We start from the raw sequence: 115,343 nt of genomic DNA on the forward strand, positions 1-115,343 counted from the left end.
GGACCTGGACGACGTCCCCGACCGGCAGGTCCTCGAACCTGAGGCTCAGCGAGCCCGTGAACCGGGCCGGACCCTCCACGAACACCTCGCTGTTGGGGGCGTGGTCGCCGGTCTCGTCGGTCCACTCCTGCGTGAACTGGACGTCGTGCCAAGCGCCGGGGGCCAGCGTGTACGGGTGGACCAGGCCGAGGTTCGCGTACTGCGGCATGTCGGTGTCGTCTTCCTGTGCACTCGGGCTCCAGCTCGCCGGATGCGCCAGGCGGTCGGCGACATCGGCGCGGAACTGCGCCATGGTGAACGAGAACGGGCCGCGACTGCCGTAGCCCTCGACGCGGCCCCGGGGGTCGACCTTGCCCTCGACGGACGTCTCCAGGTGGCCGGCGCAACAGCCCGCGCCCCCACTGGTGGTGGCGGCAGATCGCAGCGTTGAACCGGACCCACATTTCGTACTGGGCACGCGTGTAGACGTCGACACCGTCGCCGAGGTTCTCGACCTCGAGCCCGTAGAGGACGTCGTTCCCGTCGACCGTGCCCGAGTTCGCATCGGGCTTGGGAATCGGCTTCTCGGCAACGATCGCGTCGAAGGAGTTCTTCGCGGCAAGACCAGCATGGTTGCGCGGCCATCGGCAACGAGGGCCAGGACGCCGGACTTCGGCAAGTAGGCGTGCGCCAACGGCGGCGGCAGTCCGGGGCGGCCGTTGACGGCAATCGTGGCCAGGCTGTTCGTACCGGCGGTGTGGTGGTTGAGCACCCCGTTCACGGGACCGAAGACTTTCCCCGTCGCGGCGTCGCGCCCGCGTTCGGTCCAGCCGAGGTACTCGGTGAACGGCACACCCTCAGGGGTGAGGGCGGCCCGCCACTGGGCGGGCGTCATGGGAGGGGACAAGGCGATCACTCCCGAAAGTGAGGGGTCTCGCCCGGCCCAGAACCAGCGGCTTCGACGGAGTCTAGCTTTCCGGCACGTCGGGAGCCGGTGGCGGCGTGTAGCCGGACAGCCGGCTCGCCAGCGCGCCGGGGATGCCGAGGGCAAGCAGGTCCTCGTAGTCCTGCCGCTGCTGCTGGTCTTCGGCGGCCAGCAACTCGGCCACCCGCTTGTCGTGAGCGGCCGTCATCTGGGAGCGCAGCTCGTCGTACTCAGCTTCCGTGATCAGCCGTCCCGGCCGAGGCAGGACCGGCTCTTCGTCGCCGATCACGCTGAGTTGCCCGAGCGTCCCGTCTTCGTAGACCACCCAGTGCGTGCGCGGCTCGGGTACGGCTTCGAAGCCCGGCAGAGGGATGGGCAGTTCCAGCATCGTGTTTTCCTCACAGGCTGATGATCACGGCCCGGATGGCGACTTCAATCCGGTAGTAGCAGGCGCCGCCGCTGCCACGGCCCACCGTCACCTGGAACCCGACAGGCGTGCTCGCACCCGGCGCGAGCAGTCCCGCGTTGGCCAGCACCTTGGTGGCTGCGTGTGCGCGCCGACGATGCTGGATGTGCCGCTGTTGCGGAGGTAGTACATCTCGTCGCCCGCGTAGCCGGCCCCGGCACCAGCCCCCGCAGGCAGGACGAAGTACACGTCGGCTTCCCGCTCGACCAGCACGAAGGCGTCCCGGCACGGGTCCGTGTTGGTGACCGGCATCGAGAAGGTGTCGGCAACCGTGTTCTGCGCGGCGGGGACCGTGATGTCCGGGTAATCCCGCGAGTCGAAGAACTGCTGGTAAGTGATCTTCCCTCGCGGCTCGGACCGGAGCCGGCCGTTGCTGTCGCAGACGACGACCCCGCCGTTGGTGTCCGCGCTGCACGCGTACGGCCAGCTGCCTGTCGACACCTTCACCGCGTTGGCCCCGGAACCGTTGCCAGTGAGGCCACGGCCCACGCTCACCGTCGCCGAGCCCGTCGGCACGAACAGTCCGCCGTCCGAGCCGAGGGTCCGGTTGTTCCCAGCCTGCCCGGACAGGTCAGCGCTGATGACGCCGGGGGCCGGGTTGTAGTCCACGCCGCTCGTGCCGGACAGGCACGGCCGTACGTCCTCGCAACCGAGTGTGGCGGAGACGACGTAGGGATTGGCGACGCTGCCGGAACCGCTGAGGGTCACGTTCTCGCCGGCGGCGATCGCACAGTTGCACTGCCCACCACCGCATCCACATCTGGCCAAGCTGCCCACCATCCTCGGGGGTTGTCTTGGCCCGGTCCACAACCAGCGGCACGCCATCGAGTCTAACTGATCGTTTCAGAATGCCATCCTGCGGAGATGCAGGCGGCCTCATGGAACAATCCCATCAGCCACGGGCTCAGGGGGGATGACGCCGTATGGAGCGTGTTGGGGCTGCACGGGACCTTGTGCTCGGCTACGTCCACGATCTAAACGCGATCAACGAGGCCATGAGGGTGGCGATTCCCTCGCTGGAGCGACTGGCAGATTTCCTCGGCCTGGCCCGTTCGCGCCGGATCAGCCGGAGTGGCCACGTCGGCACCTACTCCTACTCGGTTCATGGGGCAGGGTGCCGCTTCGAGTGCGACAACGGCGCTGAAGTCGATGTGGACTTCGCAGCCGACGGGAGCGAAGTCTTCGACCTTTGGCGGCTGCGCTGGTACGGGCAGAGCCTGCCGGAGCCTCTTGACGTCACGGATCAGGACCTGCAGGCCGCAGTGCGGTCCCTACAACCGCTTCTGACCGAGGTGCAGCCCGGGTGGTTCAGCGTGGCCAACTGATCGCTTCAGGATGAGGTTCGCAAGCGGCGCAGGCATATGAGGCTGCAGGCCAGTTCGAGCAGGCCCTGATGGAGATCGGCCCGTCGCTCGTAGCGGGTGCGGAGCCGTTTGAACTGGTGCAGCCAGGCGAAGGCTCGCTCGACGACCCAGCGCACCTTGCCCAGCCCGGAACCGTGGCCGACGCCGCGTCGCGCGATCAACGGCTTGATGCCCCGCTTCCACAGCAGGCGGCGGTACTTGTCAAAGTCGTAGCCCCGGTCCGCATACAGGCGCCGGGGCTTGCGGCGGGGACGTCCCCGGAGACCCCGGATCGACGGAACGGCGTCCAGTAGCGGCAGGAGCTGGGTGACGTCGTGCCGATTGCCGCCGGTGAGCGTGACGGCGAGCGGGGTTCCGTGACGGTCGACAATCAGGTGGTGCTTGGATCCGGGGCGGGCACGGTCGACGGGCGAAGGGCCGACATGATCCCCCCTTTGAGAGCCCGGACGTGCGACCCGTCCACGGCGCAGTCGTCCAGGTTCAGCAGACCGGCGCGGCGCAGCTCGGTCAGCAAGGCAGCATGCAGGCGCGGCCACACGCCGGCCTCGGTCCAATCCCGCAGCCGCCGCCAGGCCGTCACACCGGAACAGCCCACCGTCTCCGCGGGAACATCACGCCACGCGATACCCGTTCGCAGCACGAACAGGACTCCGGCGAGGGCCACTCGGTCAGGAACACGCAACCGCCCGGGATAGCGACGGCGCCGCTCAGGAGCGGACGGCAGCAGCGGGGCCACCCGCTCCCACAGGTCGTCCGGAACAAGATCAGCACGCACCCCAGACACCCTGCCGACCAAGATCCTCGAGCACAAGACCCGCAGCTCAACTCATTCTGAAACGATCAGTAAGCAGGTTGCCCGAAGTCACATGCTGATCCCAGGGTCTGCCAAGGGCCAATGGGTCGGATCAGCTGCGCTGCCGGACCCGTGAACTGCATGGACGGCGGCGAGCAGGCTGTCATATCGTCCTGTCCGGCCCGCCGTTCGGCCGCCGTTTTCTTGCCCATGGGGGGCTTGCTCAGCTATGTCCGACACTTCGCAGAACTCGTTCGGTCCGCCTCCTGCGGCCACCGCATACCTTCCGCCGTACGTCCCGCCGTTCCGGCCACCGGCGGACCTCGCGACGGCGCTCACCGTACTCTTCAGCCTCACTATCGGGGTGGACCTGCTCCTCACCGCCGCCTTCGTCTATGTGCGGCAACTGTTGGGCAGTGGGTCCGTCGCCTACGACGACCTGACACGAGCCGACGGCTTCCAGACGTTGAGCAGCGCACTGCAAACGCTGCTCCTGGTACCGACGGCTGTGCTCTTCATCATCTGGTTCTACCGGGTACGCAAGAACGCTGACTTCTTCGCGCCCGACGCCTGCGAGATGAAAAGCGGCTGGGCCATCGGCGCCTGGTTCATTCCGATCGGCAACCTATGGCTGCCACGCAAGATCGCGGGCCAAGTCTGGAACGCCAGCACCGACTGGGAATCCGAGCCGCGCGGCACGTCCCAGACCTCGATGAACGTCTGGTGGGTGCTGTTCGTGGCGTCCTCGTTGATCGACCGGTTCTCAATCACGGAATACTCAGACGGTGCCGGCGCGACGGAGTTGAAGTCCGCCGCGGGAATGATGATCTTTTTCTGCGTCCTCGACGCGATGGCAGCAGTCTTCGCGATCCTCTTCGTACGGAAACTGACCCGCATGCAACTCGACAAGGCGACCGCACGCTGGAAGCAAATCCTGCCGCAGCCCCAACCGTAGTCCCCTGCAAGGACACTGTCCGGACTATCCGTACAGCTCGATGATGACGATGCCTCCGCTGCCCGCGGTGCCGCTGACGCTGTCTCCGGCCCGCGCCAGCGCTCCGGCGGCACCGGCCCCGTACCCGCGGGGCGCTCCGCCCGAGTTGGACGACGACCTTTGCTGGCCTCCGTGCCCGAGCTGGCTGTTGCCGCCCTCGCCGGACTGGCCTTGGAAACCGGAGAGGCGGAGCGAGCCGCCGCCCGGGCCGCCGATGGCGAGTTGGCCGGTCCCAGGCGGGGCCCCGGCGATGCCCGAGAATGCGCCCACGTCCGAGCCGGACTCCGCCGCGTCCGGCTGGACCCCCAGCACCGTCCGCCTCCTCCTCGGCACACCCGACGCCAACCACGACGGCATCCCCGCCATGTGGGCCGTCATGAACGACGGCTCCGTACGGATGTACACGGGAGGCGCTACGGCCGTCGGCTCCTACACCACCGTCGTCAGCAACGGCTGGGAAGGCAAACTCACCGTCGGCTAAACAGAACACACCGTACGGCGCGGGCCCCGACGGATTCTCCGTCGGGGCCCGCGCCGTCAGACGTAAAGCAGTGGATTGGAGATGTCCACAACTGACCTCCGAGCCAGCGCCGCCCGGGACTCCGGTAGCTTCTCGGCCGCACTCGCCCGAGGAAGTGCGGGGAGAAACGAGCTGGCCGCGACCATCAATCGAGGCATTTAGAACGCCGCCGCCAGCACCGCAGCGATCAAAAGGTACGTGATCACCGCGCCGAGGATGACGCCCACCATGGAGAGGGCCTTCCAAACGGGGGACAAAGCGAGGCGCGCAATCTTGAGGTTGATGATCGTACCGAGCGCGCCAACCAGACCGCCAATCAATCCACCAACAATAATCAGACACAAGGGAAGAGCCACGGGAATGCCCTGCCAAGCAGGAAGCTTACGAATCTGAGTAAACCAGTCATCTTTCTGAACATCTAGACGCACTTCGGGCATCTTGGTCATGTTGACTCCCTTGGCAGTTCAGCTATAGAGAGCGTGAAGATTTCATGATCGTCGTACAGTAACGGAAACGGGCTGTGAACAGTCGAGAGGGTTCAAGCGTCTTCGCTAGCGAAGACATCTGACGCCCGTCCCGCATGAGAGCCGTTCGCTCAGCTTGGCGAGACGCCGGTAGCGGGTCCACGACACGGGGAAGTCCGACATCAGGTAGGCGGTGTTCTCGTCGAACTTCGGCGGCAGATACGCGAACGCGCCGATGACCTTGCCCTCGACGGCGACCGCGCACGCGATGAGCGGGCTGCCGGGCTTGATGCTCTTGCTCATGAACTGAGAGCGGATCGCGGCGAACTGGCCGCCGGTGAGGACGTGGATCGTCATGCGATCCCCCAGGTCCTCGCCGGGGCTGATCTTCGGCATACGGATCGTTTCGATGACCACGGGGCCGTCCGGTAGGGACTTCGGTGTCCAGGTAGTCGCGGACGTCGCCAGCGAAGAACGAGCCAAGGCGGGGTTCCAGGTTCCACAGTTTCGTCGCGGTCTTCTCGTGCATGCGCGGCCACTGCTCTCGGGTGGCGTCCAGCATGCGCCGGCAGTAGGCGCCGTCCTTGCCGACATACTGCAGGAATCGGGTGCCCAGCATGAGGGTGGCGAGAAGGTCGGTGCGGTCCTCCAGGTACGGGTGGAGCCAGCCGAGGGAGGCCTCGTACTCGTCGCGCAGGGTGTAGTGGAGGTCCTGCCCGGCGAGGTACCAGCCGAGGGCGCAGCTGTAGGCCTGGATGTCGTTGCCGTGGACGCGGCGGGTGTCGCCGAACCGGGCGTGCAGCACCCGTTCGATGGTGAAGTTCCCGGAGCAGCCGACGTAGATGTCCTCGCCGGGCCAGGTCCCGGCGTGCTCGTAGATGATCGAGCGGAGCGGGGATCGATCCGTGGAACATGGGCCGCTCCTGCGAGGTCCTGGAGACAAAGGGCGGCAAAGATAGCTGACCTGGGGCAATCAAGGACCAGGTCAGTGTGGACATGCCGAAGGTCCCCCACGAGGTGGTGAGGACCTGTCACGCGTGGAGCACCGGGCACGACTTCCCGGACAGCACCTACGACAGGCAAAGCAGGCGCCCCGGCTCCGGTAATCTGTGCCGCTCCACGGCCATTAGGGGGATGGTGCGAACGAAAACAAGCGCGGCTGCGCTATGTCTGATCCTGGGCGCCGCGATATCCGGATGTTCGGTCACCGATGACGGCGCTGACACACGCTCCGCCGACGACACGCGGACTGCCGACCAACTACTCGGTGACGCCACCCGCACTATGAGGGCGCTCACGTCGCTGACTATCGATATGCAAGTCGGCTCCGAGGGCAAAACACTGTATTCAAGTCGCTTCACGACGGATCTCAAACGGCGATGCACACTCAAGGCGACTTGGTCGCGGCGCGGTGCCGCGCTCGAGCAGATCCGCATCGGCGAGACGGACTACATCCGTCCTGGTGGCACATACCTTGAGATGTGGGGGCGGAAGACGGTCCCCGCGATGAGGCAAAAGCCCTGGTTGAAGAGTCCTGTAAGTGCGGCATTGGGAGCGGACAATCTTGTCGACTGCGCCTGGCAATTCCCTTCCTACAAGGGGGCAACGAAGGGCGATCAGACCGAACTCGACGGAAAGCCTGCCATTCCCGTGAAGGTGAAGGACGACGAAATCTCCGGCGGCATGTACACCTTCTACGTGGCCACAGAGGGCAAACCGTACATACTGAGGATCGATCACCAAGAACCTCCCTACCTGCGCATCACGAAGTTCAGCGGCTTCAACAACCGTTTCGCCATCCAGCCCTACAGCAGTTGATGTTCTGGACCTGAGCAAACTGCCATCGGACGCGCCCTGAGGCGTCATGTGATTCGCGATCACAGCGAAGGCCCCCGCCCTGGGATGGCGGGGGCCTGTCGTGGAGCGCCGGCCGCGACTTGAACGTGGTCCTGCCCCCTGGAACGGGAGCCGTGCGTCGGTTACACCTCCGGCGCATTGCCGGTCGCGCCGCTGCTCAGGACGACCGGACAGCGAGTGATGCTATATGACCCTAGCGTGACGACGAGGGAGGGCTCGACCTGCGATGACCTCGTTGTGGAGTTTTGGATGGCGCGCGGTGGATGCCGAACCACCCCCCTGCACCCCTGCCGACCATCCGCTAGGTTCTTCAGGGCGCATACGAGGGGGCTAGGATGCAGGTCGTTCGAAGTGTCGACTACAAATTGCAACTCGTTGGCGGGGCTTTCGGTGGGCGCGTGATCGTGATTTCTGCGATCAATGCGCCGCTTAAGCTCAGCACCGCTCGGGAAATCCTCCGTCCACAGCAGCGCATGTTGAGCGATCTGCTTTGGGACGGGCAACTCCCCGACAGGCCACGGGAAAACCTTCCGGTGTTTGGAATTGCCCGCAACATGGCCATGAAGTTCCTTGAGTCAGATCCCAACCTGTACCGGGAAGTGGAAGTTCAGTGGCTTTCCGGATTCCTGCAGGGGCCTGAAGCCGTTGTTCCTGTCTTTGGTTCACCTCCCAGCGGATGGATACCACTCAGGGACGTGATGGCTCATGCAGCCGGGGTTTTTGCGGCCTGGGGGAACAGCGGAGGCATCCCAACTGCCCTACTTTCGTACGTTGGTATCATCGTTCTCGTCCGCTTTGTCGACCCGCTCGCACAGTCGGCAGGTTCTGCTTTGGCAGACGGGGTCGGTGCCGCAATCCGTAAGGCATTCGGCCTGAGCGAGACACCCCAGCTTGGTCAAGGCAATTCACCCGAGGACGATTCAGGCGAGGGAATCTAGGCTGAGACGCGCGTGAGGCCGGGGAACGTTGCCTGCTCCCCGGCCTCACCTGTTGTGACTTCTACTTCGCTTCGAGGTGCTGCAGGAGGGTCATCGCGAGGTGCAGGTTCTCGACGCCGTGGATCCCGATCCTTGCGACGTCGACGTTGCTGAGGTCGTCGTCTGAGACGACCGCGGTGATTTAACCACTGGCGTAGGCGGTACGGAGGGCTTCGTTGACGTCGCGGACGGGCAGTACTCCGAGGCTCTCGTAGATCCGCTGGTGCATCACCCCGAACCACGCCTCCTTGCGGTCCTCGAAGAACGGGGCGTCGTACCAAGCGACGCCGAGGATCACAGTGCCGCCGCCGTTGGGGTTCCGCACCGATCCCGCCCCAGCCACCCAGCTCTTGCGTGCCCTGCTCGTTTTGTCGAACTTCGAAGTCAGTCGGTGAGCTTGCGGCTTACCTCGCCAGGCAGTGTGTGGTCAGGTGGTGGGCTCCTTCACATCGTGCCGTACCCATACGTTGGGCTCGACATAGACGGCTTGGTCACCTGCGGTGTCACAGTGCACCGGAACGAGGGCGCCTGGCCGTCGATGTCACCGTCGCTGTTGAAGGGCAGGCCGGTCCACTGGCGTCACTGGGCCAGCGAGCCGCTGACTGTCATCGATGCCGAGGCGATCCTTTGGATGCTGCCGCCGACCTTGACGTGTACTCGGAGCCAGGGGCCGGTCGCAAATCCGTCGTCGCCCTGCCGGCTGACGTAGTCGGTCATGGTGACGCGCTGTTCGAGGTGCTTGGCAGTGGGGCGGACCGGTGCCAACAGCACGTTGTGGCCCTGCCGGCTGGCGGCGTCCCGCAGCGCGGCCAACATCCTGTAGGACAGGCCACGACCGAGGTATTCGGTGTCCACTGTGATCTCCAGTGCGCTGACGGTTGTCGGTGCATGCCCATGGCGCTGGTCGCGGAACGCCCAGACGAGTACCTGGTCCCAGCCTTTGTCCGGCATCTCCTCACGGCCGTCGAGGTCGGCGTTGAACGGCACGCTCAGCCCACGGGCAACGACGCGGTCACCGTCCGTTGCCACCACGCACTAGTGGGGGAAGTCCTCGGCCACCCGGCTCAGCAAGGCTTCCCCAACCGGATCGTGCGGTATGAAGGCGGGCCATGTTTCAGCGATCTCGTAGATACGGGAAAGCAACCACGGACGGTCGGCAAGAGGAGTGATCACGATGCTGTCTATCTCTGTCACGGCGGGGACCCTGCCATGGAACGTCCCTTCTGGCCAGAAGTTTTACCCAGGGCACCCGTAGCCGCCCGCCAAGGCTGAAAACAGCGACTGCCTGACGATCTACTCCTCAAACAGTCGCCTACGATCAGCGCGAGCGCCCCGAGAGCCGGTCACACCAGCCCTTTGAGCTGCGACTTCAAGTTGGCGGAGGCTCACTGTTCACTGGCGGATGAGGTCTGCGGCGCGTTCGGCGATGCCATAGACGGAGGCGACGGTGTTGGCGGAAACGAGGGACGGCATGACAGAGGCGTCAGCCACACGTAGTCCTTCGACACCGCGGACGCGCAGGTCGGCATCGACAACAGCCATGTCGTCAGCGCCGATCCGGCAGGTGCCCACCTGGTGGGAGTACGTACGAAGACTCTTGTAGAGGTAGTCGCGGATGCTGCGGGGATCGTCCTCGTGTACCGCAGGCCCGGGCAGAACCTCGGCACCGCGCCACGGCGCCAGCGGGGCGGAGCGGCCTAGCTCCCGGGCCCAACGGAGCGCCGCCGCCATGACTTCAACATCATGCGGGTCGCCGTAGTAGTTCGGGTCCAGGCGCGGAGGCGAGCCGGGATTCGCCCCGGTCAGGCGGACGGTGCCGCGGCTGCGCGGTGTTGCGGCGCAGAAGGTGACGCTGAACGCCTGGCCCGGGGTGCTCAGCCGAGGTGGCAACGCCGGCGCGTAGTACGGGATCTCCATGACCTGCAGTTGGATGTCGGGTGCCGTGAGGGCCGGATCACTGCGGACCAGGCCGATGGTCTCCGCATGGCTGTTCACGCCCGGAGGGATAGGGCGGGCAGCGTCGTACACCACGGTGGAGCGCGGGTGGTCCTGCAGATTCGCCCCGACGCCCGGCAGGTCGACCAGGACGGGAACGCCCACGTCCCGCAGATGCTCCTCGGGCCCTACGCCAGAGAGCATGAGCAACTGCGGCGTGCCGACCGTGCCCGCCGCGAGCACGACCTCGCCCTCGCACGCGGCCGTGTGCCGCTGTCCGCCGGCGCTGTACACCACACCCGTGGCACGCGCGCCGTCCATCACGAGACGCTCCGCCACGACTCCGGTGACCACGGTGAGATTGGGCCGGTCGAGCCCCGGCCTGAGGTAGGCGTCGGCGGCGCTCTGGCGCCTGCCGTCCACGATGTTCTGATCGACCCACCCGTATCCCTCCTCCAGCCCGCTGGAGATGTCGGACGCGTGAGAAAGGCCGATCTCCGTGGCCGCGGCGACCGCCGCCTCCGACACGGGATGGCGGGAGACGGCCGGCCCCACTCGCAAGGGGCCGCCGACGCCCCGGACGGCCGGATCCCGACCCCGGGTGTCCTCGCTGCGCTTCAGAAAAGGAAGGAGCTCGTCGAAGTTCCAGCCCTTCGCGCCGTGCGCTTCCCAGGCGTCATAGCTTGAACGGTGACCGCGGACGAAGACGAGACCGTTGATGGCGGACGAGCCGCCGAGCCCGCGTCCCCGCGGCCAGGGAACGACCCCACCGGTGGAAGCCTGCGGCACCGAGGTGCCGCCCCAGTCCGCGGACGTCCCCTGGAGCGCCGGCCACACGCGCGGGTCCCCCACCGCCTCTGGCATCTCCCCCTCTCCTGCCTCCAGCAGCAGGACCATGGAGGCCGTGTCCTCCGACAGGCGGCTGGCCAGCACACAGCCGGCAGTGCCTGCCCCGACCACGATGAAATCAAAAGTCTTCATTACACACACCTCAATTCCATGGAATACACGCAGGACCGACCAGGCAACTCCGGCAGGTCGCGTTCGTGCCGCTCGACGACCTGCCGGACCTCGGGTTCAGCCAGAAGTTCGCAAAGCTCTGCCGGGAGGGATTTCCCGGGGCCGGCTCCTACATGGGGCCAAAGTCCGCGATCGGCCTCTGATCCGTTCAGACCGAACAGAGCTGTGCTTTCGGGCATGGTCGACAGGAACGGCGTTGACCTGTCGAAGCGGGGCCCGCGGTGCAGGACCTTCACGTCGGCGATCCGCTCCCCGCCAGACCTGAGCGAGGATCCCGTGGGCAGTGCGCTTGTGGAGCACGTCCAGGCGGCCGGTCTCCAGGGCGTGGAGCATGCCCGCCTTGTCGACGAGGAGCGGTACGTGGAGTTCGTAGGACAGCGGGTCCTCGTGTCCGTACTGGACGAGGAGTTCGCGGGTCTCCCCCATGCCCCGCGGGTACGACCCGGAGGCCCGGGCCGCGTAGTACTCCTCCACCTCACGGACCGGCCCCCCGGTGCAGGACACTACTGCGATGGTTACATCCCGACCATCTGGTGATCTCGACAAGTCAGTGCCGGCCGGCGGCATCCGGCCGTCGCACGCAGCCCGGATCAGGAGCGGAAGCACCGCGTATACTGACTTCGGCGTCGTAGGGTCTGGGTCTTCGTCGGGCCTGGTGACGGCGTCCGCTTTGCCTGGTACCCCGGAGGTATGCGGTACGCAGATGGGGGCGGGCTGACCGCCGAGCAGCGCAAGCGCCGCGAAGAGATAAGGATGCAGGCCGTCGACCTCTTCGAGGAGCGTGTGAAAGTCCCGCGCATCGCCCGGGAGTTACGGGTGAGCGAGAAGTCCGTCTACCAATGGCGCCGTGCCTGGAAGGCAGGCGGGCGGGAAGCCCTGCGGTCCAAGGGGGCCCCGGGCTACGACTGTCGGCTCGGCCCCCACCTTCAGGCCAGACTCGCCGCCTGGCTGGACGAAGGACCGGCCGCACACGGCTGGACGGACGACCAGGTGTGGACCGCCGCCCGGGTACGCACACTGATCGGGCGGAAGTTCCACATCTCCTACAGCGTCTCCGGGGTGACCCGGCTGCTGCACCGGATGGGCTACAGCGTGCAGATGCCTGCCCGGCCCGCCGCCGAGCGCGACGAGGACGCGATCACCGCATGGCGGGAGGCGACCTGGCAGGAGGTAAAACCTTCCGGGCGGCGACCGGCGCGTTCATCTGCTTCGAGGACGAAGCAGGCGTGACCGGCCGGCCGCCCAAGGGCCGCACCTGGGGCCGACGCGGGATCACCCCGACGGTGCGCGTTGCCGGGCGCAGCCGTGGCCGCCTGTCGGTGGCCGGGCTGCTGTGCTTCAAGCCGGGCCTTCCCGCCCGCCTGTGCTACCGGCTACGCCGGCACACCGGCCGCAAGGACGAGCGCCGCTCGCTGGGCGAGAGCGACTACATCCACCTACTCGACGGCGCCCACCACCTGCTCAAAGCCCCGCTGATCGTGGTGTGGGACCGGCTGAACACTCACATCTCCAAGGCGATGCAGGCGCTCGTGGCGCAGCGCGAGTGGCTGACGGTGGTGCTGCTGCCCGGATACGCGCCCGAGCTCAATCCGGTCGAGGGCATCTGGGCACACATCAAACGGAGCCTGGCCAACCTGGCCGCCCGCCCCCTCACCAACCTCGAGACCCTGCTCCGCAGACGGCTCAAGGCACTGCAGTACCGGCACGCCATCCTTGACGGATTCCTCGCCGGAACGGGCCTCACTCTCGACAGACCGGACTGACCCTACGACGCCGAAGTCAGTAACCGCCGCATACCCGCCGCCCGCCCTGTGCGAAGCACGCCCTGAGCTCGGTGAGATCGCTGCTGCCGAGCCTGGGTGTCACGCCTGAGCCCTGGCTGATCGCTCACGTTGAAGCAAGGCGGCCCGTAGGCGAGTGGAGCCGCCCGCCCCATGTCCCACGTGGCGGGCGGCTCGTGCCGTAGGTGTGCAGAGATCAGGATCGGCGGCGGCACCGTAGGCGTCCTGGGCCGCTGGACGACACCGGCCGGGGCCGGTGGCGGGATTCGAACCCGCGTCACCCGCTTGAGAGGCGAAGTAGCCGCAGCCTGCGCACCTGCACGTGAAGGACGGTAGCGCGCTCGGTGGCGGCGTCGGTACCGAGTTTTGCCGCTCGGTCACGGCCCAGCTCACCGGAATGCCGCGGGCACTTGTTGGTCCACCCACGCACCTCAGCCTCGCGCGCGGCCTTTCGTTCACGTCGCTTCGCGCGGGTGCCGTTGCCGGACGCTTGCTCCGCTTCCCGGTCGGGCTCCGGGCCGGGATCCTTCGCGGACACCTTCGTCACCTTCAGAGGCGGCGGCACGACCGCGGGTGTGCTGCCCGGTATCACAGGTCAACTGCCGTACCTCGCGGGCGGCGAGAGCCTCAATCGCTACCGCATGGTCGATGATCTCGTCATCGGTGATGGGGAGGCGCACATGGCCGGGCTGTCCAAGACGACCTCGACGTTCATCTCGACGCGCCACACGGCCGGCTCGCCTCCCCTGTCCGCCTCACGCAGGACGCCGAACGTCCCTCCCGACAGAGTTGCCGTCCAAGACGCCCAGGGTGTGCGCAGTCCGAATCCGCTGAATCCGGCCGGCCGTCGACGTCAACCCCGACGGGGCGGCTACGACGACCACGGTCGTCTGCCCACCAGGTGAGAAGGCCATCAGCGGCGGCCACGAACTCGGGAACCGCGCACTCAACGTGTATGCGGAGAGCCGAACCAGCGCCGGCTCCGACATCAGGAATGCGTGGTTCATCAGCGTCGCCAACCCCACCCCCACTGTCCAAACCGCGAGTGCAGTGGTCCACTGCTCGCCGAACGCCGCAGACGACGTGCCGTAGCTCGGGAGACGTGCGCGTACTTTGATCGGCACTTGGTTGGCTGTCACCGGTGAGTGTCGTGGACATCCTCACGCGCGGGCACGTACGGGTCACTGCTTGCGCCGAGCTGCGCACTTGAGTCGAGGTGGGCGAGCTCGGAGCAGTCGCGTGCTGAGTCGTCCGCTTCGGGGCCGGTACCTGGTGCCAGGAGCGGCTCTTTCGGGAAAAGGCGTCCGGTCCTGCGGGCCCACCGGCCGGCGCGGATCTGCTCCGCTGGAACAACGGAGTGCATGAGATCCGCCCGGCCATGGCCGGCATCCGCTTCTCGCCGGCGGACAGTCCGCGCTCGCGCTCACGACCCCACACGGCCCCGATCAGGACCGTCCGGGGCCATACGCACCGGTGAGGGCCTCGCGGCATGCGCACGGCTCGTCGAGAAATCTGTGTAACACGCAGCCGTTCTTGGGCGTCCAGCTACTCGCATGTCGGATTCCGGACGCCCTACCGCAAGATCGCGCCACCAGTGTCTCGATTGTCACCGGACCTGGAGGAATCGAGAATGTCCGCACTGTCCCGTAGAAAATTCCTGGGCACCGCCGCCACCGTCACCGGTGCGGCCGCCATGGGTGCCGCGATGCCCGGCGTCGCGGCCGCGAGCTCCGAGCACGGCCACGAGCACAGTCCTCACGGCCACAAGCACGGTGACCTCCGCGACATCAAGCACATCGTCGTGATCATGCAGGAGAACCGCAGCTTCGACCACTACTTCGGCGCGCTCAAGGGTGTGCGCGGCTTCGGCGACCACGCGACGATCCAGCTGCCGGGCGGCAAGTCCGTCTGGGAGCAGCCGAAGACCTTGACCGAGGGTTCAGAGACGCAGTACCCGTGGCGACTGAGCGGCGCGAAGTCCTGGAACGGCGCCACACCGCCGAGCCCTGAGATGGGTGCGGCCAACTACGGTGGCACCAGCCACGGTTGGACCGACCAGCACGGCGCCTGGTACGGCGGCCTGATGAACGGCTGGTACTACGCCAAGGGCGGCCCGACCACCCTCGGTTACCTGGACCGCAAGGACCTTCCGTTCCACTACGCCCTCGCCGACGCCTACACGGTCGGTGACGCGTACCACTGCTCGGTGCTCAGTGCGACCGGTCCGAACCGCACCTACCTGTGGAGCGGCACGATCAACGCCGCCAAGAAGCACGGCACCTTCACGGCCAATGACGGCGGTGACGAGCTCGGCAAGTTCCTGCCCTGGGAGTCCTACGCCGAGACGCTCCAGCAGGCGGGCGTCAGCTGGCGGGTCTACCAGTGCGCCGACGACTACGGCGACAACGGCCTGGAGTACTTCAACACCTTCGCCAAGCTCGATCCGAGCCAGGGTGGTACGGCCGCTCCGGGCAACGTCTACTACGACAACGGTGTCAAGAACGTCCCCGAGCCGGCCACCGGCCTCGCGGGCAACGCCGACAACATCAACGCCGCGATCCGCGAGGACGTGGTGAACGGCACGCTGCCGCAGGTCAGCTGGGTCGTCAACAACCAGTTCTTCTCGGAGCACCCCGTCACCTCCCCGAGCAACGGCGCGTACTTCCTCCGCGGTGTTCTCGAGGCGCTGAACGCGGACCCGGAGGTCTTCAACTCGACCCTGGTGGTCATCAACTACGACGAGAACGACGGCCAGTTCGACCACGTCCCGCCGCCGCTGCCGGCGCCGGGCGAGGAGGACGAGTTCGTCGCCGGCACCATGAGCCAGTACGGAGTGACGGAGCCGCTGCCGGTCGGTCTCGGCTTCCGGGTGCCGCTGGTGCTCATATCGCCCTGGACCCGCGGCGGTTGGGTCACCTCCGAGGTCTCCGACCACACCTCGGTGATCCAGTTCATGGAGAAGTGGACCACCGCGATCGGCAAGCCGGCCGTCAGCCCCAACATCAGCAAGTGGCGCCGCAAGGTCTGCGGTGACCTCACCGGCGCCTTCGACTTCACCTCACCCGTCTACGGGCTGCCCCACCTGCCCGACACCGGTGATCTGATCCCCGAGACCCGCTACACCCCGCTGCCGGGTGACAACACGATGCCCACGCAGGAGAAGGGCACCAAGCCGGCCCGCCCGCTGCCGTACCAGCCGAACGCCAACCTGACCGGGTTCGCCAACGGCACGGCGAAGCTGGAGTTCTCCAACGAGGCCCGGTTCGTCACCAGGGCGAGCCACTTCGCCGTCTACAACAACCTGGGCGGCCTTCCGACGCTGGCCGAGTACCCGGCCAAGTTCCCGGGCCAGTACACCGTCGAGGCCCAGGGCACGGTCAACGGCGTCGGCCCGGTGGGCTCCTCCGAGAGCGACACCGCGTACGACCTCACCATCACGGGCCCGAACCGGTTCCTGCGCCGTTTCATCGGTGACGTGGGCACCGCCGGCAAGGACCTCGTCGTCGAGGCGGGCTACTACGAGGGCCGGTCGACCGCGCACCCGAAGCTGAAGCTGTCGCTGCGGAACAACGGCCACAAGCCGGTGACGTTCACCATCACGCACAACCACTACATCTCCGGCGCACCGAAGAAGGTGCGGGTGGCCTCCCGCAGCAGCGAGGCGTGGACCGTCGATGCGCTGGAGATCAGCAACGGCTGGTACGACGTGACCGTCACGGCCGACTGCGACCACGGCTGGTCCCAGCGGTTCACCGGTCACCTGGAGACCGGCAAGGCCAGCATCACCGGCTGACCCGGTCCTGCGGCGAGCGCCAGTCCTTGCCGCCGATTCCGGGACGGCGGCCGTCCCCACCGCCCCGGCCACGAGCAGATCGTGGCCGGGGCGGTGGCGTCCGCCGATCCGCGCCCGAACGACTCCCACGCCCTCGACGACCCACCGTGGCCCGCGTCCGGAGCGGCTGATCAACGTCCGCACCATCGCCGATCTTGCCGTTGACCCCGATGTGTAGGGTGAACGCAGGGCTGGGGAGCGAGCGCCGGAGGCAGAGCGGACATGGACGTGATCGTGGTCGGCCTGGGGGCCATGGGCAGCGCCACGGTCCATCAGCTTGCGCGTCGCGGTGTAGAGGTGCTGGGTATCGACCGCCACAGCCCGCCGCACTCGTTCGGCTCCAGCCACGGCGAGACGCGGATCACCCGCCGGTTGACCCTGGAGGGCACGGAGTACGTGCCACTGGCCGTGCGCTCCCACGAGTGGTGGCGGCGGATCGAGGCGGAGACAGGAGCCTCGGTGCTCACCGAGTGCGGCGTACTGAGCCTGTCCGACCTTGCCGTCGACCCCGGCGCTTTCGCCGTCCACGAAAGGGCTGCTGCCGCCTTCGGGATCGACTACGAACTGCTGGACGCGGCCGCGTTGCGGGACCGGTTCCCGCAGTTCCGTGTGGAGACGAGCCGCGTGGGTCTGCTGGAGCCCGGCGGCGGTTTCGTCCGGCCCGAGGCGGCGATCAGCGCCCAACTGGACCTGGCGGAGCGGTACGGCGCTCGACTTCGTCGCGGGGAACGGGTCCTCGGGGTCGAGGCCACGGCGTCGGCCGTCACCGTCCGCACCGACGCGGCCACGTACACCGCCGACCAGGTCGTGCTGTGCGCGGGTGGCTGGCTGGCGGGCCTGCTCGACGATCCCGGCCTCGCCCCGCTCTTCGGTGTCTACCGCCAGGTCCTGCACTGGTTCGAGCTCGAGGGCTCCGGGCGGGACTTCGCCCCCGAGCGTCTTCCCACCTACATCTGGGAAGGGGTGAGCCGCCCGGAGGAGTACTTCTACGGGTTCCCGTCCATCGACGGCGCGACGCTCAAGGTGGCCACCGGGCAGCTCGATCACCGCACGCCCGGCCCGGACCAGCTCGACCGCACCGTCGCTCCCGAGGAGGCTGCCGCCTTCCACCGGAGCATGATCGACGGTCGGCTGCCGCAGATGTCCGCTCGCGCCGCACGCTCGGAAGTGTGCATGTACACCGTCACACCGGACGAGGCTTTTGTCATCGACCGCCTGCCGGGCCGTGAGCGGGTACTGATCGCCTCCCCCTGCTCGGGCCACGGCTTCAAGCACTCCGCGGCGATCGGCGAGGCGCTCGCCGAATCGGTCACGGACGGCACCTCCACCATCGACCTCACGCCTTTCGCGCTCAGCCGCTTCGCCAGGTAGTCAGACCGCCCGAGAGCGGCAGCACGGGCGAGGGCCGATCACGGAACTGGACCACTCCCCCGCTCCGAGCAGCGGCATGCCTTGCGCTGCGGGGCGCGCCGCACGCTCGCACACGCGCCACCGGCGGAATCCCCGGCGGCGCGCGTACCACCGCACATCGGCTCAGGAAGCACCGTGGCCCCGGTCCGCCCGGGCACATCCGCCCTTCATCCGCACCAAGCCGGCTCCGGCACCACGCGCGACCGTGTGCCCGGCGCCCACAAATGTGACGCAGCCGTCCCCCGGACTCGCTTGCCCCGGGCAACGAGTCCTGCATATCGTCCCGAGTGGACAGAACGTTCTATCTACTGGAGTGGCGATGACTGGCACCTCACCCGCCCGCACTGTCGTGCTGATCCACGGGCTCTGGATGACCCCGCGCAGCTGGGAGGGATGGACCGAGCGCTACCAGGCACAGGGACACCGGGTCATCGCATCCGCCTGGCCCGGGCTCGACGGCGAGGTCGAGGAGATTCGCCGCAACCCCTCCCGTATCGCCGGGGTGGGTCTGGGTGAAGTGATCGCCCGCTACGAGGAGGTCGTCCGCAACCTGGATGAGGCGCCCGTCATCATCGGGCACTCCTTCGGCGGGGCCATCACGCAGATCCTGCTGGACCGCGGCCTCGGCAGTGCGGGTGTGGCCATCGACTCGGCACCCGTCAAGGGGGTCCTTCCGCTGCCGTACTCGACGCTGAAATCGGCCTGGCCGGTCCTGGGCAACCCGGCCAACAGGAACAAGGCCATCGCCCTGACACCGCGGCAGTTCCACTACGGCTTCACCAACACCCTCAGTGAGGAGGAGTCCGCCGCCGTCCACGAGCGCTACCAGGTGCCGGGATCGGCCCGTGTGCTCTTCCAGGGGGCGTTCGCCAATTTCAACCCCCGTGCCGTCACGAAGATCGACGCCCGCAACCCGCGGCGTGCCCCCCTGTTGTTGATCGCCGGCGAGAAGGACCACATCGTGCCCCCGAAGATCAACAAGGCCAACTGGCGCCTCTACCGGAAGTCCCCGGCCGTCACCGAATACCACGAGTTCCCCGGCCGCTCGCACTTCGTCATCGGCCAGGACGGATGGGAAGAAGTCGCCGACCACGCCCTCGACTGGGCGACGCGCCACAGCCGTATCTGACCGACCACGTCCGCGCTGCGGCCCTCGAACTGCGCGGGGCGGTTCCCCCTCCCGTGACCGATACCGCCCCGCGCCCACTCCCGGCGGACAGCACCAGCAGTCCGTCGCACAACGATCCAAGGAGAATCCCGGTGTTCAAACGCCCGGCCCGACTTGCCGTCCTCGGCGCCGCCGGCCTCGCCCTCGCCGCAGGCCTCGCCACGACCGCCTCAGCCGACCCGACCCACCACGCCGGCCACGGTGCCGGTCACCACACCGCAGCCAAGCCGACCGTCGTCCTCGTGCACGGCGCCTGGGCCGACTCGTCCGGATGGAGTGGTGTCGTCAAGCGCCTTCAGGCCGACGGTTATCCGGTCACCGCCCCGGCCAACCCGCTGCGCGGCCTCACCAGTGACTCCGCCTACCTCGCCGACTACCTCAAGACGATCCACGGCCCGATCATCCTGGTCGGCCACTCCTACGGTGGCGCGGTCATCACCAACGCCGCCACCGGCAACCCGAACGTCAAGGCACTCGTTTACATCGCCGCCTTCGCACCCGACAAGGGCGAGAGCGCCGCGGCTCTCAGCGTGAAGTTCCCGGGCAGCCACCTCAGCGACGACCCCGACGCGCCGCTGCCCACCGCCCTCAACGCCGTACCGTTCGCCCAGCCCGACGGCAGCACGGGCACCGACCTGTACCTGAAGCCCGACAAATTCCGCGACGTCTTCCTCAGCAACCGGCTCAGCAAGGCCGAGGCCGCCGAACTCGCCGCCACCCAGCGCCCCGCCAGCGCAGAAGCCCTGGGCGAGCCCTCCGGCACGCCCGCCTGGAAGACCATTCCCTCCTGGTACCTCGTCGCCCGCGCCGACCACGCCATCCCGGCCGCCGCCGAACGGTTCATGGCATCGCGCGCGCACGCCCACACCACCGAGGTCGACGCCCCCCACGGCGTCCAGCTGACCAACCCCGGCACGGTGACGAAGCTCGTGGAGCGCGCCGCCACCGCCAAGTGACGCCCCTCCAGCCACCGGCCTCCGCCCCACTGCTCAACGGGGCGGAGGCCGACCCATGATGCGGGGCCGGCCTCCGGTTCCGAGGGCGAAGCGCCGGAATTCAGCCCGCGGCCACGAGGGAAGCGACGCCGTGCGCCAGGGTCTCGTTCGCCTTCTGCGGATCGCTGAGATAGCCGGCCACCATCGCGCCGTCCCGCAGCGCCACCATGACATCCGCCGACCGCACGGCGTCGGCCGCGCCCGTCTGTGCGAAGGCGTCCTGCAGCACTTGATGGAACCAGGAGCGGTGCGTCAGCACTGCCTGATGGATGGCGCTGTGCCGGTCCGGGTATTCGGCGGCGGCGTTGATGAACGGACAACCGCGGAAGCCCGCACCGCACAGTTCCTCCCCGACGCCCTGGGCGACGGCCCGCAGGAAGACCGCCGGGTCGTCGATCTCCTTCTGGGCGACGGCGATGCGGGCGCGGATCTGCTGATCGGTTGCCTCGAGGTAGGCCCGGACGAGATCGTCCTTGCCTTCGAAGTGCCGGTAGAAGGTCCCCCGGGCGACATCCGCTTCCGCCATGACCCGGTCGACACCGACGGCTCTGATGCCCTCGGTGTAGAAGAGCCGGCTCGCTGTGTTCAACAGCCGCTCACGCGCTTCCGAGGGGCGACCCGATGGAGACATTGGCTTTGACACATACCCATTATATAGAACGTTCCTTCTACACAAATCCGGCGGTATGTGTGCGCGTCCGGGACGGCGGCTTCGGGCACGTGCGTGACCGGTGAACGGGGCGGCACCCCGTGATCGCCTCAGACGCCCTCTTCGACGGCCCCCGGGGTCAACAGGCCCGATCACCGCGCAACGCCGTCGCGCTTCTGAATCCGGGGCTTCTCAGTACCGGCACGGCCTCCAGGACCAGCACGGCCAGGTCGTCGCCCAGGGGCTCGGTGCTGAAGTCGTGTGCGGCCTGCCTGACCCGTTCGGCCACCGCCTTCGCGCCCAGCCCCATGCATCCCCGCAGAACCTCCGCCAGACCGTCGTCGTCGTCCAGCTGCCGTGATCCCCTGCGGCGTTCGGTGACTCCGTCTGTCACGCACAGCAGTGTCTCGCCCGGCGCGAAGGTGAAGGTGTTGGCGCGGAACTCCGCGTGCTCGTCAACGCCGAGCAGCATCTGCGGGTTCGTGGCCGGTGTGACCGAGCCGTCGGTGGCCAGGCGCAGCGGCGGTGGGTGCCCGGCACTCGCTATTGTGCACCGCGCGCCACCTGCGGCCAGATCGGGTTCCAGCTCCCCGTACAGCAGGCTCAGGAACCGCGATCCCTCCCGCTCTCCGCGGTATGTCACGGCTTCGGCGGCCTCCTCGGCCATGGCCAGGTTCAGCCGGTTCAGCAAGGACTCGATGCCGTGGCCCTCGCGCGCCAGCAGTCGTACGAGGTGCCGTGCCAGGCCGGTGACGGACATGGCTTCAAGGTCGTGGCCGCACACGTCGCCGAGCAGGAAGCACCACCGGCGCTCTCCCAGCGGGAACAGGTCGTAGAAGTCACCGCCCACGGTCTGCCCCTCGCCCCAGGGCTCGTAGACGAGCGCCGTGTCCACGCCCGGAATCGGGGCGAGGCAGGTGGGAAGCTGACCGCGCTGGAGCGTCCGGCTGATGCTCGCCTGCCGGGTGTAGTGGCGCGCCGTGACGACCGCCTGGGCGACCCGCCGGGCCACGTCCTCGACGAGTCGTGCGACGGCGTCGGTCATCCGGGACAGGCCTGCCCGGCCGATCAGCAGTGAACCCTGGCAGCGCCCACCCACCACCAGAGGAAACGCCAGAGCCGAACCGGCCGCGTTCTCGGCGCCCAGACAGTCGGGCCACGGCCACGGAACGCCGGTGGTGCTCAGCCTGACGGGCGGACGCTCCTTCTCCAGCGACAGGCGCAGCTCACGGATCCGGCGTTCGTCCACGTGCCACACGTGGGAGATCCGCATGTCGTCGTTCTCCGTCGTGAGCCAGACCCCGCACCAGTCGGCGAGCCTGGGCACGAGCAGCTGGCCCGCGAGCGCCGCGACCATGTCCTCGTCCAACTGCCCGGCGAGGAGTTCTCCGGCCTCGGCGAGGAACGACTGGCCCTCGCGCTCGGCCCAGTCGGTGCTGCGCGCCCGGCGGTCGGGGGGCAGTCCGGCCGAAAGGGGCTCGAATGCCGACGGCTCGTTGCGGACGGCCTCGGTGAGGGACTCGATGTCCTTCTCGCCCATGGTGGCGAGCGGGCTCGCCAGGGCGCACTCCAGACGGAACCAGGTGGCCTTCCCGGAGCACCGGTATGTCACGCCCCACGACTCGGCGAGGGATCGCATGAGCTGTCGGCCGTAGCCTCGCACGTGGCCTTGCAAGCCCTTTCCGTCGCCGGGCGAGCCGGAGGCCGCGTCGTCGAGGGGGGCGGAGGGGTCGCGCTCCAGCACTTCGACCACAAGACCCACACGCCCGGAGTCGCCCTTGGAGAAATCGGCCAGGGAGCAGTGGCCCGCTTCCACGCGGCATGCCACCTCGACCTCGTACCCCGTGTGCATGACGGCTCCGGCCACCAGTTCATCGGCGAGAAGGACGGCGTCGTCCACCAGCCGGTCGTTGGCGGTCTGCGCCCCGGGGAACTGCAGAGCGATCCGCTCGGCGAGTACGGCACGCACGAACTTGCGTGCTGCCGAGGCCGCGAGCTCGTTGGCGGGAATGCGCATCCGTGCGACGGCCGGACGTAGATCAGGGGACGACCTCACTGGCGACTCCAGACCAAGCTCGCTGTCGAGGCATATAAGACGAATGTAGTCTAAACGGGAGGTAATCGTCTGCCTGGAAGTGGGTCGCCATGGAATCTGCCACCCACCCTGATCTCGCTCATCTTGGGCCCGAGCTCCGGGAACAACCCCCTGAGACCAAGCCCGAGGCCGCACCGCCCGCCCCCGCTCCGGACGGCGAGTGGATACGCGTGGCCGAATTGCGCCCGCTGCTCGCAGCCATGAATTCCCTGTGTGACGGAGATTTCACCGTCCGTACCGGGAACCTCCCTGAAGGGGTCCTCGCCGAGATGGCGGGGGTGTTCAACCAGATCGTCACGCGAAATGCGCACCTGGCCTCGGAACTCGACAGGGTGCGCCGGGAGGTGGTCAGGCAGGGGCGACTCGACGAGCGGTTGGCAGCCAGTCCCGGGCAGGGAGGATGGACCGCGAACGTGGAGGCGGCCAACACCCTGCTGGAAGCACTGGCCGTCCCGGTCGTCAACGCCACCCGCGTGCTCAATGCCGTGGCGGACGGCGATCTGACACAGCGCGCCGAGTTGCACGACGGCAAGCGCCAGCTCCGCGGTGATCTACGGCGCCTGGGGCGTGGGGCGAACCGCATGGTGGAGCAGCTGTCGCTGTTCACCGGCGAACTCAACCGCGTCGCCCGGGAAGGGATCGAGGGCCGCCTCGGCGGGCGCGCCACGGTGCAGGGACTGGCCGGCGACTGGCGCTATGTGACCGAGGCCGTCAACACCATGGGCTCCCGGCTGACAGCGCAGGTGCGCGACATCGCGACGGTGACCACTGCGGTCGCTCGCGGCGATCTGACGCGACAGGTCACGGTCGAGGCAGGCGGCGAGCTGCTGGAGCTGAAGCTCACCGTGAACACGATGGTCGACCAGTTGCGCGCGTTCGCTGATGAGGTGACGAGGGTGTCCCGCGAGGTCGGCACGGAAGGCCAGCTCGGCGGACGGGCACAGGTGCCGGGCGTCTCCGGGGTCTGGAAAGACCTCACCGACAACGTCAACTTCATGGCCTCGAACCTGACCTCGCAGGTCCGCAACATCGCCCAGGTGACCACGGCGGTCGCCAACGGCGATCTCAGCCAGAAGATCACAGTGGACGCCCGGGGCGAGATCCTTCAGCTCAAGGACACCGTGAACACGATGGTCGACCAGCTCTCCGCGTTCGCCGACGAGGTGACCCGGGTCGCCCGCGAGGTCGGCACCGAGGGACGGCTCGGCGGCCGGGCCCAGGTCCGAGGCGTATCGGGGGTGTGGAAGGACCTGACGGAGAACGTCAACTTCATGGCGGACAACCTCACCTCGCAGGTGCGCAACATCGCCCAGGTCGCCACCGCCGTCGCCCAGGGCGACCTCGGCAAGACGATCACGGTCGAGGCGAAGGGCGAGATCCTGGAGCTGAAGTCGACCATCAACACCATGGTCGACCAGCTCTCCGCATTCGCCGACGAGGTGACCCGGGTCGCCCGCGAGGTCGGCACCGAGGGCAACCTGGGCGGTCAGGCCCAGGTGCGCGGGGTCTCGGGCGTATGGAAGGAGTTGACGGACAACGTCAATTTCATGGCGTCGAACCTGACCTCGCAGGTCCGCAACATCGCCCAGGTGACCACATCGGTCGCGAACGGCGACCTCTCCAAGAAGATCACCGTCGACGCCCGCGGCGAGATCCTCGAGCTCAAGGACACCGTCAACACCATGGTGGAGCAGCTGCGGGCCTTCGCGGACGAGGTCACACGGGTGGCCCGAGAGGTCGGAACCGAGGGTCGGCTCGGCGGCCGGGCCCAGGTCCGAGGAGTCTCCGGAGTGTGGAAGGACCTCACGGACAACGTCAACTTCATGGCGGACAACCTGACCTCACAGGTCCGCAACATCGCCCAGGTCGCCACCGCCGTCGCCCAGGGCGACCTGTCGAAGAAGATCGACGTGGACGCCCGCGGCGAGATCCTGGAACTCAAGACCACCATCAACACGATGGTCGACACCCTCTCGTCCTTCTCCTCCGAGGTCACCCGCGTCGCCCGCGAGGTCGGCAGCGAAGGCCAGCTGGGCGGCCAGGCACGCGTCGAGGGCGTCTACGGCACCTGGAAGCGGCTGACGACCAACGTCAACGAACTGGCCCTCAACCTGACGACCCAGGTCCGTGCCATTGCCGAGGTCGCCTCCGCGGTCACCCAGGGCGACATGTCCCGCGCGATCACGGTGGAGGCACAGGGTGAGGTCGCCGAGCTGAAGAACAACATCAACCTCATGGTCTCCAACCTCCGCGAGACCACCCGCGCGAAGGACTGGCTGGAGTCGAATCTCACCCGCATGGCCGCGCTGATGCAGGGCCACCGCGACCTGGTGGAGGTCGCCGACCTGATCCTGCGGGAGCTGACGCCGCTGGTGAACGCCCAGTTCGGTGCGTTCTTCCTCTCCGAGGCGGGGGCACCGCCCGGGGAGGGCCTGCAGTTCATCGCCGGGTACGGCACCGACCAGGCCGGCGGCGGCAGTCCGCTGCCCGGCACCGGCACGCCGGGACGCGGACTGATCGCACAGGCCGCACAGGAGCAGCAGCGCATCTTCATCACGGACGTGCCGCCCGACTACATCACCATCAACTCCGGGCTGGGCACGGCCTATCCGGCCAGCATCGTCATCCTCCCCATCCTGTTCGAGGACCAGGTGCTCGGAGTGATCGAGCTGGCCTCGCTCAGCAAGTTCAGCGATGTGCACCTGGCCTTCATCGACCAGTTCGCCAACACGATCGGCGTGTCGATCAACACGATCATCGCCAACTCCCGTACCGAGTCGCTGCTGTCGGAGTCCCAACGACTCACCTCCGAGCTGCGTGAGCGGTCGGACGAACTCCAGCGCTCCAACGCGGAGCTGGAGGAGAAGGCCGCACTGCTCGCCACCGCCTCGCAGTACAAGTCCGAGTTCCTCGCGAACATGTCGCACGAGCTGCGCACACCGCTCAACTCGCTGCTGATCCTCGCCAGGTTGCTCGCCGACAACCCGGACGGGCACCTCAACGACCAGGAGGTGCAGTTCGCGACCACCATCCACCGCTCGGGCTCGGACCTGCTCCAACTGATCAGCGACATCCTCGACCTGTCGAAGATCGAGGCCGGACGCATGGACGTGCGTCCGAAGACGCTGCCACTGATCAAGTTGCTCGACTACGTCCATGCCACCTTCCGGCCCATGACCCTCGACCGCGGTCTGGGCTTCGAGATCGCGGTCGGAGAGGACGTACCGGCCGAGTTGTACTCCGACGAGCAGAGGCTGCAGCAGATCCTGCGCAACCTGCTGTCCAACGCGGTGAAGTTCACGCACTCGGGGAGTGTGGAGCTTCGCGTCACCCGGGTGCCGAGTGAGCAGTTCAGCGAGGAGACCCTCAGGGGCGCGGAATCCGTCATCGCGTTCTCCGTCAAGGACACCGGGATCGGCATAGCGCCCGAGAAGCTTCCGATCATCTTCGAAGCGTTCCAGCAGTCCGAGGGCACCACCAACCGCAAGTACGGCGGCACCGGACTCGGCCTGTCCATCAGCCGGGAGATAGCCGGAATGCTCGGCGGCAAGATCGTCGCCGAGAGCGAACCGGGCGCGGGCTCCCGATTCACCCTGTACATCCCCTCGCACTACCCCGGCGCCACCGCAACGCAGGCCCTGGCGGAACTGCGTGCCGCAGGCGTCACCCCCCTGCTCCCCGCAGAAGCCCGAGCAGCGGCCGATGTCACCGACGACGTCACCGCGACCGAGGAAGCACTCGGCCGCGTGGAGGACCTCGACGCCGGTCTGCCGCTTGCGGACCACCTCGCCGAAGACCTGTCGGGCATGGGCGTCACGGGTGCCCCCGATGGACGTGAGGACTCCTGGCCGAAGACGACACGGCTCAAGGAATGGCTCAGCGGACGCCCGGGCCGGGTTCTGGCGGGCCGTCAGATCCTGATCATCGACGACGACATCCGCAACGTCTTCGCCCTCACCCATGTGCTGGGACGTGTAGGCATCACCGTGAAGTACGCGGAGAACGGCCGGGAAGGCCTGGAGGTACTGGAACGCTCCCCCGAGGTGTCCCTGGTCCTCATGGACATCATGATGCCGGAGATGGATGGATACGACACGATCCGTAGCATCCGGAACACGCCCCGTCTCTCCCATCTGCCGATCATCGCGATCACCGCCAAGGCCATGCCCGGAGACCGTGACAAGGCGATCGACAGCGGTGCCGACGACTACGTACCCAAGCCGGTGAACGTCGACCGCCTGCTGTCCGTCATCTGCGATCTGTTCGACCCGCAGGACCAGGCCCCGCAGCCGGCACAGGATCGCGATGCCGACGATGAACGGGAAGCCACGGACCACCGTGCCGACGACCCACCGAGGGACGCACCATGAGCATCAATCCGGCCGACCAGTGCAGCATCCTCATCGTCGACGACATGGAGGAGAACCTCGTCGCGTTCGAGGCCGTACTCGGCCCCCTGCACCAGCGCCTCGTCCGCGCGCAGTCGGGTGAGCAAGCACTCAAGTGCATGCTGCGCCAGGAGTTCGCGGTGGTTCTCCTGGACGTCCGGATGCCCGACATGGACGGCTTCGAGACGGCCGCCAACATCAAGCGACTCGACCAGACCAAGGACGTGCCCATCATCCTGGTGACCGGAACCGAGGCCGGCGCGGACTACGCCTACCGGGGATACGCCATCGGCGCCGCCGACTTCATCACCAAACCCATCGACCCCTGGGTGCTGCGCACCAAGATCAGCACCTTTCTCGATCTGCACCGCAAGAACCGCCAGTTGGCGCTGCGCGCGGTGACGGCCGACACCGATCGGCTCACAGAGATCACCGAGCGACTGACCCAGATCGAACTGCTGCTGCGCAACCGGACGGAAGCCGACACCGACGGCCTCGCCGACCGCATCGGAGAACTGGAGCGTACGGTCGGAGGCCTCCTGCCCGGCTCCATGGAATGCCAGTAGGCCCACCCGGTCGGCCCGACGCCTGCTGCAACCTGCCCCCGGGCGCCGGGAAGCTCCACCGGCAGCGGCGCCGCGGCGGGCAACCGCACGCGATCAACGATGAACTTGGCGTTGCCTCCTGCCGAGTGCGCGGCCGGGGCCACTGTCCGATGTCAGCTACGGGTCCGAAGCCGGTGTTCCGCCTCGGGATCGCCGCTCCCTTCGCCCGTCAGGATCGCGCTCGCGACGACCTCGAAGAGGTGATCGGCGCGTGGTGCCAGCGACGGTTGATCGCCGAGCCAGGCGAGCATGGCCACCAGGGCAAACAGATCGGCGCCGTCGATGTCGCTCCGCGCCGTGCCCGCGGCCTGGGCACGGGCGAGGAGCCGGGCACCGGCTGCGCGCAGGGTGACGCACGAAGCGTGGAGTGCTGATTCGGTGTCCTCGATGGCGGCTGTCATCAGCACGGTCACGCCCCGGTACTCGGTTGTCCACGCCACGCAGTCGCGCAGCCACGTGACGAGAGCGATCTCGGGCGAGCTCGACGTCTCGAGTACCCCCGCCTGTGCCGTCAGTTCGTCGAAGCTCGTGCGGAGCAGGGCTTCGAGCAGCGCCTCACGTGTCGGGAAGTGACGCAGCAGGGTCGCCAGCCCGACATCGGCCCGGCGCGCGATGTCGCGCAGTGACACGTCCACCCCCTGCTCGGTGATGGCCGTGTCCGCTACTGCGAGCAGGTGGTCGCGGTTCTTCCTGGCGTCGGCCCGCATCTGTCCCTCTTGACTATCCGGATCAGTGGTCCATATATTCGGATCAGTGGTCCATTTAAGTGGATCGCTGGTCCAGATCAGCGTATCCCGCAGTGCGGGCAGGAGAAGACGATGCCGACACACACGATGAGGGCAGTCCGGATCCATGAGCACGGCGGCCCTGAGGTTCTGCGTTACGACGAGGTGCCGATTACCGGGCCGGGGCCGGGCGAGGTACTTGTCCGCGTACACGCGGTCGGCATCAATCCCCCGGACTGGTACCTGCGCGACGGGCTGACCAACATGCCTCCGGAGACGAGGCCGAAGTTCGACCTGCCCGTGATCCCGGGGACGGATGTGTCAGGCGTCGTCGAGGCCGTCGCCACGGACGTGGAGGGCTTCTCCGTCGGTGACGAGGTCTTCGGTCTCCTTCGCTTTCCCGGCTTCGAGGGCAGCGCATACGCCGAGTACGTGGCCGCGCCGGCGTCGGACCTCGCACACAAGCCGGCCGGCATCGATCACGTACATGCCGCCGGGGCGCCCATGGCCCTGCTGACGGCGTGGCAGTTCCTGATCGAACTCGGACACGATCACCCGTCGCCGTTCCAGGCGGCGCGGCATCGTCCGGTGGCCCTCGACGCCGGCACGACGGTGCTCGTCAACGGCGCCGCGGGCGGCGTGGGGCACTTCGCGGTGCAGCTGGCGAAGTGGAAGGACGCACATGTCATCGCGGTGGCATCGGGCGCGCATGAGTCGTTCCTGCGCGAACTGGGCGCCGACGAGTTCGTCGACTACACCAAGGTTCGCCCCGAGGAACTCGTGCGCAACGTCGATCTTGTTCTCGACGCCGTCGGTGGCCGCGACAGCAAACGCTTCCTGCGCACACTCAAGCGCGGCGGCGCCCTGTTCCCCGTGTTCTTCGGCGAATACGACGACGAAGAGACCGCGAAGCTGGGTGTCACGGTCTCGGGCACTCAGGTCCGCTCGAACGGCGCGCAGCTTGCCGAACTGGGACGCCTGCTCGACGCAGGCACGGTGCACGTCGCGATCGACAGCACGTTTCCGCTGGCGGATGCCCGGGCGGCGCACGAACGCGCCGCCCGAGGGCACATCCAAGGCAAGATCGTGCTCACGGTCGCGTAGGGACGACCCGTGTCATCGACGCGTCCGGCGCTCGCCCTGGGACACTTGTAGCCGCCCAGACGCCGACGCGGAGGCCTTGGGGCGCGCCTCCGAGCAAGGTGACCGCGAGGCCGGCGGCGGCGACCGGCACGGTGACCACGATCTCGGACGGGCTCTGCGCCTCTTCGGCTCCGTCGCCGTACGCCTTGGCGACGCGCACGATCAGGGCAGCCGCCCGCCGACGACGCCCTGATCGAGGGACAAGATCGCAACGGGCGTCGCGAGACGGCTCACCCCTTGTGACGGCGGCCCACCAACCACGCCGTGAGGGCCACACCGGCGGTCGCCAACAGCAGGTTGCGGTTGTCCCGCGCGATCCGTGCGCCCTGAGCGGTCTTCTGCTGCACCGGTTCGGGGGCCTTGTCCTGCCACAGATGGGTGGCCACCGCACGGGACTGACCGATCGCCTGTGCAGTCCTGTCCTTCACCGGAGCGGGCAGCTTGTCCTCGAGATGTTGGGCGGCCTGCGCCGCCCTTTCCCTCAGCTCTCCGGCCTTGACCGCAGCCTGCTCCTTCAGCTCGCCTGTCCTGGCGGTGACTTGTTCCCTGACCACTGTCGCTTTCTCCTGGGCACGTGCCTTGACATGGGTCTTGGCCGCGAGGGCCTCGACCGTCCGGCCGAGCTCCTCGCGGGTCTGCTCGACCTGCTCGCGCAGCTCCTCGGGGCCGGCGGCCGTGGGCTCGTCGTGGGGCGGCTGGGTCATCGGTGCACGCTCTCCTTGATCTCGGCCACATCGGCCTTCACGTTCTCAACCGTCCGCGCCGGTGCAGGCGGTGAGGCCTGGGCAACCTGCCTCTTCCCGCTCCTGGCCATCAGCGCGGTGATCACACCCAGCACTGCGGTGACGATCAGAGCTGCGGCCCACACCGGCAACAGGAGCGCCAGCGCGGCGATCACCGTCGCCACCAGGGCTTGCAACGTGAGAAAGCCGGCCAACCCGGCTCCGCCGAACAGGCCACCCCCCTTTCCGAAGCGCTTGGCCTTCTCCTTCATCTCCGCCTGCGCCAGGCGCATTTCACCGCGAACCAGTTCCGCCAGTTGCTGGGACGCCCTCTGCACCAGCTCGCTCACCGGCTCCTGGCCGGAGGTATGCGGGCTGTGTTCGGTCCCGGACGACTGCGGCTGCGTGCTCGACACGGCGGTCACCTCCCGTCCATCTCGGTCTGCGGGCCGGGCACTCCGACCCATTCACCGGGCGCGGGTACCCCGAACGCCGAAGTTCAGGGCGGGCGCGCGGCCGGCGCGAGAAATCGTCTTTCGGTGCGGCACCGGCATGGGGGCGCACGGCATTTTCACGTCCGCCCTCACCGGGGTTCCCATCCCCTGGGATGTGCACGCCTCAAGCCCGACAACAACCCCTTGACCTGCGGTTATCCCAAGCCTTACGACCGTCGGTAATCGGCCCGACTGCCGGGATCGGTCGGTCACTTGGTGTGCGACGGTCACGATTCGTCCAGTCGGCGCAGGTCTTCCTCATCCCACTTCCGTGTGTCGCGCGGCTCGGTGTAGGGCTCCTTGTCCACAGGCAGACCGCCCGCGATCGCCCGTTGCCGTACGGTCTCGGCGTCGAACTCCAGGCCGAGAAGGACCGCCAGGTTGCTCATCCACAGCCAGATCAGGAAGACGATGACACCGGCCATGGTTCCGTAGGTCTTGTTGTACGAGGCGAAGTTGGCGACGTAGAACGCGAAGGCGCCGGAGGCGACCAACCAGATGACCAGGGCGAGGAAGCTGCCCGGTGTGATCCACCTGAACCCCTTCACCCGGGCGTTAGGGGTGGCCCAGTACAGAAGCGCGATCATGCTCGCTGCCAGGACCACCAGGACGGGCCACTTGGCGATCGACCACACCGTCAGCGCGGTGTCGCCGATCCCGAGGGCCGTGCCGGCCTGACGGGCCAGCGCGCCGGTGAAGACGACGATCAGGCCGCTGGCGACGGCGAGCGCCATCAGGACGACCGTCACCCCGACCCGTACGGGAAGGATCTTCCAGACCGGGCGGCCTTCCGGCATGTCGTACACCCGGTTGGCCGCGCGGATGAATGCGGCCACATACCCCGAGGCCGACCACACCGCCAGGACGACACCGACCACCGCCATGATCGACCCGATCCCGGCGTTGTCCTGCAACTGCGAGACGGCCGCTGTGATGATGTCGCGGGCGGAGCCCGGAGCGAACTGCTTGAGGTTGTCGAGCACCGAGTCCGTGGTGGACTTGCCGGTGAGACCGAGCAGCGACACCAGGACCAGCAGAGCCGGGAACAGCGACAACAGTCCGTAGTACGTGAGTGCCGCGGCCCGATCGGTCAGTTCGTCGTCCTTGAACTCCCGCAGCCCGCCCCTCAGCACCGCCCCCCACGCCCTCTTCGGCAACTGCGTCGGCGTATCCGGCGCACGCCGCTCGACCCCGGGCCCGGGTCCCACCTCCTCGGGCCGCGGGACCTCACGTTCCGAAGCCTCGTCGTGGCCGGGGTGCTTTCGCCCTGGAAGATGCAGCTTCATGACCCGTCGAGTACCCCCGAAGACCCACTTCATCAGACGGTTGATGCCGTTGCGGTCCATGAATGTCCCCGCTGAGGCGCACCCTGGTCCACTGGCTCAGTGGTGTGCAGGTGTGGGTGGTCGATCTCCCCGCGCGCCTTGGTGCCGAGGGTCACTCGCCGTCTCGCTCAGCTCGACGGGGCCGGTTCACGAACTACTCCCCGCCAGGGCGGGTCGCCTGGTCGTGAACCGCCGTACGGCAGCGTCAGGCCGCATCGATGTGCTGAGCGGTCGGCCCAGCCGGACTGCTCTCGACGGCGGACGCGCCGGCGTCGTGTACCAGCCACAGGTGACGTCGCCGGGCGTGGCGCGGCGTCCGCGGCCCGGCCGACAGCCGGTTCTCGATGTGGTCCATGGCGTACAGCAGCACACCCAGGACGGGCAGCAGCAACACGGCGACGACTATCACAGCCCAGTTCCCTCCCGGTGGGTGGCATCGGCCGGGTTCCCACCACGGCTCGGTCAACAGCCGATTCATGTGAAGGTTTTGTGTCCACCAGGTGCAGATGGCGTCCTGCTGGTGGGGCCGATCGCTCCCTGTGCATGGAACGTGGCGGCGGAAGCACCCGAGAGGGCATGGAGTGTGTGATCTACCGAGAGCAGACGGGCGAGTGCGAGAAGGTCGACATCCGGCAGGAGGACGGCGGATGCCAAGACACCCTCGACCGCCTGGCGGTGCTCAAGCCCGACGAGTTCGCCTGGATCCGGATGGACGACCCCCGTGAGGACGAGCTGGAGCGGCTGGGTAAGTACCTGCAACTGCATCCTCTGGCGATCGAGGACGCCGTCCAAGCGCCCCAGAGGCCGAAGCAGGAACGCTACGGTGACGTGCTGTCGGTCGCCGTGAAGACGCTGTGGTTCGTCGAGCGAACCGCTGATGTGGAAACCGGCGAAGTGATGATCTTCCTCGGCCCGTCCTTCGCGCTGACCGTGCGCCACGGCGCTCTCGATCCGACCGTGGAGGCGGCCTGCCGCCTGGAAGACGCCCCGCAATCGGCACTTCTCGGACCGGTGAGCGTCCTGCATACGGTCATCGACGTGATCGTCGACGCCTACATGCAGGCGGCGGCCCAGGTCCGTGCGGACCTCACCGACCTGGAACGGTGTGTGTTCTCACCCGCCCGCGAGGACCTGACGGAGCAGATCTACACGCTCAAGCGGGAAGTGGTCGAGTTCCGCGACGCCGTCGGGCCTCTGGTCCCCGTTGTGCAGCAGTTCACCGCGCCGCATGACGACTGGCCGCGGCAGATGGTGCCGTACTTCCGCGACGTCGCCGACCACCTCACTCGCACCGACACCGAAGTCCGCGCCCTGGACGACCTGCTCGGCTCCGTCCTCGACGCCCACCTGGCGAAGGTTGGCACCTGGCAGAACGACGACATGCGCCGCATCAGCGCATGGGCTGCCATCCTGGCCGTCCCCACCCTGATCGCCGGCATCTACGGCATGAACTTCGCCCACATGCCGGAACTGGACTGGCGCTACGGCTATCCGTGCGCGTTGGCCGCGATGGCCCTCGGGGCGGGACTGCTGTACCGGGCCTTCCGCCGAAACGGCTGGCTCTGACGCCCCGAACCGCCCCTCCCCTCAGCCATCGGACGAGCCGCCGCTGCCGGTCGTCGAGTCCGGCATGACCGGCGGGCAGCTACCGGCGCCCGCCTGCACTGAGGCCGTACGCGGTCGCACAAGTGGCTCTGCACTGCCGGCGTCGCCACCTCCGCCACGAGGATCGCAAAGGCTCTACGCCGCCGTACACACCGCAGGTGCCAGGAGGGTCCGGCCGGGTCGGTGTGACCCGGCCGGACCCCCCGGTCAGGCAGTCAGCGCGTGTTCGGCGTCCGCGCCACCGGAGCGGCTACCAGCCGACGGCGACCAGGAGCCATTGCGGGTTGGCGTGGGAGATGAAGGAGGACTGGCCCGCCACGTCGTCATAGGGGAAGCCGTAGGCGAGGCGGTTGATGGCGTTGTCGTGCCAGAACTTGGCGTAGTAGTTCGCCGGTGCCGCCTTGTAGAACTGGGCCGGGTCGGACTGCTGGGAGGCCGGCAGGGTGGCGACGTGACGGTTGAGGGCGGCGCACATGTCCGGGTTACCCGCCAGGGAGGCGGCGCAGCCGAAGATGTCGGACGTGGCCGCGTTCACACCCACTGACTGGGCGTAGGCGGTGAAGTAGTTCGCGTTGGCACCGCCCGCCCGGAAGCTCGGGTCGCTGCCGGGCGCGATGATCCGGTACGGGGCCTGGGTCTGGGCCAGCACCTTGAAGGGGGCCGGAACTGCGTCGGTGAATCGCTGGAAGGTGGTGGCGCGGTCCTCGGCGAAGGTCTGCCGGTTCTCGCCCACCTCGACGTCGTAACCGTCCTTGGTGTGCAGGCGCATGGCCAGCTTCAGGCCGAAGGCGTCGACCCGGGTGGTGTTGCCGTTGAAGACGTTGTTGCCGACCGTGAACTCGATGAAGTCGTAGTACGGGCCGTTGGGTGACCCGAGGTAGAAGTACATGCGGCCGGCGGAGTTGGCAGGCATGTCGAGATAGGGCTGCTCGGCGATGGAGTGCACCTGGCCGTTGAAGCTCCAGTACACCTGGCTGTCGGGGTACTTGCCGTTGGTGCGGTTGAGGATCTTCACCTCGACGGCGTTGCTCGCCGGAGGTATGTCGCTGGTACTGCCCCAGAAGTCGTCCGGCGGGGTGGTGGTGCCGCCGGGCCCGTAGACCTGGAACTCCCACAGGGAGTAGCCGTAGGGGGTGCCCCGCGTGGTGCCGTAGATGCGGACGTAACGGCCGCTGCCGGTGATGGCGATGTTCTGGATTCCGCCGGTGGCGGTGGTGGTGGAGTGGACGGTGGTCCAGGTGTTGGCGTCGGTGGAGGTCTGGATCTGGAAGGCGGTCGCGTAGGCGGCCTCCCAGTTCAGGGTGACGCGGCTGAGCTGCTGGACGGACCCGAGGTCGACCCGTAGCCACTGCGGGTCGGAGAAGGCCGAGGACCAACGGGTGCCCGTGTTGCCGTCGACCGCCGCGCTAGCGGGGAATGTTCCGTTCTCGGTCGAGGAGGCGGTGGCAGGCCTGCCCTGGGAGAGCAACTGGTCGGCGGCGCGTGCGGGCGACGGTGCGAGGACTGCGAGGAAGGCGGCGATCAGGACGACGACCAGGCCGAGTGCCGCGCGTGAGCGTGCGGCGCCGGCCGGTGGTCTGCGGGTGAATGCGCTGGCGGAACTCTGCATGCGGAGTCTCCTCAAGCCGGTTCGGCGTGCGTGGGGGATGGAGCAACAGCAGACATGAGAGCGCTCTCTGGGGTTGTAGCCCCATCCTCGTCCACCGTCAACAACTGAAGTCAAAATCAGTCCGGTTACGACGCTGCGGACTCCACGGCGCTGATCTCGGCGTGGTTTCGCGTACAGCGCGTCCGTCGCGTTCGGCTTCCGACCGTATGGCTGCCCCAAGTCGACCTGCTTTTACATGCCTTGACGTACGCGCTACGGAACACCTCATCGCCGGGGCAGGCGTCGTCGCAGTCCAACACGAGGCGCCCCGCCTGGATCGCGCCGTCGATCCGACCCCGGCCGGCCGACAGCTCGACCACGGCCCGGGGAAGCTGTCCGAATACGCCCCGGAGGCGATGAACGCCCCTGGGACACCCTGGGTCACATTCGGCCTTCTTGCGCCGCACGGCCGTGGTCTGCCCGTCTGGCCTCGACAGCTTCCGTATGAACGATAAAAATGAGGGTTCCAGCGTGGGCGAGGGAGAGAACGTGACAGCCGGTTTCCGCGACGCACGTCCGGCGTCTGCGCAGTCCGTGACGATTTCGGACGTCGCCGAGGCGGCGGGCGTGTCTCGGCAGACGGTCTCCAACGTGCTCAACGCACCGGACCGTGTACGCGCAGAGACACGGGAGCGGGTCTCCCGGGTCATCGCCGAACTCGGCTACCACCCCAACCATATGGCGCGCTCCCTGCGGGCGAGTTCGCCCCGCATGATCGGCTGTCGCATCCTGCCCGTGCATGCGGAGACGGTGGCCGCCATCCAGGACCGGTTCCTGCACGCGCTCGCCGAGGCCGGGCAGGAGTGCGACCATCATGTGCTGCTCTTCACAGCCGCGGATGCCGCCGCGGAGACCGAGCGGTGCACGACTCTGTGGCGCGCGGGCGCCGTGAGCGGCGTGGTGCTCTACGACATCGCGCCGGACGACGCGCGGGTGAGCCGACTCACCGCGGCCGGTGTGCCGTTCACGGCATTCGGTCGTACGGCCACCAGCACGGAGCAGTACAGCTGGGCCGACGTCGACAACGCGGCGGGCACCGCCGCCGCCATTGACCATCTGGTCGCCGCAGGTCATCGGCGCATCGGATTCCTGGGCTGGCCCGAGGGGTCCAGTGTCGGCGATGCCCGGGCACGCGGCTGGCTCACGGCCATGGACCGGCACGGTCTGCTCGCCGGGAGCCACCGCCTCGACGTGCGAGGCGCCGACACGACGTCGAGCGGCACCCGGCTGATGGCCGAGCTGCTTGACCGACCCGGCCCGCCGACCGCGGTCGTCGCGGCGACCGACACCCTTGCGGTGGGGGCCCTTCACTCTGTGCGCGACCGCGGGTTCATCCCTGGTCGGGACATCGCCGTGGTGGGCTTCGACGATTCCCCCGCGGCCACGGCGCTCGGGCTGACCAGCGTTCGTCAGCCGATCGAGGAAGTGGGCCGGCTGGTCATGGCGGAGATGCTGCGGCTCACAGGCCGGACTTCGGGTGCGGACGGTGAGTCGCCCGCGGAGTCCTTGCATCGGGTCCTGACACCGGAACTGGTGGTCCGCGCGAGCTCGGCACCGCACAAGGATTCACCTTTGTCCGACCTGGACGCGCACTCTCTGCGCCCCTGACGAACCGGCAGGTGCCGCGGCACCTCATCGATGTCGTGAGGGCGTCCTCGTGGAGATCGTGAGCTCTCCCCCGGTCGGTACATGCCGCAACGTGCCCGCCGTTTCCACAGGGAGCCGTTCGCCCGAGCGCAGCCGCACCGTAGTGCCGTCGGAACGGATGTCCACGTCGAAGACACGGCCCCGCCAGCACAACCGTTGCAGGGTGATGCCCTCCAGCTCGACGGGCAGGATCGGCGCGAGGGCGATCCGGTCAGCACGCAGGCGCAGCCCCGAATAGCCGTACAGGAACTCCTGCAGGAAGCCGGCGTGGCCGGTCAGGAAAGTGAAGGCACCTCCCGTGCGGGCTTCGGCGAACTGCTCGAAAGGCGGTCTCACGAACGGTTCGACGCTGCGCCGGGTGTACTCGAAGGCCTTCTCGGCGTCGCCGAGTTCGGCGTGCACGATGGAGTGCACCGAGTCCGTCATCGACGGCCCGTCCTCGTGGGTGCGGGCCGCGTAGTACTCCAGGTCGGCACGTGTGACCTGCGAGGGCTGCGGGTTCTCCCACGGATAGGCGAGCATCACCACATCGGCCTGCTTGATCGTCTGTCCCGCGTAACCGTCGAACTCCGGGTGGATACCGCGCACTTCGTCGAACGGAACGACGATGCGCTTCGCGACCGCGGCCCACCGCGGATCGGCGCTCTCGCCGAGGGCCTGTGCCGCTCCGGCGGCGAAGCGCAGGGACTCCCGCGCGGCGACGTTGGTGTACACGGAGTCGTCGTGCGGTCCCACCGCGTACTCGTCCGGCGGGATCACGCCGTTGATATGGCAGCGGCCCTCGGCATCGGGGGTGACACGGCTCGTCCAGAAGTCGGCGATCGCGCTCAGCACCGGCAGCCCCGCGGTACGCAGCCACTGCCTGTCACCGGTGGCGAGCCAGTACTGCCAGAACGCCAGGGCCACATCGGCGCTGATGTGCTGTTCGAGGCGTCCGAAGGGCGCCCAGTCGGGGGTGTCCTCCTCACCGGTGAGACCGCTCTCCCAAGGGAAGCGGGCTCCCCGGTGGCCCCCCTCGCTCGCGGCGACACGGGCCGCGTCGAGACGCGCGAGGCGGTAGTCGAGAACGCTGCGTGCGATGTGCGGATGCTGAGCGAGCAGCGCGGGCCAGATCCAGGTCTCGGTGTCCCAGAAGACGTGGCCGTTGTAGCCGTCGCTGGACAGTCCGGCGGGCGACGGCGACCAGGGCGAGTCCTCGTGCACGCTGGTGAGGAGGTAGAACTTCGAGGCCCGTACCCGGCGTTGCAGCAACGCATCGCCACGTACGACGATGTCCGCCTCCCATTCCCGTTGCCAGGCACGCCGGTTGTCCTCCGCCAGGCGCCCGTAGCCCTCGCGGGCGGCCCCTTCGGCATGGACTCGGGCTGTGCCCAGTGGCTCGGCCTCCGTGTGGGACGTCACCACGGCCACGTACTTGGTGAATGTCAGGGGGCGTCCGGGGGACGTGCGGACGCGGAGCGTCTGCGCCGCGCCTCCGTCCGGCGCGGGGAAGGGCTCCTCGTGGGCTGAACCCACGCCACTTTCCGGCCCCCGCAGAACGGAGACGAGCGCGGCCGTGATGCCGCTGCCCTCGGCTTCCACGAGCGTCCAGATCCGCCCCTGGTCGCCACCCCGCTCCACGGTCCGGACGCGCGATCCGGCCCGCTCGTCCAGCGCGTCGGTGATGACGAGTTCACCCTCCCAGAGCGGCGTGACCGTCACGCTCACGACGGCCACGTGCGGCCTTGACCGGTCGGTGAACACCTCGTAGCGCACGTCGGTCATCCGACCCGCAGGAGAGTTCCAGCGGGCTTCGGTGGTGATCACCCCGGTGCGCAGATCGAGGCTCTGCCGGTACCGTTCGATGCCGCGGGCCGACCCGGCGCGCGGGCTGCTCACCGGAGCCCAGTCCCCTCCGATCAGCGGTTCGCTCTCGACGACGGTTGTCTGCGCTCCGGGCGGGTCGGCGAACGCGGCATTGAACGAACCGCTGCCGTCGCTCACATCGAGCGTGGACCACGCCGGCAGGGACGCCTTACGGGACCATGTGCCTTCGCGGCCGGTGTAAAGACCCGCTACGTGGAACTGGGTCCGTACGGGGGTGTCGGCGAAGCCGTTGCCCGCCGCCGGGACCCGTGCCGCAAAACGGCCGTTGCCGGTGAAGGCGGGGTGATAGCCGACGGATGAAACAGGATCATCCGTGGCCAGCACCCATGCGCCGGCGGCCGGAAGGGGGCTGCCGCTGGTCGGAGCGCTCAACTACTTCAGACCTCCTGCCGTCAGGCCGTCCACGATCCGCCGCTGGAAGAACAGCACGGCTGCGACGAGCGGCAGGGTGACCACCACGCCCGCGGCCATCTGCGTGCCGAAGGGCTGGTCGTACTTGTACTGTCCGGTGAAGAGGGACACGATCACGTTGGCGGTCATCATGTGACGGTCGTTCACCACGCTGACAGCGATGAGGAATTCGTTCCACGCGCTGATGAAGACGAGGATCGCCGTGGTGAAGACGCCCGGCGCGGCCAGCGGGAGCACGACCTTGCGGAAGGCCTGCGCCGGTGTACAGCCGTCGACCTGGGCGGCCTTCTCCAGTTCGGCGGGCATCTGGCGGAAGAACGCGGTGAGGTTCCACACCGCCAACGGCAGGGCGAAGCTCATGCTCGGGACGATCATCGCCTGGTAGGTGTTGATCCATCCGACATCCGTGAAGAGTCGGAGCAGCGGGACGACCAGGATGATCGGAGGGAACATCGACGCCGCGATGATCAGCGTCAGGATCAGTGTCTTGCCGCGGAACTGCAGCCGCGCCAGGGCGTATCCGGCGAAGATGCCGACGACCAGGGTGGCTCCGGTGGTGACTCCTGCGACGACGAGGCTGTTGACGAGCGCCCGGCCGAAGCCGTTGTGCGGGTCGAAGGCGGCCGTGTAGTTGTCGAAGGACGCAGGGGCCGGTAGCGGTGCGTTGGAGAACTGGTCGGCCGGCCTGCGCAGGCTGGACACCACCATCCAGTAGAACGGTGCCAGGCAGTACGCGACGATCGCGGCGATGCCCAGGCGCCCGGCCCAGGCCACGCCCCGCCCGCCCCCGCCCACACCGCGCCGCCGACGTCGTGTGAAGGACAGCGTGCTCATGACTCACTCCTGGTGCCCCGGCCGAGCAGATCGGCGCCGAACAGCTTGACGAACGCGAGGGCGACAACGGCGATGTAGACGAACAGGACGGACGCGTACGCGGCAGCCGAGCCGAAGCGCAGATTGGTCATCTCGTTGAAAGCGATCATCGACAGCGTCTCGACCGAGTGCTTGCGCGGCCCCACCAGGACATACGGCAGGTCGAACATGCGCAGTACGTCCAGCAGCCGGAACAGGACGGCGACCACGAGGGCCGGGCGGACCAGGGGCAGCGTGATCCGCCAGAAGACACGCCATGCGGACGCGCCGTCGACGCGGGCCGCCTCGTACAACTCGCCGGGGATGATCTGCAGCCCGGCGAGTACGAGCAGGCCGATGAACGGCGCGGTCTTCCAGGTGTCGGCGACGACCACGGAGAGCCAGGCGTGGAACCCCTCGCTGCTCCACAGGATCTGGGTGCCGAGGAGATCGTTGGCGACTCCCTGGCTGTTGAAGATCCATTTCCAGAGCATGCCGGATATCGCGGTGGGAATGGCCCAGGGCACCAGGACGGCCGCGCGGACCAGTGCCCGGCCCCGGAAGGCACGGTGCATCACGAGGGCCATGGAGACGCCGATGAGGACTTCGAGAGTGACCGATGCGAGGGCGAACGACGTGGTGTTCCACCAGGGCCGCAGGAGGCGGTCGTCCGTGAACACGGTCGCGTAGTTACCGGTTCCGTAGTGACTGGTGTTCGCCACGAAACCGGTGTGCGGATCGATGCCTTCGGTGGACACCTGGAAGGACAGCCGCACGGCTGCCACCACCGGATAGCCGATGACCAGGGCGAGGACCAGGAGCGTGGGCGAGAGCAGGGCAGCGGCCAGGCGGCCGGTCCCGGCCCGGCGCGAGGTGCGCGGGGGCCGGGACGCCGGGGCTGTGCGCCCCGGCGTCGGGGCTATGACGGACACGAGCGGGCCCCGCCTACTTCTCTGAGATCGCCGCTGAGAGGTTCTTCTGCATGTCGGCGAGTGCGTCGTCGACGGACTTCGAGCCGTTCAGGGCGGCCGCGGCGCTCTCCTGGATGGCGGCGGTGGCGTCGCCGTAGTGCACCACGACCGGCCGGGGTGTCGCGGTGGCCAGCGACTGCTTCAGCGTGTCGAGGTACGGGAACTGCTTGCGCAGCGCGGGATCGTCGTAGAGGTCGGTGTACGGCGGGGCCGCCGAGGTGACCTTGAGATTGGTCCGGGCGTTGTCCTCGTCGGAGAAGAACTTGATGAAGTCGAGGGCAGTCGCCTTGTTCTTGGCGAACTTGCTGATGGCGAGGTCGAGTCCGCCGAGGCTCGACCTTCCGGGCCCGGACAGCCCGGGCAGCGGGGCGACGGCGAACTTTCCGGCCACCTTGCTGGAGCCGTCCTTGGCGTTGGCCAGCGTCCACTGGTACGGCCACTGCCGGTGGAAGAGCAGCTTGCCCGACTGGAAGGCGCGTCGGCCGTCCTCTTCCTCGTAGGTGGCGGCCTGCTTGGGGATGGTGCCGTCCTTGAAGCCGTCAACCAGGAACTGCAGGCCATTCTTGGCGGCGTCGGTGTCGACCGTCGCCTTGCCCTTCGCGTCGACGACGCTGCCGCCCGCGGAGGCCACGGCCTCGGAGAAGTTGACGGTGAGGCCCTCGTACTTGTCGAACTGGCCCGCGTAGCAATCGATGCCCTTGCCCTCGGGCAGCTGTTGCACCTTGGCGCAGTCCTGCTTCATCTCGGCCCAGGTCGCGGGCGGTTCGGCCCCGATCTTGTCGAGCAGGTCCTTGCGGTAGAAGAGCAGCCCCGCGTTGGTGTTGAACGGTATAGCGTACTGCTTGCCGAAGTAGTCACCGGTCTTCACGACGGCCGGGATCATCTTGTCGAGCGGGAACTCCTTGGCCGGCAGCTCGTCGATCCACTGGTTGGCGGCGAACTCGGCGACCCAGATCGGGTCGAGGTTGAGCACGGTGTAGGCGTCCGACTTGGTCTGCGCGTTCTGGATGAACTGCTGACGCTGTTGGTCCGCGCTCTCCGGTAGTTCGACGAGGGTGACCTTCTCGCTGGGGTGCTGCTTGTTCCAGCGGTCCAACTGGCCTTGCAGGGTACCGGTCGTGTCCTTGCCGGTGGCCAGGGTGATCGGACCGCGGTCGTTGGACTTCTTCGGGCCCCCCTTGGAGTCGCCCGAGCCCGAGTCGCCGCATCCGGCGAGCAGCGACGCGCACACCATCGCGGCGATCGCCGCGGCGGCCCGCCGCCGCTGCCTCGCTCCCCCGTGGCCAGGGGGTGTCTGTCCCACGCCGAACACCATCCGCAACGAACTCACCGTGGCCTCCTCGCCTTTCACCGGCCGGTCGCCGAGCACGCCACGAGTCGGCTCCCCGGCGGCATCTCGTCGACGACCGTAACTCCGATTTGATCGTTCAAGATGGCCTCGGCAGAGCATCCCGTCAACCCCTGGGCACGGAATCCACCCACTCCAACAGACCTGCCCACGCCCCTACAAGGGCATCCGGTGCAGTTCCGCCCGCTTCCGACCCGACCTCAAAATTTGATCGTTCATATCAGGCTTCTTCACGAGTGAAGGCGCGCAAGGCTTCTGACGGCGTGGGGGAAGTCGGCGACGGCCGGCCGAGTGTGAAGCGACGGGACATTCCGGCACAGAGCTTCCCGGCACCCGGTTGTTTGCTCGTTGCTCGGCGCGGGCCGAGCAACCCCAGCGGACGACGAAGCCGGGTCCGGTCATCTCACCTGCTCTGGCCGTCGGCGACACCCGTCAAGTCGTGGAAATGTCGCTACCTGACGGCAGGGCGATCACGCAGGCTTGTGCCACAGCACGTGCAGAGCGGGGACCTTGCGGAAGACCAGACCGTGCGGAGCGGTGGGACGGTCCCGGTCGAGACGCAACCCGGGAAGGCGCTGGAGCAGACGCTGGAGGGCGATGCGGGTCTCCAGGCGGGCGAGATGCGCCGCCAGGCAGTAGTGCGGGCCGTGCGCGAAGGCCAGTTGGAGCCGTGTGTTCTTCCGGCGGACGTCAAAACGATCGGGGTCGGAGAAGACGTCCGGGTCGCGGTTGGCGCCGGTCAGCGAGACGCTGACCAGGTCACCGCGGCGGATCGTGGTCCGGCCGAGGACGGTGTCACGGGTTGCATAGCGGTCCACGACGGCAGCACCGGGTTCGAGACGCAGGGACTCCTCGATCGCGCCGTCCAACAGACGGGGGTCCTCCCGGACCAGGTCGAGTTGGTCGGGGTGTTGCAGCAACTGCAGCAGCGCATTGGTGATCATCCCTTCGGTGGTCTCTATGCCTCCGAACATCAGAACCGCGGCATTGGAAGCGACTTCCGGCAGCGCCAGCCGTCCGGCGGCGGAGACGAGGAGCGAGGAGGGGTCCTGCTCGGCGACGGTGGCTTCCACCGCTGCCCGAAGTTGCCGATACGCCGCGGTACCGGCGGGTCCGGCCTCATGTCCGGCGGTGATGTCGGAGACCGACTTCACGATGGCGTCGTACCAGGAGAGCACCGTGGCCGCCGGGGTGTCGACGAGACCGAGTGCATGAGTGACGACGGCGACCGCTAGCGGACCGGCGAAAGCCCGTCGCAGTTCGCCGACGCCCGCCGGTTCCAGCGCGGTGACGAGCCGGTCCGTCTCTTCCTCGATGAACGAGGCGAAACCGTCATACACCTCTCGGGGACGGAAGGGGGCGGTGAATGCCTCCCGGTGGCGGGAGTGCGGGTCGCCGTCCAGGGACAGCATGCTCGGCCCGACGACCTGTGCGGTGGAGAAGCGGGGGTCGTCCACGGTGAACGTCTCGGCGTCCCGCATCACGCTCAACGCCAGGTCCCGACGGGTCACCAGCCAGCCGTCCAGCTCGGGCAGCCAGGACACGGGCTCATGCGCGCGGAGCAAAGCCAGCCGGGGGTGCGGGTCGTCGGCCAGTTCCGCGAGGGTGGTTGCGGCTCCCAGCGGAAACGAGTCGGCGTCGCTCATCACGAACTCGGGCCGGACACGGGAAAAACGATCACAGCCAAGGCTAACAACCGCTGTCAAGGCGAAGTGGATCGGGGCTGTGCGCGGACACCGCGTCGATATCGGGGATCCTCATCCAGCCGCCGAGAGCGCGGCCGCAGACACCGGGCCCGGCACGCACCCCGGCCCGCCATGGCCGATGAACCGCGCTCCCCCACCTACGCGAGGTGGGGGCTCGCCTCTGTACGGGTCTGCCTGGCCGCTTCGGCGCCCCCGTCCCGCGCTGACGACGCACTGATCAAGGCGACGTGCGGCCGGACGGCGCCGACCCTCCAGCACCTGGGGCAGGTGGTGATGAGCCTCGGCCGCATTTTGATGGGCGCGGCAGACCGTGGAATCCACGCTCACCACACTCCAGCCGACCCGCTCCTCGATACCCGACAGCTCCTATGAGCGGTAGTTGTCGCTCATGGTCGGCGATGAGCCATGCATCGTATTGGCGTTGTAGGACACCCGGTCGTTGTACGCCTGCACCCGCCGCGTTTGCTCGATGAGGAGCCCATCGGCGTTCCGGGTGGTGCCGCTACCGCGGCGCACAAGCTTGACGATCAGGGTGACCGCCAGTACCACCATGAGTCCGAGCAGGACGCCGAGCTCGATCATGAAATCCCCCGTTTGCCGCTACTCCACTGAGCCCTCATGACAGTGAGACCCGGTGGCGTCCCAGGTCAAGGGCCTTGCGGCCAGAAGCACGTCAGATCGGTTGGTCAGTGTTCGGATCGAGCCCATTGACCACCTTCTGCCTACTCATGCACCCCTCCTCCGGACGATACCTCGAGTGACAGAGCGCCGACGCCGAGACGATCGGCATCCATCTGTGCGCGCAACGAAACGCGGTGCGGGAGGGCTTCGCCCAGGCCGAGAATGCGCGGTATGTCGAGGAGCCAGTGCCTGCGTCGCCGCCGCGTGCGTCGCAGGCTCCCGTAGTTCCCTCGGCCGCGAGACTCGGTGGGTTTCAAGCTCGTGTGCCGGTCGAATGCGGACGGGCTGACGTCCGTATGGCCACACCTTGAGGAATGCAATCTCGACAACGGCGAGGATCTTCGGGTCGATGCGCTTGAGGCGGCGGCCCTCTCGTGGATGGGCTCGCTGTGTGTGTGGCGTGCCGGCCGGATGCATTCCTCGAGTGAGCAGGTACGACGACGCCCCGTCGTCCGTGAAGGACGACGGGGCGTCTGGGCGTCTGGGCGTCTGGGCGTCTGCGCTGCTTCGGTCAGCGCCGGACCCGCTCGTGCGTCCCTATCACCGCCGCGGTGAACGCGGCGGTCACCGCCACCCGGGTCCGAATCCGCTCAACCCCGCTGCTGCGCGGTGGAGTTCTTCACCAGCTCGGTGACATCACCGGTCTGTGCGGCGGGAGGGGCCTTGATCGGGGCCGTGGCGCCGAACTTCTCGAAGTCCATCGTCACCGTCATACTGCCGAACCGCTCCTTCATCCGGACCGGGAGGTCCTTGGCCCCGACCCAGATGTCCATGGTGATCGAGTCGCCACCGCCGGTCGTCGAGCCGAAGAGGCTGTTCTGGTCTCCGAAGGCCTCCTTGAACTTGCCCAGGTGATCCTTGTCGACCACGGCCCGGTAGTGGGTCGCGCTCTGCCCGTCGACGGTCTCCTTGCCGAGGTCGTCGACATTGTTTGCGTACTTGAGGCCCTTCATAGCGAGCGCGGGACTGCCCGCGCCGGAGTTCCCCTGGAACGCCTGCGCGCCCTTGTCGCCGAACACCGCCGACGCGTCGATCTTCATCCACTCCTTGCCCTTGAGCGGGCCGGAAGGCTGCGGGTCGATGTCGTAGTAGTAGGCGCCGTCCACAAACACACTGCGAGTCTTCGCAGTGGCGTGCAGCTGCTGCATCTGGGTGGCCTTGGTATCGAGCATGACGTCGAACGCGAAGCCGTGGCCCCAGGAGAAGGTGCCGTCCATGGTGATCGGGCTGGTCGTCGCCGCTTGGGTCGTCATCCTGACCTGGGCGGAACCCACGTTCTCGGTCCGATCGGTCGCCCGCGTCAACGCCGCCATGATCAGGTCGGCCTTGTCGACGGCCTTGGCGGCCGACTTCGCGCCGTCCGTGCCGCACGCGGACGTCACCATCAACGCCGCTGCCGTGACCCCTGCCCAGGCTGCGGTGTGCCGCAGTCTCATCTGTCCCACCCCACTGCTGTGATCCTCTTGTGAACGCCGACTCTAGCGGGGCCCAGTGACACACCTCCGAGTATTTCCGGGTGGCACACGCGTCTCGCCCGCAGTCGGAGCAAGCACGCCGACGTCCTCCGAGTGCTCTGCCTCACGGCCAGTCAGGCGATAGAGCCCAGAAGTGCGTTGATCTTCCACGCGGCGGCCATGTGCAGCCGCAGACGGTGCAGGGCGCTTCCCATCGCAGGAGCCGCCCCAGTTGGCGTACCCGTCACCACCTCATCGGAGATCGACACAGTGACCGCTCAGCAGCCTCTTGTCTACGACGCGTTTGTCGAACTCGCCGCCGCCGATTCAGCGGTCGTCGGCCTTGTCCTCAAAGGTTCCCGAGCCCACGACGGCATGGTGACCCCGCACTCCGACCACGACCTGTACGTGATCCTCGCCGACGACGCGAGGACCGATCTCACCCGGTTCGCGGGACACCGGACCCCCGAACTCGACCTCGTCATCGTCTCTCTCACCGAGTTCCGCGCAGCCGGGATGCCGGGTTTTGAACGCTACGCTCTCGCCCGTGCCCAGGTAGTGCTCGACCGGCTCGACGGAGGCATCGCCCGGATCCTGGCCGACAAGGCACGTCTCGGTGCCGACGAGGCGTTCAAGGTCTCGAGCGACTGGCTCGACGCCTACGCCAACTCCCTCTATCGCTCGGTCAAGAACCACCGGGACGGTCAGGCTCTGGCCGCTCGCCTCGACGCAGCGGAAAGCGTCCGGTGCTTGCTGGAGCTGCTCTTCGCTCTTAACCATCGACCGCGCCCGTACAACAAGTACCTGGAGTGGGAGCTCGCACGACAGCCACTGCCGGGCTGGGACACTGACGTGCTGCTCCGTGCCGTGGACCGGATCTCGGCATCAGGCGACGTCGTCCTGCAGCGGCACCTCTTCACCCTTGTCGAGGCGACAGCCCGAGAGGCAGGGCACGGCGAAGTGCTGGACGCATGGGGGGACGACCTCAATCTCATGCGACCTCAGTAAGAGGGACGGAGATTTGTTCCTACGGTCGTGGGACGTGCCGACCGTCCCAGCACGCTTCAGGGCTTCTCTTTCGAATCTTGTCTGATGCGCGCGGATCCCCAGTCCTCCTGGGGACCGGAGAGGGATGACCGGCGCCGGGCGCCAGGCAGTTCCGAGGGAGAGACCAACCCTGGAGTGCTGTCCGGCAGATCCGCCGAGGCCGTTTTCCGATGGCCGGATCGCCGGTGACGTTTCTAGGGTCAGTGGAATGAAGCACAACCTCGTGGATCCGGAGACGATCACGACTGAGATGGCCGTGCAGATTCGCACGTGGCGAGTGCGTGAGGGCTTCAGCTGGCGCGCCGTGGCCCAGGCCGCGTCCGAACTCTGGGGTTCGGAATACGGAAGCAACCAGCTCTACGGTGAAGACCTTTGCGTCGCCGCCGCGCGAGTGCTGGGTGAAAACCCCCATCAGGAACCCTGGAATTGACGCCCGTCAGGCCTCTGCCCGCGGATCAGCGGGTGGACGATGCGCGTCAGCGTCCGCTCAGTGCCGCGATGGAGGCGGTGCGCAGGACGGCGCCAACAGACTCCAGTCAGTGCCGCCTGCCGCACTGCCGAGACCGAGCGCGAAGCGGCGACTCCCCGTTACAACAGCGCACCCGGCACGGTGCCCGTGACCCGTGTCCTCATCAAGCGGGTTGCATCGTTCGCTGGGAGCCCCCTCGGCCCTTGCGAGGCAACGCCATGGCTGTCAAGATCACCGCCATGACCGCCCCTAGAAGACTCATGAAGATCTTGGTGGGGCTGTCTGGTTTCTGGGCCGGGTGGCCCCTTGGTCTATGCGGTGGCGGGGTTGATCGTCCAGGTGTTGCCTGTGCGGGTGAGTCCGAGGTTGATCAGTCGGCGGAGGTTGAGGGCGGCGGCTCGGGTGTGGAGCCAGGTGTCGTTGGCGATGGTGCCGCGGTAGCGGAGTCTGCGGTTGCCGTGGTGGACGAGCCAGGCGACGGCGCGTTCGACCGGTGGTCTCCAGCGGCGGTAGTCGGCTTGCCAGGCAGGGTCGGCGGTGGCCTGGCGGCGGGCGGCCGCGAGCAGGTCGTGGTGGGGACGGATGGTCAGGATGCGGCCGGCCTTGGCTTTGGTGCACCGCTCACGTAGGGGACATCCGGTGCACAGGTTCCCGAAGGCAGCCTTGCGCTGGTTGTTCTGCCCGCCGGGGTCCGACAGGGGGACGGTGTGTCCAGCGGGGCAGCTCACCGTGGCGGCGGCGGTGTCGATACGGAAGTCGTCCAGGGTGAAACCGCCGGGGACGGCAGGCCGTAGCGGGGCGGGTTTGAAAAACAGCCGGTGGCCTGCTGCTTCGAGGGCCTGGCGGGCCTCGCCGGTGGAGTAGGCGGTGTCGCCGAAGGCGTCCACCGGCCCGTCTTCCTCGGCGAGCAGGTCCACGCCGACGGTGGCCTCGTGGTGCTCGGGCCCGACACCGGGGGTGAGGGTCACAGCGGTGTATAACGCGGTCTCCGGCTCGATGGCCAGGTGGGCTTTGTATCCGTCCTGCTGGTGGGTGCGTGTCTTGTGGATGTGCCGGGCTTCGCCATCGACGGTGGAGACCATCCGGTCGTAGGCGGTGCCCCGAGTGATGCGCCAGCGCCCGTCACGGCCGTCGGAGTCCTCGGCGGGTTCGACGTCCTGTCCGGCGACCAGGGCCAGCAGGCCCACCGCGTTCGCAGCCTTCTCACCGAGCTGCTGGTCAGGCAGGTGGCCCAGCAGCCTGAGCGCGTCACCGACGAGGGAGTCGACGAGGTCGGCGCGGGCCTGCTCATCGTTCCAGGCGATGCGGGGTTTGCCGGGATCGGTGTAGTCGTGCGCGGTGCACTGCACGGCCGCGATCTGGTCGGCGCCGGGAACCTCGCGGATCACCGCGCGGATGGCGGCGATGATCTGGGTGACGGTGTCCTGGGTGGCGACCGCGTCGTCCAGCACGGTGGAGTCCAAAGCCCGCCGGTGCTTGCCCTTGAGGACACCGGTCGCCTTCACCACCTCCCGCACCGCCTCGAAGACCCGATTCGGCCGGGCCGACCGGGAAAGGCGGCGGCGGAAGTAGGCCAGCAGCGACGGATCGAACGCCATGTCGTGCAGGCCGAGTCCGCAGGCGGCCTTCCACCGCAGGTCGCACCGCAGTTCCTGGACCGTCTCGAAGTCCGACAGCCCGTGCAGGGCCTGCAGCGTGACCGCCGAGGCCAGGATCTGCGGCGGCATGCTGGGCCGTCCGTTCCCCGAGGGGTACATGTCCGCGAACATCTCCGCCGGGAACAGCGCACCGCGGTCCTCGGCCAGGAACGCGAACACACTCCCTACCGGGATCAACTCCCGGCAGGTCTCCCACACATCCGGCCCGACCGTCTCCCCGACCCATTCCCCCATCACCACACAACGAGTCTGGCCCCACCGCTCACACGGTGGGGCCAGAACCCCAAGATCTTCATGAGTCTTCTAGTAGGACTCCGTTAGGTTGCTTTGGATCTTGGGTTCTGGCTGGTGGTGGATGTTGTGGGCAGGGGGCGGTGGCAGGTGGTGCAGGTGCCGGCCCAACAGTTCAGCAGGTCCTGGAGGGTGTCGAGGATCTGGTAGAGGGTGAGTCCGCTGTATCGGCTTTTGGGGCCAGGCGCTGTTCGGTGAGGAATGCGTGGGCGGCGGTGACCAGGGTGACGTGGTGATGCCACCCGGCCCAGGAGCGGCCTTCGAAGTGGTCCAGGCCGAGGCCGTGCTTGAGTTCCCGGTAGTCATGCTCGATCCGCCAGCGGATCTTCGCCAGGCGGACCAGCTCAGTCGGCGGGGTGTCTGCGGGCAGGTTGGACAGCCAGTAGTCGGTGGGTGCTTCGGCTCCGGCGGGCCATTCGACCAGCAACGTGACCTCGGACAGGACACCGTCCCAGGAGCCGTCCCCCGCGGTGGCGGCGGCCTGGGCGAGGCGTCGGGCTCTGACCCCGGCCGGCCGCACCCGCAACGCCAGGAAGTGCGAGCGCATCGGTCCGCGGGAGCCTTCACGCCAGGTCACCTCGGTGAAAGCCTGCCGTCCATAGCCGGCGGCGAGCGCGGCCACCGAAGACGGCTTGTCGCGGTAGCGGGGTTGCGGCTTGCGGCCGTTGCCGGACCAGGTGGGGGCAGCGGGCACTGCATCATGCGGGTGGGCGGTCACATCCGAGCGGATCGCCACTACGTAGCCGATGCTCCGACGCTCCAGCCCGTCGCGGAAGTCGGCGTTCTGCCCGTAGCCGGCGTCGGCCACCACCACCGGTGGGACAAGGCCCCATCCGGCCAGCTCATCGAGGACGTCCAGGGCCAGACGCCACTTCTCCCGGTGCCCGATCTCATCAGGAATCCCCGTCTTGCGCCGACGGAGGGCATCGGCTGCCCACTCCTCGGGCACGAAGAGGCGCCACTGCAGCGGACATGACGCGGTGTCGGAGACCGCGTGCACGCTCACCGTGACCTGGCAGTTGGCCTGCTTGCCCAGGGCTCCGCAGTACTGACGCGCGACCGCCACCGACATCTTCCCGTCCTTGGGAAACGACACGTCATCGACCGCCCAGGCATCCGGGCCCACCAGCGGCACCATCCGCTCCGCAATCCGCCGCCGCACCGGCACCGGATCCCACGTCGACTGGTTCACGAACTGCTGCAGGTTTTGCTCGTTGCCATCCGACAGCCGCTCCGCCATCGGCTGGATCGACTTGCGCCGCCCGTCCAGCATCAGCCCCCGCAGATAGCAGTCACCCTTCGCCCGCTGATCCTTGCGCGGCACCGACGCGAACACGTCGGCCACGAACAACGCCAACTTCGCCCGAGCACGGTTCACTTCATGTGCGTCCACACACCTACCGTGCCCCCAAACAGGACCGCGAGACAGACCTAACGGAGTCCTACTAGAGCCTGTCGTCAAACGTCAGGCCCACATCAGCAGGGTTGCGAGTGTGACGGCGGCCTGGAAGGACTGGGCGGTCTTGTCATAGCGGGTGGCGATGCCGCGCCATTGCTTGAGGCGGTTGAAGCAGCGTTCCACGACGTTGCGCCGCTTGTAGACCGCCTTGTCGAAGACCGGGGGCCGTCCGCCGCGCCTGCCGCGGCGGAGCCGGTTGCGGATCTGATCGGCCCGCTCCGGAATGGTGTGCGCGATGCCCCGCTCACGCAGCCAGGTGCGGATGGCCCGGGAGCTATAGCCCTTGTCGCCGATGACGTGCGAGGGCAGGATCCGGGGCCGACCTGGTCCGATCCGCGGCACGCGGATGGCCTGCATGACGGCGGTGAACTGGGTGCAGTCGTTGGTGTTGCCGCCGGTGATCGTGAAGCCGAGGGGCCGGCCTAGGCCATCGCAAGCGAGGTGGATTTTGCTGGTCAGGCCGCCCCTCGACCGTCCGAGTTCCGGGCTGCGGAGCCCCCTTTTCGAGCCCCGGCGGCATGCTGATGGGCCCGCACGATGGTGGAGTCGACCGACACCATCCAGTCGACAGCACCGGCCGCATCCGCCTTCGCCTGAGCCGCCCGCAGCATCCGCTCGAAGGTGCCGTCCGCCGCCCAGCGGCGGAACCGGGTGTGCAAGGTGGCCCAGGATCCATACCGCTCGGGCACGTCCCGCCAAGCGGACCCAGTCCGGAACTTCCACACGATCCCGTTCAGGACCATCCGGTCGTCCAGCCGCTTCCGCCCCGACTCAGCATGGGGCAGCAGCGGCCGCACGAACTCCCACTCGGCATCCGACAGTTCATGGCGACGTATCACCCAACCATGATCCACCAGGCAAGATCGTTTGACGACACGCCCTAGAGCTTCCCGGCGCGCTGCCGGTACTCAAAACGTCACCGACGTGCTCCTTTCCTGGACCTTCATCAGACGCCGCTCGGTTGAGCAGGACGCCGCCGACCTGCTTCAGGGCCGGGTCTTCGAAGTTGCGGCGCTCAGCAAAACCATCGGCCGAACAGTCCTGCTGAACGTGGGTAAAGGTCGGCAGATTCAGCACCTCAAGATCGGCTCTCTGTTCGTCGCGCAAGGGCAGCCGCTGGTTTGGCGGGAGCGTCGCACCAAGCAGGAGGCGGTGCTCCATGGCCCGTTCGCGCTCACGAAGTTGGAGAAGAAGGTCCCGCTCAACGGCAGGCTCGCGTACTACGAGCTGACGACGGCGGACGGAAGCCACGAGGTTGCGCTGCCGAAGAAGGACGCCCCACTGGTCCTGATCGCGATCGGCCAGAAAGCCCTCGAGACGCCTGCCGCAAGGTGACCCTCCTACGGAGGTTGCACTCATCGTCTCGCGGAGGGTGACATAACGTCTTCCGCTGTGGGACAACCGGGCATGCGTTTTCCACTATGAGACGGTTCCAGGGCCGAAGGCGATCCACTCGGCACGTCCGCACGACGGACCGCGAGGGTGCCGTACCGGCCGAGCGAGGTCGGAATGGGCGGAGGAAAGCCCCAGGGTTCACGAGCGCCTCTGCTGCTCCGCTCACCTTCCGCTCCGGCCCGGTTGCCGCACCGAGCGAGTGGATCGGACCCGATCAACGAGGTCGGCGACAGCCTTGTCCCACTCGGGATACGCGAACGTGAACCCGGCCGTGCGCAATCGACCCGGTACCACTCGGCGGCTCTTGAGCAGCAGCTCCGTGTCCGAGCGCAGCGCGAACGCCCCGAGCTCCGCCATCCAACGTGTCGCCGGCAACCCGACGGGAACGCCCCAGGCAGCACGAAGCGCCCTCATGAGATCCCGCTGAGTAAGAGGCCCGGGCGACGCCAGATTGACGGGCCCTTCGAGATCCTCCCGCGCGATCAGGAACTCCACCGCGCCCACGAAATCCTCTTCGTGGATCCAGGACACGTACTGCGCGCCGCCCGCAACCGGTCCGCCCAGCCCCAGTCGCGCCAGCTTCACCAGTACGTCGAAGACCCCACCGCGATCGGGGCTCATGACCATCGCCGCGCGCAGCGCGACCTTTCGTGTCGCCGGCGTCCACGACTCGGCCTGCGCCTGCTCCCAGTTCTTCGCGATCTCGACGCTGTAGGCCCAGTAGTCGGGCACCCCGGCTTCCGAACCGCCGATCACCCCCGTCGCCTCGTCGTGTGCGGCGTCGAAGCGATGGGCATAGATCGTCGCGGTACTCATCTGCAGCCAGAGGCGTGGTGGGCGCGTGGCTGCGGCGATCGCCTTGCCGATCACCCGTGCCGAGTCCACTCGGGAATCCATCATGGCCCGCAGGTTCTCGTCGGTATAACGGCAGGACACGCTGCGCCCGGCCAGGTTGATCACCACGTCGGCTCCGTCGATCACCTGGGCCCAGGGGCCGAGTGTCACCCCGTCCCAGGCGATGTCACGCTCGCGTTCCGGATGCCTGGTCAGCACGGCGACCTCGTGGCCTGCCGAGGTCAGCGCACGGTCCAGGATCGTGCCCACCTGTCCGGTACCGCCGGGCAGCACTACCTTCATCGAGCCCCCTCAACTTCGGTGGACACTAGAGTAGACCTTGGATTTGAACGCGTTCAAACGAGGGCCCGGCAACACCTTCACAAGGGTCGCGGACTGCCCTCGCGGAGGTGAGGTCACGGCGACGGATGCCGGACCGGGCACATGAACCGCCGGGGCACCGGGCGGCCGCCACGTCACCCGGCTCTCATGACCTGGGGCCGCCAGTCCGCCCGTTGTCCCCACTGCCCAGGCACGCCTCACGACGATGGGGAACCACGACCCTCGACAGGTCGTGTCCTGATATGGGCGGAAGCGAAACCAGGCCGGGCCGAATGGGGGGCTCATGCAGATCATCGAGGTGACGGGTTATGCCGTCCGGTCCGCTGTGATCACCATGAGACGCAAGGGGACGCCGCTGGAGTTCGTGATCTTTCCGATGCTGCACGTGGCCTCACCGACGTTCTACTCCCAGGTGCGCCTCAGACTCAGGGACTGTGACCTCATAGTGCTCGAGGGAATCCGTGGACGGTCGGTCGGAGTGAGCGCACTCACACTCGCCTACCGCTTCGCTCCGAGGCGAAAGCGCAATGGCCTGCAGGAGCAGCACGAGGGCCTGTTGCTCCCTGAGGGCGTGCCGATCATCAACCCGGACGTGACCGCCGCCGAGGCGATCGAGGACCTCAAGACGCTGCCTCGCTGGATGTATCTGCTCCTCATGGTCGTGGCCCCCGTGATGGGCCTGGTGTTCGCGCTGCGTGGGCCGCGCGCCTTCCTCGACGAGGACATGGAGGTCGAGGATCTGCCCTCGACACTGCGCGCGGAGATGATGGCCGACGATCCGGTGGAGCGGGCGATGATCGGTCGGCGCGACCAACGGTTGCTCGCCGCGCTCGGCGAGATCTACGCGGAGCGCGGCGAGGAGCGGATCCGAGTGGCCATCGTGTACGGCGCCGGCCACGTCCCGGCAGTCGTTACGGGACTGAGGGATCGTTATGGTTACCGGCCACGGGAGGCGGAATGGCTCACCGTCCTGATCCCGGCTTGAGGTGCATACCGGAAGTGGATCTTACGCGTGGGGCCGCTCAACAGCGGTCGCCTGTGACCACGACCCGGTGCTGTATCGCTTGGCCCTTACCCTCGTGAGGTTCCAGTTCGCCTCGGAGGTCCCGTCAGGCGATCGTGCTGTTCTGGCCCTCCGCCGCATTCACCGGGAGGTGCCGGCCCGGGACTACGCGCTCCGACGACGCGTACCGAACCCGGCCGCTCTCAGCCGGCCGCGACGAGCAGCCGACACAAGGGTGTGGTCACACGCCCGTCACACCGTCCGACATCGGGCCCCTACAGTTGGTTCATGGCGCACATGAATGACTCACGCAGGTCGATCGCAGACGCCTACGTCGCCGTGTTCGAGGGGTTGTCGACAGCCGGCGGCCGCACGAGAAGAAGTCCGCAGGGTGCCGTTCTGTCGATCTCAGGGGCCCCGGTGGCAGCCCTCAATGCGATCATCAGCCCCAGCCTGGAACCAGATGCGGACGACATAGCCGCATTGGCCGCGTCCGAGGCGCCGTGGGACGTTCCTTGGAGCATTCATGTGCGCGGGATACCGGGGCCGCTGATCACCGAGGTGGCAGCGCGTAACGGGCTGACCCAGTTCAACACTGAGCCCCTCATGGTCAGGCGCCCCGACCAGGGACCACCGCCGCAGCCGAGCGTCGGCCCGCTTCGCGTGCGGCCCGTGTCGTCCGATGAACTCGATCTCTACGCCCGGACGGTGGCCGAAGGCTTCGAGGTGCCGCACGAGACGTTCCAGGTGTTCAACAACCCGTCCTTCGCCAAGCTCGTCGGGCTGACCTTCTACCTGGCGGAAGTGGACGGCGTTCCGGTGGGGACGGGCATGACCTCCGTCTCCGGTGATCTGCTGGGCATCTTCAACCTCAGCACGCTCCCGCACTACCGACGGCGCGGCTATGGGCGGGCTGTGACCATCGAGTTGGTGCGAGCGGGTCATGCCGCTGGTGCGACAACGGCTTACCTCTACGCCAGCAAGATGGGTGAGCCCGTGTACGAGTCGGTGGGTTTCGGCACCGAGGAGTACATGACCGTGATCACAGCTCCATGACGGCCGGGGCAGCATCGCTGCCCACGGCCTCCTCGTGGGCGGTGAGTCGGCCATCGGCCTCCAGGTGGTGTCAACGGCCAGGACCCGGCCACGGCGGCACGCCGGAGGGAGCGGGTATCCGTTCTCGTGCGCCCAGCCGACCTTCCGGCCGGCTCACCGGCTCCGACCGGGCAACCGAGGACAGGACCCGGGCCGGGCGGTAGTCCATGACCGCTCGCCGGATCGCTCACTGCCTTCCGGACCTTCAGACACCGGCGAGCGGCCGACCATGGCACAGGGAACGCCCCGGCCGCCTCGCCGCGTTCAGGTACGGGCCGCAGCCGCGCCCGACGGAGGGGTCATTGTGTTCCCTCGCATCGTCCGCTGTACGGCTCCTGCGCGTGATGGGCCTGTTCGGTGTGGGCCTGTTCGGCGTGTCTGCGGATCGCGGCCTCGATCCGCCTGCGCCGCTTCACGTTCCGTAGTACGGCGTGCTCGCTGATCCCCTGGCTGATCTCTTCTCGTGGGCTCTCGCCGATGCGCATGACGAACGGTTCGAGGTCGTCGCGGATCAGGTCCTCGATGTGCGCCCAGCCGCACCGCAGCACGCAAGGGAAGGCCAGGAACCGCCACCACCAGAGATGGCCCCACGGGTAGACGTGCTCGGGCGGCGGGATGATCGACGGCTCGGGCGGATACGCGGCCGCGGCTGCCCGCTGGGCCTCCTCGATCTCCGCCAGCACCTCGGCCGGGCTGCGGTGCAGGAGAGCGGGAAGGGCAGCGTCTAGCTCCTGGAGGTCAGGCACGGTGCTCCTCAACAGGGGTGGGCCCCGCTGTCGGGGAAGCAGCAGGGCCTGACGGGAGTGTGGCAGGCACACCCTAGGCGGGGGTGCGGCCTCCGACATTCCACGCATCGCGACACAAGTGAAGATTCGCGCACATGTCCTGCGGACGGCGCATGCCTTGGCCCCCTCGCATCCGCCTCGAGCACCCCGAACGGAGTGATGGTGAGCCGGATCGGGTCGCCGTCGCCGTGTTGCGAAGACCGTGCGCCGGGGCTCGGGCGGTGACGGCCCGATCTCCGTTCGGATCAGGCAGAGGTCGGGGCGGAGTGACCACGACGTCGGCGATCGGCCGGGGAAGATGCTCGGGCGGCCTTGATGACCTGCGCGTACGCTGTTCGCCGTGTCAGACCGCCGCCTGCATCGTGTCGCCGTCCTCGTACTCGAGGGTGCGAAGCCGCTTGATGTCGGCATTCCCGCACAGGTGTTCACGACCCGGGCCAGCATGCCGTACGAGGTCCGGGTGTGCGGCGCCGCTCCCGGCCTTGTCACCGGGGGCGACGGCCTGTCGTATCACGTCGACGACGGTCTGGAGGCGCTCGAATGGGCCGAGACCGTCTTCATCCCGGGTTACCGGTTCCCGGACCGCGACGACCCACCACAGGCCGCCGTCGACGCCCTGATCGCCGCCCACGGTCGGGGCACGAGGCTCGCGGCCATCTCGACGGGCGCGTTCGCGCTCGCGGCGACCGGCCTGCTCGACGGCAAGCGCGCGACAACACACTGGCACTACACACGAGCGCTCGCGGCGAAGCATCCGCTCGTCAAGGTCGACGAGAACGTCCTCTTCGTCGACGAGGGAGACGTGCTGACGTCGGCGGGCGCCGCCTCGGGCATCGACCTGTGCCTGCACATCCTGCGTCGTGACCTCGGGGTGGCCGCGTCGAACCATGCGGCCCGGCGTCTGGTCGCGGCGCCCTACCGCAGCGGCGGTCAGGCGCAGTATGTGCCGCGCAGTGTTCCCGAGCCGCTCGGCGAGCGGTTCGCCTCGACCCGCGAATGGGCACTTCAACGGCTCGACGAGCCGCTCAGCCTCGAGGCGCTCGCCCGGCATGCGGCGGTGTCGCCGCGCACGTTCTCACGACGTTTCCACGAGGACACGGGGTACACACCCATGCAGTGGGTCATGCGTGCCCGGATCGATGTGGCCCGGGAGTTGCTCGAGCGTTCGCAGCGCAGCGTCGAGCAGATCGCCGCCGACGTCGGTCTGGGAACCGGCGCGAACATGCGGCTGCACTTCCAGCGCATTCTCGGCACCACGCCGAGCGAGTACCGGCGCACATTCACCCAGGGTGAGTAGCCCGCCGCTCCGCTGGCGCGATCCTTGCGAACCATGGCGCTCTCGCCGCTGCCACGGCCGGACGTCGACCGCGAGCCTGGTGTCGAACCGAAGGGACACCAGACCATGACTCGCATCGCCATCAACGGATTCGGCCGCATCGGACGCAATGTGCTGCGAGCGCTGCTCGAGCGCCGCAGCGATCTGGAGATCGTCGCCGTCAACGACCTGACGGAGCCCGCCACCCTCGCACGGCTCCTCGCCTACGACACGACGGCCGGCCGACTCGGCCGGCCGGTGACCGTCGACGGTGACTCCCTCGTCGTCGACGGCCGTCGCATCAAGGTTCTCGCCGAGCGCGAACCGGCGCAGCTTCCCTGGGCCGAACTCGGCGTCGAGATCGTGCTCGAGGCCACCGGCCGTTTCACCTCGGCCAAGGCCGCCCGCGGCCACCTCGACGCAGGCGCGAAGAAGGTGCTCGTCAGCGCGCCGTCGGACGGTGCCGACGTCACGCTCGCGTTCGGTGTCAACACCGACGCCTACGACCCGGCCCTGCACACGATCGTCTCCAACGCCTCCTGCACGACCAACGCGCTCGCGCCGCTGGCCGCGGTGCTCGACGAGCTCGCCGGCATCGAGCACGGCTTCATGACGACGGTGCACGCCTACACGCAGGAGCAGAACCTGCAGGACGGTCCGCATCGCGACGCCCGGCGGGCCCGTGCCGCCGCCGTCAACATCGTGCCGACCACGACGGGCGCCGCGAAGGCGATCGGCCACGTGCTGCCCGGCCTCGACGGCAAACTGTCCGGCGACTCGATCCGCGTGCCCGTTCCGGTGGGCTCGATCGTCGAACTCAATACGACCGTCGCCCGCGATGTGACGCTCGACGACGTCCTGGAGGCCTACCGCGCGGCCGCGCAGGGTTCTCTCGCCGGCATCCTGGAGTACTCGGAGGACCCGCTCGTGTCCTCCGACATCACCGGCAACCCGGCCTCGTCGATCTTCGACTCCGCCCTCACCCGGGTCGACGGGCGCCACGTCAAGGTGGTCGCCTGGTACGACAACGAGTGGGGCTTCTCGAACCGTGTGATCGACACGCTCGAACTCCTCGCAGGCTCGACCGTCGGCTGAAGTCTCGTGGCGCCTTGCGCCGACGCGTGACCGCGCGGCGCGACACGCATGTGACGCTGATGAGCCCCGCCCGGTGGTCTCCGGACGGGGTTCGTCTTGTCGCCACGGGTGACGACCGGTGGCACGTCGGCCCGGGACTCCCCGGGCACCGACGCCTGCGTTCACCGTGGCCGGCAGGTCGGTCCGCTGTCCGCCCCACCGCGCCACTGACGAGTGAGGGCCCGAATGTACGCTGGGCCCGGACAGTTGCCCTCCTCGAGGAACCGGACCGCCCTCATGGAACTCGTCTTCGCCGGCCCCGTGATCGAATGGCGTGGCCCGTCTCCGTATTACTTCGTCACGGTGCCGGCCGCGGAGTCCGCCGATATCCGCGAGGTCGCCGCGATGGCGACCTACGGCTGGGGAGTGATTCCCGTGGAGGCCCGGATCGGCGGGACCGCCTTCACCACGTCGTTGTTCCCGAAGGACGGCGGCTATCTGTTGCCGCTCAAGAGCGCTGTACGCAAGCCTCAAGGGCTCTCGGCAGGTGACGACGTAACCGTGGCCATGACAGTCCGCCTCTAGGCGGTCGCCGTTGGGATCGCCGTTCACGGCCACAGGGGGCTGTCGGGGCCGCGGTCCGCGACCACGGCCCCGACAGCGAGCGCGCCGCCCCCGAGACGGCATGGAACCGCTGTGCGTCACGGCTGTCCGTGTACTCTCCCGATGACCACGCGGCCCTGCGATCGCCCGCCATCGGCGAGGAGGTCGCAGTGCTCGAAGCGGAGCTCGAGCCCCAACTGCGTGTGTGTCCACGGTGTGTGGGACTCCGGGATCCGGCCGGAGGGCGGCGACACCCGGAACCTGGCCGCCGCTCCTCCGCCTCCCTGCCGGCTCCCCCGTCCGGCCGGCTTCGCCACCGGCTGGACCGGACCGCAATCCGGGCCCACCCCCGCCCTGTCTCCCCCCTCCCCTCTACCAGGCCCTGGCCGTCCTCCAGGACCTGGTAGAGGTGCTTGAGCGGTACCGACCGCACCTGCGACCTCCCCGTGCCGGTCGGAACCGGACCGACCCAGGTACTAGCGGCGGCAGTCCCTGTGGCCGGGGTGCCAGACGCGCTGGACGTGGCCCGGCCTCCAGTGGCGGTGCTCATAGCGGCCCGGGATCCATGTCTGGGTCCAGTAGCCCCGGCCGATCGAGCAGTGCCGGCCGTGGTCCGGCCCGGGGTGGTGGCTCGGTGCCGCCGAGGCAGTGCCGACCGCTCCGAACAGCGCGCCCGAAGTCAGCGCGACCGTGGCCGCACCCAGGGCCGCGGCCCGCTTGAACCTGTCAGTCATCTCACATGTCCTTTCCGAGCGACGGTGCGTGAAGCTCCGTCAGTTGGCCCGGTCCGGTGCGGCCGGGCTGGAACTGATACTGCCCGGCCGGCGCGCCGAAAACGGAAAAGACGCCCGCACATAACTGAAACCTAATTAATCTCTCATTCGTCACAAATAATCACATAATCTCACCGCCATCCCTCCGCACGGTCCGAGCGCCCATAGGGCACCTGACCAGCGACTCTGCAGTCAGGAAGTGCCACAGGGCGTCGCCGAAAGGCCTGACCAGACCCCGTTCGGCCCAGGTCCACGCCCCACCGCCACACCCGTGACCTTGTGCCGCCTGCGTATCTCATCGACGTCCGTGCCCGGCCAGGTCATCTCGGTCGGCTCCACTTGAGCCGCGATGCTGTCGGCTTCCAGCAACATGCCGTCGGCCGACATGTCTTCGCGCTCGCCGAACTCGCTTGGCCGGTCGGCGGGTTCATGGTCGGGCGGCCCGGCGCGCGGCTTTCCAACGGGCGTACTCCGTCGGCAGACACACGGCGCAGGGGCGGTAGCCGGCCTCGACGGCGGTGGCTTCGTCCGCGAAGAACACCCTGTGGGTGACGTAGTGACCGCCGGCGATGGCGCGCAGTGCGGACGGACAGTCCAGCCGTCCGTACACCCGGGTGCGGCGATGGCCACCGACAGTGCCCGGGCTCAGGCTCCGGTAGGGCAGTCCGTCCCGGCCGACCAAGGTGTGGAGCCGCCGCTCCGGCCCGTCGCCGGGCGGGGGCACGGGGGCGGTCATGCGGCGTCGTGGAAGACGAGACCGAGAGTGTGGCGGCGCCCTGAGCGGACGGTGCTGACACCGTGCCGCATAGGGGCGTTCGACCAGCCCCGCTTTGTGGCGACGGGCCGGTCGCGGGTGGTGAAGACGAGGCCGTGCCCCTGCGGGAGGGTTGTCGACGAGCCTCGGGACTGCGCACGCGGGCGTTGCTCGGTCATGAGGAACTCGCCACCGGTGAAGTCCTCTCCGGGGGCGTCAAGACCGATCACGACCTGGAGCGGGAAGAGCATGTCGCCGAACACGTCGCGGTGCAGGGCGTTCCAGTCGCCGGGGCCATAGCGCAGCAGGATCTGTGCCGACCTGTCCTGTCCCGCCTCGTGGCACATCTCCAGCCACTCCCCCAGGCTGTCCGGCCAAGGGGCGGACTTGCCCAGCTTGTCGGCCCAGTCCCGGGCGATGGGCAGCAGCCGGGGGTAGAACGCCTTGCGCAATTCCCGTACGGGGGCGGGCAGATCATGGGTGAAGTAGCGGTACTGACCGGAGCCGAAGCGGTGGCGCGCCATGTCCACGGTCGTTCGGAAGTGCGCGATCTCGTCATAGAGGTCGGCGATCTTGCGGGACTCCTCCGGTGTGAGCAGCCGACGGGTCAGGGCGTTGCCGTACTCGTGGAGATCGTCGGCGAGTTCGGCCCAGTCGTTGTCGTCGACCCTGCGGTCTACCGGCCCTGCTGGCCGGGTGGTGTCGATCATGGCAAGGCTCCTCAGGAACGGTGGTGCCACCCCGGCTCCGCCCCCACGGGGATGGTGCGAGGCCGGGGCGACCTCTCAGGTGAGTTGGCCGGCGTGTTCCAGGTCGAGGAGCCGCTGCTTGCGCTGCAGCCCGCCGGCGTAGCCGGTCGGGGCACCGCCGGCGCCGATCACGCGGTGGCAGGGACGCACGACCGGCAACGGGTTCGCTCCGATCGCCGCGCCCACCGCCCGGACGGCGGCGGGGGCGCCGATCTGCCGGGCGATGTCGCCGTAGGTGAGGGTCGCGCCGTACGGGATGCTCTGCACCGCCGCCCACACCTGCCGTTGGAAGTCCGAGCCACTGGCGACGTACTCGAGGTCGAAGACGCTCAGACCTCCGTCGAAGTACGCGCGCAACTGGGAAACGATCGCGGTGAACGCCTCCGGCTTCTCGATCCAGCCGTCCTGGACGACCGCCCCGTGCTTCTGGCCGGGCACGGACAGCGAGGCAAGGGCCGTGCCGCCCTCGGCTGTGGCCGACTCCTCGCCCACCAGCAGCAGTTCACCCAGCGGACTGCCCATCGTCGTGTACAGAGTCATTGGTCCGGTGTCCCCTTCATGAGCTCTCGTGGGATGCTCGTCCATTGACCAGTTTGCGACTTTCGTACTGCTCTGTCCGGCGGTATTCGGACATCGCTTTGCCGTGAGGGAAGGTCATGGTCCGACAGCAGGGGACCTCACAGCGAAGGTCGCGAACTCGCCGTGCCCTGGTCTGCGTTGGGCCTCAGACGAGGCTCGGCGGCAGAGCGCCCTCGTGGGTGAGCAGGTGCACCTTGCGCTCGACGCCGCCCGCATAACCCCGCATCGAGCCGTCCGCGCCGATGACACGGTGGCATGGACGCACCAGCAGCAGCGGATTCGCGCCGATCGCCGCACCCAGGGCCTGAATGCGGTCCCGCGGCAGGCCGAGTCGTGCGGCAAGGGCACCGTATATGATGGTCGTGCCGTAGGGGATGCGCTCGAGCTCGCGCCAGACCCGCTGCTGGAATTCGGTGCCGGCTGCCGCGAAGGTGATGGCGAACTCGGTGAGTCGTCCGTCGAAGTACGCGCTCAACTGCTGTGCCACGTCCGCGAACCGTGCCGCGTCCCGCCGCCATGTGGGGCGGACGGCCGGTGCGTTCCTCTGGCCGGGCATGGGCAGTGAGGCCAGATCGATGTCGCCTCCGTGCTCCTCACCCACCAGGAGCAGTTCACCCAGCGGACTGGTGATCGTCGTGTAGGCGGTCATCGTCGCCTCCTCTTGTCCCGGAATCGTTTCAGCCTCCACTTTCACGCTTCACGGGCACCGTCGCCGGCGGCATTCGGACATCACGCTGCGGGGTTGCGCCGCAGGTCGGAGGGGGCCCGACGGCCAGTCGGAGCGGTGTTCGGTACGGCTCGCAGCGTCCATCACCCTCGCGACAGGAAGTCACAAGTGGCGGTTGTCAGAGCTCGCGGCTACCGACCCGCCCGGTATGTGACGCCCGAGGACGTTGCCCAGGTCGGCGGCTTCCTGGCCGCCACGCCGTTCGACGAGTCGGCCGGGCACTACGACTCGACGGCCATGCGCAGCGACGAGATCCACCTGCTGCCGCAGTCCGCCACGGAGGTCGGCTCGGACCTGGGCACCCTGCGTCACTACTAAGAGGAACTCACACGCTACTTCTCCGCCACCGCCACCGCCACCGCGGGCGACGCCATCGTCCTCATGCTGACCTGATCCGCCTTCGGGCCTGTCCTGACCGCCCAGCAGGCGCGGCCCACTCCTCCATCCAGCAGTGGTGTCCCACCCGGACGGAGGGGCCGACGACCGGGGCGGCAGGAAGCTGCCCTTCACTCCCCGGAACCGTCCAGCGGCAGGTTCGAGGCGGCGATGATCCGGGCCGTGAGGTCCGGATCGGGCATCCCCAGATCGAAGGGGAACATCGGGCGGTGGATACGGTGGTGGCCGAGCCTGACCAGGTTCTGGTCGACGCCGCCCGGGGTGAGCGCCATCTTCCAGTCGGCGGCCATCGCGAACAGTTCGGGTTCCAGGTAGCCGATCTTGACGATGACGATGTCCGCAGCGCGCGGGTCCAGGTCGAGGTCGGTGAAGTCGTGTTCGTGGTGGTACGGCTTGCGCAGCCGGGTCAGGATCACATGCACGCTGCCGACCCTCAGGACCACCTCCGTCTGCGCGTCCCGGTCGCCGTGCCGCACCGCGTGCACCACACCGGTCATGGTGACCGGCCCGGCGTGCCGGTCGTCGGCCTCCGCACCCGCTGTGACCGTGACCGTGGCGCCGACGCCCGCCTGTACGGCCGTATCGACCGCGGACGGCCCCGGCAGCGAGGCGTAGAGCACGGTCGGGCCGCCGGGATCCTGGAATTCCGGACGGGCCAGCACCTCGCGGAGCCCCCAGGTGACGTCGCCTGCTCCACCCGCCGTCGGGTTGTCCCCGGTGTCGCTGACGAAGTACGGCCGCGCCGCGGAGGAGAGTGCTTCGTCGAGGCAGTCGGCGAGGGTTCCGGTCGGGGCGACGAAGGCGAAGTCGTGCCGCGCTTCCCAGAAACCGCGGGCCAGACGCTCGGCCCCCGCGGCCACGGCGTCCCGGTCGGCTCCGGTGACGACCACGGCCGCCCGGTTGCGCGGCTCGTCCGCCCAGGCGTAGCCGACCCAGATCGCCGCGTCCGTCACCCCCTCGGCCGCCTCGACCTCCTCGACGGCGGCGTAGACGCTTTTGGCGGGTTCGATCCGGGTCGAGGTCTGCTCTCCGGCGAGCAGAACCGGCACCGGGACCCACGCCTTCACAGGTCGCGGCCCACCGCCCGCCAGGTGGTCGACGAGGTTGCGGGCGGCGCGCTCCTTGGTCTCCATCGCGTCCTCGTGCGGAGCCATCCGGTAGCAGGTGATCAGGTCGGAAAGGTGGACCAGTGAGCGGGAGACGTTGCCGTGCAGGTCCATGGACGTCGAGACGGTCACGTCCGGGCCGACGGTCTCGCGGATGCGGGCCAGCAGTTCCGCCTCCGCGTCGTCCACGCCCTCGACGGTCATCGCGCCGTGGATGTCGTACCAGAGGCCGTCTATCGGCCCCAACCCCTTGAGGCGGTCGATGAGTTCTCCGGACAGCTCCGCGTATGCGGATGCCGTCACCGTGCCACCGGGCAGGGCCTTGCCGACCAGGGCTCCGTGCCAGTCCGCGGCGGCGCGCAGTGGCTGCCCCGGTGCCAGGAAGGGGTATCGGATCAGGACGTCGCCGTCGCGCTGCGGGTGGAAGGCGGGGGCTTCGGTGCGGGCCGGGGAGAACGTGGACGACTCGATGCCGAGACCGGCGACGGCGATGACGGGACGGGGTGCTGACATGGCTCCTCCGCGAGTTGTCGGGGGTGGGTGCCGGGGCGGGCGGCTGCCCCGGGTCAGGGGTGGTGGTTGCCGGTGACCGCGTGCAGGGCCTCGGCGAGCGCCCGGTGCAGGGCGAACTGGCCCGCGCCGACCAGTCCGGCGTCGGCGCCCAGGCTCGCCCGCTCGATCACCAGGTGCTCGGTCACCAGCGGATGGCATCCCTCGTACAGCTGGCTTCGCACGGCGGCGACGAACGGCTCGAGCGTCGACAGGATCCCGCCCAGGTAAACGGCGTCCGGGTTGAAGAAGTTGACGTTCGCGGCGAGCACCATGCCGAGGTAGCGTCCGGCCTGCCGGACCGCACGAGTGGCCTCGGGATCGGCGTCGGAGGCGAGTCGTACGACGTCCTCGGTGGACGCCACCTCCAGGCCTCGTTCCCGCAGGATCCGGACGAGTGCCGCGCCCGAGGCGACGGTTTCCAGGCAGCCGGTGTTGCCGCAGGAACAGGGGATGTCGTGGGCGGCCTCGACGCGGACGTGGGTGATCTCGCCGGCGGCGCCCGAGCCTCCCCGGTAGAGCCGCCCGTCGGCGATGACGCCGGCCCCGATCGCGGTACCCGTCTTCACCATGATCGACTGCCGGCGATCGGGCGGCTGCACGGTGTGCTCGCCGACCGCCATGCAGTTGGCGTCGTTCTCGATGGCCGCGGGGACGCCGAAGCGGTCCTCCAGCCAGGCGCGCACGGGGAAGCGGTTCCAGCCGGGCATACGGGACGGAAGCGTGACGACGCCCGACATGAGATCGACCGGGCCGGGGAGGGAGAGGCCGACGCCCTTCAGCAGGACTCTGCCGTGCTGCTCGGCGAGGCTGTCCAGGGTTCGTGCCAGTCCGGGCAGTGCCGACTCGGGGCCCTCGTCCGTCGCGAAGGGCACGGTGGACACGTCGCTGAGCCCACCGCCGGGCAGCACCACGCCCACACGCGCGTGTTTGCCGCCGAGTTCGGCCGCCACCGCGAAGCCTTCGCTGCCGCCGAGGCGCAGCATCTTGCGCGGCCGGCCGCCGGTGGCGGTCACCGTGCCGTCCTCGGCGACCAGCCCGAGGGCGAGCAGTTGACTCACCGTGAAGGAGATCGTCGAAGGCGCGGCGGCGAGCAGCGTGGAGAGTTCAGTGCGCGTCGACGCCTGCCCGGAAGCGAGCAGTTCGAGCACACGCTCTGCCAACGACGAAACGCCGGGGATGTGTTTCCTGCGTGGCGGACTTTTTTCAGTCATGGACGAAGCAACTTCCGACTTCGGCTGTCGAGGCGTTGAGCGTATGCCTGTGACCACCGCTCATCGCTTTTTCCAGAACAGCAGTAACACGCTTTTTACAGCGGTGCGTCTGTTTCTTCGAACACAGCGGTCGTTGACTGGCTTTCCCACCCGCCTCCGGTCCTCCCACTCCCCCGAGGTGAAAAAAATGTCCCCTGCTCGCACGAGGCTCGTCGCCGGTGCCGCCCTGTCCGCGGGCACGCTGCTGCTCGCGGGCTGTTCCGGAACGGGCGGTACATCGTCCGGCTCCCATGACTCGATCAACTACGCGCTGCCCGCTAACTTCACCCCGAACTGGATCCTGCCGATCGGTACGGCGGCGCACCTGAACACCAACAACATCTCCATCGCCAACACCCTGTGGGAGCCGCTCATCGCGTATGACGGCTCCACCGGGAAGATCGCCTGGAACAAGGCCGGTTCCGTGGCAACGGACGCCGACTTCGCCGCCGACGGCAAGAGCGTGCGGATCACGCTGGGAAACCGCCACTGGAGCGACGGCAAGCCGATCACGTCACGTGACGTCGAGTTCTGGTTCAACCTCATCAAGGCGAACAAGGCCGAGTGGGCGGGCTACAGCCCCGGCAAGGCGCCGGACAACTGGACGTCGTTCAAGACGGAGGACGCCCGCCACTTCACCCTCACCTTCGACCGGGCCTACAACTCCCAGTGGATGCTGGCCAACGAGCTGAGCGGCATCAACCCGCTGCCGCAGCACGTCTGGGACAGGACCGGAGCCTCGGCGCAGGTGTCGGACGCCGACCGCACGGCCGCGGGCGCCAAGCAGGTATGGACCTACCTCAACAACGCCGCCAAGAACATAGCCGGTTACGAGAAGGACGCCCTGTGGAAGACCATCAGCGGCCCGTACACGGTGAAGTCCTTCTCCACCGCCGGCAAGGTCGTCCTCGCCGCCAACAAGAAGTACGACGGTGGTGAGAAGCCCGGCATTCCGACGGTGAACCTTCTCACCTTCACCACGGCGGACGCGGAGAAGAACGCACTGCGTTCGGGCGGCGTCGACTACGGCTACATCGAGGCCACCGACCTCGACCAGAAGGAGCAATTCACCGCGCAGGGCTACTCGGTCAAACCATGGTCGGGCTGGGCGATCACCTACATGCCCTACAACTTCAACAACCCGGCCATGGGTGCCGTGTTCAAGCAGCTCTACGCCCGCCAGGCCGTGCAGCGGTCGATCGACCAGAGCAGTCTGGCGAAGGTCATCTTCAACGGGACGGCGGTGCCCGGCTACGGCCCCGTCCCCCAGGGCCAGACCTCCGCGTTCGTCTCGCCGGAGCAGAAGAGCAACCCGTACCCCTTCTCCACCTCGGCCTCCCGCGAGCTGCTCACCGGCCACGGCTGGAGCGAGCAGGGCGGGGTCATGACCTGTACGGACCCCGGCACCGGCGCCACGCAATGCGGTGCGGGCGTCGCCAAGGGCACCAAGTTCGAGATGCAGGTGCTGTCGCAGTCCGGCTCGACCGTGACCGACAACATGATGAGCGCGATCCAGTCCTCGCTCGCGAAGTCCGGGATCAAGTTCACGATCAAGACCGCACCGGTCAACTCCGTGCTCTCGCAGACCCCTCAGTGCACGGCCGGCCAGTCGATCTGCAAGTGGCAGCTGTCCTTCTTCGGCACCGCCGGCAGCTGGTACTTCCCCGCCTTCCCCACCGGTGACTCGCTGTTCCAGTCCAAGGGCGGCTCGAACTTCGGCAACTACTCGAACCCTCAGGTCGACGGCCTCATCTCCCAGTCCACCACGTCGAGTTCCAACGACGCGATCCAGGGCTACAGCGCGTCCCTCGCCCGGGAACTGCCGGTCATCTGGCTGCCCGAGCCCGTCTACCAGATCTCCGTCATCCGCAACGGTCTGGGCGGCTTCTCCCAGGACTCCCTGGCCAACTTCCACCCGGCACAGTGGAAGTGGACCAGCTGACCATGGACACCGCGCTGTACCTGACCCGGCGGCTGCTTCAGTCGCTGGCCGTGATCCTCATCGTCACGGTCGTGGTCTTCTGTCTGCTGCACGCCCTGCCCGGGGGTCCCGCACGCGGAATCCTCGGCCCGCAGGCCACGAACGAGCAGATCGCCGCGTTCAACCACGAACAGGGCCTGGACCGCCCGCTCCCCGTCCAGTACGTCTACTACCTGCACACCCTCCTGCGGGGTGACCTCGGCACCTCGTACACCCTCAACGAGGCCGTCTCCCGACTCATCGAGCAACGACTGCCCAAGACCCTGGTGCTGACCGTGCTGTCCGCGCTGGTCGGTCTGGTGCTGGCGATCCCGCTCGGCATATGGCAGGCGGTGCGACGCAACAAGCCGGTGGACTACGTCGTCACCACGCTCAGCTTCGTCGCGTACTCGACACCGGTGTACTTCCTCGGGTTGCTGCTGATCCTGGTCTTCACCCAGACCCTGCGCTGGTTCCCCTCACAGGCGCCACAGGGCGACACGCTGTCCCAGGTGTTCTCGAACCCGGAGGCGCTCGTCCTGCCGGTGGTCACCGGGGCCGCGTCCATGATCGCCGTGTTCAGCAGATACATGCGGGCCTCGACGCTGGACAACCTCGCCGAGGACTACGTCCGCACGGCCCGCTCCGGCGGTTCCCGGCCGTTCGCCGTCCTGTGGCGGCATGTCTTCCGCAACTCCCTCACGCCCGTGATCGCCATGCTCGGCTACTACGTGCCCGTGCTCTTCGGTGGCGCCCTCGTCGTCGAGCAGCTCTTCAACTACCCGGGCATGGGGCTGCTGTTCTGGAGCGCGGCGCAGTCCTCCGACTACCCGGTGCTGCTCGGCTGCGTCCTCGTCATCTCCCTCGCCACGGTCATCGGCACCCTCCTCGCCGACATCGTGCAGCGGATCGTCGACCCCCGAGTGAAGGCGGAGCGGACATGACTGCCGTACTCCAGACCACTCCCGCCCTCGAACCGGTACCGGGCTACCGCCTCTCCCTCCGCCGGTTCGCCCGCAATCGGCTGGCTCTCGCCGGGCTCGTGGCCGTGGTGCTGTTCCTGCTGTTCTGTTTCGTCGGTCCACTCATCTACTCGACGGACCAGACGCACACCGATCTGACCCAGGTGAACCTCGCACCGAGCGGGGCCCATCTGCTGGGCACGGACGCCGTCGGGCACGACGAGCTCGGCCGGCTCATGTACGGCGGCAAGATCTCACTGCTCGTCGGACTCGCCGCCGGGGTCCTCGCCACCGTCATCGGCACGCTGTGGGGCGCGGTCGCGGGATACGCGGGCGGCTGGCTGGACGCCGTGATGATGCGCATCGTCGACGCGGGCATCGCCATCCCGGCACTGTTCATCCTGCTCGTCGTCTCCGCCATCACCACCCCGGACACACTCGGGCTGATCGTCATCCTGGGCCTGGTCTCGTGGCTGGTGCCGTCCCGGCTGGTGCGGGCGGAGACCCTCACGCTCAAGAGCCGGGACTACGTACTGACGCTGCGGGCCATCGGCGGCAGTCACGGCCGGGCGATCGGGCGGCACATCCTGCCCAACTCGGTGTCGACGATCGTGGTGGCGGCGACCTTCCAGGTCGCCGACGCGATCCTGCTCGTGGCGTATGTGTCGTATCTCGGCCTGGGCGTCCAGCCGCCGTCGACCGACTGGGGCGGCATGCTGTCGGCCGGTCTGACGGCCGCTTACTCCGGACGCTGGTGGCTGATCGTTCCGCCGGGCCTCGCGATCATCCTCGTCGTCTGCGCGTTCAACGCGATCGGCGACGGGCTGCGCGACGCCTTCGACGTGAGGGGGCGCGGATGAGCGTCTTGGAGATCGAGGACCTCGGAGTGACCTTCTCGACCGAAACGGGCGATGTGCCCGCCGTGCGGGACGTGTCGCTGCACGTACGGCCGGGCGAGACGCTCGCGCTGGTGGGCGAGTCGGGTTCGGGCAAGTCGACGGTGGCGCTCGCCGCGATGGGGCTGCTGCCGGGGAACGCCCGGGTGTCCGGGCGGATCTCGGTGGACGGCACCCCGATCGTCGGCGCCGACGACAGGGAGCTGTCGGGGCTGCGCGGTCGCACGGTGTCGATGGTGTTCCAGGAGCCGGCCACCGCACTCGATCCGCTCACCCGGGTCGGCGCCCAGATAGCGGAGGTCGTACGCAACCATCGTCAGGTGTCGCGCGCGGAGGCGGCCCGTGCGGCGGTCGACCTGCTGAGCAGGGTCGGTATTCCGGAGCCGGAGCACCGGGCTTCGGCCTTTCCTTTCCAGCTGTCGGGCGGGCAGCGGCAGCGCGTCGTCATCGCCATGGCGATCGCCAACTCGCCCGGTCTGCTGATCGCCGACGAACCGACGACCGCCCTCGACGTCACCGTGCAGGCCGAGATCCTGGACCTGCTCCGCGCCCTGGCCGCCGACTCGGGGACAGGGGTGCTGCTCGTCACGCACAACATGGGCGTGGTCGCGGACTTCGCCGACCGGGTCGCGGTCATGCTGGAGGGAGAGGTCGTGGAGACCGGAACGGTGGAGGACGTTCTGCTACGGCCCTCGCACGAGTACACCAGGCGTCTGCTGGCGGCGGTGCCGCGGCTCGCGGTCGACGAGCCGCGGGGCGCCGGTACCGCGGGGGAAGATCCGCAGGAGCCGGAAGGCTCCACGTCGGTCGTCGAACTCCGGGACGTCTCCGTGCACTTCGGCCGGGGGCGCCGTACGGTCAGGGCGCTGCAGAACGTGTCGCTTTCCGTGCGTCCCGGCGAAACGGTCGGCCTGGTCGGGGAGTCCGGCTCGGGAAAGTCGACCGCGGCCCGGGTCGCCCTGGGGCTCCTGCGCCCGGACTCCGGCTCGGTGGCGCTCTTCGGCAACGACCTCGGGCGGACACGCGGACGGGCCAGGCGCTCGCTGCTGTCCGGTGTGGGTGTGGTGCTGCAGGATCCGGTGGCATCGCTGGACGCGCGGATGAGCGTCGCCGAGTGCGTGGCGGAGCCGCTGCGTGTGCACCGGCGGGGCATGACCGCCGTCCAGCGTCGCGAACGGGTCGCCGAGGTCCTCGAACTCGTACGACTTCCACGCGAGTTGGCGGGACGCGGACCTCGCGAGCTGTCCGGCGGGCAGCGGCAACGGGTGAGCCTCGCCCGGGCACTGGTCCTGGAGCCCCGGCTGCTGGTGGCGGACGAACCGACCAGTGCGCTGGATGTGAGCGTGCAGCGGACGGTGCTCGAGGTGATCGCCGAATTGCAGGGCGAGTTGGGGTTCGCGTGCCTGTTCGTGTCCCATGACCTGGCCGTGGTGCAGGAGTTCGCGCAGCGGGTGGTCGTCATGCGGGCCGGGTCCGTCGAGGAGGAGGGCCCGACCATGACGACTCTGCTGCGCCCGGAGACGGAGTACACCCGCAGACTCATCGCGGCCGTGCCGGTGCCGGACCCCGTGCTGCAACGCCGGCGGCGCGTCTCCCTGGGATTGGAGGCAAGCGCGTGACGGCGGCTCCCGAGGTGGTCGCCGGTGTCGACATCGGAGGGACGACCACCCAGGTGGTGCTGTGCACCGAGGACCTCGACGTCATCGACCGGCTCGGCGTGCCCACTCCCGCGGCCGAGGGCGGCGCCGCGATGGTCGGCGCGGCGCTCGGCGCGCTGCGGCTCCTCCTGGACCGCACGCCCGGGCGGCTGCTCGGCGTCGGGGTCGGCGCGGCGGGCGTGGTGGACGCACGCTCCGGGCGCATCCTCGTGGCCAGCGACTCCTTCCACGACTGGGCGGGCTTTCCGGTGACGGCGACGGTCGAGGGGGCGCTCGGCGTTCCGGCGTACCTGGACAACGACGTCAACGCGTTCCTGCGGGGCGAGGTCGCCCGGGGTGCCGCGGCCGGTGAGCCGCATGTGCTGGGGATGACCCTCGGTACCGGCGTCGGCGGCGCGTTGTGGCTGGACGGCGCGCTGTACGAGGGCCCGAGCGGGGCGGCCGGCGAGATCGGCCATGTGCCCGGCTTCGGTGACCTTCGGTGCACCTGCGGAGGACGCGGCCACCTGGAAACCCTGGCGTCCGGCCGGTCGATCACCGCCCGCTACGCGGAGCGGACCGGGCGGAACGCCACCGCACGCCTGGTCGCCGAGGCGGCGGCCGGCGGCGACGGGGACGCGCTCGCCGTGTACGAGAGCGCCGGTGCCGCCGTGGCCCGCGCGATCCTCGTCACGGTGGGGCTTCTGGACGTCACCACCTTCGTGATCGGCGGTGGTGTCAGCCGGGCCTGGGCGCTGCTCGAACCGTCCATCCAGCGCACGCTGTCCGCCGAACCGCCGGTCGGCGGACAGCCGCTCCGGGTACTGCCCGCCCGTCTCGACGGCGATGCCGTGGCGGTCGGCGCCGCCTCCCGCGCCCGGGTGGAACTCGACACGGTCACCCACGTCTGACATGCCCGCGGGGCGCGCACCGCCGACCTCGGCGTGCTGCGCGTCCGCGGGCCGTCGGGCGTGTCCGCGACTCGGCGACGAGGGTGTGCCGAGGCTCCGGCCCATTCGTGCGCCGGCCGGACACCGTCCGGCCCGGGCACCGGCTCCGGCATCGTGCTGCTCGTCTGCTTCGCACAACGCTCCGTCGACGGCCACGCCGGCCGTCGGGACCCCGAGTTGCATTGCGCATACGGGTTCCGCATAAGGTTAGGCTCGCCTAAATATTCAAGGTGAACCACAGCTAGGAGCTGGCACATGTCTCTTCGGCGCCGCGGTCCTGCCGCAGTCGCTCTCGCAGTCGCCGCCGCACTGTCACTCGCGGCGTGCGGCAGCGGGTCCTCCGGTGACGGCAAGGGGAGCACCGGTGCCTCCGCCGAAGCGGGCTCGGGCAAGAAGGACTCGAAGTCCGTCGCGCAGGGCGGCAAGGACTTCGCGGACGCCGCCGCGAAGACCGCTGCGCTCGGCACCGACGCCAAGCCCGGCCAGTGGCCACGCACGATCAAGCAGGCGATGGGCAGCACCGAGATCAAGTCGCCGCCCAAGCGCGTGGTCGTGCTGGACGTCGGCGAGCTCGATAACGTCGTCTCCCTGGGGGTGAAGCCGGTCGGCCTGGCGCCGACGGAGGGCTCGCCGGAACTGCCGTCGTACCTCAAGAAGGACGCGGGCACGCCGAAGAACATCGGCACCATCAACAGCCTCAACCTCGAGGCGATCGCGGCCCTCAAGCCGGACCTGATCCTGGGCAGCCAGCTGCGCGCGGCCGCCTCGTACGACGAGCTGTCGAAGATCGCGCCGACCGTCTTCTCGATCCGCCCCGGCTTCACCTGGAAGCAGAACTACCTCCTCAACGCGGCCGCGCTGGACAAGACGGCGCAGGCCAAGGCGAACATCGCAGCGTACGAGAAGCGGGCGAAAGCCCTCGGCGACAAGCTCGGTGCCCACAAGCCGACCGTGTCGATGGTCCGTTACATGCCCGACGGCGTCATCCGCCTCTACGCCAACGACTCGTTCATCGGCACGATCCTCAGGGACATCGGCATCCCGCGTCCGAAGAACCAGGACATCGAGGACCTGGCCACCGAGATCAGCGCCGAGAACATCGACAAGGCCGACGCCGACTGGATCTTCACGGGTGTCTACGGCGACCCGAAGGCCACGGACAAGAGCAAGGCCCAGGGCAATCCGCTGTGGAAGAACCTCAAGGCCGTCAAGGACGGGCACGCCTTCGACGTGCCGGACGAGACCTGGTACCTGGGGCTCGGTGTCACCGCCGCCAACGCGGTGCTCGACGACCTCGAGAAGCACCTGACCGCCTGACCAGAGGAGAGTGAGCGCGGCGTATGTCGCCCTCCACGCGTCGCCGGGCCGGCTGGTTGCTGGCCGGCACGGCGATGCTGCTGATCGCCGTTCTGCTGAGCCTTGCCGTGGGCAGCCGCCAGATCGCCCCGAGCGAGGTGATCCAGGCACTGGTGCACGGCGGCACCAGTGACGACGCCCAGGTGGTGCGGTCGTTGCGAGTGCCCCGCACCGTCATCGGCGTCCTGGCGGGCGCCGCGCTCGCGCTCGCCGGGACGGTGATGCAGGGCATCACCCGCAACCCCATCGCGGAGCCCGGCATCCTCGGCGTCAGCCAGGGCGCCTCGGTCGGCGTGGTGTGCGCGATCGCGTTCTGCGGCGTGCACACGCTGGGCGGGTACGTGTGGTTCGCGTTCACGGGCGCGGCGCTGGCGGCGGTGGGCGTGTACGCCGTCGCCAGCGGCGGGCGCGGTGGGGCCTCCCCGCTCAAGCTCGCTCTGGCCGGCGCCGCGATGAACGCCTTCCTCGCCTCGCTGGTGTCCGGGATCGCCACCACCAACGCCCGTGCATTGGACGAGTTCCGTTTCTGGCAGGTCGGCTCGATCAGCGGACGCGGCACCGACATCATCGGCCAGATCTGGCCTTTCCTGCTGGCCGGTCTGGTGCTGGTCGTCGCGATGTCCCGGGGCCTGGACGCGCTCGCGCTCGGCGACGACGCCGCCAAGGGCCTCGGGCACAACGTCGGCCTGCTGCGGCTGCTCGGCGCGCTGGGCGCGACCGTGCTGACGGGGGCCTCCGTGGCCGCGGTCGGCCCGATCGCCTTCACCGGGCTCGCCGTGCCGCACATCGCCCGTGCACTGGTGGGCACCGCACACCGCTGGGTGCTGCCGCTGGCCGCCCTGCTCGGACCGGTGATGATCCTCGGCTCCGACGTGCTCGGCCGCATCGTCTTCCCGCCCTCGGAGGTACCGGTGGCCGTCATGACCGCACTGATCGGTGTGCCCTTCCTGATCGCTCTCGTCCGGCGCCGGACGGTGGTCGCCGCATGAGCCGCGCAACGGCGACCGCCGCTCCGCCTGCCGTCCGCCCGGCCGGACACGCCGTCCTGCGCGGGGGACGCGCCAGCTTCCTCGTCCACCGTCGATCGGTCGTCGTCGCGGTGGCGCTCGCGATCCTGCTCGCGTGCGCCGTCGTGGCATACCTGTGCGTCGGCGAGTCCTTCGTCCCACCGACGGAGGTCGTCCGGGTACTGCTGGGGCGGCCGAGCCCCGACGAACTGGTCGTGGGCACACTGCGGTTGCCCCGCCTGGTCGTCGGACTCCTCGCGGGAGCCGCGTTCGGCGTGGCGGGCGCGCTGGTGCAGACTGTCGCCCGCAACCCACTGGCCAGCCCCGACGTCATCGGGGTCACACACGGCGCCGGTGCGGCCACGGTCGCCGCCATCAGCTTCAACGCCGTGGCCTACGACGCACTGCCGTACGTCTCCGTCGCGGGCGGCCTCGCGGCGGCCCTGCTGGTGTACGTCTTCGCCTGGCGGCGCGGACTGCACTCCTCGCGGTTCGTGCTGGTCGGCATCGGCGTGTCGGTCGCACTCGGCTCGCTGACTCAGTTGTTCCTGACCAAGGGCGACTACCTGGTGGCCCAGCAGGCCAAGGTCTGGCTGACCGGCTCGCTCAACGGACGCGGCTACGAGGAGGCCCGGCCCCTCGCGCTCGTACTGCTGCTCGCCGTCCCGGCGGCCCTGTGGGCGGCCCGGGCCCAGCGCGGCGCGCACTTCGACGACGACACCGCGGCGGCTCTCGGTGTGCGCCTGGACCGGCTCAGGCTCGGTCTCACGGTACTCGGCGTCGTGCTTGCGTCGGTGGCGACCGGAGCGGCCGGCCCCGTCGACTTCGTGGCGCTGCTCGCCCCGCAGATCGCCCGGCGGCTCACCCGAACCGCCCAGATACCACTGCTGTCCTCGGCGTTGACCGGTGCGCTGGTCGTCGTGGTCGCGGACCTGCTGGCCCGCCGTCTGTTCTCCCCGATCGAGCTGCCGGTCGGCGTCCTCACCGCCGTGGTGGGCGCCCCCTACCTCATGTGGCTCATCGTCCGTACCCGCAGCCGTTCCGGAGGCACCACCTCATGAGCCGCCCGACCACCAGCCGCCTCGCCGCACAGGACCTGACCCTGGCGTACGAGGACCGCACCGTCGTCGAGGGCCTGGACCTGGAGATCCCCGACGGCAAGGTGACCGTCGTTGTGGGCCCCAACGCCTGCGGCAAGTCCACCCTGCTGCGGGCGCTGGGCCGTCTGCTCAAGCCGCGCCGGGGAGCCGTGCTGCTGGACGGCGCCGAACTCGCACGTGTCCCCGGCAAGCAGATCGCCCGGACCATCGGCGTGCTGCCGCAGTCCCCCATGCCGCCGGACGGCATCACCGTCGCCGACCTCGTCGCCCGCGGCCGTCAGCCCCATCAGAAGTGGTGGCAGCAGTGGTCGGAGGCGGACGAGCTGGCCGTCGCCGAGGCGCTGCGGCGCACCGACACGGCCGACCTCTCCGACCGCCCGGTCGACGAACTCTCCGGCGGCCAGCGGCAGCGGGTGTGGATCGCCATGGCACTGGCCCAGGACACGGACCTGCTGCTGCTGGACGAACCGACCACATACCTGGACATCGCGCACCAGGTGGAGGTCCTGGACCTGGTGCGCAGGCTGAACCACGAACGTGGCCGCACCGTCGTCGCCGTGCTCCACGACCTCAACCAGGCTGCCCGTTATGCCGACCACCTCGTCGCCATGAAGGCGGGCCGCATCGTGGCGCAGGGCCGGCCCGACGAGGTCGTCACCGCAGAGCTGGTCGAGGACGTCTTCGGCCTGTCCTCCGTCGTCGTCCCCGACCCGGTCACCGGCGGGCCTCTTGTCGTCCCCGCCCGTGCCTGGCAGCCGGCGCCTCTTCAGCAGGAACACACCCGGTCAACTACTCGGCTGTGAACGCAATGCCGCGTAGTTAGGGCGCGAGGTCGTGCGTCAACTTGATCACCGGCCGCGGTGCCACGCTGAACAGCATGGGAAACGGGACCCCTGCTATTGCAGGGAAGCCGTCCAAGGTCTTCCTGCTCAGCGAAGAGGTCCCGTTGTCCCAGCAGTCTGCCATCACGAGCTTCACGCGCACCATCACCGTGGCGGGGGGTGTTTTTGCCCCCGGTCACCTTGGTGAGTTGACGCAGTATCTGCCGTTCGAACTCGTCGATGATGTCCTCGCCCAGACGCGAACGATGCAGCATCGCCTGCGCCTGCTGCCCTCGCGTGTGGGGGTGTACTTCGTCCTGGCCCTGGGGATTTTCCCAGGTCTCGGCTATGAGCGCGTCTGGGACCGGCTTGTGTCCGGGCTCGGCGCCTTGCGTCTGGTCAGGCCGTCGGAAAAGGCCCTGCGTGATCTCCGGCGCAGGATCGGGGTGGCGCCGCTGAAGGCGCTGTTCGACGTGGTGGCCGGCCCGGTGGCGCGGCCCACGACCCCGGGGACGTGCTATCGGCGCTGGCGCACCGTCGCCTTCGACGGCTGCAGCTCCCTGCTGGCCCCGGACCGGCCCCGCATCCGTGCACTGCTGGGCAAACACCGCCGCGGGCGGAGCGGAGTCTTCGAGGGCTACCCGCACCTGCGGCTGATGGCGCTGTGCGAGACCGGAACGCGTGCCTTGATCGGCGCCGTGTTCGGCTCGACCCACCGCGGTGAGCCCTACTACGCCGACCAGCTGCTGCCTCTGCTGGACGACACGATGCTGCTGCTGGCCGACCGCGCCTTCACCGGCGACGACTTCCTCAACCGCGCCGCCGACACCGGCGCCCAGCTCCTGGTGCGGATGAACGCCCGCCGCCGCCCCGCCATCTGGGCCGTCCTGCCCGACGGATCCTTCCTGACCCGGATCAATGGCCAGACCTTCCGCTTCATTGACGTCGACATCACCGCCACCTGCGCCGACGGCACGCGCATCGGCGACACCTACCGGCTGCTGACCACACTGCTCGACCACCGAACCGACCCCGCCGACCGCCTCGCCCACCTCTACCACGAACGCTGGGAAGTGGAGTCGGCGTTCCTGGCGCTGCGGCACACCCTGTTCACCGGACGCGTCCTGCGCTCCGCCGACCGCTGCGGCCTGGAACAAGAACTCTGGTCCCTGCTCACCGTCTACCAGGTCCTTCGCCGGGCCATGTGCGACGCCGTCGAGACCCGCCCCGGCACCGACCCCGACCGGGCCTGCTTCACCGCCGCCCTGCACAGCGCGACCGACCAGATCATCACCGCGACCGCCATCACAGGCCCCGCCCCCGACAACGGCGGCATCATGCAGGCCGTGCTGGACAACTTGCTGCCGTCCCGGCGCCCCAGGATCAGCGCCCGCAAGGTGAAATGCCCGATGTCACGCTACGGCGTCACCCCGAACGAACCCCGTCCCCTGCCCAGCAGGAACATTGCGCGCCTGGACATCACTGTCATCCCGCCCTCCGCGCACACCGCCGGCCCTGCAACCGCCCCGGACACCGCATCGGGCCGCCGCGAACAAGTCCTCCGACTCCTACGAACCAACCCCGCCCGCGACTTCAGTCCCCGGGAGATCGCCGACGCCCTCCAGATCGACCACGTCCGCAGCCTCAGCGCGCAACTGGGGCAGTGGGTCCCCCAGGGCTTCCTCAACAAGACCGGCCGAGGGCGCTACACACTGCACCCCCAATGGCTCGCCCCCACGTCCTCACCAGCAGAAACAGCACAGTTGACACTCGGCCTCACGGCTTAACTACGCGGCATTGGCTGTGAACGACCGAGCTTGTTGTCTCGGTTCGATACGGCTTTGTTCATGCTCCCGACTGCCCCCTATGGCAGGGCGGTCACGGGTCACATCTGCCGGTCGCCGCTCAGGCGGGGGCCGGGTCGGGCATGTTGACGAATACCCACGCCGTGGCTCCTCGCCGTGCGATGTCGGCCCCGGCGACGTGGTCGGCCGGCCAACCGACCACGTACACCTCTTGGTGCACTACCCGCCCCAGATCGCCCTGTCCCGGCTCGTCGGCAAGTACCCACGGGGCAAACACTTCTGGTCCCCGTCCTACTTCGCCGGCTCATGCGGAGGTACACCGCTGACCGTGGTCAAGGACTACATCGAGAACCAGAAGCACCCGGGACTGAGCGCGGCACCGCCGTCGGAACATTCCAAAGGGATACGGCGGCGCTCCGCGCCGCCCGGCCCAGGATGCAGTACCTCCCGGGCCTGAAAACCCGGGGCTCCTTGCACGATCAAGCTGAACGGCGTCGAGCGCTACGTCGGAGGCTTAGTTCGGTGAGCCGGCCGCAGTCGGCGACGTTCCCTGGTCGTCGCCGCCGCGTGCCCGTACCCTGCGCCCATGGTGCAGGAAGACGAGACCGGCCGACGAACCGATCCGTTCGTGCAACTGTCCCTCCGGCAACTGCGGGAACGCACGAGCATGAAGTGGCGCACGTTCCCCGAGGACGTGCTCCCACTGTGGGTGGCGGAGATGGACGTGCCCCTGGCTCCCGCCATCGTGGAGGCGCTGCACAGAACCATCGACCTGGGCGACACCGGGTATCCGTACGGCAGCGCCTACGCAGAGGCCTTCATCGGATTCGCCTACGACCGATGGCGGTGGAGCGGTCCGCGCATCGAGCACACCGCGATCGTTCCCGACGTCATGATGGGCGTCGTCGAGGTGTTGCGACTGATCACCGGCCCCGGTGACGCCGTCGTCGTGTGCTCACCGGTGTACCCGCCCTTCTTCGCCTTCGTCACCCACGCCGACAGGCATGTCGTCGAGGCTCCGCTCGGTGAGGACCTGCGGATCGACCTCGCCGCACTCGAAGAGGCCTTCGTCCGGGCGCGCGGCCACGGCCGACGCGCCGCGTTCCTCATGAGCAACCCGCACAACCCGACCGGAGTCGCCCACAGCCGCGAGGAGTTGGAGGCGATCGCGGAGCTCGCCCGCCGGCACGGCGTGAGGGTCGTCTCCGACGAGATCCATGCCCCTCTGGTACTGCCCGGGGCCTCCTTCACACCGTTCCTCAGTGTCCAGGGCGCGGAGAACGCCTTCGCACTGACCTCCGCGTCCAAGGCGTGGAACCTCGCCGGGCTCAAGGCCGCACTGGCCATCGCCGGTGCCGAAGCCGCCGACGAACTGCGCCACATGCCCGAAGAGGTCGGTCACGGGCCCAGTCACCTGGGCGTGATCGCCCACACCGCGGCCTTCCAGAAAGGCGGGGACTGGCTCGACGAGGTCCTGGTCGGGCTCGACGCCAACCGGCACCTGCTGGGGCGACTCGTCCGCGAACACCTGCCCAGGGCGCGGTATCGCCCGCCGCAGAGCACCTATCTCGCATGGCTCGACTGCACCTGGCTGGGCCTGCACGACGGCCGAGGCCCAGGCGGCCCCGGTGTGGTCAGCGACATGGCCGGACCCGCGAGGATGTTCCTCGACGAAGCCGGAGTCGCCCTCAGCTCGGGACATGTCTTCGGCTCGGGCGGCGAGGGGTGCGTGCGGCTCAACTTCGCGACGAGCCCGGACATCCTGCGCGAAGCGCTGTCCAGGATGGGACGCGCCGTTCGGGATCGGTGAGCCGTGCCCGTCACCACGGGGAAGGCGACGGGCACGGCGTGCCCTCACGGTGCCACACCTCCGCACGCGCGCGGCCCTTTCCCGAAGTCGCCGCGCGCCCGGCGACCGGATCTCCACCCGCTTGCCCCGGTCGTGCCGAGGTCGGCAGAGCCGCCGGGGGCGCGGGCAGATCACCGGCGAAGGCCCGCCGAGACGCCGACGGGCCGGTTCCGAAGTGCCCGGACGGGACCGCCTCAGGCGGTGACCTCGTCCAGCAGTTCCAGCACGTGCCGGTAGGGACGGCCGGTGGCACGGGTCATCCCCATCTCGCAGGTGCGGTTGCAGGAGGCGTACGCGTCGTACGTGCCCGCGTTGATCTCGGCGGCCTGGGCGGCGGTGGCGCTCGCGGTGATCTCCGGATGCAGCAGACCGCGGTCCCCGGCGAAGGCGCAGCAGCCCCAGTTGTCGGGCACGGTGACGTCCTCGCTCACGGCCGCGGCCACGGTGCGCAGGGCGCCGTCGATGCCCAGGTGCACGGTGGAACAGGTGGGGTGCAGGGCGAGGCTGCTCAGGCGGCGGGGCTCGGGCAGGGCGGGCAGCAGGTGCTCCGCGGTGAAGGCGACGCTGTCGACGAAGCGCAGGGAGGCGAACCGGGCGCGGTCGGACTCCGGGAGGGTGTCCGGCAACTGTTCCAGGCCGTGCGTACAGGAGGAGGCATCGCAGACCACGGGCAGCCGACCGTGGTCGCTGGCCGTCCACAACGCCTCCAGCGTGCGGTTCGCCATGGTGCGGTGCCCGTCGGTGTAGCCCTTGGACTGCCAGGGCGTACCGCAGCACAGCCCGGCCAGCTCGGCAGGCACGGTGACCTGCACGCCGGCCCGTTCACACAGACGCAGGAACGCGGCGGACGCACCACCGGTGGTGCCCTCGGGGGCGAAGACGCTGCCGATACAGGCGGCGAAGAACACCGCCTGCGGCTCGACGGGTTGCCGGGGAGCGGGGCGCGCGGGACCGCCGCGCGGGATGTCGTCGGCCCACGTGGGCACCAGCTCCCCTGCTCCGAGCCGGCGGACCGCACCGGTGGCGGCGCGCAGGGCCGGGGCGGGCAGCACGTGTGCGGTGTTGAGCGCCACCCGCACACCCTTGACCGCGGTACCCCAGTGCCGGGCCGTCGTGTTCCCGGCACGTTGTGCGGTGGCACTGTGCCGTTCGGCGCGCAGCCTCTTCATGACGGCGCCGGTGTCGATCGTGACCGGGCAGGCGGTGACGCACAGGCTGTCGGCGGCACAGCTGTCGACGGCCGCGTAGGTGTAGTCGGCTTCCAGAGCCCGGCGGCGTTCGTCGTCACCGGCGGCGGTGGCCAGTGCGATCTCGCGCTGGAGGGCGATGCGCTGACGGGGCGTCGTGGTGGCGTCGGCGGTGGGGCAGACGGGCTCGCAGTAGCCGCATTCGACGCATGCGTCGACGGCGGGGTCGACCTCGGGGACGCTCTTGAGGCTCTGCAGGTGTGCGGCCGGGTCGTCCTCCAGCAGCACGCCCGGGTTGAGCACGCCGTGCGGGTCGCACAGCTGCTTCAACTCCCGCATGACGTCGTACAGCTCGTCGCCGTACTGACGGCGGACGAAGGGGGCCATGGCCCGGCCGGTGCCGTGCTCGGCCTTGAGCGTGCCGCCGGCGTCCAGGACGAGGTCGACCATGGCGTCGGTGAACCGGGCGTAGCGCTCGATCTCCGGGGCGGAGTCGAAGTCCTGGGTCAGCATGAAGTGCAGGTTGCCGTCACGGGCGTGGCCGAAGATCACCGCGTCCTGGTAGCCGTGCCGGTCGAAGAGTCCGATGAGGCCCTCGCAGGTACGGGTCAGTCGCTCCATCGGTACCGCGATGTCCTCGAGCAGCGCGGTCGTACCGGGACGGCGGGCCCCGGCGACGGCCGTGTAGAGGCCCTTGCGCAGATGCCAGAGCCGGGCCCTGACGCCTGGATCGCGCACCAGCGCGGTACCGGTCACCGCGGGCAGGCGGTCCAGGACGGGTTGCGCGGCGGCCATCCGCTCCTCCAGCGTCTCGGCGCTGTCCTCGGCGAACTCGACCAGCAGGGCGGCGTGCCGCTCGACACCCAGCCCGCGCACCTCGTCCACCGGGTCCGGGGACTGCTGCGCGACTCGCAGCGAGGCGGCGTCGAGGAGTTCGGCGGTCCGGGCGCCGGCGGCCAGCAGGGCGGGCAGCGCGTCGGTGGCCTCGGCGAGGCCGGGCAGTACCAGCAGCCCGGTCGCGGTGTGCGGAAGGAGCGGGACGGTGCGGAAAACGGCCTCGCCGACGAAGCCCAGGGTGCCCTCGCTGCCGATCATCAGATGGGCGAGCATGTCGGCCGGATCGCTGTGGTCCAGGAAGGAGTTGAGGCCGTAGCCCATGGTGTTCTTCATCGCGAACAGCCGCTCTACGGTGGCCCGTGAGCCGGCGGAGTCACGGACCCGGTCGCGCAGCCGGAGCAGCCCCGCGTGGAGTTCCGGCTCGCGGGCGCGCAGCGCCTCGTCCGCGTCGGGTGCCGCGGTGTCGACCACGGTGCCGGAGGGCAGCACGAACTGGAGGGACTCCATGGTCCGGTAGGCGTTGTCCTGGGTGCCGCAGTTCATACCGCTGGAGTTGTTGGCGACCAGGCCGCCGATGGTGCAGGCGGACTCGCTCGCCGGGTCGGGGCCGAGCCGGCGCCCGTACCGGGCGAGCCGCGCATTGGCCTGACGCACGGTCAGTCCCGGTTGCAGCCGGATCCGCAGACCGTCGTCGAGGACCGCGGCGGTGCGCCAGTGGCTGCGGACGTCCACGAGGATGCCGTCGCCACTCGCCTGCCCCGCCAGGCTGGTGCCGCCCGAGCGCAGCGTCAGCGGCAGTCCTGCCTTGCGGGCGCCCGCCATCAAGGCACCGACCTCTGCGGCCGACGCGGCGCGCACGACGGCCTGCGGCGTGAACAGATACGGCGACGCGTCGTGGGCGGCGGCGACCCGGCGCGGCACCTCGGTGCTCACGCGGGCCGGGTCGCTGACGCACGCGGCGAGGAGTTCGGCCAGTCCTGCGGACCGGTCCGCGGAGGAGGGTGTGACGGCGGTGGGGCTCATGGGTCCTCGCTACTGCGGTGTCAGTGGGCGGAGGGGGCGGATCCGATGATCCGCATCAGGCGCGGCGGCTGCGACGCGGGTTCGGGCAGACGCAACGGTGCCAGGCCCGGGGTGACGCTGCCGAGGAGTGTGGCCCGGCGCGCCCCGGTGCCCGACGGAAGGGTGCCCGGCAGCCCGTTGGCCGTGAGGAAGCCCAGCACCGCGAAGGCCAGCGCTTCCTTGGCGTCGGACGGCAGGCCCAGCTCGTCGCTGGCGCGCAGGCTCACACCGGGAAGTTCCTCGGCGATCATGCGCATCAGTACGGGGTTGCGGGCACCTCCGCCGGAGACGACGAGTTCGGTCACGCCGTGGGCGCGGCAGGCGTCGGCCACGGTGACGGCGGTGAGCCGGGTCAGGGTGGCCAGCACGTCGTCGGGATCGGGTGTGGGTACCTTCTCCAGCGCCTGCTGGAGATAGGGCAGGTGGAAGTGCTCCTTGCCGGTGCTCTTCGGGGCGGGCCTGCGGTAATAGGGGTCGTCCAGGAGGAGCCGGAGGAGCTCGGGGCGGGTCCGGCCCGCGGCGGCCCTGCGGCCGTCCTCGTCGTAGGCGGCGGCGCCGTCGGTGAAGTGCCGTATCGCCGCGTCCAGCAGGGCGTTCGCGGGCCCGGTGTCGAAGGCGAGCGGCTCGGCGCCCGGCGCGAGGACGGTGACGTTGGCGATGCCGCCGAGGTTCAGCGCGGCCGGCGTACCGGGGAGGCCGCGCAGCAGCAGGGTGTCGGTCATACCGACGAGCGGAGCTCCCTGCCCGCCCGCGGCGACGTCCCTGCTGCGCAGGTCGGAGACGACCGGAAGGCCGGTGGACTCGGCGATCCAGGCGGGCTGGCCGAGCTGGAGCGTGCCGCGGACACTGCCGTCCTCGACCCAGTGGTACATGGTCTGTCCGTGCGAGACGACGAGGTCGGCCGTGCCGTCGCAGAGCTCGCGCAGGGCGCGGCCCGCGGCGTCGGCGAACGCCTGGCCGACGCCGGTGTCCAGTGCGCAGACGGACTGCATGGTCGTCGCGGCCGGAGGCAGCGTGGCCGCGATCAGGGCCCGCAGCTCATCCGGGTAGGGCACGGAGAGGTGTCCGAGCGGGCGCAGCAGCAGGGTGTCGCCGTCCAGGGTGAGGTCCGCCGCGGCGGCCTCGATGGCGTCGTACGAGGTGCCCGACATCAGGCCGATCACACGCACGGTGCCTCCCGGCGCACATTCCGCCGCGCGGGCGGGGTCGGCTGCTGCTGCGGCATGGCTTCTCCCTGGGAATGTCGGAACGGGGCGGGTGCGGGGTCGCCGTGGCGGCCCCGCACCCGATGGGGTGGACCAGTCGTCACTCCTGGCCGGCAGCGGCCGCGACCCGGTCGGGGCCCAACTCGCCGTCAGCGGCGGGGAGCTCGGCCGGCTCGGGGGCGCGGTGGAAGAGGCTCATCACACCACCGACGACCAGCGTGATCACCACGCCGATCGGTACGAGCCACTGGGCGGCGATCGCCGTGGGCACGGTGGCGCCGGCCACGGTCACGTCGATCTTCACACCGCGCACGATGTAGGTCATGACGCCGACCGTCACCAGGAAGGCCACGATGGAGTCGATCTCGTTGGCCCGCCGGACGAGTCTGCCGAGCAGGAACGCACCGAGCAGGGCGCCGTAGGTGTAGCCCGCGATGGTCAGACCGGTGAGATAGACGTTGCCGGTGCTGGTGCTGAAGGCGCAGGCGAAGATCGCCATCAGGACCGCCCACACCAGGGTCATCACCCGGGCCAGCTTCAGCAGCGACTCCTCGGAGGGCGTGCTGCGGAAGAAGCTGTGGATGATGTCGGCGACCGTCGAGTTGGACATGGAGTTCAGCGCCGAGGACAGCGAGCCCATCGCGGCGCCGAGGATGCCGGCCACGAGCAGACCCGAGATCACCACCGGCAGGCCGTGCAGGATGAAGTTCGGGTAGAGGTTGTCCGAACTGGCCAGGCCCAGCGCCTTGAAGTCCTTGCCCTTGTTGTACGACCACAGCAGGGCGCCGACGAGGGAGAAGGCGGCGAACTGGAGGGTGACGAAGACGCCGGAGGCGATCATGGCCTTCTGGCCGTCGCGCAGCGAGCGGGTGGCCAGGACGCGCTGGACGATCAGCTGGTCGGAACCGTGGCTCGCCATCGCGAAGATCGCACCGCCGATGATCGCCGTCGGCAGGGCGAACGGGCTGGTGAGGATATGCGCCAGGTCGAAGTTGGTGTCGAAGAGCTTGAAGTGGCCCGAGTGCAGGGCGCTGGAGAAGCCGTCACCACCCACGTGGCCGGAGAGCACCGCGATGGCGAGGATCGCGCCACCCAGGTACAGGGCCATCTGGATGGCGTCGGTCCAGATGACCGCCTTGATGCCGCCGAGGTAGGTGTAGATGACGGTGATCACCGTGAGCACGATGATGATGAGGCGGTAACCGGCGTGCACGCCGAACTCGTCGAGCAGCAGCTTGATCGGGATCGCGGAGGCGAAGAGCCGGACGCCCTCGGCGAGGAGCCGGGTGAAGACGAACGTCACCGAGGCCAGGCCCTGCAGTTTGAGCCCGAATCTGCTGCCCAGGTACTGGTAGGCGCTGACGAAGCCGCCACGCTTGTACAGGGGGATCAGCACGGTGGCCACCACGACGCGGCCGATCACATAGCCGAGGGCCAGTTCGACGTTGCCGAAGCCCTGCCCGCTGTACGCCCCGCCGGGCACGCTGATGACGGTGAGCACGCTGGTCTCGGTGGCCACCACGGAGAACGAGACGGTCCACCACGGCATGTGGCCTTCACCGACGAAGTAGTCCTTCGCGGACTTCTGTCGCCCGGCCAGGCGCAGTCCGATCCAGGCGATCGCCACCAAGTAGACGACGATCACCACGAGGTCGAGTTGGCGCACGCTCACTCCTAAACATCGGCCGGCGGAGTCACCGGCGGGGAGGGGACAGGGGGATGGGGCATCGTCCGCCGTACGCGGGCGACGTGGGGTTCGTGCGGTGCCGACGCATCCAGCGCCAGCAGGCGTGCGCCGTCCAGCGGGTCCCCGAGCGGGGGCCTCATCTCGAGGGGGCGCGAGGAACCGGCGAGCGTCGACCGGAGCGGACCGAGGAGCGGTTCGCCGAGGCCGGTGAGCCCACCGGTGATCGTGACGGGGAGGACGTCGTCGCCGCCGACTCGGTGAGCGGCGGCGAGCACGGCCTCGCCGAGTGCGGTGGCGGCGTCCTGGACGACCGCCGAGGCCGCCGCGTCACCGGCGGCGGCGGCGCGGGCCACGTCCGGGGCGAAGGTCGCGGCGGTGCGTGCGGGGTTCCCGTCCCGGCCGAGGGCCGAGGGCAGCCGGTCGGGGTCGCCGAAGCGTGCCTCGGCGGCGGCCAGCAGCGCGGTGTCCGGCCCGCGGCCGTCGTGGGCGCGAAGCGCTGCGCGCAGTCCGGCAGCGCCGATCCAGGCGCCGCTGCCCTCGTCGCCGAGCCAGGGACCCCAGCCGTCCACGCGGGCGTACGAGCCGTCCTCGCCGATACCGATGGCGACGGAGCCGGTGCCGATGGCGAGCACCACACCGGTACGGCCGCCGAGGGCACCGGCGTGAGCGGTGACGGCGTCGCTCGTGACGGCCACTTCGTCCGCGGGCAGATCCTCGAGGAGCAGGCCGGCCAGCTCCCGGGCGGCCTCCGGCGCGGCGGCCGCTCCTGCGGCGCCGACGCAGACCGAAGCGAGCCGGAGGTGCGGCTGCCCTTCCAGAAGCGGAAGGACGGCGGCACGCACGGCGGTGCGGGCCAGCTCCACCCCGTGGTCGGCGGCGAGCCCGGGAGCCCCGGGTACCTCGTGGACGTCCGGGGCGGGACCGGCGCCGTCGTTCCACAGCACGGCACGGCAGCCGGTTTTGCCCAGGTCCACCGCCACTGCTGCTGTCATAACGGCACGCCTTCGTGTCTTCACGGATCCGTCGCGTCGAACGGTCACGGGACAGCCATAGGCCCGATGACCGGCGCGGATCGCGGTGCAGCGAGTATCGGAAGGTCGACGTCCGTATGTCAATAAGTAACCTCGCGCAATTGAGTACGTAAATTTTTGACGCACCACGTACGCCCTGGTTACTGTGTCGCCACCCACTCAGGAGGGAACGGCCCATGGCCCGCCAGGAAGCACCCAGAACCGCCCCGCCCGCGGAGGACACCTCGCCCGCCGCGACCCTGGCCCGGATCCGCGCGGCCCTGCCCTCCCTGGCACCGTCGGAGCGGCGCGTGGCCGAGGCCGTCCTGGCCGACCCCGCGCAGGCGTCGGAGCTTTCCATCAGCGCCCTCGGCAAGCAGGCCGAGACCTCGGTGGCCACGGTGATGCGCTTCTGCCGTGCCATAGGGCTCGGCAACTACCCCCAGCTGCGCCTGGCACTGGCGGCGGCCGCCGCCCATGAGCACGCCGTGGGCGGCGAGCGACCGACGCCCGGCACCGACATCAGCGCCACCGACACCCTGGGCGACATCGTCGGCAAGATCATCTACAACGAGGTACGCGCCCTGGAGGACTCCGGGGCGGAACTGGACATCGAGGTGCTCGGCCGCGCGGTGGACGCCCTGGCGGGAGCACGGCGGATCGACATATTCGGCGTGGGCGCCAGCGCGTTCGTCGGCCAGGACCTCCATCAGAAGCTGCACCGCATCGGCCATATCGCGTTCATCTGGACCGACCGGCACGCGGCCCTCACCGCGGCCGCCCTCCTCGGGCCGGGCGACGTCGCCCTGGCCATCTCCCACTCCGGGGAGACCGAGGACACCGTCGAGCCCCTCCAGGCCGCCGCCGAACGCGGCGCCACCACGATCGCCCTCACCAACGTCCCGCGCTCCACCCTCGCGGCGAACGCGGACCTCGTGCTGACGACCTGCGCCCGGGAGACCCCCTTCCGTTCCGGGGCGACCGTCAGCCGCATCGCCCAGCTCGCTGTCATCGACTGCCTGTTCGTAGGCGTCGCCCAGCGTTCCTTCGACGCCACGACCGTGGCCCTCGAGAAGACCTATGGGGCCGTCCAGCGCCGTAAGCGCCGTCAGTCGCCGCGCCAGACACCGTCCGGCGACTGACCACCGGCCCCCCACCCCCCTCCAGCACCACCCTGAGCACCACCCCTGAAAGGACGACCGCGCCGTGGACCTCAGCACACTCGGCACACTCGGCACCGAGACCCGCAACGAGCGGACCGCCGATCTGGACCGCATGCCGGTCACCGAACTGCTCTCGGTCATGAACGCCGAGGACCAGACCGTCGCCCTCGCGGTACGTGACGCGCTCCAGGAGATCGGGGCCGCCGTCGAGGCGATCACCGACTCTCTGCGACGGGGCGGACGTCTGATCTACATAGGCGCCGGTACCAGCGGCCGGATCGGCCTGCTCGACGCCGTCGAGTGCCCGCCCACCTTCGGCACCTCCCCCGAGCAGGTCGTGGGTCTGCTCTCGGGCGGCCCCGGCGCCTTCGTCGTGGCGGTCGAGGGAGCCGAGGACGAGCCCGCGAGGGCGGTCACCGACCTCGACGAGATCGGCGTGAACGACCGGGACACCGTCGTCGGACTCGCCGCCAGCGGACGCACCCCGTACGTCGTCGGCGGCCTCAAGCACGCGGCCGCCAAGGGCGCCATGACGGTGTCGATCGCCTGCAACCGCGACGCGGTCATCAGCCGCTACGCCGACATCCCGATCGAGGTCCCCACCGGACCCGAGATCCTCACGGGGTCGACCCGCCTCAAGGGAGGCACCGCCGAGAAGATGGTCTGCAACATGCTCTCGACCGCTTCGATGGTCCGCCTGGGCAAGGTCTACGGGAACCTCATGGTCGATGTGAAGGCCAGCAACGACAAGCTCGTCGACCGTGCCCGCCGCATGGTCGTCCAGGCCACGGGCGCCGACCCCGACAGCGCCGCCGAGGCCCTGCGGGCGGCGGGCGGCCACGCCAAGACCGCCATCGTCATGCTCCTCGCCGACTGCACGGCAGAGGAGGCCGCCCAGCGCCTCGAAGAGGCCCGGGGCGACACGCGTACGGCCATCGGCCTCGCCTGACACAGCGATCCCGCGCCTGCGGGGCCGGCCTCACCCAGACGCCCAGGAGCGGCATCGCGGTGAGCGGGCCCGTGGGCACGGGAGATCCCGCCGGCCGGCCATTCGTGACCCGGGCCGGTGACCGCACACGCATCGGCGGGCGCCACCCGATCACCGTCGGCACCGAATGCCCCTCAACGCCTGCTGGGCCGCCTCAACGCCTACCGGGCCGCCCGGTCAAGATCGCCGGACAGGCATGCTGCGCCTTCGACCGGGCTTCACTGCTCGGTTCCGCCCTCGATGAGGCGCTGCAGCGAGGGCAGCAGCACTTCGAGGTCCTGTTCCGTACGGAACGCGACGACGGTGGTGCCTCCGCCGCCGGTTTCCCCGAGGGACTGGGATGCCGGAAAAAGGGCGAGCACCTCGCGCATCGCGTCATCGACCTCCGCGACCGGATCGGACGCCTCGCCCCGGAGCCATCGGCGCAGCACATGGTTGTGGGCGGCGACGACCGCCGCCGCCATGAGTTCGGCCCTGAGCGACGCCGACTCCGTCGGGTCCCCCATCCACTCCGCGATGAATTCACGGAACAGCCGCTGATAGCGGGCCACACTGGCGATCTCCCGGTCGCGGAGCGCCGCCACCTTGCTCGTGAGCGCGTACCGCCGGCGCGCCAGATCTCCCTCGTCCAGGTAGTGCAGCAGAACCAGCCGCACCGCGTCGGACACCGCGACCAGGGCGGTGCTGTGGCTGGAGGTCGCCAGCCGCTCCCTGATCAGCACGAGCAGCCGGTCGTGGTCCGGGAAGATGACGTCTTCCTTCGACCGGTAGTGCCGGAAGAACGTCGTACGTCCCACTCCGGCCCGCTCCGCGATGTCATCGACGGTGGTCTGCTCGTATCCGTACTCGTCGAAGAGCGCGAAGGCGGCGTCTGCGAGTCGGGTCCGCGCGGCTGGCTTGCTCATGAGTGATCATCCTTCCCCGTCTCGGTCCATGGAGACCACTTGCTCCGGAAGATGGTACTGAGTACCGTCGAATCGATATCGAGTACCGAAGGAGGTCCGGCGTGGGTTCCGTGACGCATGGCGAGTCCGGGCTGCCGATCCAGCCCCTCTACGACGGCTCCGCGCTGGGGGGCTTCGACGCGGAGGCCAAGCTGGGGACGCCGGGGCGGTACCCGTTCACCCGCGGTGTCTATCCGTCGATGTACACGGGCCGACCGTGGACGATGCGCCAGTACGCAGGATTCGGCACGGCGAAGGAGTCCAACGAGCGCTACCACGAGCTGGTGAGCGCCGGCACCGGCGGCCTGAGCGTGGCTTTCGACCTTCCGACGCAGATGGGCTACGACTCCGACGAGGCCATCGCCCGGGGCGAGGTCGGCAAGGTCGGCGTGGCGATCGACTCGATCGAGGACATGCGCACCCTGTTCCACGGTCTGCCCATGGCCAAGGTGTCGACGTCCATGACGATCAACGCGCCCGCGTCGACGCTCCTCCTGCTGTACCAGTTGGTCGCAGCCGAGCAGGGCATCGCCGGGGACCAGCTGACCGGCACGATCCAGAACGACGTACTCAAGGAGTACATCGCCCGCGGCACCTACATCTATCCACCGAAGCAGTCGCTACGGCTGATCAGCGACATCTTCGGCTACTGCCGCACCGAGATCCCCCGCTGGAACACGATCTCCATCTCCGGTTACCACATGGCCGAGGCAGGGGCCACGCCCGTTCAGGAGATCGCCTTCACCCTCGCCAACGCCAAGGAGTACGTGCGCACCGCGATCGCCGCGGGCCTGGACGTCGACGACTTCGCGCCCCGGCTGTCGTTCTTCTTCGTCGCGCGCACCACGCTCCTCGAGGAGATCGCGAAGTTCCGCGCCGCCCGCCGGATCTGGGCCCGCATCATGCGAGACGAGTTCAAGGCGAAGAACCCCAAATCACAGATGCTGCGCTTCCACACTCAGACCGCCGGCGTGCAGTTGACCGCGCAGCAGCCCGAGGTCAACCTCGTCCGGGTCGCCCTCCAGGGCCTGGGGGCGGTGCTCGGCGGGACGCAGTCCCTGCACACCAATTCCTACGACGAGGCCATCGCACTGCCGACCCAGAAGGCGGCGCGACTCGCCCTGCGCACCCAGCAGGTCATCGCCTACGAGACCGACGTGACCAGCACCGTCGACCCCTTCGCGGGTTCCTATGTGATGGAGTCGATGACCGACGACATCGAGGCGGCGGCTCTGGAACTGATCCGGGCCGTCGAGGACCGGGGCGGCGCCGTGGCCGCGATCGAGCAGGGCTTTCAGAAGTCCGAGATCGAGAAGTCCGCGTACCGGATCGCGCTGGAGATCGACAACCAGGAACGCACCGTCGTCGGGGTCAACAAGTTCGTTCTCGACGAGGAGGAGCCCTACGAGCCGCTGCGGGTCGACCCACAGATCGAGATCGACCAGTGCGAACGCCTCGAGGCCCTGCGCCGCGAGCGCGACAACGACGGGGTAGAACGGGCCCTCGACGCCCTGCGCGCGGCGGCCGGGAGCACCGGCAACGTCCTGATCCCGATGCGCGAGGCCCTGCGACTTCGCGCCACGGTCGGCGAGGTCTCCCACGCCCTGCGCGACGTGTGGGGTGTGTACGTACCCGTCGACACCTTCTGATCCGAGGCGACGGCTCCCCTGTCCAGGAGCGGGCCCAACGGCATCGACGGACCCCCACGGTTCTGTCCCACCGGAAATGCGCACACTTCGAGAAGCGAGTCACCAGTGAGCGACATAGACATCCGAACGACCGCGGGCAAGCTCGCGGACCTGCAGCGCCGTGTGCAGGAGGCGACGCATGCCGGCTCGGAGCGTGCCGTGGAGAAGCAGCACGCCAAGGGCAAGCTGACGGCCCGTGAACGGATCCTGCTGCTGCTGGACGAGGACTCCTTCGTCGAACTCGACGAGTTTGCCCGCCACCGCTCCACCAACTTCGGCCTGGAACACAACCGCCCCTACGGAGACGGCGTCGTCACCGGCTACGGCACCCTCGACGGCCGCCCCGTCGCCGTGTTCTCCCAGGACTTCACCGTCTTCGGCGGCGCCCTCGGCGAGGTCTACGGACAGAAGATCGTCAAAGTCATGGACTTCGCCCTCAAGACCGGCTGCCCCGTCATCGGCATCAACGACTCCGGCGGCGCCCGCATCCAGGAAGGCGTCGCCTCCCTCGGCGCCTACGGCGAGATCTTCCGCCGCAACACCCACGCCTCCGGCGTCATCCCCCAGATCAGCCTCGTCGTCGGCCCCTGCGCAGGCGGCGCCGTCTACTCCCCCGCCATCACCGACTTCACCGTCATGGTCGACCAGACCTCCCACATGTTCATCACCGGCCCCGACGTCATCAAGACCGTCACCGGCGAAGACGTCGGCTTCGAAGAACTCGGCGGCGCCCGCACCCACAACACCGCCTCCGGCGTCGCCCACCACATGGCCGGCGACGAGAAGGACGCCATCGACTACGTCAAACAACTACTGTCCTACCTGCCCTCCAACAACCTCTCCGAGCCCCCCGCCTACACCGAGGAAGCCGACCTCACCGTCACCGACGAGGACCGCGAACTCGACACCCTCGTCCCCGACAGCGCCAACCAGCCCTACGACATGCACACGGTGATCGAACACATCCTGGACGACACCGAATTCTTCGAGACCCAGCCCCTGTTCGCCCCGAACATCCTCACCGGCTTCGGCCGCGTCGAAGGCCACCCCGTCGGCATCGTCGCCAACCAGCCCATGCAGTACGCCGGCTGCCTCGACATCAACGCCTCCGAAAAAGCCGCCCGCTTCGTCCGCACCTGCGACGCCTTCAACGTCCCCGTCATCACCTTCGTCGACGTCCCCGGCTTCCTCCCCGGCGTCGACCAGGAACACACCGGCATCATCCGCCGCGGCGCCAAACTCATCTACGCCTACGCCGAAGCCACCGTCCCCCTCATCACCGTCATCACCCGCAAAGCCTTCGGCGGCGCCTACGACGTCATGGGCTCCAAACACCTCGGCGCCGACCTCAACCTCGCCTGGCCCACCGCCCAGATCGCCGTCATGGGCGCCCAGGGCGCCGTCAACATCCTCCACCGCCGCACCATCGCCGAAGCCGACGACCCCGACACCACCCGCACCCGCCTCATCCAGGAATACGAGGACACCCTCCTCAACCCCTACATCGCCGCCGAACGCGGCTACATCGACGCCGTCATCACCCCCTCCGACACCCGCCGCCACATCACCCGCGGCCTGCGCCAACTCCGCACCAAACGCGAAACCCTGCCCCCCAAGAAACACGGCAACATCCCCCTCTGACCCCCACCCCACCCCAGGGACACGACATGACGATCAAAGTCGTACGGGGCAACCCCACCCCCGAGGAGCTCGCCGCCGCACTCGCGGTCGTCCGAGCCCGCGCCGCGGCGGCAACCACACCACCGCCCGGCGCGACGGCCTCACACGACCTGTGGGCGGACCGCAGACGCACCATCTGCCGGCCCGGCCTTCCTCGGCCCTCCGCCATGGCATGGCGCAGCACGTACTGGCCCCGCTGAGGGGTTCACGACTTCCGCTGCCGCCGCCTGAAGGCGGTGGAAGGTCGACGTCAGCCGACCACGGCGCCGGACCCGGGCTCGACTGCTCGGCGGCGGACCGCACATCGAGCCGATCCCTGATCGGCGTCGTCGGCGTGCCCCACGGACACACCGCCCGCGCAGTCCGACCCGTCTCCACCGGGCTTGACAGTGGCACAGGCATACCTGTAGCTGGCCTTGAGTACCTCCGCCGCCCGCCTCGGGGGCATCACCGAACCGGTCGGTCGCCGGCGCGGTAGAGCCCGGGCGAACCTCATTCGACGGCGGACTGCCGGTACTCGACGTGTCCTTGGGGGGGAAGCTCATCATGGTCAGGACAGCGCGAGTATCGGCATTGGTGGCGCTGGCAGTTGCGTTGTCGGGGGGCTGTATCTCCGGCGGGGCACCGGAGTCCGGCTCCCCCAGCAGCCAGGGGCCCGATGCTCAGGTGCCTGCCCATTCGCGTCTGCCCGCGAGCACCGCCGCCCCCTCCCGTCTCGTTCGGTGCGGTGCGGGAGAGGCCTATGGCCGACTCCCTTCGCGACCGCCACTCGACAGGGCCGATGTCGCCGTGGGGCCCTTGCGGTGGCCCGGCCTCAAGGGATGGAAGGATGGCCGACCGACGGACTTCGGAGGACGTACGGCGGGCGGCTGGCACTACAAGATCGGCGCTGAGCTCGAGCGAGGCTCGGTGGTGACGGTCTCTGTGGCGCCCGAGGCGCGGCAGCGCGTCGGCTTGGGCTATGGCCAGGAAGAGGGCTACTCGCCCACCGCTGAGGTGACCTTCAGCGCGTGCCCGGACGCGGACACGGTCTATGTCGGCGGCTTCTTCGTCCACGGCGACGGCCGCTTCTGCCTCCCGCTCGACGTCCGCGTGGGCAATGGCCCACCGAAGAGAATCCTGATCTCCGTGTTCAGCGGTGACTGCCGGGCCTGAGCACCGTGCAGGCGCGGAGGGCCGGCTTCACACCACCCAACGGGGCAGGGACCGCCCCATCGTGGGCAAACCGATGGGGTCGGTCCATCCGAATCCCCCCGAGAGCGGAAGCCCCTACGGGTCGTCGAGTGCCGCCCCTGCCGCCCGCAGGGATGTCAGACCGCGGGCCGGCGCGGGTCGGCCGCTTCGGGAAGCAGTCGGGCGCCGATACGGTCCGCGCTCGGCCAGCGCACGTCGTGGACCCAGCGCAGCTTCTCGAATACCCAGATGAGGCGTGCCGACGGGTCGAGCTGGCCCGGCAGGACGCCGTGGCGCGCGCCCGTGGGGTCGGCGTGATGTGAGTTGTGCCAGCTCTCGCCGAAGGACAGCAGCGCGAGCGGCCAGAAGTTGGTGGCCTTGTCCCGGCTGAGGAACGGGCGCTTGCCCGCGACATGGCAGACCGAGTTCACCGACCACGTGACGTGGTGCAGCAGCGCCATCCGGATCACGCCGGCCCAGAAGAACCCGGTCAGCGCACCGGTCCAGGTGCCGGTGACAAGCCCGCCGACCAGCGCCGGGAACAGCAGTGAGAAGACGGTCAGCGGCCCGAAGAGCCGACCGACGAGCCGCAGGTCGGGATCGGCGGCGATGTCGGGCGCGAACCTGGCGCGATTGCTCAGCTCGCGCTTCAGCATCCACCCGATGTGCGCGTGCAGAAGCCCCTTGAGCAGCGCGCGGGTGTCGGTCCCGTAGCGCCAGGGCGAGTGCGGGTCGCCCTCCCGGTCGGAGAAGGCGTGGTGGCGGCGGTGGTTGGCCACCCACTGGACCGGCGAACCTTCGACGCCCAGCGAACCGGCGACGGCCAGGGCGATCCGCAGTCCTCGCCGTGCCTTGAACGAGCGATGCGTGAAGAGACGGTGATAACCGACCGTGAGGCCGAAGCCGGAGACGAGGTAGGCAACCACCGCCATGCCGATGTCCAGCGCGGACAGGCCCCAGCCCCACACGAACGGCACCACGGCGATCAGGCAGATCGGCGGGCCGACGACGAAGATCCACATCGCCACCCCCGCCGCGGCCGTCTGCGGGGCGTCGAGCAGAGGTTTGACCTCGGCCGCGGTCTCGGCGTCGCGTTCGGCGACGGCCTGTTCAGCGCGGTCAGCGTCGCTCGGGGTCATCGATTCCTCGCCGTTGCTCGAGCCGATTCGGACAGGGTGCCGGAACGGCGGGATCATGCGCACCTGTGCGCGCTCGAGAGCCCATTCGCCGGCCCACGGCAGAGGATCCCACCGGCCGGCATCCGCGCAGGTCGTCGCCGGTGTCCGGGGTGTGAACGTCGCGAGACCGAATTACCTTCGGCACACCTGGCAGGCGGGCGGCCGGGCGTTCCCGATGCGCCACCGGACACCGTCCGGCATTCGGGCCGGCGGTCCTCCTCATGCCCGGCCGGGAATCACGTGGGCCCTGCGGCTGAGCACCCGTGCCGCCAAGGCCGGCTCCACCTTCGACTCCATCCGTGCGCGATGTCCTCAACCGGACCATCCGCAAGCTCGAATCGAACCACCCCGAGATGACTGCGAGTTCGAACTCCACGTCCGCACCGCGAAAGAGACGCTCGGCCATCGACTGACGCGGCACGATTTTCAGGAGGGAACCGTCAAGCCGGGAACGTGGGGCCCGGGTCCGAGGTCGAGCCGAGTGGCGGAGTCACGCCGCATCAACCGTGTCGGGGCGGCATCTGGTGGATCTGCGCCACGGCCTCTGCCCGCCTCACCTGGCGGACAGAGGCCTGTCATGTGAGACGGATCAACTGTTGGCGTTGAAGACCGGGTAGTAGCCGCTCGAGTGACCGGTGGCGGTGGGGTGGTAGGACTCCCAGCTCGGCGAGACGACCAGGGAGTGCAGCCAGCCGTTCCCGGAGCAGAGCTCGTGGCCGGTGAATGCCCCGCGCACGTCGCCGAAGACGAAGCCGTGGGCGGCCGCCCTGGCGGCGATGACGTTGTCGAGGACGTCCGCGGCCTCGTCGATCTTGCGGTGCTTGGTGTCACTGAGGCCGACGCAGAAGACGTTCAGGGTGTACATGCGCGGATAGCCGAGGACGACCACCTTGGCGTTGGGTGCTTTGGCGCGGATCGCGTTGTAGGTGGCGTCCAGACGGGCGGGGAGCGTGTTCTGGGCGTAGCTCTCGGCCTGGCTGACCCGGTTGACGCAGTCGGTGTCCGAACCGGCCACGCAGGTGGTCATGACATCGGAGAAGCCCGCGTCATTGCCGCCGATGGTGAGGGAGACGAGTCCGGTGGCGGAGTTCAGGGGGCCGAGCTGGCCGTTCGTCACATCGGTGGTGACCGCACCGGAGCAGGAGGTGTCGGCGAACGAGGAGGGGGCGTGGGCGTTCTTCCACAGATAGGGGTAGGCGCTGAAGCTGCGGTGGCAGTTACCGCTCGAACTGTCGTAGTTTCCGGCGCCGTTGCCTGCTGAGTACGAGTCCCCCAGCGCAACGTACGCGGGTCCGGCGGCTTCTGCCGGACCGGTCATCACCAGGCTGAACATCAGCGCGAGGCTCAGCGTGGCAAGGGCCGAAAGCGACTTGATGCGTCTCACATGACCTCCCTGAGCGGGAAAGCTGGCCCTCATTTGGTACAACAGGCAACCACCCAAGGGAAGTGTCCATGTCAAAGATTCTTCCCGCGTAGATGTCCCGTTCATGCCATCAGCGAGCGGCATTGGAACAGACCGCAGAAAAGGTCATGGTTGCGGCTGTGAGCAGCACTCAAACCTGTCGGCGGCGACTGGAAATTGACTGGAAACTGACGTTCCGTCAATCAGCGACCACGCATCGGACACGTGCCGACGAACAGGCCTTGCCGACACCGAAGGGCCCCCTCCAGGTCACCCAGGACCGTTCCTCATCCGCCGTTGGGCGCGCCCCTCCGTCGCGCGCGATGGTCCGACGGGCCGCCACCGCACAAACGCCTCGCCCCCGCCACGCCGGTGCGCCGGGTGCCGAGGCGGCGGAGGCTGCGACGGTGCGAAAGAATCCGCTGTGCACCCACAAGGGCAGATACGGGAAGGAACCCTTATGAACGTGCGGGACGAGCACTTCGACGTCGTTGTACTCGGTGCGGGCGTCGGTGGATACGTGGCCGCGATCCGCGCTGCCCAACTGGGCAAACGCGTCGCCGTCGTCGAGGAGAAGTACTGGGGCGGCGTCTGCCTGAACGTGGGCTGCATCCCCTCGAAGGCCTTGCTCCGCAACGCCGAACTGGCACACGTCTTCACCCACGAGGCGAAGACGTTCGGCATCAGGGTCGACGGCCAGGTCTCGTTCGACTACGGCGAGGCGTACCGGCGCAGCCGCCGGGTCGCCGACGGGCGGATCAAGGGGGTGCACTACCTGATGAAGAAGAACCAGATCACGGAGATCGACGGCCGTGGCACCTTCCTCGACCCGCACACCCTCCAGGTGGCGGGCAACGACGGCTCTTCCCGCACCGTCCGCTTCGACCACTGCATCATCGCGACGGGCGCCACGCCCAAGTTGCTGCCCGGCACTCGACGCAGCGAACGCGTGGTGACATACGAGGAGCAGATCCTCGCCGAGGACCTGCCGCGGTCCATCGTCATCGCGGGGGCCGGTGCCATCGGCATCGAGTTCGCCTACGTCCTGCACAACTACGGTGTGAAGGTGACCGTGGTCGAGTTCCTGGACCGGATCGCGCCGCTGGAGGACGTCGAGGTCTCCGCCGAACTGGCGCGCCAGTACCGCAAGCTGGGCATCGATGTGCTCCCCTCCACCCGCGTCGACGCCATCGACGAGTCCGGTCCGCAGGTGCGCGTCACGGTCACCGCCAAGGACGGCTCCCAGCAGGTCCTGGAGGCCGACAAGGTGCTTCAGGCGATCGGCTTCGCGCCCAACCTCACCGGCTACGGCCTTGAGAACACCGGCGTGCGGGTCACCGAGCGTGGAGCGATCGACGTCGACGGCCGCTGCCGGACGTCCGTCCCCCACATCTTCGCCATCGGAGACGTCACCGCCAAGCTCATGCTCGCGCACGCCGCCGAGGCCATGGGCGTGGTCGCGGCCGAGACCATCGCGGACGCGGAGACCATGGAGCTGAACTATGTGATGATCCCGCGCGCCACCTACTGCCAGCCGCAGATCGCCAGCTTCGGCTACACCGAGGCCCAGGCCCGCGAGCAGGGTTACGACGTGAAGGTCGCCAAGTTCCCCTTCAGCGCCAATGGCAAGGCGCACGGCCTGGGCGACCCGACCGGCTTCGTCAAGCTGATCAGCGACGCCAAGTACGGTGAACTGATCGGCGGCCACCTCATCGGTCCGGACGTCACCGAACTGCTGCCCGAACTGACTCTGGCCCAGCAGTGGGATCTGACCGTGCACGAGGTGGCCCGTAACGTCCACGCCCATCCGACCCTCGGCGAAGCGGTCAAGGAGGCGGTGCACGGCCTGGCCGGCCACATGATCAACTTCTAGCCGGGGGAACGACCGGGCGGACGCACCGCCGTTCGCGCTCACCGACGGCACGGAGCCGCTGCCCCCGAGCCGGCAAGGCAACGGCTCCGTCGTCGGGCCCGCACCGGGACCGTGACCCTCCTGGCGAGCGTCCCGTCCCCGGCGGTGCGCCGGGGACGGGACGGACCGCCTTACTTGTGGGTCAGGAACTCCTTCGTGGAGAGGGCGCGGTTGACGATGCGGATGTCACCGACGTTGCCGTGGAAGACGATGTCGACGGCGCCCGCGCTCTCGTGGCCGCCCACCAGCCAGGGCAGTCCGAGCGAGGTGAGGCCGATCGACTCGCGGTTCGGGTTGTCGACGACCGGGGCGCCCTCGACGTACAGCTTCGTGTAGCGGCCGTCGTTGACGACGGCGAGGTGCCACCACTTGAGCTCGACCAGGCCGTGACCCCAGTTGGTCGTCGGGTAGGTGTCGTTCAGCGGGTAGTGGTTGAACTGCGGCTCACGCCCGTTGTTCGAGATGGCGAACTGGACCAGGGGCTCGTTCGGGTCGGTGTTCTTGCCGTGCTTGCCAGCGTCGCCGGCCGAACCACGGCGGCTGAGTATCGCCGCCCAGCCGTTGTTGCCCGCGTCCCAGTCCAGCGGCATCATCACGAACGTCTCGATGGTGTACCCGGACTTGAACGTCTCGGCGTTCAGCGGAGCCTTCGCGCCGGTGGTCAGGTACGTGCCGTGGAGCGGGTTGCGTCCACCGACGAACTTCAGGCTGGCGTGGGCCGGCTGGTCGGGGTGGTGGTCGGCGGACCAGGTCAGGGCGTCGGCGGCCGTGCCCGGCAGGGTCACCACCGTCAGGTCGTTGCCCTTGCCGGACAGGTCGTGGATCGTCTGGCCCGCGGTGAGCGCGGTGCCGGGAGCGCCCTGCCCGTCGAAACGCCAGTACGCCATCGTGCCCTTGACCAGCTCCCGGGCGGCCGGACGAGCGGGCCGGACCGGCACCGGGATGAAGCTCGAGAACCGCTTCTCGAAGTCGATCGGCATCGAGAAGTTGTCGACCGGGCCGGTGATACGGGCGTGCTCGGCGGCCAGCTCGGTGCGGGACTCGGGGTCCTGCGCCAGGATCCACGGGTTGATCGTCTCGACGTCGATCGTGTTCCGGGTGAGATCGAAGTGGTACAGCCGGATCATGCCGCCACCACCGAAGTACCGGTTCTGGTAGTTCGTGATGTGCATGTGGACGTCGTTGCCGGCGGCGTTCTTCTTGGTCGTACGCGCGGGCGGCCAGTAGTGACCGTTGAGGGTCAGGAAGATCTGGTCATTGTCGTTGATCAGCTTGTCCCAGACCGTCTCACCGTAGCCGGAGAGCACGGCGTTGTTCTCCGGGTCGCCGGACTCGTACGGGAAAACGTTGTCATCGTAGTTCGAGTAGACGAGGTCGTGCGTCGTGAGGATCACCGGCATCTTCGGGTGGGCCTTGATGACGTCGTTCGCCCACGCGAAGCCCTGGTCGGTGGTCCGCCAGTCCATGGCCAGCACCAGCCACGAGTGCCCGGCCGCCTGGAAGATGTGCGCGGTGTTGTAGCCGGTCGGGTCGGACCCGGCGAACGTCTTGGAACGCTTGAAGCGCTGCGGACCCATGGTCTGCAGGTACGGCGTGTCACCACGGCTGTCGTCGCCGCTGACGTCGTGGTTGCCGGCCAGCACGCTGTACGCGGCACCGTGCGCGTCCAGAAGGGCGAAGGCCTTGTCGACCTGCTTGAACGACAACGGGTCGGCGTCCTGGGTCATGTCACCGAGGTGCGCCATGAACACGATGTTGTTGTCGGGGTTCCCGCTGTTGTCGATGATGTAGCGGAACGACTCCTCCTGCGGCGTCCGGTTGACGCTGTCCTGGCTCCCCCAGTACAGGAACTGGGTGTCAGGCATGACCGCGAGGGTGAACTGGAGGGCGGTCGGATCCGGTCTCCACGTCCCGGTCTTGCCGCTCTTGGCGGCGTCGGCGGCGAACGCGGGGGTTCCGCCGAGAACGGACGCGCCGGTTCCCACCGTTGCCGCTCCCGCACCGGCCAATGCCGCGTTGCGCAGAAAACCTCGACGGCTGTGTCCGGTCGACTCCTGGGACGGAGTGTCACCGTGAATGGACATAGGGGCCCTTCCCGGGTTGATAGTTCAAACAGGAACGACGCTAGTCAGAAGCGCTGCAAGCTGGGCAGCCGCAGGATGACGAACGAAGATCAGGTGTCTGTCCAGGACTGAAAGGCCCAGCCAAGTCATGAAGGGATGCCGATCTCCCGATGAGCGGACAGTGACCAGCAGGAGTCGAGGCCCGACCGGCAACCGGTTGCGACGGAAAACGATGTAGCGCGGAACGGCAGCGGCTTCACGGCCGCCGCGCCCCGAAGCGGACACCCCGCCCTGCGGGTCCACCACCCAGGGGACTCGCTTGCCGAATCGGCAAACGCACTCGTCGTCGGCGCGGCGACCTCCGCATGATCGGTGTCGAGCCCCCGGATCGGCCGCACGTCGGACCATCCGGGCACCCAGCAGACAGACGGACCTGAAGGAGTCACATGTCGCGGCACGTCGCGGAGACCGCACACCGGCTGATCCCCTCGCCGGGAGGCCGGATCCACCTCGTGGAGCAGGGCACCGGGCCGCTGGTCCTGCTCGTCCACGGTTTCCCGGAGTCCTGGTACTCCTGGCGCCACCAGCTGCCGGTGCTCGCCGCCGCGGGATACCGCGCGGTCGCCATCGATGTACGCGGCTACGGCCGCTCCTCCAAGCCGACCGCGACCGACGCGTACCGGATGCTCGACCTGGTGGAGGACAACGTCGCCGTAGTGCACGCCCTGGGCGAGGAGTCCGCCGTGGTCATCGGCCACGACTGGGGCGCCACCATCGCCGCGAACTCGGCGCTCCTGCGGCCCGAGGTCTTCCGCGCAGTGGGACTGCTGAGCGTCCCCTACACCCCGCGCGGTGGACCTCGCCCAAGCGAGCTGTTCGCCCGGATGGGGGGCGACGAGGAGTTCTACGTCTCGTACTTCCAGGAGCCGGGCCGCGCCGAGGCCGAGATGGAGCCCGATGTACGCGGCTGGCTCGCGGGCTTCTACGCGGCCCTTTCCGCCGACACCATGCCCGCGCCCGGCGCCCCCGACCCGCACTTCGTCGGGAGGAAGGGCGGCACGCTGCGCGACCGGTTCCCCGTCGGCCGGCAGCCCGCCTGGCTCAGTGACGAGGAGCTCGACGTCTACGCCGGGGAGTTCGAACGCACCGGCATGACCGGAGCGCTCGCCCGCTACCGCAACATGGACCGCGACTGGGAGGATCTAGCCGATTTCGACGGCGCCCCCATCACCCAGCCGTCCCTGTTCATCGGCGGCGGCCTGGACGCCTCGACGACATGGCTGGCTGACGCGATCAAGGCGTACCCGGTCACGCTGCCCGGCCTTGTCGACTCCCATCTCCTCGACGACTGCGGGCACTGGATCCAGCAGGAACGCGCCGCGGAGGTCAACCGGCTCCTGACCGACTGGCTCGCCGCACTGCCCGTCTGACACACACAGGCGTGCCGCTCGGACAGGAACGCCTTCGTCCGGTCGGCGAGCCCGTCCGGCACCGATCGCCGACACACCGGAGCCTTGATCCGCACGCTCCGGGAGCCCGCAGGACGATCATCAGGCAGCGATACCCGGTCCGGGGAGGCGCCCGGACCGGTCCGGCGGTGGACCCTTGCACACCGCATGACCGCCCGTGGCAACCATCCGGTTGGATTGTTAGGGTGGGTGGATGCCGTACGACTCCGCAGCCACTCGTGCCCGCCTTCTTGACGCGGCCTATCACGAGTTCTCCGAGCGCGGGCTGGCCGGCGCCCGTGTCGACCGGATCGCGGCCGCGGCGTCGGCCAACAAGCAGGCCATCTATGCCTACTTCGGGTCCAAGGACAACCTCTTCGACGCGGTGCTGAGCGACCGGCTCAGCGTGCTCGCCGACACCGCGCCGTACACGCCCGACGATCTGCCGGGCTACGCGGGCGCACTCTTCGACGCCCTCAACGCCAATCCGGATCTGCTGCGCCTGACCCGCTGGCGTGGGCTCGAACGCGACGACGCCACTCCGGGCGAGATCGACTCCCATCTGGAGAAGGCGGTCGCGTTGCGCACGGCGTTGGGCCTGCCGGACGACCGGACGGCCATCGACGTGCTCGAGGTCGTGGTGGCGATCAGCACGGCGTGGACCGGGGTTCCCGAAGGCCTGCGGGCCGTCGGGGGCGAGGATCCCGTCGAGCGCCAGGCCGCCCACCGAGCGGTGGTGATCGCCGCCGTCGGAGCCATCTGTCAGTCGCTGGGCGGCAGCGGGACCCCGGCCGACACCGCGCAGTAGTCGAACAGCTCTCCTGAGCCTCGACATCGCGCGACCGGGGCGGTCCGCCTCGGCCGGCGGTGACAGAACCACTCGCCCGTCGCGTCGGCCGCGCGCCCGTCCGATGCGACCGGCCACGCCTGGGTCGCAGGTGCCTGGCTGATGTCGTCCGGTGCCCCCGGCCCGCCCATTCGGGTCGGCGCCCAACCCCGCTCCAGGGCATTCGACCGCACCCCCGGTCAATGCCGCGGGACACCGCAAGCGAAGGCACGTCGAAGAGCTTGCGGTCCGAGTACGCCTGAGCAGCCTGCCGGCGCCGGCGATCCCACTGCGGATCACCGCGGTCGGGCCGGCCGCCCTGGTGCGGGGCGCGAGACGCGTGACGGACACCCGGGCGGCTCTCCCGTCCACCGAGGACGTGCTGGTCCTGCAGAACGACGCGGTGTCACCATACAACCAACTGGATGGTTGACTTTCGCGCTCACCCTTCGCTAGCTTCCAACCATCCAGTTGGATTGAAAACGAAGAGGTCGAGATGACTCAGTGGTTGGTGACGGGAGCGTCCGCCGGGATAGGACGCGCGGTGACCGAACAGCTCCTGGCGGCGGGGCACCGTGTGGCGGCGACGGCCCGGGACGCCGCGCGCCTCGAGGACGTGCGGAGGTCGTACCCGGGGGCGGTCTGGACCGCGGACCTGGACATGACCGACACCGCGGCGATACGCGCGGTCGTCACTCGGGCGTTCGAGGAGCTGGGCCGGATCGACGTGGTGTTCTCCAATGCCGGCCGCGGCGCGGTCGGGGCGGCCGAGGAGCTCACCGACGAGGCGATCGCCGAGCAGGTCGCGGTCAATATGACCGGCCCGATCCAGCTCGTACGGGCGGTGCTGCCGCATCTGCGGGCCCAGGGCGGCGGGCGGATCATCCAGACCTCCACGATGGGCGCGCAGATCAGCAGTCCGGGTGCCAGCATGTACCACGCCTCGAAGTGGGGCGTCGAGGGCTTCCTCGAGTCGATCATCGGTGAGGTCGCACCGTTCGGCATCGGCATCACGATGGTCGAACCGGGCAGCGTACGGACCGGGTTCGGGGCCGCGCTGTCGATCGCCGAGGCGGACCCCGCTTACGCCGGCACCCCGGTCGGCCAGGTCCGCCAGTTCATCGAGGGGTCGGGCGGGAACCTGACGGGCGCTGCGCCAGGCGATCCGGCGCGGGTCGCCGCCGCGATCATCGCATCCGCGTCGACTCGGCCCGCCCCGCGCCGACTGGTCCTCGGAAGCGACGCCTACCAAGCCGTCCGTGCCGCACTGTCGGGCCGTCTTCGCGAAGTCGAGGCCGGTGGCGCCCTGGCCGCCTCGACCGACTTCCCGGCATGAGCACGCCCGGGCTACGCACAGGTGCGGCCCACGTCCCGCCGCGACTCCGTCCCACCAGCCGACGACATGTTCCCCGAGTGCCCGACCCGGGCCGCCCGCCCACATATCGCTCCCCGCACGACTGACCACGTTCTGGAGATCAACAGATGAACCTCACCGACTTCCGTACGCTCGGCCGCACCGGCCTCCGCGTCAGCCCGCTCGCCCTGGGCACGATGACCTTCGGCGACCCGTCCTGGGGCGCCGACGAGCCCACCTCGGTCGAGATCCTCGACCGCTACCTGGACGCGGGCGGCAACTTCATCGACACGGCCAACCGCTACATGGACGGCGCATCCGAGCGTGTCATCGGCACCTACCTCGGCAAGCACCCCGGTCTGCGGGACCGGCTGGTGATCGCGACCAAGTTCGCGCTGACCATGGACGCGGACGATCCGAACAACGGCGGCACGGGTCGCAAGGCGATCCGGCGGCACGTCGACGAGTCGTTGGCCCGGCTCGGCACCGACTACCTCGACCTGTACTGGCAGCACAACTGGGACCGGCACACCCCGCTCGAGGAGACCATCTCCACGTTGGACGATCTGGTGCGCGAGGGGAAGGTGCGCTACGTCGGCCTGTCCGACACCCCGGCCTGGGCCGTGGCGCGCATGGCCACCCTGGCCGAATGGCGCGGCTGGACCCCGATCGCCGCCATCCAGGTCGAATACAGCCTCCTGGAGCGCACATCGGAGGGCGAACTCTTCGGGGCCGCACGGGAACTGGGACTGGGCGTGATGCCGTGGAGTCCGCTGGCCAACGGGGTCCTGACCGGCAAGTACACCCGGGAGAACCCCAACCCGGCCGGGTCCGGACGCGGGATGTTCGTCGGCCGGCACCTCAACGAGCGAACCTGGTCACTGCTCGACGCGCTCGGCCGGATCGCCGCAACACATGACACCACGGTCGCCGCGGTGGCACTGGCGTGGGTGCAACAGCAACAGCCGGTGACGTCGACCATCGTAGGAGCGCGTACGGTCGGCCAACTGGCCGCGAACCTCGCCTCGCTCGAGGTCGCACTGACTCCGGGCGAGCTGGCCGAGCTCGACGGGTTGACCGTCCCGGATCTGAACTTCCCGGTGCCCTTCCTGCGTGACTTCGGCGTTCCGGCGCAGCAGGGCGCAACGACGATCAACGGGTTGAGTGCTTGAGGGAACCACTCGATCCCGCACCACGGTGGAACGCATCGTCGTCGACCCCCTCAACGCGTGGGAGCGGCCCCCCGACGCAGGACGGGTCGCGCAGCATCGGACCACCACCGGCTGCCACGCGCCCCCCTGTTACGCGGGCACGGTCGACGACTGTCCCCTCAGGGACATGACTGCGGCCCGCACGGTCGCCCCGAGGCAGCCCGCGTCTCGGACCTGTCTCCGAGCACCGGGGTGGCGCCCTCCTCAAGGACGCCGAACACTATGCTGGGATCGTGGCTTTGGTGTTCGGTCGGGACGCCGTGCTGGAACAGGCGTGGGAGTCGCTCGTCCAGGGTGATCCCGTGCTACTCGCAGGGCCGGCCGGGATAGGCAAGAGTGCCATCTGGCGCGAACTGGTGGACAGGGCACGTCAAGAGGACTGGCTGGTCCTGACGTGCGCTCCTGCGGAGTCGGAATCATCGCTGGCGCTGGCGGCCCTGGCCGACCTGCTGCGACCCCTCGCCCGACAGGTGGCCGACCTGCCGGGTCCCCAGCGGGCGGCGGCCGAGGCGGCACTGCTCACCGCGAACGCCGGCACGGATGTGGACGAGCGGGCACTGGCCGCCGCGACACGGTCCCTGCTGGACAGTGCCGCGGCGTCGGACCGCCGGGTCGTGGTGGCCGTGGACGATGCCCCTTGGCTGGACCCGGCCAGCGAACGGGCGTTGAGGTATGCGTTGCGGCGGGTTCCGGGCCCGGCGATCCTGGTCAGCGCACGCAGCGACGCCACCGCAGGGACACCGTTGGAGCTGGATCGTCTGCCGGGACGCATGCGCCGGATCGAAGTGGAGCCGCTCGGCGTCGGGGCACTGCACCACGTGCTGCGGGATCGTCTGGACGTCACGCTCAGCCGCCCGTTGCTGGCCCGCATAACCCGGGACTCCGGTGGAAACCCGCTGCTGGCGATGGAGTTGGCCCGCGCGGTCCGGCGACTGCCCAGGCTGCCCTCCCCCGGCGAGGACCTGCCCTTCCCCGCCACGATGACCCGGGTGCTGGCCGACACCGTGAGCGCACTGCCGCCGGCCGGCCGGGACGCCATTCGGCTGGCGGCCCTGCTGTCCGTGGCGAATCTGCGTGATCTGCAGGCCGCCGGGGTCGAGCTCAGCGCCTTCGACGAGGCGGAGGACGCCCGCCTGCTGACCCTTGCCGGAAGCACGGTGCACTTCACTCACCCGCTCTACGCCGCCGCGGTCCGTGCGGACATGCCGGCGGGACTCCGTCGCCGACTGCACCGCCGCTTGGCGGACGTCGTCGCGGACCCGGACGAGCGTGCCCGTCAGCTCGCGCTGTGCGTGGTGGCACCGGACGCCACGGTCGCCGCCGAACTCGCGGCCTCGGCGGAACGGCAGCGACGCCGGGGCGCCCCGCAGATCGCCGCCGCCCTGTACGAGCAGTCCGCACGACTGACACCTTCGCAGTCCACGGGAGACCAGTGCCGCCGTCGGCTGGCGGCCGCCCGCTGTCACTACGACAGCGGCGACTACCGCGCCGCCGCGAAGGCGGCGACCCTGGTCGCCGAGGCACGCGGTGGCGACCGGAAGGCGGAGGCGTTACTCCTGCGCGCGGAAGTGGCCTGGAGCGCCGACGAACCGCTCTCGGTCGCCGCCCGAACGGCCGAACGGGCGCTGGCCGCGGCACCGGACGCCTCACCGCTGGCCGGTCGCATCCACGCCTATCTGAGCCTGTTCCACGACTCACCCGAACTCGCCCGGCGCCACGCGGACGATGCCTGCAAGCTGCTTGCCGACACCTCACCGGAGGACGCCGAGCTGCTGTCGGGGTCGTTGCTGCAACTGTTCTTCAACGAGATCCGCGGCGGGCACGCCCCCAGGCTGGAGCTGCTGAACCGCGCTCTCGCGCTGGAGGGAGAACGCCCCTCCTGGCTGGGCGGCACCATCCCCGCGATCTGGTGGAGATCCGTCGACGAACACGACAAGGCCAGGAGCCGTCTCAACGACATGCTCGACCGGGCCACCGCGTTCGGCGACGAACCGGGGCAGCACGAGCTGCTGACACACCTGGGCGAGACCGAACTGGTCGCCGGGCAATACGAGGCCGCGGCCCGCACGATCGCCGCCGCCCGGGATCTCGGCGAACAACTCGGCACCGGACTCGTGGGCGAGACCTGGCTGGTCGGTCTGCTCGACGCACACCGCGGCGACGTGGAGCGCGCCCGGAAGGTGGCGGAAGCGGGGCTGCGACGCGCCGAGGCCGTCGACGACCCATGGGCGCGTCGCATCCATCTCGCCCTGACCGCGTTCACCGCCCTGTCCGACGGCCGTGCCGGCGACGCCGCGGAGGCCTATCGGGCCCTGGCCGCAGAGGCGGACGCGACGGGCCTGGTCGAGCCGCTGTCACAACGCTTCGAGCCGGACTGGATCGAGGCGTGCGCCGCCGTCGGCGACCTTGAGACCGCCCGCCGCGTACTCGATCGGCTCGCCGAACGGCATGAACGGTTGCCCCGCCCGTGGACGACGCTGGGCCTCGCGCGCAGCCGGGCCCTGCTGGCCGCGGCACAGGGGGACGACGCCAGCGAGGCGGTCGCCAGGCTGGAGGAGATGAGGGCTTCGGTCTCCCCGCACGTGCTTCCGCTGGATCGCGCGCGCTGCCTGCTGGTCGCGGGGGTGGTCCACCGACGGGCCAAGCGCAGACGTGCCGCGCGTGTCGCGCTCGACGGGGCGGCCGCCGAGTTCGGCGCGATCGGCGCGATGGCCTTCGAGCGACGCGCCAGGGCCGAACTCGCCCGGATCGGGGGCCGTGCGCCGGCCTCGGCGGAGTTGAGCCCCACCGAGGAGCGCGTGGCCGCGCTGGCCGCCCAGGGGCAGACCAACCGGGCCATCGCGGACGCGTTGTTCATCAGCCCGAAGACCGTCGAGGCGAATCTGGCGCGGGTCTACCAGAAGCTCGGGATCTCCAGCCGCGCCGAACTCGGCGGGGCCATGGCACGGCGGGGCGGGGTCAATCCGTAGGGAAACACCCGATTCCCCGGCGATCCGATCGCCCTAGCGTCGATGCCATGACCAGGCGGCCCGCACGACGCGGTGACGGATCCGCGCCGCGGCCTCCTGTGACGGCGCTATCCATGGGGGAACCAGAAGTGAAACGCCGATCCCTGACAGCAGTCCTCATCGTGTCGGTGGCCCTCGCGGCCTCCGCCTGCGACTCATCGGCACCGGCCACCCCGGGGCCCGCCGACAAGCCCTCGGCCGCCGCCTCGAACCCGGCGGCCCTGGCCTCCGGCGACCGGTCCCCCGTCCCCACCCCGACCCCCACCGGTACCGCCGGCGGTGCGGCGGCCCGAGGCGCGGACGCGGACCCGTGCGGTGTGCTCAAGCCCGGCGAAGTCACCCCGGTCATCGAAGAGAACGACGGCGGGCGTCCCTCCCCCGTCTCCAAGAACGCGTGCATGTGGCTGACTTCGGCCGGAGGTCCCGGGATGACCGTCCTTCTCGGTCCGTCCGGTTCGGCCGCGTCCTTCGCGTCCGACTCCGAGTTCAACGAACCCGGGCCCGACGGGATCCGTTTCGACCCCTTCGACACCGGCCTGCGGGCGCACTTCGTGGCGGCCGACCGTTCGTGCGTGATCGAGGTGATCTCGGGCTCGCGTGGCAAGCCCGAGCGGTCGACCCTGGTCCGGCTGGCCGGTCTGGTCCGCGGCCGGACGCGCGGCAATACATAGGGAAACACCTGATTCGACAGCGACCCGATCGGCCTAGCGTCGATCCTGTGACCAGGCGACTCTTCGCGGTGGAACGCTACGACGACTCCGGTCGCGGAAGCGCGTGGCAACCGCCGCTGCCCGTCGCCGCCGCGGTACACCTGATCGCCGCGGTGCAGCTGCCTGCCGACGAGGTCGTTCTGGCGCTCGTCGAGGGCCCGGACGCCGATGTCGTCGCCGCGGCCATGGCCGAGGTCGGCTGGCCCGCCGATCGCATCAACCCAGCAGTCTGGCTTCATCCATGGGGGGAACAGAAGTGAAGCGCACGACCCTGACAACCTTCTTGATCGTGTCCTTGGCCCTGGCGGCCTCGGCATGCGACTCGTCGTCGGCGACGTCGGCCGCCGGCGACAAGACTTCCGGCGGCCGGGCCTCCGCCGCCGCGACCACGGCGGGCGACACAAAGCAGGGCGCGACGGTCGACGCCTGCACCCTGCTCGAGCCCGGGGAGGTCACGCCGATCATCGGCAAGAACGACGGCGGCCGGCCCACCTCGGGGGTGGGAGACAGCGTGTGCGGATGGGAGAACCCGGACACCTACCACTCGGTCACGGTCAGCGTCGGCGGGCCGGGCACGGCCGCTTCGGGGCAGATCAAGGACGAACCCGGCGTCAGCAGCGAACCGGGACCCGACGGAATCCGCTTCCTCAGCGGCGGTGTCGCGCGCTTCGCCGCGGGTGACCGCGACTGCCAGGTCCAGGTCGTCACCGGCGCGGGGGGCGACGACGACCGGTCGACCGCCGTCAAGCTGGTCGGTCTGCTCCGCGACCGGATCTGAGAGAGGACGACCCGTCATGCGCCGCACGGCGATCGCCGTATCTCTGCTCCTGGCCACGGTGACCGGGTGTGCCGACGAGGCCGCCCCGGCACCCGCCGTCACGGTCACCGCGACCAAGACCGCACCCGCATCCCCGGGTGAAGCCGCACCGCCGAGTCCGGGCACGGCCCCGGCCGCCCCGGCGGAGGCCGGTGTGAAGGCGTGCGAACTCCTGCCGAAGAAGGACGCAGAAGCCCTCGCGAAGACCCCGCTCGACGCAGGTGTCGAGGGTCCCGAGACCAGCCCCAGCTGCATGTACACCGGACCGGTCACCGGACCGTTGGCCCAGGTCGAGATCTACCTCGGCGACGGAGCCAAGAAGTACTACGACATCGACCGCAAGCTGAACCACAAGTTCACGCCGGTCACCGGCGTCGGCGAGGAAGGTTACGCCGAGGACAACGCGGTCTTCTTCCGCAAGGCCACGACGTGGGTGGCGATCCGGCTGGTCCGGCTCAACGACCCCGCGGTCAACCGCGAGCCGCTGCAGAACCTGGCACGCCAGGTAGCGGCGCGCATGTGAGCGGAGTTCCGGACGGTGCGAGCACCGCATGCCATCAAGGAGCTTGGTCCATGCACGACCATCTGACAGGACGGCTCGGCGCCGCGGCCGGAGCCCTTCTCCTCCTCGTGATGCTGGCCGGCTGCACATCGGCCGGCGGTACCACAGGACACGCTCGTGAGACCTCGGCAGCCGACGGAAGCAGGCCCGAGGGTGGAGACACCACAGCAGCCGCCCTCACCTACGGAGCCGGACCTGTCGAGGTCCGGTCGGTGACCTATCAGTCCGACGTGGTCCTCGTCGAGGGCGGAGCGGGTGCGATCCGGTCCGCCAGTCCGGACGGGCTGACCTGGACGATCGACGGGCAGGCCGCCGGTGCGTCCGACGTCGAGGTCGGAAAGGTCATGTACGTCACCAGCAGGGCGGTCGGACGGGTCGTCCGGATTCGGCCGGAGGGCGGCGATCTCGCCGTGACACTGGCGCCGGTATCGCTCACCGAGGTCTTCCGCGACGCACACTTCCACACCGACCGGAAGATCGACCCGAGCGCCACCCTGTACCAGGAGGTACCCGATCGGCCGGGAGCCGTGTCCGTCCCGGCGGGCGCCGCCCACTCGGCCGCCCCTTCGGCGAGTACGGCAGCCGTCACGGCGCGGCCGGCGGCCCTGACCCGAAACGCCGGTGCGGTCGTCTCCCTGGGCAGGCCCCGGTTCGTCTCTGCCGACGCGGATCGGCTGCCACCGGCCCGGGAGAACAGCGTCACCTGGAGCCACGGAGGGTGGGAGGTGCAGCCGGAGTCCTCGCCCGGGGAACTTGGACTGAAGATCGGTCACGAGGCAGGCGACGGGCTCAAGGCCTTCATCGACTTCTCGCTGCACACCAGCGACCTCCGCGTCCGGTCCGACGTCTCGATATCGAACGGCAGGATGGGATCCGGATCCACCTTCGTGGTCGAGGGAGTCGACGGCTTCTCGATCGACATCTCCGCCGGTGCCGCAAACGGCGCGGACGACAACAAGAAGATCCGGGTGGAGGTCCCCGTCGAACTGACCGTCCCCGTGCTGCCTGGCGAGCCGCTGATGTACAGCAACACCTGGAAGTTCGTCGTGGGCACCGCGCTCAGCGGCAAGAACACCACGGTGACGGCCGGGGGGACATGGCGGCTCGACGGCCCACTCGGCATCGTGGACGGCAAGTTGGTGACACCCCGGCTGACCGTGGTGAAGCCCATCATGGACTCGATCGGCGGGGTCTCCGTCGGCGTCAGCGGCGTCGCCGCCGCGGTCGAGGCCAAGTTCCAGCTCGGCCTGGGCATTCCCGCCGCCTTCGCCGGACCCTATGCCAAGTTCGTCATGGACACGGGCGTGGCCAACGGCTCCGCACTCGGCTCTCCGCTCGCCCGGTGCAGATCGGCGCGGCTGGATGCCAAGGCCGGTGCGGGGTTCGGCCTCACGGTGTCGTCGGAGGTACTCAAGGCACTCCGGAAACTACTTCCGGCGGGCGCGAAGATCGAAACCGAGAGCGAAAGCCTGAAGCCGTACTTCAGCGCTTCCCAGACCCTTCCGAACGTCCCGCTGTGCGTCGGCTCGAGCTGAACTCCGGTGGCAGGACGGGCGGAATCCTCGGGACGGGCCCGGACATGGGCCTCCCCGGCCTGACACTTCACCGCATACGGGGGACACATCATGACCACGGACACGACAGAACCGTACGGGATCCGCAGCGGTGCCGGCCGCAGACCACGACACCGGCGCCGGGGTCTCACGACCATCGCCGTACTGGCCGCCATGGCAGTGGCCCTGCTGGTGGCCCGCATGACACTCATCCCCTGGGCCTATCCGCTGCCCGGGCAGCCCCGGCTCACCGGCTACTGGGAAGGCCGTATCGCCTATTCGGACACCGACAGCAGACGGATACTGCTGCAGATGCGCTATGACGAGAACTGTTCCATGGCCTGCGACATGACCGGGCGAATCAAGGTGTGCGGAGCCGGCAGGAACACCAAAGGCGACCTCGCGGGTGACGTGCACAACTGGCGCGGCAGCCGCTTCACGCTCAACCCCTACCTCCCACGGAGCAAGGGTGATGTGAACATCGAGAAGCTGGACGGCGACTGGAGCGGCGACGTCATCCGGATGCGCGCGAAGGTCGAGTTCCTCGACGCCGACGGTTCATGGGAGTCCTCCCGACAGCCGTCCGCGCCACCCGCCTTCGCCATGCGGCACATCGACGAGGGGGCGTTCGACGCCGGGTGTGCCCGCGGGTGACTCGCCCTGTCCGGTCGCCGGCCCGCCTCCGCCGGGCGTAGGCGGGCCAGGGCCCTGCGATGCCGAAGGCCCCGCCGTGAGCGGCTCGACGCTCACGGCGGACTCACGTACCCGATGGCCGCAACTGACCGCCCCGTGGGGCCGCCCTCCCGGGGCGGCCCCACACCGATGTCACTCCTCGCGCCACCGGAGAGACCCGTTCTCCACCTGCGGGCGCTGAACATCCCAGTTGCCGCGGTCCATTCCGTCGGCGAACGACCTCAACAGCTCGCCCAGGGAAGTCGTCGGATCGGTTTCATTCGGACTTACCTCGGCATAGTGCAGCACACGGAATCCGGAAGATCCGGAGGCATCCAGGGCATAGCCGTAGTAGGCGCGTTCAAAGTCCCAAATGACCGGGATCAAGTGGGGTTCCCAGTAGCCCTCGGCCTCCTGTGCCACGTCCAGCAGCTGGGCGTGCGTCTCGACGATCTCCTCGCATCCAAGGAGCACCTTGCCGAACGGGAAGATCGCCGAATCCAGGTGCCTGACCGGCACCACCCGTCCGCTGGGAAGGGTCCGCGTAGTGTCCTTCGCGCCGCTGCCGTTGTTCGTCCGCAGCAGCGCC

At 68.9% G+C, this 115,343-nt stretch carries 101 protein-coding genes, 1 tRNA gene and 2 pseudogenes (2 of these 104 cut by a window edge); 56 read left to right on the plus strand and 48 right to left on the minus strand.

Features of this window, described 5'->3' with window-relative positions; translation table 11 throughout:
• The 3 genes from RCR19_RS41260 to RCR19_RS41270 form a co-directional block, all read right to left on the minus strand.
• Positions 1 to 457 carry the 5' portion of a hypothetical protein gene (locus RCR19_RS41260; RefSeq protein ID WP_331270227.1) on the minus strand. It extends 239 nt beyond the left edge of the window, so 457 of the gene's 696 nt are visible here — the first part of the coding sequence; the start codon lies at positions 455 to 457; its stop codon lies beyond the left edge, outside the window.
• Positions 458 to 947: 490 nt separating this feature from the next.
• Positions 948 to 1,292, minus strand: coding sequence for a hypothetical protein (locus RCR19_RS41265; protein WP_331270228.1), 345 nt, complete (start codon positions 1,290 to 1,292; stop codon positions 948 to 950).
• An 87-nt stretch (positions 1,293 to 1,379) separates the two neighbouring features.
• The gene (locus RCR19_RS41270) at positions 1,380 to 2,138 is read right to left on the minus strand and encodes a hypothetical protein (protein WP_331270229.1); all 759 of its coding nucleotides are present in this window, start codon (positions 2,136 to 2,138) and stop codon (positions 1,380 to 1,382) included.
• A gap of 155 nt (positions 2,139 to 2,293) precedes the next feature.
• On the opposite strand from RCR19_RS41270, the gene RCR19_RS41275 reads away from it, so the two are divergent.
• Complete coding sequence (locus RCR19_RS41275; protein ID WP_059131993.1) at positions 2,294 to 2,695, plus strand: hypothetical protein; 402 nt, start codon at positions 2,294 to 2,296, stop codon at positions 2,693 to 2,695.
• 5 nt (positions 2,696 to 2,700) lie between these two features.
• Here RCR19_RS41275 and RCR19_RS41280 read toward each other — a convergent pair.
• Positions 2,701 to 3,509, minus strand: a protein-coding gene (locus RCR19_RS41280; protein WP_331268534.1) for an IS5 family transposase whose coding sequence is annotated in 2 segments (ribosomal slippage) — positions 2,701 to 3,170 and positions 3,170 to 3,509 — 810 coding nt in all. Because the reading frame shifts where the segments join, the coding sequence is not laid out codon by codon here.
• A 247-nt stretch (positions 3,510 to 3,756) separates the two neighbouring features.
• Here RCR19_RS41280 and RCR19_RS41285 point away from each other — a divergent pair.
• Entirely contained in the window at positions 3,757 to 4,482 is a 726-nt protein-coding gene (locus RCR19_RS41285; protein WP_331270230.1) for a DUF4328 domain-containing protein, read from the plus strand.
• Positions 4,483 to 4,506: 24 nt separating this feature from the next.
• Here the strand turns inward: RCR19_RS41285 and RCR19_RS41290 are convergent, their stop codons facing one another.
• Positions 4,507 to 4,791, minus strand: a complete 285-nt coding sequence (locus RCR19_RS41290) for a hypothetical protein (protein ID WP_331270231.1) — start codon at positions 4,789 to 4,791, stop codon at positions 4,507 to 4,509.
• Here RCR19_RS41290 and RCR19_RS41295 point away from each other — a divergent pair.
• Positions 4,772 to 5,002 carry a hypothetical protein gene (locus tag RCR19_RS41295; RefSeq protein WP_331270232.1) on the plus strand — a complete coding sequence of 77 codons (231 nt, stop codon included), beginning with the start codon at positions 4,772 to 4,774 and terminating at the stop codon, positions 5,000 to 5,002. The genes RCR19_RS41290 and RCR19_RS41295 overlap by 20 nt on opposite strands.
• A gap of 197 nt (positions 5,003 to 5,199) precedes the next feature.
• Here the strand turns inward: RCR19_RS41295 and RCR19_RS41300 are convergent, their stop codons facing one another.
• Together RCR19_RS41300 and RCR19_RS41305 are read right to left on the minus strand one after the other, a co-directional pair.
• A complete protein-coding gene (locus RCR19_RS41300; RefSeq protein ID WP_331270233.1) occupies positions 5,200 to 5,487 on the minus strand; it encodes a hypothetical protein in 288 nt (95 codons plus the stop codon).
• 105 nt (positions 5,488 to 5,592) lie between these two features.
• On the minus strand, positions 5,593 to 5,922 hold the full coding sequence (locus RCR19_RS41305) for a hypothetical protein (RefSeq protein WP_331270234.1): 330 nt from the start codon (positions 5,920 to 5,922) through the stop codon (positions 5,593 to 5,595).
• A 717-nt stretch (positions 5,923 to 6,639) separates the two neighbouring features.
• Between RCR19_RS41305 and RCR19_RS41310 the strand changes: the two genes are divergently transcribed.
• Complete coding sequence (locus RCR19_RS41310) at positions 6,640 to 7,323, plus strand: hypothetical protein (RefSeq protein WP_331270235.1); 684 nt, start codon at positions 6,640 to 6,642, stop codon at positions 7,321 to 7,323.
• Positions 7,324 to 7,697: 374 nt separating this feature from the next.
• Positions 7,698 to 8,300: a hypothetical protein gene (locus tag RCR19_RS41315; RefSeq protein WP_331270236.1), complete on the plus strand. Its 603-nt coding sequence runs from the start codon at positions 7,698 to 7,700 to the stop codon at positions 8,298 to 8,300.
• A gap of 181 nt (positions 8,301 to 8,481) precedes the next feature.
• Here the strand turns inward: RCR19_RS41315 and RCR19_RS41320 are convergent, their stop codons facing one another.
• The 4 genes from RCR19_RS41320 to RCR19_RS41335 all read right to left on the minus strand — a co-directional run bounded on the left by RCR19_RS41320 (position 8,482) and on the right by RCR19_RS41335 (position 11,255).
• Positions 8,482 to 8,664 (minus strand): hypothetical protein, encoded by a 183-nt coding sequence (locus RCR19_RS41320; protein WP_331270237.1) that lies wholly within the window; start codon positions 8,662 to 8,664, stop codon positions 8,482 to 8,484.
• Between the two features lie 254 nt (positions 8,665 to 8,918).
• Positions 8,919 to 9,326 carry a hypothetical protein gene (locus RCR19_RS41325; protein ID WP_331270238.1) on the minus strand — a complete coding sequence of 136 codons (408 nt, stop codon included), beginning with the start codon at positions 9,324 to 9,326 and terminating at the stop codon, positions 8,919 to 8,921.
• A gap of 48 nt (positions 9,327 to 9,374) precedes the next feature.
• Entirely contained in the window at positions 9,375 to 9,533 is a 159-nt protein-coding gene (locus tag RCR19_RS41330; RefSeq protein WP_331270239.1) for a hypothetical protein, read from the minus strand.
• Between the two features lie 198 nt (positions 9,534 to 9,731).
• Positions 9,732 to 11,255 (minus strand): GMC family oxidoreductase N-terminal domain-containing protein, encoded by a 1,524-nt coding sequence (locus tag RCR19_RS41335; RefSeq protein WP_331270240.1) that lies wholly within the window; start codon positions 11,253 to 11,255, stop codon positions 9,732 to 9,734.
• Positions 11,256 to 11,570: 315 nt separating this feature from the next.
• Here RCR19_RS41335 and RCR19_RS41340 point away from each other — a divergent pair, with 315 nt between their 5' ends.
• The 3 genes from RCR19_RS41340 to RCR19_RS41350 all read left to right on the plus strand — a co-directional run bounded on the left by RCR19_RS41340 (position 11,571) and on the right by RCR19_RS41350 (position 13,057).
• Positions 11,571 to 11,831, plus strand: coding sequence for a hypothetical protein (locus RCR19_RS41340; RefSeq protein WP_331270241.1), 261 nt, complete (start codon positions 11,571 to 11,573; stop codon positions 11,829 to 11,831).
• A gap of 153 nt (positions 11,832 to 11,984) precedes the next feature.
• Positions 11,985 to 12,524, plus strand: coding sequence for a winged helix-turn-helix domain-containing protein (locus tag RCR19_RS41345; RefSeq protein ID WP_331268579.1), 540 nt, complete (start codon positions 11,985 to 11,987; stop codon positions 12,522 to 12,524).
• Entirely contained in the window at positions 12,440 to 13,057 is a 618-nt protein-coding gene (locus RCR19_RS41350) for a transposase (protein ID WP_331268578.1), read from the plus strand. Before RCR19_RS41345 ends, RCR19_RS41350 begins: the two co-directional genes overlap by 85 nt.
• Before the next feature lie 269 nt (positions 13,058 to 13,326).
• Here RCR19_RS41350 and RCR19_RS41355 read toward each other — a convergent pair.
• Positions 13,327 to 13,395: transfer RNA gene (locus RCR19_RS41355), tRNA-Ser, on the minus strand.
• Positions 13,396 to 14,705: 1,310 nt separating this feature from the next.
• On the opposite strand from RCR19_RS41355, the gene RCR19_RS41360 reads away from it, so the two are divergent.
• The 4 genes from RCR19_RS41360 (at position 14,706) to RCR19_RS41375 (ending at position 20,441) form a co-directional block, all read left to right on the plus strand.
• Positions 14,706 to 16,868 (plus strand): phospholipase C, phosphocholine-specific, encoded by a 2,163-nt coding sequence (locus tag RCR19_RS41360; RefSeq protein WP_331270242.1) that lies wholly within the window; start codon positions 14,706 to 14,708, stop codon positions 16,866 to 16,868.
• 261 nt (positions 16,869 to 17,129) lie between these two features.
• Positions 17,130 to 18,278, plus strand: a complete 1,149-nt coding sequence (gene solA / locus RCR19_RS41365) for an N-methyl-L-tryptophan oxidase (RefSeq protein WP_331270243.1) — start codon at positions 17,130 to 17,132, stop codon at positions 18,276 to 18,278.
• A gap of 358 nt (positions 18,279 to 18,636) precedes the next feature.
• Complete coding sequence (locus RCR19_RS41370; RefSeq protein WP_331270244.1) at positions 18,637 to 19,446, plus strand: alpha/beta hydrolase; 810 nt, start codon at positions 18,637 to 18,639, stop codon at positions 19,444 to 19,446.
• Between the two features lie 131 nt (positions 19,447 to 19,577).
• The gene (locus tag RCR19_RS41375; protein ID WP_331270245.1) at positions 19,578 to 20,441 is read left to right on the plus strand and encodes an alpha/beta hydrolase; all 864 of its coding nucleotides are present in this window, start codon (positions 19,578 to 19,580) and stop codon (positions 20,439 to 20,441) included.
• Positions 20,442 to 20,541: 100 nt separating this feature from the next.
• On the opposite strand, the gene RCR19_RS41380 is transcribed toward RCR19_RS41375, so the two are convergent.
• Both RCR19_RS41380 and RCR19_RS41385 read right to left on the minus strand, forming a co-directional pair.
• Complete coding sequence (locus tag RCR19_RS41380; protein ID WP_331270246.1) at positions 20,542 to 21,069, minus strand: helix-turn-helix domain-containing protein; 528 nt, start codon at positions 21,067 to 21,069, stop codon at positions 20,542 to 20,544.
• Between the two features lie 199 nt (positions 21,070 to 21,268).
• Positions 21,269 to 23,146: a SpoIIE family protein phosphatase gene (locus RCR19_RS41385; RefSeq protein WP_331270247.1), complete on the minus strand. Its 1,878-nt coding sequence runs from the start codon at positions 23,144 to 23,146 to the stop codon at positions 21,269 to 21,271.
• A gap of 278 nt (positions 23,147 to 23,424) precedes the next feature.
• Here RCR19_RS41385 and RCR19_RS41390 point away from each other — a divergent pair, with 278 nt between their 5' ends.
• Both RCR19_RS41390 and RCR19_RS41395 read left to right on the plus strand, forming a co-directional pair.
• Positions 23,425 to 27,594, plus strand: coding sequence for a HAMP domain-containing protein (locus tag RCR19_RS41390; protein ID WP_331270342.1), 4,170 nt, complete (start codon positions 23,425 to 23,427; stop codon positions 27,592 to 27,594).
• Entirely contained in the window at positions 27,591 to 28,178 is a 588-nt protein-coding gene (locus tag RCR19_RS41395) for a response regulator (protein WP_331270248.1), read from the plus strand. The genes RCR19_RS41390 and RCR19_RS41395 overlap by 4 nt, the downstream gene beginning before the upstream one ends.
• Positions 28,179 to 28,330: 152 nt before the next feature.
• Here the strand turns inward: RCR19_RS41395 and RCR19_RS41400 are convergent, their stop codons facing one another.
• Complete coding sequence (locus tag RCR19_RS41400) at positions 28,331 to 28,924, minus strand: helix-turn-helix domain-containing protein (RefSeq protein ID WP_331270249.1); 594 nt, start codon at positions 28,922 to 28,924, stop codon at positions 28,331 to 28,333.
• A gap of 111 nt (positions 28,925 to 29,035) precedes the next feature.
• Between RCR19_RS41400 and RCR19_RS41405 the strand changes: the two genes are divergently transcribed.
• Positions 29,036 to 30,046, plus strand: a complete 1,011-nt coding sequence (locus RCR19_RS41405; protein WP_331270343.1) for an NADP-dependent oxidoreductase — start codon at positions 29,036 to 29,038, stop codon at positions 30,044 to 30,046.
• Between the two features lie 269 nt (positions 30,047 to 30,315).
• On the opposite strand, the gene RCR19_RS41410 is transcribed toward RCR19_RS41405, so the two are convergent.
• From RCR19_RS41410 to RCR19_RS41425, 4 genes are all read right to left on the minus strand, one after another.
• Positions 30,316 to 30,789 carry a DUF3618 domain-containing protein gene (locus RCR19_RS41410; protein WP_331270250.1) on the minus strand — a complete coding sequence of 158 codons (474 nt, stop codon included), beginning with the start codon at positions 30,787 to 30,789 and terminating at the stop codon, positions 30,316 to 30,318.
• A complete protein-coding gene (locus RCR19_RS41415) occupies positions 30,786 to 31,157 on the minus strand; it encodes a phage holin family protein (RefSeq protein WP_331270344.1) in 372 nt (123 codons plus the stop codon). Before RCR19_RS41415 ends, RCR19_RS41410 begins: the two co-directional genes overlap by 4 nt.
• 371 nt (positions 31,158 to 31,528) lie before the next feature.
• A complete protein-coding gene (locus RCR19_RS41420; RefSeq protein ID WP_331270251.1) occupies positions 31,529 to 32,587 on the minus strand; it encodes a YihY/virulence factor BrkB family protein in 1,059 nt (352 codons plus the stop codon).
• Between the two features lie 244 nt (positions 32,588 to 32,831).
• Positions 32,832 to 33,035: a hypothetical protein gene (locus RCR19_RS41425; protein ID WP_331270252.1), complete on the minus strand. Its 204-nt coding sequence runs from the start codon at positions 33,033 to 33,035 to the stop codon at positions 32,832 to 32,834.
• Positions 33,036 to 33,202: 167 nt separating this feature from the next.
• Between RCR19_RS41425 and RCR19_RS41430 the strand changes: the two genes are divergently transcribed.
• Complete coding sequence (locus tag RCR19_RS41430; RefSeq protein ID WP_331270253.1) at positions 33,203 to 34,192, plus strand: magnesium and cobalt transport protein CorA; 990 nt, start codon at positions 33,203 to 33,205, stop codon at positions 34,190 to 34,192.
• A 289-nt stretch (positions 34,193 to 34,481) separates the two neighbouring features.
• On the opposite strand, the gene RCR19_RS41435 is transcribed toward RCR19_RS41430, so the two are convergent.
• On the minus strand, positions 34,482 to 35,840 hold the full coding sequence (locus tag RCR19_RS41435; protein WP_331270254.1) for a beta-1,3-glucanase family protein: 1,359 nt from the start codon (positions 35,838 to 35,840) through the stop codon (positions 34,482 to 34,484).
• Positions 35,841 to 36,275: 435 nt separating this feature from the next.
• On the opposite strand from RCR19_RS41435, the gene RCR19_RS41440 reads away from it, so the two are divergent.
• Positions 36,276 to 37,487: a LacI family DNA-binding transcriptional regulator gene (locus RCR19_RS41440; RefSeq protein WP_331270255.1), complete on the plus strand. Its 1,212-nt coding sequence runs from the start codon at positions 36,276 to 36,278 to the stop codon at positions 37,485 to 37,487.
• Between the two features lie 24 nt (positions 37,488 to 37,511).
• On the opposite strand, the gene RCR19_RS41445 is transcribed toward RCR19_RS41440, so the two are convergent.
• The 7 genes from RCR19_RS41445 to RCR19_RS41475 all read right to left on the minus strand — a co-directional run bounded on the left by RCR19_RS41445 (position 37,512) and on the right by RCR19_RS41475 (position 46,797).
• Positions 37,512 to 39,764, minus strand: a complete 2,253-nt coding sequence (locus RCR19_RS41445; protein ID WP_331270256.1) for a glycosyl hydrolase family 65 protein — start codon at positions 39,762 to 39,764, stop codon at positions 37,512 to 37,514.
• A complete protein-coding gene (locus RCR19_RS41450) occupies positions 39,765 to 40,637 on the minus strand; it encodes a carbohydrate ABC transporter permease (RefSeq protein WP_115974413.1) in 873 nt (290 codons plus the stop codon). It lies immediately after the preceding gene.
• Entirely contained in the window at positions 40,634 to 41,587 is a 954-nt protein-coding gene (locus RCR19_RS41455; RefSeq protein WP_079050892.1) for a sugar ABC transporter permease, read from the minus strand. Before RCR19_RS41455 ends, RCR19_RS41450 begins: the two co-directional genes overlap by 4 nt.
• Before the next feature lie 13 nt (positions 41,588 to 41,600).
• Positions 41,601 to 42,956: an ABC transporter substrate-binding protein gene (locus RCR19_RS41460; RefSeq protein WP_331270257.1), complete on the minus strand. Its 1,356-nt coding sequence runs from the start codon at positions 42,954 to 42,956 to the stop codon at positions 41,601 to 41,603.
• 488 nt (positions 42,957 to 43,444) lie between these two features.
• Positions 43,445 to 44,620: a cytochrome P450 gene (locus RCR19_RS41465; protein ID WP_331270258.1), complete on the minus strand. Its 1,176-nt coding sequence runs from the start codon at positions 44,618 to 44,620 to the stop codon at positions 43,445 to 43,447.
• A 426-nt stretch (positions 44,621 to 45,046) separates the two neighbouring features.
• Positions 45,047 to 45,262, minus strand: a complete 216-nt coding sequence (locus tag RCR19_RS41470; protein WP_331270347.1) for a hypothetical protein — start codon at positions 45,260 to 45,262, stop codon at positions 45,047 to 45,049.
• A 689-nt stretch (positions 45,263 to 45,951) separates the two neighbouring features.
• Positions 45,952 to 46,797, minus strand: coding sequence for a hypothetical protein (locus RCR19_RS41475; RefSeq protein WP_331270259.1), 846 nt, complete (start codon positions 46,795 to 46,797; stop codon positions 45,952 to 45,954).
• 288 nt (positions 46,798 to 47,085) lie between these two features.
• Between RCR19_RS41475 and RCR19_RS41480 the strand changes: the two genes are divergently transcribed.
• Both RCR19_RS41480 and RCR19_RS41485 read left to right on the plus strand, forming a co-directional pair.
• On the plus strand, positions 47,086 to 47,823 hold the full coding sequence (locus RCR19_RS41480; RefSeq protein WP_331270260.1) for a hypothetical protein: 738 nt from the start codon (positions 47,086 to 47,088) through the stop codon (positions 47,821 to 47,823).
• 247 nt (positions 47,824 to 48,070) lie between these two features.
• Positions 48,071 to 48,292 carry a hypothetical protein gene (locus tag RCR19_RS41485; protein ID WP_331270261.1) on the plus strand — a complete coding sequence of 74 codons (222 nt, stop codon included), beginning with the start codon at positions 48,071 to 48,073 and terminating at the stop codon, positions 48,290 to 48,292.
• 350 nt (positions 48,293 to 48,642) lie between these two features.
• On the opposite strand, the gene RCR19_RS41490 is transcribed toward RCR19_RS41485, so the two are convergent.
• The 3 genes and pseudogenes from RCR19_RS41490 to RCR19_RS41500 all read right to left on the minus strand — a co-directional run bounded on the left by RCR19_RS41490 (position 48,643) and on the right by RCR19_RS41500 (position 52,575).
• On the minus strand, positions 48,643 to 50,223 hold the full coding sequence (locus RCR19_RS41490) for an IS1182 family transposase (protein WP_331269356.1): 1,581 nt from the start codon (positions 50,221 to 50,223) through the stop codon (positions 48,643 to 48,645).
• Between the two features lie 172 nt (positions 50,224 to 50,395).
• Positions 50,396 to 51,673, minus strand: coding sequence for an IS701 family transposase (locus RCR19_RS41495; RefSeq protein ID WP_331264095.1), 1,278 nt, complete (start codon positions 51,671 to 51,673; stop codon positions 50,396 to 50,398).
• A gap of 72 nt (positions 51,674 to 51,745) precedes the next feature.
• A pseudogene (locus RCR19_RS41500) lies at positions 51,746 to 52,575 on the minus strand (IS5 family transposase).
• Positions 52,576 to 52,663: 88 nt separating this feature from the next.
• On the opposite strand from RCR19_RS41500, the gene RCR19_RS41505 reads away from it, so the two are divergent.
• The gene (locus RCR19_RS41505; protein ID WP_331270262.1) at positions 52,664 to 53,074 is read left to right on the plus strand and encodes a hypothetical protein; all 411 of its coding nucleotides are present in this window, start codon (positions 52,664 to 52,666) and stop codon (positions 53,072 to 53,074) included.
• A gap of 222 nt (positions 53,075 to 53,296) precedes the next feature.
• Here RCR19_RS41505 and RCR19_RS41510 read toward each other — a convergent pair whose 3' ends face one another.
• A complete protein-coding gene (locus tag RCR19_RS41510; RefSeq protein ID WP_331270263.1) occupies positions 53,297 to 54,271 on the minus strand; it encodes a TIGR01777 family oxidoreductase in 975 nt (324 codons plus the stop codon).
• A gap of 322 nt (positions 54,272 to 54,593) precedes the next feature.
• On the opposite strand from RCR19_RS41510, the gene RCR19_RS41515 reads away from it, so the two are divergent.
• Positions 54,594 to 55,295, plus strand: a complete 702-nt coding sequence (locus RCR19_RS41515; protein WP_331270264.1) for a hypothetical protein — start codon at positions 54,594 to 54,596, stop codon at positions 55,293 to 55,295.
• A gap of 306 nt (positions 55,296 to 55,601) precedes the next feature.
• The gene (locus tag RCR19_RS41520) at positions 55,602 to 56,369 is read left to right on the plus strand and encodes a GNAT family N-acetyltransferase (protein WP_331270265.1); all 768 of its coding nucleotides are present in this window, start codon (positions 55,602 to 55,604) and stop codon (positions 56,367 to 56,369) included.
• Positions 56,370 to 56,707: 338 nt separating this feature from the next.
• On the opposite strand, the gene RCR19_RS41525 is transcribed toward RCR19_RS41520, so the two are convergent.
• Positions 56,708 to 57,154: a hypothetical protein gene (locus tag RCR19_RS41525; RefSeq protein WP_331270266.1), complete on the minus strand. Its 447-nt coding sequence runs from the start codon at positions 57,152 to 57,154 to the stop codon at positions 56,708 to 56,710.
• 379 nt (positions 57,155 to 57,533) lie between these two features.
• On the opposite strand from RCR19_RS41525, the gene RCR19_RS41530 reads away from it, so the two are divergent.
• The 3 genes from RCR19_RS41530 to RCR19_RS41540 all read left to right on the plus strand — a co-directional run bounded on the left by RCR19_RS41530 (position 57,534) and on the right by RCR19_RS41540 (position 60,167).
• Positions 57,534 to 58,490 (plus strand): helix-turn-helix domain-containing protein, encoded by a 957-nt coding sequence (locus tag RCR19_RS41530; RefSeq protein ID WP_331270267.1) that lies wholly within the window; start codon positions 57,534 to 57,536, stop codon positions 58,488 to 58,490.
• A 105-nt stretch (positions 58,491 to 58,595) separates the two neighbouring features.
• A complete protein-coding gene (gene gap, locus RCR19_RS41535; protein WP_331270268.1) occupies positions 58,596 to 59,603 on the plus strand; it encodes a type I glyceraldehyde-3-phosphate dehydrogenase in 1,008 nt (335 codons plus the stop codon).
• A 276-nt stretch (positions 59,604 to 59,879) separates the two neighbouring features.
• Complete coding sequence (locus RCR19_RS41540; RefSeq protein ID WP_331270269.1) at positions 59,880 to 60,167, plus strand: DUF1905 domain-containing protein; 288 nt, start codon at positions 59,880 to 59,882, stop codon at positions 60,165 to 60,167.
• 494 nt (positions 60,168 to 60,661) lie between these two features.
• Here the strand turns inward: RCR19_RS41540 and RCR19_RS41545 are convergent, their stop codons facing one another.
• The 5 genes from RCR19_RS41545 to RCR19_RS41565 all read right to left on the minus strand — a co-directional run bounded on the left by RCR19_RS41545 (position 60,662) and on the right by RCR19_RS41565 (position 63,689).
• Positions 60,662 to 60,919: a hypothetical protein gene (locus tag RCR19_RS41545; RefSeq protein ID WP_331270270.1), complete on the minus strand. Its 258-nt coding sequence runs from the start codon at positions 60,917 to 60,919 to the stop codon at positions 60,662 to 60,664.
• A 466-nt stretch (positions 60,920 to 61,385) separates the two neighbouring features.
• Entirely contained in the window at positions 61,386 to 61,694 is a 309-nt protein-coding gene (locus RCR19_RS41550) for an Ada metal-binding domain-containing protein (protein WP_331270271.1), read from the minus strand.
• Positions 61,691 to 62,422: a 2OG-Fe(II) oxygenase gene (locus tag RCR19_RS41555; RefSeq protein WP_331270272.1), complete on the minus strand. Its 732-nt coding sequence runs from the start codon at positions 62,420 to 62,422 to the stop codon at positions 61,691 to 61,693. The genes RCR19_RS41550 and RCR19_RS41555 overlap by 4 nt, the downstream gene beginning before the upstream one ends.
• A gap of 75 nt (positions 62,423 to 62,497) precedes the next feature.
• Positions 62,498 to 63,001, minus strand: a complete 504-nt coding sequence (locus RCR19_RS41560; RefSeq protein WP_331270273.1) for a methylated-DNA--[protein]-cysteine S-methyltransferase — start codon at positions 62,999 to 63,001, stop codon at positions 62,498 to 62,500.
• A gap of 184 nt (positions 63,002 to 63,185) precedes the next feature.
• Positions 63,186 to 63,689, minus strand: a complete 504-nt coding sequence (locus RCR19_RS41565) for a methylated-DNA--[protein]-cysteine S-methyltransferase (protein ID WP_331270274.1) — start codon at positions 63,687 to 63,689, stop codon at positions 63,186 to 63,188.
• A 186-nt stretch (positions 63,690 to 63,875) separates the two neighbouring features.
• Here RCR19_RS41565 and RCR19_RS41570 point away from each other — a divergent pair, with 186 nt between their 5' ends.
• Complete coding sequence (locus RCR19_RS41570; RefSeq protein ID WP_331270275.1) at positions 63,876 to 64,085, plus strand: DUF1877 family protein; 210 nt, start codon at positions 63,876 to 63,878, stop codon at positions 64,083 to 64,085.
• A gap of 188 nt (positions 64,086 to 64,273) precedes the next feature.
• Here RCR19_RS41570 and RCR19_RS41575 read toward each other — a convergent pair whose 3' ends face one another.
• Together RCR19_RS41575 and RCR19_RS41580 are read right to left on the minus strand one after the other, a co-directional pair.
• On the minus strand, positions 64,274 to 65,782 hold the full coding sequence (locus RCR19_RS41575) for a M81 family metallopeptidase (protein WP_331270276.1): 1,509 nt from the start codon (positions 65,780 to 65,782) through the stop codon (positions 64,274 to 64,276).
• A gap of 53 nt (positions 65,783 to 65,835) precedes the next feature.
• The gene (locus RCR19_RS41580; protein ID WP_331270277.1) at positions 65,836 to 67,032 is read right to left on the minus strand and encodes an ROK family protein; all 1,197 of its coding nucleotides are present in this window, start codon (positions 67,030 to 67,032) and stop codon (positions 65,836 to 65,838) included.
• 187 nt (positions 67,033 to 67,219) lie between these two features.
• On the opposite strand from RCR19_RS41580, the gene RCR19_RS41585 reads away from it, so the two are divergent.
• The 12 genes and pseudogenes from RCR19_RS41585 to RCR19_RS41640 all read left to right on the plus strand — a co-directional run bounded on the left by RCR19_RS41585 (position 67,220) and on the right by RCR19_RS41640 (position 81,375).
• Positions 67,220 to 69,013, plus strand: a complete 1,794-nt coding sequence (locus tag RCR19_RS41585; RefSeq protein ID WP_331270278.1) for a peptide ABC transporter substrate-binding protein — start codon at positions 67,220 to 67,222, stop codon at positions 69,011 to 69,013.
• 2 nt (positions 69,014 to 69,015) lie between these two features.
• On the plus strand, positions 69,016 to 69,975 hold the full coding sequence (locus RCR19_RS41590) for an ABC transporter permease (protein ID WP_331270345.1): 960 nt from the start codon (positions 69,016 to 69,018) through the stop codon (positions 69,973 to 69,975).
• Positions 69,972 to 70,853, plus strand: a complete 882-nt coding sequence (locus RCR19_RS41595) for an ABC transporter permease (RefSeq protein ID WP_220295984.1) — start codon at positions 69,972 to 69,974, stop codon at positions 70,851 to 70,853. Before RCR19_RS41590 ends, RCR19_RS41595 begins: the two co-directional genes overlap by 4 nt.
• Complete coding sequence (locus RCR19_RS41600) at positions 70,850 to 72,508, plus strand: ABC transporter ATP-binding protein (protein WP_331270279.1); 1,659 nt, start codon at positions 70,850 to 70,852, stop codon at positions 72,506 to 72,508. The genes RCR19_RS41595 and RCR19_RS41600 overlap by 4 nt, the downstream gene beginning before the upstream one ends.
• The gene (locus tag RCR19_RS41605; protein ID WP_331270280.1) at positions 72,505 to 73,437 is read left to right on the plus strand and encodes an ROK family protein; all 933 of its coding nucleotides are present in this window, start codon (positions 72,505 to 72,507) and stop codon (positions 73,435 to 73,437) included. Before RCR19_RS41600 ends, RCR19_RS41605 begins: the two co-directional genes overlap by 4 nt.
• A 294-nt stretch (positions 73,438 to 73,731) precedes the next feature.
• Entirely contained in the window at positions 73,732 to 74,793 is a 1,062-nt protein-coding gene (locus RCR19_RS41610; protein ID WP_331270281.1) for an iron-siderophore ABC transporter substrate-binding protein, read from the plus strand.
• A gap of 23 nt (positions 74,794 to 74,816) precedes the next feature.
• Positions 74,817 to 75,821, plus strand: a complete 1,005-nt coding sequence (locus tag RCR19_RS41615; RefSeq protein WP_331270282.1) for an iron ABC transporter permease — start codon at positions 74,817 to 74,819, stop codon at positions 75,819 to 75,821.
• Positions 75,818 to 76,900, plus strand: coding sequence for an iron chelate uptake ABC transporter family permease subunit (locus RCR19_RS41620; RefSeq protein WP_331270283.1), 1,083 nt, complete (start codon positions 75,818 to 75,820; stop codon positions 76,898 to 76,900). Before RCR19_RS41615 ends, RCR19_RS41620 begins: the two co-directional genes overlap by 4 nt.
• Positions 76,897 to 77,742: an ABC transporter ATP-binding protein gene (locus tag RCR19_RS41625; RefSeq protein WP_331270284.1), complete on the plus strand. Its 846-nt coding sequence runs from the start codon at positions 76,897 to 76,899 to the stop codon at positions 77,740 to 77,742. Before RCR19_RS41620 ends, RCR19_RS41625 begins: the two co-directional genes overlap by 4 nt.
• Positions 77,743 to 77,816: 74 nt before the next feature.
• Positions 77,817 to 79,547 (plus strand): IS4 family transposase, encoded by a 1,731-nt coding sequence (locus tag RCR19_RS41630; protein WP_331270285.1) that lies wholly within the window; start codon positions 77,817 to 77,819, stop codon positions 79,545 to 79,547.
• A 214-nt stretch (positions 79,548 to 79,761) separates the two neighbouring features.
• A pseudogene (locus RCR19_RS41635) lies at positions 79,762 to 79,929 on the plus strand (transposase); the annotation flags it as partial.
• 222 nt (positions 79,930 to 80,151) lie between these two features.
• A complete protein-coding gene (locus tag RCR19_RS41640) occupies positions 80,152 to 81,375 on the plus strand; it encodes a MalY/PatB family protein (RefSeq protein WP_331270286.1) in 1,224 nt (407 codons plus the stop codon).
• Between the two features lie 233 nt (positions 81,376 to 81,608).
• Here RCR19_RS41640 and RCR19_RS41645 read toward each other — a convergent pair whose 3' ends face one another.
• The 4 genes from RCR19_RS41645 to RCR19_RS41660 all read right to left on the minus strand — a co-directional run bounded on the left by RCR19_RS41645 (position 81,609) and on the right by RCR19_RS41660 (position 88,384).
• The gene (locus tag RCR19_RS41645; RefSeq protein ID WP_331270287.1) at positions 81,609 to 84,461 is read right to left on the minus strand and encodes an FAD-binding and (Fe-S)-binding domain-containing protein; all 2,853 of its coding nucleotides are present in this window, start codon (positions 84,459 to 84,461) and stop codon (positions 81,609 to 81,611) included.
• A 20-nt stretch (positions 84,462 to 84,481) separates the two neighbouring features.
• Positions 84,482 to 85,669 (minus strand): anhydro-N-acetylmuramic acid kinase, encoded by a 1,188-nt coding sequence (locus RCR19_RS41650; protein ID WP_331270288.1) that lies wholly within the window; start codon positions 85,667 to 85,669, stop codon positions 84,482 to 84,484.
• Between the two features lie 136 nt (positions 85,670 to 85,805).
• Complete coding sequence (locus RCR19_RS41655; RefSeq protein WP_331270289.1) at positions 85,806 to 87,371, minus strand: sodium:solute symporter; 1,566 nt, start codon at positions 87,369 to 87,371, stop codon at positions 85,806 to 85,808.
• Between the two features lie 8 nt (positions 87,372 to 87,379).
• Positions 87,380 to 88,384 carry a BadF/BadG/BcrA/BcrD ATPase family protein gene (locus tag RCR19_RS41660; protein ID WP_331270290.1) on the minus strand — a complete coding sequence of 335 codons (1,005 nt, stop codon included), beginning with the start codon at positions 88,382 to 88,384 and terminating at the stop codon, positions 87,380 to 87,382.
• A gap of 215 nt (positions 88,385 to 88,599) precedes the next feature.
• Between RCR19_RS41660 and RCR19_RS41665 the strand changes: the two genes are divergently transcribed.
• Together RCR19_RS41665 and murQ are read left to right on the plus strand one after the other, a co-directional pair.
• On the plus strand, positions 88,600 to 89,544 hold the full coding sequence (locus RCR19_RS41665; RefSeq protein ID WP_331270291.1) for a MurR/RpiR family transcriptional regulator: 945 nt from the start codon (positions 88,600 to 88,602) through the stop codon (positions 89,542 to 89,544).
• Positions 89,545 to 89,608: 64 nt separating this feature from the next.
• Positions 89,609 to 90,514 carry an N-acetylmuramic acid 6-phosphate etherase gene (gene murQ / locus RCR19_RS41670; RefSeq protein WP_331270292.1) on the plus strand — a complete coding sequence of 302 codons (906 nt, stop codon included), beginning with the start codon at positions 89,609 to 89,611 and terminating at the stop codon, positions 90,512 to 90,514.
• Between the two features lie 257 nt (positions 90,515 to 90,771).
• Here murQ and RCR19_RS41675 read toward each other — a convergent pair whose 3' ends face one another.
• Positions 90,772 to 91,458, minus strand: a complete 687-nt coding sequence (locus RCR19_RS41675) for a helix-turn-helix domain-containing protein (RefSeq protein ID WP_331270293.1) — start codon at positions 91,456 to 91,458, stop codon at positions 90,772 to 90,774.
• A gap of 101 nt (positions 91,459 to 91,559) precedes the next feature.
• On the opposite strand from RCR19_RS41675, the gene RCR19_RS41680 reads away from it, so the two are divergent.
• The 4 genes from RCR19_RS41680 (at position 91,560) to RCR19_RS41695 (ending at position 96,020) form a co-directional block, all read left to right on the plus strand.
• Positions 91,560 to 93,146 (plus strand): methylmalonyl-CoA mutase family protein, encoded by a 1,587-nt coding sequence (locus RCR19_RS41680; RefSeq protein WP_331270294.1) that lies wholly within the window; start codon positions 91,560 to 91,562, stop codon positions 93,144 to 93,146.
• Between the two features lie 105 nt (positions 93,147 to 93,251).
• Entirely contained in the window at positions 93,252 to 94,826 is a 1,575-nt protein-coding gene (locus RCR19_RS41685; protein ID WP_220295972.1) for an acyl-CoA carboxylase subunit beta, read from the plus strand.
• 26 nt (positions 94,827 to 94,852) lie between these two features.
• Positions 94,853 to 95,065 (plus strand): acyl-CoA carboxylase epsilon subunit, encoded by a 213-nt coding sequence (locus tag RCR19_RS41690; protein WP_331270295.1) that lies wholly within the window; start codon positions 94,853 to 94,855, stop codon positions 95,063 to 95,065.
• A gap of 712 nt (positions 95,066 to 95,777) precedes the next feature.
• Positions 95,778 to 96,020, plus strand: coding sequence for a hypothetical protein (locus tag RCR19_RS41695; RefSeq protein ID WP_331270296.1), 243 nt, complete (start codon positions 95,778 to 95,780; stop codon positions 96,018 to 96,020).
• A gap of 155 nt (positions 96,021 to 96,175) precedes the next feature.
• Here the strand turns inward: RCR19_RS41695 and RCR19_RS41700 are convergent, their stop codons facing one another.
• Together RCR19_RS41700 and RCR19_RS41705 are read right to left on the minus strand one after the other, a co-directional pair.
• Positions 96,176 to 97,177 carry a fatty acid desaturase gene (locus RCR19_RS41700; RefSeq protein WP_331270297.1) on the minus strand — a complete coding sequence of 334 codons (1,002 nt, stop codon included), beginning with the start codon at positions 97,175 to 97,177 and terminating at the stop codon, positions 96,176 to 96,178.
• A gap of 628 nt (positions 97,178 to 97,805) precedes the next feature.
• On the minus strand, positions 97,806 to 98,600 hold the full coding sequence (locus RCR19_RS41705; protein WP_331270298.1) for an SGNH/GDSL hydrolase family protein: 795 nt from the start codon (positions 98,598 to 98,600) through the stop codon (positions 97,806 to 97,808).
• Positions 98,601 to 99,078: 478 nt separating this feature from the next.
• Here RCR19_RS41705 and lpdA point away from each other — a divergent pair, with 478 nt between their 5' ends.
• Positions 99,079 to 100,491, plus strand: coding sequence for a dihydrolipoyl dehydrogenase (gene lpdA / locus RCR19_RS41710; RefSeq protein ID WP_331270299.1), 1,413 nt, complete (start codon positions 99,079 to 99,081; stop codon positions 100,489 to 100,491).
• Between the two features lie 170 nt (positions 100,492 to 100,661).
• On the opposite strand, the gene RCR19_RS41715 is transcribed toward lpdA, so the two are convergent.
• Complete coding sequence (locus RCR19_RS41715; protein ID WP_331270300.1) at positions 100,662 to 102,614, minus strand: LamG-like jellyroll fold domain-containing protein; 1,953 nt, start codon at positions 102,612 to 102,614, stop codon at positions 100,662 to 100,664.
• 425 nt (positions 102,615 to 103,039) lie between these two features.
• On the opposite strand from RCR19_RS41715, the gene RCR19_RS41720 reads away from it, so the two are divergent.
• The 11 genes from RCR19_RS41720 to RCR19_RS41770 all read left to right on the plus strand — a co-directional run bounded on the left by RCR19_RS41720 (position 103,040) and on the right by RCR19_RS41770 (position 114,736).
• The gene (locus RCR19_RS41720; RefSeq protein WP_331270301.1) at positions 103,040 to 104,023 is read left to right on the plus strand and encodes an alpha/beta hydrolase; all 984 of its coding nucleotides are present in this window, start codon (positions 103,040 to 103,042) and stop codon (positions 104,021 to 104,023) included.
• 232 nt (positions 104,024 to 104,255) lie between these two features.
• Positions 104,256 to 104,849 (plus strand): TetR family transcriptional regulator, encoded by a 594-nt coding sequence (locus RCR19_RS41725; protein ID WP_331270302.1) that lies wholly within the window; start codon positions 104,256 to 104,258, stop codon positions 104,847 to 104,849.
• 514 nt (positions 104,850 to 105,363) lie between these two features.
• Positions 105,364 to 106,203: an SDR family oxidoreductase gene (locus RCR19_RS41730; RefSeq protein ID WP_331270303.1), complete on the plus strand. Its 840-nt coding sequence runs from the start codon at positions 105,364 to 105,366 to the stop codon at positions 106,201 to 106,203.
• 146 nt (positions 106,204 to 106,349) lie between these two features.
• Complete coding sequence (locus tag RCR19_RS41735; protein ID WP_331270304.1) at positions 106,350 to 107,393, plus strand: aldo/keto reductase; 1,044 nt, start codon at positions 106,350 to 106,352, stop codon at positions 107,391 to 107,393.
• A gap of 272 nt (positions 107,394 to 107,665) precedes the next feature.
• Positions 107,666 to 110,401, plus strand: a complete 2,736-nt coding sequence (locus tag RCR19_RS41740) for a LuxR family transcriptional regulator (RefSeq protein ID WP_331270305.1) — start codon at positions 107,666 to 107,668, stop codon at positions 110,399 to 110,401.
• A 128-nt stretch (positions 110,402 to 110,529) separates the two neighbouring features.
• Positions 110,530 to 111,111: a hypothetical protein gene (locus RCR19_RS41745; RefSeq protein WP_331270306.1), complete on the plus strand. Its 582-nt coding sequence runs from the start codon at positions 110,530 to 110,532 to the stop codon at positions 111,109 to 111,111.
• 47 nt (positions 111,112 to 111,158) lie between these two features.
• A complete protein-coding gene (locus RCR19_RS41750) occupies positions 111,159 to 111,410 on the plus strand; it encodes a hypothetical protein (protein ID WP_331270307.1) in 252 nt (83 codons plus the stop codon).
• Positions 111,411 to 111,439: 29 nt separating this feature from the next.
• Complete coding sequence (locus RCR19_RS41755) at positions 111,440 to 111,928, plus strand: hypothetical protein (RefSeq protein ID WP_331270308.1); 489 nt, start codon at positions 111,440 to 111,442, stop codon at positions 111,926 to 111,928.
• Positions 111,929 to 111,944: 16 nt separating this feature from the next.
• Complete coding sequence (locus tag RCR19_RS41760) at positions 111,945 to 112,490, plus strand: DUF3558 family protein (protein ID WP_331270309.1); 546 nt, start codon at positions 111,945 to 111,947, stop codon at positions 112,488 to 112,490.
• A gap of 50 nt (positions 112,491 to 112,540) precedes the next feature.
• Positions 112,541 to 114,064, plus strand: a complete 1,524-nt coding sequence (locus RCR19_RS41765; RefSeq protein ID WP_331270310.1) for a hypothetical protein — start codon at positions 112,541 to 112,543, stop codon at positions 114,062 to 114,064.
• 90 nt (positions 114,065 to 114,154) lie between these two features.
• Complete coding sequence (locus RCR19_RS41770) at positions 114,155 to 114,736, plus strand: hypothetical protein (RefSeq protein WP_331270311.1); 582 nt, start codon at positions 114,155 to 114,157, stop codon at positions 114,734 to 114,736.
• Between the two features lie 171 nt (positions 114,737 to 114,907).
• On the opposite strand, the gene RCR19_RS41775 is transcribed toward RCR19_RS41770, so the two are convergent.
• Positions 114,908 to 115,343 carry the 3' portion of an SMI1/KNR4 family protein gene (locus RCR19_RS41775; RefSeq protein ID WP_331270312.1) on the minus strand. 161 nt of this gene lie beyond the right edge of the window, so 436 of the gene's 597 nt are visible here — the last part of the coding sequence; its start codon lies off the right edge, out of view; it ends in the stop codon at positions 114,908 to 114,910.

It is taken from the genome of Streptomyces sp. WAC07094 (assembly GCF_036320405.1).
In the GTDB taxonomy this organism is placed as follows: Bacteria; Actinomycetota; Actinomycetes; order Streptomycetales; family Streptomycetaceae; genus Streptomyces; species Streptomyces lannensis.

Bases quoted from the DNA above. Each gene is read 5' to 3' on its own strand.
- RCR19_RS41265 (WP_331270228.1), bottom strand. From the start codon at position 1,292: ATGCTGGAACTGCCCATCCCTCTGCCGGGCTTCGAAGCCGTACCCGAG.
- RCR19_RS41275 (WP_059131993.1), top strand. From the start codon at position 2,294: ATGGAGCGTGTTGGGGCTGCACGGGACCTTGTGCTCGGCTACGTCCAC.
- RCR19_RS41285 (WP_331270230.1), top strand. From the start codon at position 3,757: ATGTCCGACACTTCGCAGAACTCGTTCGGTCCGCCTCCTGCGGCCACC.
- RCR19_RS41295 (WP_331270232.1), top strand. From the start codon at position 4,772: ATGCCCGAGAATGCGCCCACGTCCGAGCCGGACTCCGCCGCGTCCGGC.
- RCR19_RS41300 (WP_331270233.1), bottom strand. From the start codon at position 5,487: ATGACCAAGATGCCCGAAGTGCGTCTAGATGTTCAGAAAGATGACTGG.
- RCR19_RS41310 (WP_331270235.1), top strand. From the start codon at position 6,640: ATGGTGCGAACGAAAACAAGCGCGGCTGCGCTATGTCTGATCCTGGGC.
- RCR19_RS41315 (WP_331270236.1), top strand. From the start codon at position 7,698: ATGCAGGTCGTTCGAAGTGTCGACTACAAATTGCAACTCGTTGGCGGG.
- RCR19_RS41335 (WP_331270240.1), bottom strand. From the start codon at position 11,255: ATGAAGACTTTTGATTTCATCGTGGTCGGGGCAGGCACTGCCGGCTGT.
- RCR19_RS41345 (WP_331268579.1), top strand. From the start codon at position 11,985: ATGCGGTACGCAGATGGGGGCGGGCTGACCGCCGAGCAGCGCAAGCGC.
- RCR19_RS41350 (WP_331268578.1), top strand. From the start codon at position 12,440: ATGGCGGGAGGCGACCTGGCAGGAGGTAAAACCTTCCGGGCGGCGACC.
- RCR19_RS41360 (WP_331270242.1), top strand. From the start codon at position 14,706: ATGTCCGCACTGTCCCGTAGAAAATTCCTGGGCACCGCCGCCACCGTC.
- solA (WP_331270243.1), top strand. From the start codon at position 17,130: ATGGACGTGATCGTGGTCGGCCTGGGGGCCATGGGCAGCGCCACGGTC.
- RCR19_RS41370 (WP_331270244.1), top strand. From the start codon at position 18,637: ATGACTGGCACCTCACCCGCCCGCACTGTCGTGCTGATCCACGGGCTC.
- RCR19_RS41385 (WP_331270247.1), bottom strand. From the start codon at position 23,146: ATGCGCATTCCCGCCAACGAGCTCGCGGCCTCGGCAGCACGCAAGTTC.
- RCR19_RS41390 (WP_331270342.1), top strand. From the start codon at position 23,425: ATGAATTCCCTGTGTGACGGAGATTTCACCGTCCGTACCGGGAACCTC.
- RCR19_RS41395 (WP_331270248.1), top strand. From the start codon at position 27,591: ATGAGCATCAATCCGGCCGACCAGTGCAGCATCCTCATCGTCGACGAC.
- RCR19_RS41400 (WP_331270249.1), bottom strand. From the start codon at position 28,924: ATGCGGGCCGACGCCAGGAAGAACCGCGACCACCTGCTCGCAGTAGCG.
- RCR19_RS41405 (WP_331270343.1), top strand. From the start codon at position 29,036: ATGCCGACACACACGATGAGGGCAGTCCGGATCCATGAGCACGGCGGC.
- RCR19_RS41410 (WP_331270250.1), bottom strand. From the start codon at position 30,789: ATGACCCAGCCGCCCCACGACGAGCCCACGGCCGCCGGCCCCGAGGAG.
- RCR19_RS41420 (WP_331270251.1), bottom strand. From the start codon at position 32,587: ATGAAGCTGCATCTTCCAGGGCGAAAGCACCCCGGCCACGACGAGGCT.
- RCR19_RS41430 (WP_331270253.1), top strand. From the start codon at position 33,203: ATGGAGTGTGTGATCTACCGAGAGCAGACGGGCGAGTGCGAGAAGGTC.
- RCR19_RS41435 (WP_331270254.1), bottom strand. From the start codon at position 35,840: ATGCAGAGTTCCGCCAGCGCATTCACCCGCAGACCACCGGCCGGCGCC.
- RCR19_RS41450 (WP_115974413.1), bottom strand. From the start codon at position 40,637: ATGAGCACGCTGTCCTTCACACGACGTCGGCGGCGCGGTGTGGGCGGG.
- RCR19_RS41465 (WP_331270258.1), bottom strand. From the start codon at position 44,620: ATGAGCGACGCCGACTCGTTTCCGCTGGGAGCCGCAACCACCCTCGCG.
- RCR19_RS41470 (WP_331270347.1), bottom strand. From the start codon at position 45,262: ATGATCGAGCTCGGCGTCCTGCTCGGACTCATGGTGGTACTGGCGGTC.
- RCR19_RS41475 (WP_331270259.1), bottom strand. From the start codon at position 46,797: ATGAGACTGCGGCACACCGCAGCCTGGGCAGGGGTCACGGCAGCGGCG.
- RCR19_RS41485 (WP_331270261.1), top strand. From the start codon at position 48,071: ATGAAGCACAACCTCGTGGATCCGGAGACGATCACGACTGAGATGGCC.
- RCR19_RS41490 (WP_331269356.1), bottom strand. From the start codon at position 50,223: ATGGGGGAATGGGTCGGGGAGACGGTCGGGCCGGATGTGTGGGAGACC.
- RCR19_RS41510 (WP_331270263.1), bottom strand. From the start codon at position 54,271: ATGAAGGTAGTGCTGCCCGGCGGTACCGGACAGGTGGGCACGATCCTG.
- RCR19_RS41515 (WP_331270264.1), top strand. From the start codon at position 54,594: ATGCAGATCATCGAGGTGACGGGTTATGCCGTCCGGTCCGCTGTGATC.
- RCR19_RS41520 (WP_331270265.1), top strand. From the start codon at position 55,602: ATGGCGCACATGAATGACTCACGCAGGTCGATCGCAGACGCCTACGTC.
- gap (WP_331270268.1), top strand. From the start codon at position 58,596: ATGACTCGCATCGCCATCAACGGATTCGGCCGCATCGGACGCAATGTG.
- RCR19_RS41540 (WP_331270269.1), top strand. From the start codon at position 59,880: ATGGAACTCGTCTTCGCCGGCCCCGTGATCGAATGGCGTGGCCCGTCT.
- RCR19_RS41545 (WP_331270270.1), bottom strand. From the start codon at position 60,919: ATGACTGACAGGTTCAAGCGGGCCGCGGCCCTGGGTGCGGCCACGGTC.
- RCR19_RS41550 (WP_331270271.1), bottom strand. From the start codon at position 61,694: ATGACCGCCCCCGTGCCCCCGCCCGGCGACGGGCCGGAGCGGCGGCTC.
- RCR19_RS41555 (WP_331270272.1), bottom strand. From the start codon at position 62,422: ATGATCGACACCACCCGGCCAGCAGGGCCGGTAGACCGCAGGGTCGAC.
- RCR19_RS41560 (WP_331270273.1), bottom strand. From the start codon at position 63,001: ATGACTCTGTACACGACGATGGGCAGTCCGCTGGGTGAACTGCTGCTG.
- RCR19_RS41565 (WP_331270274.1), bottom strand. From the start codon at position 63,689: ATGACCGCCTACACGACGATCACCAGTCCGCTGGGTGAACTGCTCCTG.
- RCR19_RS41575 (WP_331270276.1), bottom strand. From the start codon at position 65,782: ATGTCAGCACCCCGTCCCGTCATCGCCGTCGCCGGTCTCGGCATCGAG.
- RCR19_RS41580 (WP_331270277.1), bottom strand. From the start codon at position 67,032: ATGACTGAAAAAAGTCCGCCACGCAGGAAACACATCCCCGGCGTTTCG.
- RCR19_RS41585 (WP_331270278.1), top strand. From the start codon at position 67,220: ATGTCCCCTGCTCGCACGAGGCTCGTCGCCGGTGCCGCCCTGTCCGCG.
- RCR19_RS41590 (WP_331270345.1), top strand. From the start codon at position 69,016: ATGGACACCGCGCTGTACCTGACCCGGCGGCTGCTTCAGTCGCTGGCC.
- RCR19_RS41595 (WP_220295984.1), top strand. From the start codon at position 69,972: ATGACTGCCGTACTCCAGACCACTCCCGCCCTCGAACCGGTACCGGGC.
- RCR19_RS41600 (WP_331270279.1), top strand. From the start codon at position 70,850: ATGAGCGTCTTGGAGATCGAGGACCTCGGAGTGACCTTCTCGACCGAA.
- RCR19_RS41610 (WP_331270281.1), top strand. From the start codon at position 73,732: ATGTCTCTTCGGCGCCGCGGTCCTGCCGCAGTCGCTCTCGCAGTCGCC.
- RCR19_RS41615 (WP_331270282.1), top strand. From the start codon at position 74,817: ATGTCGCCCTCCACGCGTCGCCGGGCCGGCTGGTTGCTGGCCGGCACG.
- RCR19_RS41620 (WP_331270283.1), top strand. From the start codon at position 75,818: ATGAGCCGCGCAACGGCGACCGCCGCTCCGCCTGCCGTCCGCCCGGCC.
- RCR19_RS41625 (WP_331270284.1), top strand. From the start codon at position 76,897: ATGAGCCGCCCGACCACCAGCCGCCTCGCCGCACAGGACCTGACCCTG.
- RCR19_RS41630 (WP_331270285.1), top strand. From the start codon at position 77,817: ATGGGAAACGGGACCCCTGCTATTGCAGGGAAGCCGTCCAAGGTCTTC.
- RCR19_RS41640 (WP_331270286.1), top strand. From the start codon at position 80,152: ATGGTGCAGGAAGACGAGACCGGCCGACGAACCGATCCGTTCGTGCAA.
- RCR19_RS41645 (WP_331270287.1), bottom strand. From the start codon at position 84,461: ATGAGCCCCACCGCCGTCACACCCTCCTCCGCGGACCGGTCCGCAGGA.
- RCR19_RS41660 (WP_331270290.1), bottom strand. From the start codon at position 88,384: ATGACAGCAGCAGTGGCGGTGGACCTGGGCAAAACCGGCTGCCGTGCC.
- RCR19_RS41665 (WP_331270291.1), top strand. From the start codon at position 88,600: ATGGCCCGCCAGGAAGCACCCAGAACCGCCCCGCCCGCGGAGGACACC.
- RCR19_RS41675 (WP_331270293.1), bottom strand. From the start codon at position 91,458: ATGAGCAAGCCAGCCGCGCGGACCCGACTCGCAGACGCCGCCTTCGCG.
- RCR19_RS41690 (WP_331270295.1), top strand. From the start codon at position 94,853: ATGACGATCAAAGTCGTACGGGGCAACCCCACCCCCGAGGAGCTCGCC.
- RCR19_RS41700 (WP_331270297.1), bottom strand. From the start codon at position 97,177: ATGACCCCGAGCGACGCTGACCGCGCTGAACAGGCCGTCGCCGAACGC.
- lpdA (WP_331270299.1), top strand. From the start codon at position 99,079: ATGAACGTGCGGGACGAGCACTTCGACGTCGTTGTACTCGGTGCGGGC.
- RCR19_RS41715 (WP_331270300.1), bottom strand. From the start codon at position 102,614: ATGTCCATTCACGGTGACACTCCGTCCCAGGAGTCGACCGGACACAGC.
- RCR19_RS41720 (WP_331270301.1), top strand. From the start codon at position 103,040: ATGTCGCGGCACGTCGCGGAGACCGCACACCGGCTGATCCCCTCGCCG.
- RCR19_RS41725 (WP_331270302.1), top strand. From the start codon at position 104,256: ATGCCGTACGACTCCGCAGCCACTCGTGCCCGCCTTCTTGACGCGGCC.
- RCR19_RS41730 (WP_331270303.1), top strand. From the start codon at position 105,364: ATGACTCAGTGGTTGGTGACGGGAGCGTCCGCCGGGATAGGACGCGCG.
- RCR19_RS41735 (WP_331270304.1), top strand. From the start codon at position 106,350: ATGAACCTCACCGACTTCCGTACGCTCGGCCGCACCGGCCTCCGCGTC.
- RCR19_RS41760 (WP_331270309.1), top strand. From the start codon at position 111,945: ATGCGCCGCACGGCGATCGCCGTATCTCTGCTCCTGGCCACGGTGACC.
- RCR19_RS41765 (WP_331270310.1), top strand. From the start codon at position 112,541: ATGCACGACCATCTGACAGGACGGCTCGGCGCCGCGGCCGGAGCCCTT.
- RCR19_RS41770 (WP_331270311.1), top strand. From the start codon at position 114,155: ATGACCACGGACACGACAGAACCGTACGGGATCCGCAGCGGTGCCGGC.